We start from the raw sequence: 115,343 nt of genomic DNA, 5'->3' as shown, positions 1-115,343 counted from the left end.
GACGGACGCGTACACCGCTCTGCGCCCCGGTGGGGCGTGCTCGGCCGCGAGGAGCACTGCGCCGCCCCACTCGCCGCCCATGCTCACGCCCTGGAGGAGCCGGAGCGCGATCAGGAGCACCGGGGCGAGGACGCCTGCCGTGTCGTAGGTCGGCAGCAGCCCGACCCCGACGGTGGCCACGCCCATCAGGACCAGGGAGAGCACCAGGGCCTGTTTGCGGCCACGCCGGTCGCCGATCGTCCCGAACAGCACGACGCCGACGGGGCGGGCGAGGAACGCGACGGCGAAGGTGAGGAACGCCGCCAGGGTCGAGACGGTGGAACTGCCGGACGGGAAGAAGGCCGGGCCCAGGACGAGCGCGGCGGCCGTGCCGTACACGGCGAAGTCGTAGTACTCGATGGTCGTGCCGATGAGACTCGCGGCGGCGACCCGTGAGGCGCCCTTCCTGGCCTCGGGCGGTGGTTCGGGGGCGGTGACGGTGACGACGGCTGCTGCGTCGCGGCTGGTCTGGGACATGGAGCGGCTCACCTCCGATTGGCCCGGATCATGAAGTGATCCGGGCCACAGTGGGGTCTGTGCGCAGGACTGTAGGTGGCCTGAAACCGGTCGGCGCATTCTTGTGCCGCCCCGTGGCACGTGGCCCGGAGCCCGCGATGTGCGGAGACGAGCACCTGCAATATGCATGTTTTTCCGCGTGCTCCGTCCGTCGTCACAGCGAGTGGGACGAAGCACGCGGACGGCCCGTCAGCCCTTCTCCCCCGCCACCAGGTCGAGCGCGATGTCGACGATCATGTCCTCCTGGCCGCCGACGAGCCCGCGCCGGCCGACCTCCAGGAGAAGCGTGCGGGCGTCCACCCCGTACCGCGCGGCGGCGGTCTCGGCGTGGCGCAGGAACGAGGAGTACGCGCCCGCGTAGCCGAGGGTGAGCGTCTCCCGGTCGACCTGGACGGGCCGGTCCCGCAGTGGCCGTACGAGGTCGTCGGCGGCGTCCTGGAGGGCGAACAGGTCGCAGCCGTGTTTCCAGCCCTGAAGGTTGGCGACCGCGACGAACGCCTCGATGGGGCAGTTGCCCGCGCCGGCGCCCTGGCCCGCGAGGGAGGCGTCGACCCGGGTGACGCCCTCCTGTACGGCGATCACGCTGTTGGCGACCGAGAGGGAGAGGTTCTCGTGCGCGTGGATGCCGACCTCGGTGTAGGGGTCCAGGACGTCGCGGTAGGCGCGGACCCGCTCGCGTACGCCGTCGAGGGTGAGTCGGCCGCCGGAGTCGGTGACGTACACGCAGTGTGCGCCGTAGGACTCCATCAGCCGGGCCTGGGCGGCGAGTTCGGCGGCGGGGGCCATGTGGCTCATCATCAGGAAGCCGGAGACGTCCATGCCGAGGTCGCGGGCCTTGGCGATGTGCTGCGCGGAGATGTCGGCCTCGGTGCAGTGGGTGGCGATGCGCACCGAGCGGACGCCGAGGGCGTGGGCTCGCTCCAGTTCGGCGATGGTGCCGATGCCGGGCAGGAGGAGGGTGGTGAGGGTGGCCCGGGTGAGGTGTGCGGCGGCGGCCTCGATCCACTCCCAGTCGGTGTGGCTGCCCGGCCCGTAGTTGACGGAGCCGCCGGCCAGGCCGTCGCCGTGGGCGACCTCGATCGCGTCGACGCCGGCGGCGTCGAGGGCAGCGGCGATGCGGCCGACGTCGGCGGGGTCGATGCGGTGCCGGATGGCGTGCATGCCGTCACGCAGGGTGACGTCCTGGATGTACAGCTTGCGGGTCATGGGCGGGCCTCCGCGAGGGACGCGCCGCTCCGGGCGATCGACTCGGCGACCTGGAGAGCGGCGGACGTCATGATGTCCAGGTTTCCGGCGTAGGCGGGCAGGTAGTGGGCGGCTCCCTCGACTTCGAGGAACACCGAGACCCGGGTGACGGCGGGTCCGGCGTCCGGCGGCAGCAGGGTGCGCACCGGTTCGGTGGGGTCCACCGGGGTGAACTGCACCTCCTGCTTGAGCCGGTAGCCGGGGACGTAGCGGGCGACGCGCTCCGCCATGGCCGTGATCGACTCGCGGACGGCGTCGTGGTCGGCCTCCCCGATGAGGCAGAACACCGTGTCCCGCATGATCAGCGGCGGGTCCGCCGGGTTGAGGACGATGATCGCCTTGCCGCGGGCCGCGCCGCCGACGCTCTCGATGGCGTGGGAGGTGGTCTCGGTGAACTCGTCGATGTTGGCCCGGGTACCGGGGCCGGCCGACCGGGAGGCGATGGAGGCCACGATCTCCGCGTAGTGGACCGGGGTCACCGCCGAGACGGCCGCCACCATGGGGATGGTGGCCTGGCCGCCGCACGTCACCATGTTGACGTTCGGGGCGTCGAGGTGGGCGTCCCCGTTGACCGGCGGCACGACGAACGGGCCGATCGCGGCGGGGGTCAGATCGATGAGCCGCTTGCCGTACGGGGCCAGCTTGGCGGCGTTGGCCACGTGCGCCTTGGCGGAGGTGGCGTCGAAGACGACGTCGATGTCGGCGAAGCCGGGCAGCGCGATGAGGCCGTCGACGCCCTCGTGGGTGGTGGGCACCCCCAGCCGGGCGGCACGGGCAAGCCCGTCGGAGTCGGGGTCGATGCCGACCATGGCGCCCATCTCCAGGGTGTCCGACAGGCGCAGGATCTTGATCATCAGGTCGGTTCCGATGTTGCCGGACCCGATGACGGCGACCTTGGTTCTCTTCACGCGTCCCTCTTCTCGGACTTCTCGGAGAATGCGGCGGTGACCGTGCCCAGCGGTCCGATCTCGGCGTGGATACGGCTTCCGGGCGGTGCCGGGACCATCGGGCCCAGCGCCCCCGACAGGACGACCTGCCCGGCCCGCAGCGGGTCGCCGTACGCCTGGGCGGTGCGGGCCAGCCAGGCGAGCGCGTTGAGCGGGTCACCGAGGCAGGCGGAGCCCGCGCCTTCGGAGACGGGCTCGCCCTCGGCGTACATCCGCATGGTGACCTCGCGGGGCTCGAACGCGTCGAGGGTGAGGCGGCGGTCGGCCAGGACGTACAGGCCGCTGGAGGCGTTGTCCGCGATGGTGTCGGTGAGCCGGATGTCCCAGTCGGCGACCCGGCTGTCCACGATCTCGATGGCCGCGACGGCGTACTCCACCGCGGCGCGGACCCGGGCGGCGTCGAGTACGCCGTCGGCCAGGTCTTCCCCCAGCACGAACGCGATCTCGGCCTCGGCCTTCGGCTGGAGCAGCCGGTCGGAGGGGATCTCCGCCTCGGCCGAGACATCCATGTCGGCGAAGAGCACGCCGAAGTCCGGCTGGTCGACGCCGAGTTGGCGCTGCACGGCGGGCGAGGTGAGGCCGATCTTGCGGCCGGCGACGACCGCGCCTGAGGCCAGCCTGCGCCGGGTCAGCTCCTGCTGGACGGCGTAGGCGGCGTCGATGTCCTGTTCGCCGAGCAGGTCGCGGACCGGGGCCACGGGACGGCCCTCGTCCGACGCGGCTACCAGCCGGGCGGCGGCCTGTGCGACCGCGTGCCGGTCGACTGTCATGTCGGTCACCGTCCCTGCGCCGTGGTCACGGCGAATCCGGCGATCCACGCGGGGATCGGCTCGTAGAAGCGTGAGGTCATCTCGTACGGCCCGGTGGCCGCGAGCGAGGCGAACGCGGCGATCCAGGCGCGGACCTCGTGGGCGGAGCCGCCGCCCTCCTCCGCCATCGCCGCCACGGTCCAGGAGTCGAACTCCGCGAGTTCGCCCTTCTCCAGGTGGTCGAGGAGCCGGTTGTCCCAGGCGGGGTTGATCGGGATCATCGAGGCCGTGCCGGCGGCGTACTCCTGGCCCGCCCGGACCACCCGCTGTTCGCCCTTGGCGCGCTGCTCGGGGGTCGGCGGGTGGCCTTCGATGAGCGCGTCGGCGACTCTGGGGGGCGCACCGTCCAGCACGGGTACGGGAGGGTCGTGGGAGAGGCCGCCGGAGGCCAGGAACAGCGTCCTGCGGTCGAGTTCCGCGGCGGCCTCGCCGAGCGCGGTGCCGAGCGCCCGGATGCGGGCGAGAGGGCCGAGCGGCGTGGCCACACCGTTGACGAAGACGGGCACCACCGGCACCCGGTCGATCCCGCCGAAGAGCACTTCCAGGGGCTGGGCGAAGCCGTGGTCGACGGTCATACGGGCCGAGACGGTGAGGTCGATCCCCCGGTCCAGGACGCCCTGGCCCAGCGCCTTCGCGGCGGCGGTGTCGACCGACAACGGGCCTGCCGACGTGCCGAAATCCCCCACCGCGTGGGCCTCGGTGGCCAGGCAGAAGGGCGGCATCTCCTTGTAGAAGAAGCCGTTGTAGTGGTCGGGGGCGTAGAGGACGACCAGCTCCGGGTCGTAGGCGCGGATGAACTCCCGTGCGCCCTCGACCGCTTCGTCGACGCGGGCCAGGACGTCGGGAGCGGGGTCGTTCTTGCCGATGAGGGGTGAGTGGGACAGCCCTACGGCTGCTGCGGTCATGGTCGCTCCCTACTTCTGACGGGTTTCCGGGCGAGCCGGGCCGGACGGGTGGATGACGAGCTTCCCGGTGAGAGCACCGTCGATCATGAGCTGAAAGCCCTTGTGGATCTCGGTGAGCGGAAGTGTGCGGTCGATGACCGGACGGACACCCGTGGCCTCCATCAGGCGCAGCATCGCGACGTGTTCGGACCGGGTGGCGCCGGTCGAGCCGAGGATGCGCTGCTGGAGGTAGAAGATCCGGCCGAGGTCGGCGGGCGGGTTCATGCCGCTGGTCGCGCCGGCGATGACGATCGTGCCGCCGGGGCGCAGCGCCTTCAGCGAGTGCGCCCAGGTGGCCTCGCCGACGGTCTCGATCACCACGTCCACCCGCTCGGGGAGCCGCTCGCCGGGGGCCACGGCGGCGCGGGCCCCCCAGGAGACGGCCTCCGCGCGCTTGTCGGCGCTGCGGCTGGTGGCGTAGACGACGGCCCCGGCGGCCACCGCGAGCCGGATCGCGGCGGAGGCGACGCCGCCGCCCGCGCCCTGCACGAGCACCCGGTCACCGGCGGCGATGCGGGCCTGGGTGAACAGCATGCGGTAGGCGGTGGTCCAGGCGACCGGCAGACAGGCGGCCTCGTCGAAGGAGAGCCAGGCCGGCTTCGGCACCAGGTTGCGGGTGGGGACGATCAGGTACTCCGCGAACGCCCCGTCGTGGCGCTCGGACAGCAGCGCGCGGTCCGGGTCGAGCGTCTCGTCGCCGCGGCCCGCGTCGGGATCGCCGATCACCGGGTGGACGATGACCTCGTTGCCGTCGTCGTCGTAGCCGGCCGCGTCGCAGCCGAGGACGATCGGCAGCCGGTCGGGGGGGTGCCCCACTCCTTTCAGCGTCCACAGGTCGTGCATGTTCAGCGACGAGGCCACCACGCGGACACGTGACCAGCCGGGTCGCGGGGCAGGATCGGGTACGTCGCGCAGCACCAGCCCCGACAACGGGTCGGTGGCGCTCTGGGAAATAGCGGTTGCAGCAAGCACACGTCAACCGTCGCCCGCGGCCGCCCACCTGCCCTAGCAGATGTGCCGCTGGGCAGCACGCAGAGTCCTGCGCCCGCACGCGGCAGCGGGCCGGAAGCCGCGGTGGACCGCGGCTTCCGGCCCGCTGTGGCAGTGGCAGGGGACCGGCTCAGTGGGGCATGTCGTCGAGGGCGGTGGACACCCCTGCGATGCCGGGGGGTTCGGCGGCGAACAGGACGACCGGGCCGCCGGGCAGGTCCGCCTCGGCGATCCGGCGGAAGCCGCCGTCCTCCAGGACGCGCTGGGTGCGCAGGTCGTCGTCGTCCGGCGCGGCGACGACACGGCGGCAGCGCGGGTCGGCGGCGAACAGGGCGGGGGTGAGCGCGCGCAGCAGGCCGGTGGCGAGGTCGGGCGCGGGCCGGTCGAACCATACGGCGATGTCGTGTGCGCCCATGGGGTAGGCGGCTCGCAGCGGGTGCTGCCAGACACGCTGGACACGCACGAAAACTTCCTCCGGTCCGTCGCTGTGCGAGGCCGCATATCCGTGGGCGTCCCGTCCGGACGGTCCGCAGATCCGCCGCAGGGCCCAGCCACCGCCGAGGGCGGGCACGGCGGGCACCGGCGCGGTATCGGAAAGCAGGTCCACGGCGTGCCGCTCCTGGGATCGTGGTCGGTGGCCCCCGCACCGGTGTGCAGGGGCCGGGTGGGACAGGCTGGGGGTCAGACGGTGGTGGCGACCGTCGCCTGTGCGGTCACCGAGCGCCGCAGTTCGCGCTTGTCCAGCTTTCCGCTGGCGTTGCGCGGCAGTTGTTCGACCACCTGCACTCCGGTGGGGAGCTTGTAGCGGGCCAGGTGGCGGCCGGCGAACTCGCGAACCTCCTCGACCGTGAGTTCCGCGCCGGGCGCGCAGGTCAGGACCGCAAGGACCGTCTCGCCCCACTTGGGATCCGGCACACCCACGACGGCGGCCTCCAGGACGTCCGGGTGTTCCACGAGGACCCGTTCGACCTCCGCGGGGTAGATGTTCTCACCGCCGCTGATGATCATGTCCTTGAGCCGGTCGACGATGTAGTAGAAGCCGTCCTTGTCCCGGTAGGCGATGTCGCCGGTGCGGAACCAGCCCCGGTCGTCGAACGCGGCCCGGGTGGCGTCCGGGTTGTCCCAGTAGCCGGCGGCCACGTTGGGTCCGCGGACACAGATCTCGCCCTGGGTGTCCGGTCCGTCGATCTCGACGCCGGTGACCGGGTGGATCAACCGGATCTCGGTGTACGGCATGGGGAGCCCGGCCGATCCGGTCTTCTCCAGCGTCAGCCGGGCCGGCAGATAGGTCGCGAACGGGGCCGTCTCGGTCAGCCCCCACGCCTGCTGGAGCAGCAGGCCCATCGCGCCGTAGTCCCGGATCAGCTGCGGTGGCACCGGGGCACCGGCGACGATCGGGGAGCGCAGGGCGCTCAGGTCCGCCTCGGCGAACCCGGGCGTCCGGGCGAGTGCCGTGTACATGGCGGGGACGGCGAAGAAGGTGTTCACCCGGTACCGGACGAGGTCCTCCAGGCAGCGGGCGGGGTCGAAGCCCCGGCGCAGGATCACGGTGCCGCCGCGCACCAGCGTGCGCAGGGTCAGGGCGTTGAGGCCGCCGATGTGGAACAGCGGGGCGAGGGCCAGGTTGACGTCGTCGGCGCGGGTGTCCACGACGGCGTCGACGTTGACCGCGTTCCACCACAGGTTGCCGTGGGTGAGCATGACGCCCTTGGGCCGCCCGGTGGTTCCGGAGGTGTACATCAGGGCCGCGAGGTCGCTGTCGTGCAGGACCACGGGTTCGCGTACGGGGCGGTGTGCGCCGCGCAGCGTGGACAGCGGCGTCCACTCGGGGCCGGGCTCCCCGGTGGTGGGGCAATGGGGGTCGGTGTCGACCAGCAGCAGGCTGCGGGCGGATATGTCCGCCCGCACGGACGTGACGAGTTCGCGGTGGCCCTCCTCGACGACCACGGTGTGGGCGCCGCAGTCGTTCAGGATGTGCCGGATCTCGTCGGCGGCCAGCCGGAAGTTGAGGGGGACGAAGACCGCGCCCAGGTGGGCCGCGGCGAACAGGGTCTCCAGGAACGTCGCGCTGTTGAAGCCGAGGTAGGCGATGCGGTCTCCGCGCCGGAGCCCGTGCTCGGACAGCCCGGCGGCGAACTCCCGTGCCGTACGGCCGATTTCGGCCGCGGAGATCTCGTGGCCCTCGTAGATCACGGCGGCGGGTCCGGGATACAGAGCTCTTCTGTAGAGCGCGGCAGCGGGACTGATGTCGACGGCGGCCATGGCGTCGGCTCCTTACGAGGGCTTCGGGGTGGGGGTGCGCCGGTGCCGGGTCACAGACCCGAACCGCCGGCGGGTGAGCGGAAACCGCGTACGGCGATGCCGCCGTCGGCGGGGATCACGGCGCCGGTGATGGTGGCGCTGTCGGTGCGGGAGGCCAGCAGGACGTAGGGACCGGTGAAGTCCTCCGGCTCGACGCTGGAGTCATACAGCGGGATCAACGGCGGTGTCCGCTCGCCCGAGGCCGCCTCCGCGGCCTCGTTCTTCGCGAAGGACGCGGCGAGGGTACGGTTCTCCAGGCCGAGGCTCGCGGGACCGCGCAGTTGGGTACGCATCCCGCCGACGGCCACCCCGTTCACCCTGACCTTCGGTGCGAGTTCGAAGGCGAGCTGGCGCAGCAGCCCGAGGCAGGCATGCTTGCTCGCGGTGTAGAGGGAACCGCCGCCGTCGGTGTGGAAGGAGGCGTTGGACAGGGTCATCACGATACTTCCGCGGGTGGTGACCAGTTCGCGCCAGGCGGCCTCGACGGCCAGCAGGTATCCCTTGACGTTGATGGCGAAGAGTTCGTCGAACGCTTCGGCCAGTTCCTTGCCGTTCAGGCGGGTGACGCTGCGGTGGTAGTCCCAGATGCCCGCGTTGGGCACCAGGACGTCCAGCTTGCCGAAGTGTTCCACCGTGGCGTCGACCGCCCGGTGCATGTCGTCGGGACGGCGTACGTCGCCGGTGAGGGGCAGGATGCGGTCGCCGAGTTCACCGGCGGCGCTCACCACCTCCTCCACCTGCGCGGCGCCCCGGCCCAGGACCGCTACACGGGCGCCTTCGGCCAGGTAGCGCAGGGCGACGGCGCGGCCGATGCCGGAGCCTCCTCCGGTGACGAGGGCGACGTCGCCTTCCAGCCAGCCCCTGCTCACGGTCGGTTCTCCTTCAAGAAGTCGGTGACCAGCCGCTCGAACTCGGCCTGCCGCTCCAACTGCACCCAGTGGCCGCAGCCGCCGAACACGTGCAGTTGGACGTCGCGGATCTGCTTGAGCATCAGCTGCGCGCCGTCCAGAGTGATCGTCCGGTCATCGCGCCCCCAGAGCAAGAGGGTGGGCGCCTTGATCCGGTGGACCTGCTGCCAGAGCGGGTCCATGCCGTGCCGTTTCGCGAAGGCCGCGTTGTAGCGGTGGTAGAAGGCGATGTGGGATTCGTCGAGAGACGCCTCGTAGCGGGCCTGCGCGGTGTCCGCCCAGCGGCGCGGCTCGGCGGTCATCACACCGATGAAGTCCCGCATCTTCTTCAGCGTCGGGCCCTCGCCGTTGTAGTAGCGGAACATCGCCTTCTGACCCTCGGTGGGGGTGGGGCCGAAGGGGAGCCAGCCGCCGCCGGGTGCCATGAGGACGAGCTTCTCCACCCGGTCCGGGACCTTGAGTGCGGTGGCGATGGCAGCGGCGCCGCCGAGGCTGTTGCCCAGCAGGTGGAACGTGTCGATGCCGAGCGCGTCCAGGGTCCGCACCAGCGCGTCGACGGTGATCTCGGTGATGCTGCGGGCGTCCAGGTCCTCCTCGGTGGGCCGGTAACTGCCGCCGAAGCCGGGCTGGTCGGGGAGGATCACCCGGAAGTGCCGGGTCAGCGCGGGCAGGTTCTGGTGGTAGTTGGCGACCGCGCTCGCGCCGGGGCCGCCGCCGTGCAGCATGACGAGCGCCGGGCCGGCGCCGCTCTCGCTGACCGCGATCTCCCCGAGCGGGGTGTGCACCAGGTGCTCGACCAGCTTGGGTTCTTCGGTCTGGGTAGGGGACACGTGGGTTCTCCGGTTCACAGGAAGGTGCTGATGTTCTTGGCGAGCAGGACGTTCTGGTCGAGCAGGATCGTGCGGCGGGCGATCAGCAGGCGCCCGTCGTCCGGGGCGCGGCGCAACAGGTCGGTGCGGCCGCCCGCGTAGAGGTCGACCTCGCGTTCCAGGCGGTTGCGGTAGCAGAGGAAGGCCGACTCGGCGATGTACTCCCCCGGTTCGTCGGCCGCGCGGACCATGACGTTGGTGATCAGGTGCCGGGTCCGCGACGGCGGGTCCTCGGCCCAGGCCATGCCGGAGTCGAACCGGCGTATCCGCCAGGCCAGGCTCGCCTTCGTCTCGTCGAAGATCGCCACCTCGCCGGGCGCCCCGTCTGCCAGGGCCTGCTGGCGGCGCAGCCGGTTCGTGCGCACCGGCGCCCAGTAGTGGAGATCTTCGGTGAACAGCTCCAGCCAGTCCGCGTAGCGGTGCTGGTCGAGGAGTTGCGCCTCGCGACTGTAAAGGCGCTGTGCTTCGAAGTGGAGCCGGATGTCGTCGTCGTACGCGCCGGACGCGTCCGCTGTCGGCTCCGGGGTGTGGATGCTCATCGGTTGGTCCTCCTGCGGGCCGCGCCGGATGGGCTCAATTCCAGCGCGGGGGTACGTGGTGCGGGGAGCGGGTGTGCCGGTGGACGGCACGCCGGGGGTCTGTCCTGCCGGTGCCAGGTGCCTGGCACAGCACTCCGCCGGGTCCGTGCCGACGGCCGCCACGAACCCGAGGTCTGTCCTGCCGACTCAAGCCGGACCAGATGCCTGGCACAGCACTCCGCCGGGTCCGTGCCGACATGGGTGATCTTGCCGCCGTTGACGGTGATACGGACCTGGACGGGGCCGTAGTCGGTCTGGACGGCCGTACCCGTCAGGGTCTGCGCGCCGGCCGCCGCCCCCGCACCGCCCTGTGCCGAAGGAGCGGCTCCGGCCTGGACCGAACCGGCCGGATCCGAGGCGGGCTTCAGCGACAGCAGCAGCACGATGCCGGACACCGTGGCGGCGGTGGCGAGCAGGGTCCGCCGGATGGGGTGGCTCTTCTTCATCGCTCCTTCAGCTCCTGAAGTGTGAAGTCTCGGCAGGGCAACCCCGCAGGGGAGCCCCATGGCACAAGTGGGTGGGGTGAGTGGCGGAAGTCGGTCGGACCCGCGGGCGAGGGAACTTTTGTTGAGGCGACCGGTGCCGAGGCGACCGGTGCCGAGGGAACCCGTCGCTCACATCTCGAACGACTCGTGATGGATACGGCGGGTCGGCACACCCGCGCCGCGCAGCGCCTCGTACACGCCCTGGGCGAAGCCGGGCGGCCCGCACAGGAAGACGTCGTGGCGCTCGATGTCCGGGATCTTGCGGCGCAGGCTGTCCGCCGAGATGTCCGGGCGCTCGCCCTCCGGGCTGTTCACCGCGTACATCAGGCGCGCCCCCCGCTCCTCGGCGATCTGCGCGAGCTCGTCCCACAGGGCCAGGTCCTGGGTGCTGTTGGCCCGGTAGAGCAGGGTCAGGTCACCGGCCGCGCCGGGCAGTGTCTCGAACAGGGCTCTCATCGGTGTGATGCCGACGCCGCCGGCCACCAGCAGCACCTTGCCCCGGCTGCGCTTGCCGGCCGTGAGCGCCCCGTACGGGCCCTCGGCCCACACCCGGGTGCCGGGCTCCAGATCGCGCAGCGCCGAGCTGTGGTCGCCGATCGCCTTGACCGTGATGCGCAGCATGTTGGGGCGGGGGGCCGCCGACAGCGAGTACGGGTGCGAGCTGAACCGCATGCCCGGCGCCAGGAAGCGCCAGCGGAAGAACTGTCCGGCCTCCGCGCCCATCCGGTGCAGCTTGCGCCCGCTCATCAGCACCGAGACGATGCCGGGCGACTCCTCGATGACCGCCTCGACCCGCAGCCGGTGCCGCACGTTGAGCCGGATCGGGGTGATGATGCGGTACCAGACCACCAGCGCGGTCACCGACCCGTACAGCGCGTACCAGCCGGTCTTCGCGGCGGGCGTGACGGCGAACTCGTTGCCGGTGGAGATCTGGTGCCAGAACGTCAGGAACGTCGCCGCGTACGTCAGCAGATGCGTGTGGTACCAGAGGTCGTAGGGGATCCGCTTGCGCACCGGACCGATCGAGATCAGCCCGATGAACACCAGCAGACCGGTGCCGATGGCGGCCTTGCCCATGTCCGGGAGCTGGTTGATCGAGTCGATCGTCTGCTGGAGGATCGCCGTGTGGGTGAGCCCGGCCTGCAGCGCGTACCCGTACATCGTGAGGACGACGTGCGCGACGACCAGGCAGAGCGTGTAGCGGCCGGTCATCGCGTGCCAGCGGGCCACCCGGTCGGAGCCGACCCGGCGTTCCAGCGCGGGTACCCGCGCCATCTGCAGCACGACCAGCGCCATCAGGTACCCGCCGAGCAGACCCGTGATCCGGCCGGCGTTGACCATCTTGCTGCCCTGGTCCGCGATGGAGGGTGTGTTGTCCCACCACAACCACACCACCGCGGCGGCGCCGCCCCAGAAGAGAATCAGCAGGGGGACGGCGGGGGAGCGGCGAGGTCGGATGCGGCGCATCGTCTGGCGCCGCGCGGCGCGACCTCCGGCGATCGTGGACACGGTTCCTCCGTGGTGGGCTGGACCCTTGGCCCACACGTACGTGCTGGGAGTGCCGTGTGTTCAACTGGGTAGGACACAGGAACTTCTCAGGGTTTGGTGGAGGGCGGCAGCGGCAACGGCAGCCCGGGCAGTCCGTCCATGCTGGTCGCTATGTGCTCCTTGGACTGGAAGTACGCGCTGAGCGAGTCGTCGTCCTCGCGCGCGAAGCGCCGGCCGTGCAGGTCGCGGTCCTCCTCGTAGGCCATGAACGGCACCGCGTAGCCGCAGCTGTCGCGGATGACCTCGGCCCGTACCACGATGATGGCGCGCAGGCCGTGCGGGGTCGGATCGATGTCCGGGAAACGGGCGAGGAGTTCCTTGAAGCGCGGGTCGTCGCGGAAGACGGCCTCGCCCTTGCCGTGCACGCGCACGATGTTGGGCGGGCCCTGGAAGGCGCACCACATGAGGGTGATACGGCCGTTCTCGCGCAGGTGCGCGATGGTCTCGGAGTGGGACCCGGCGAAGTCGAGGTAGGCGACGGTCAGTTCGTCGAGGATCACGAAGGACCCCTTGAGGCCCTTGGGGGAGACGTTGACCGTGCCGTCGGCGGCGAGAGGGGCCGAGGCGGTGAAGAAGAGAGGCTGGGCCTCGATGAACGTCCGCAGGCGGCCGTCGATGCGCTCGTAAGTCTTTCCCATGGCTAACGATTATCGACGGAAACGCTTCGCCTGTCTAAGGAAATTGGATCTGGGGAATCGGGGCGGGCGGGTCCGAGACATGCCCGTTCTGGACATACGCATTCCGGGTGGACCCCATCGCTGGGATCCACCCGGAACCAGGTTTCCGTGGCCACCCCGGCCGGCGCGCGGGGCGGCCACGGCCCCTGTCGCTCACGCGGAGCGCAGGAGGTCACACGTCACCAGGGGTGCCGGTGGCTTGCGGTGGCTTACTGGTTGAGCTCGCAGGGGGCGAGAGCCTCCAGGCCTTCCGGCTTGGCGGCGGCGCGGCCGATGGCGGTCTCGATGCGGTTGAGCGCGGCGACGCGCTTGTCCTCCAGCGGGCCGAGGATGGCGTTCTGGACGAAGTTGGGGCCGCCCTGGCCGACGGTGTCGATCAGGCGCTGGTTGGCCTCCTGGATCTGCGTGTCGAGCTGGGCCAGGTTGCGGTCGACCTCGGCCTGCGCGGACGCCGGGATCGCCGGGAGCCGGTTCTCGACCTCCGGGCAGGAGATGGTGCCCGCGGCGCCGGCGTTGCCCGCGTCCTCGGCGGCGTCACCCGCGCCGGCCTCCGCACCGGCTCCGGCCCCGGCGCCCGCGCCCGCTTCCTCGCCGGCCGCGGGCTCGCTCGGCGCCGCGGTGGCCCCCTCGCCCGCTCCGGCGCCCGCCTCTTCACCGGCGCCCGCCGCGCCGCCCTGGACGAGCTCGCAGGGGGCGAGGGCTTCGAGGCCCTCGGGCTTGGCGGCGGCGCGGCCGATGGCGGTCTCGATGCGGTTGAGCGCGGCGACGCGCTTGTCCTCCAGCGGGCCGAGGATGGCGTTCTGGACGAAGTTGGGGCCGCCCTGGCCGACGGTGTCGATCAGGCGCTGGTTGGCTTCCTGGATCTGGGTCTGGAGCTGCGCGAGGTTGCGGGTGACCTCAGCCTGCGCCGAGGCGGGGATCTCCGGCAGGCTCCCCTCGACCGCGGGGCAGGAGATGGTGCCGGGCGAGGCGTTCGCGGCAGCGTCCTGACCGTTGTTGTTGGCGCCTTCCCCGGCGAGGGCGGAACCGGCGATGACCGCTCCGGAGAGCACGACCGCGGCGGCGCCGCCGATGATCCCTACGCGACGCTTGTTGTACTTCGGAAGAGCCCTGGACATGCGGATGCCTCACTAGGGTCGGATGGTGGTCGGTGTTTACAAACGCGGCGCCTGCGTTCGGGGAGAGTTACGAGTAAGCGGTTTCGTTTGTTCAAACTTTTCTCGGGATCTCTCAAACTTCTCTCAGATTGACGAATCATGCAGAGCATTGCATACTCATGCATGTCAGTGATCGCAGTGTGAGGAGAACCCCGTGACCGAGCGCGTAGTACTCGCCTACTCGGGCGGTCTGGACACCTCCGTCGCCATCGGCTGGATCGCGGAGGAGACGGGAGCCGAGGTCATCGCGGTCGCGGTGGACGTCGGCCAGGGAGGCGAGGACCTGGACGTCATCCGCAAGCGCGCCCTCGCCTGCGGCGCGGTCGAGGCCGAGGTCGCCGACGCGCGGGACGAGTTCGCCGACGAGTACTGCCTCCCGGCGATCAAGGCCAACGCCCTCTACATGGACCGCTATCCGCTGGTCTCCGCGCTTTCCCGGCCGACGATCGTCAAGCACCTGGTCTCCGCCGCGCGGAAGCACGGCGCCACGACCGTCGCCCACGGCTGCACCGGCAAGGGCAACGACCAGGTCCGCTTCGAGGCCGGCATCGTCGCCCTCGCCCCCGACCTCAAGTGCATCGCCCCGGTCCGCGACTACGCGATGACCCGCGACAAGGCCATCGCGTTCTGCGAGGCGAAGAAGCTCCCGATCGCGACCACCAAGAAGTCCCCGTACTCCATCGACCAGAACGTCTTCGGACGCGCCGTCGAGACGGGCTTCCTGGAGGACATCTGGAACGGCCCGATCGAGGACATCTACGAGTACACCCGGAACCCGGCCGTCCAGCGGGACCCCGACGAGGTGATCATCACCTTCGAGCAGGGCGCCCCCGTCGCCGTCGACGGCAAGCCCGTCACCGTCCTCCAGGCCGTCCAGCAGCTCAACAAGCGCGCGGGCGCCCAGGGCGTCGGCCGGATCGACATGGTCGAGGACCGCCTCGTCGGCATCAAGTCCCGCGAGGTGTACGAGGCCCCGGGCGCGATCGCCCTCATCACGGCCCACCAGGAGCTGGAGAACGTCACCGTCGAGCGCGAACTCGCCCGCTACAAGCGCCAGGTCGAGCAGCGCTGGGGCGAACTCGTCTACGACGGCCAGTGGTTCTCCCCGCTCAAGCGCGCCCTCGACGGATTCATCAACGAGGCCAACGAGCATGTCTCCGGCGACATCCGCATGACCCTGCACGGCGGCCGCGCGGTCGTCACCGGCCGCCGCTCGGCCTCGTCGCTGTACGACTTCAACCTGGCGACGTACGACACCGGTGACACGTTCGACCAGACGGCGGCCAAGGGCTTCATCGACCTTTACAGCCTGTCGTCGAAGATCGCGGCCAAGCGGGACTTGTCATAGCGTCGATACAGTCTGCGGTCACAACCACACCCTCTCTAGGAGCAACGCAAGTGAGCAGCAACAGCGGTGACGTACGGCTCTGGGGCGGTCGTTTCGCCGACGGTCCCGCCGAGGCCCTGGCGAAGCTGTCCGCGTCCGTCCACTTCGACTGGCGGCTGGCGCCGTACGACATCGCGGGCTCCCGCGCCCACGCGCGCGTGTTGCACAAGGCGGGCCTGCTCACCGAGGACGAGCTGACCCGGATGATCGCGGGCCTGGACCAGCTCGAAGCGGATGTCGCCGACGGTTCCTTCGTGGGCACCATCGCCGACGAGGACGTGCACACCGCCCTGGAGCGCGGCCTCCTGGAGCGCCTCGGCCCGGACCTGGGCGGCAAGCTGCGTGCCGGCCGGTCCCGCAACGACCAGGTCGCGACCCTCTTCCGGATGTACCTGCGCGACCACGCCCGCACGATCGGCGGCCTGATCGCCGAACTCCAGGACGCGCTGATCGGCCTCGCCGAGGCCCACCCGGATGTGGCGATGCCCGGCCGCACCCACCTCCAGCACGCCCAGCCGGTCCTCTTCGCCCACCACGTCCTGGCCCACGTCCAGTCCCTGTCCCGGGACGCCGAGCGCCTGCGCCAGTGGGACGAGCGCACGGCGGTCTCCCCGTACGGCTCGGGCGCCCTGGCGGGCTCCTCCCTGGGCCTGGACCCGGAGGCGGTGGCGAAGGACCTCGGCTTCGAGCACGGCAGCTCCGCGAACTCCATCGACGGCACGGCCTCCCGCGACTTCGTCGCCGAGTTCGCCTTCATCACCGCGATGATCGGCGTGAACCTCTCCCGGATCGCCGAGGAGATCATCATCTGGAACACGAAGGAGTTCTCCTTCGTGACCCTGCACGACGCGTTCTCGACGGGCTCGTCGATCATGCCGCAGAAGAAGAACCCGGACATCGCGGAGCTGGCGCGCGGCAAGTCCGGCCGCCTCATCGGCAACCTGACCGGCCTGATGGCCACCCTGAAAGCCCTCCCCCTCGCCTACAACCGCGACCTCCAGGAGGACAAGGAGCCGGTCTTCGACTCCATCGACCAGCTGGAGGTCCTGCTCCCGGCCTTCACCGGCATGATGGCCACCCTCACTGTCCACCGCGAGCGCATGGAGGAACTGGCCCCCGCCGGCTTCTCCCTCGCCACCGACATCGCCGAGTGGCTGGTCAAGCAGGGCGTCCCGTTCCGTGTGGCCCACGAGGTGGCGGGCGAGTGCGTGAAGGCCGCCGAGGCCGAGGGCAAGGAACTGAACGACCTGACGGACGACCAGTTCGCCAAGATCTCCACCCACCTCACCCCCGAGGTCCGCACGGTCCTGAACGTCCCAGGCGCGCTCGCGTCCCGCAACGGACGCGGGGGCACGGCGCCGAGCGCGGTGGCCGTACAGCTGGCCGAGGTGAAGGCGGATGTGGCGTACCAGCACGAGTGGGCTGAGGCGAAGAGGAAGTAACGCCTCCCATCTCGGGCGTGCCCGGGGTCTTCAGGGGCGCGGGGAACTGCGCGACAAGCCACGACGAACCCGCACCCGCCAACGAACCGTCTGGACCGAGTTCGAAGGCGGGGCGGGGTCGAAAGGGCGGCAGCCCCTGGGGATGGGAAGGGTAGGGGCGGCGGGGACGAGAAAACGGCATATGAACGTCGCCGCGCGTTACGTTGGTCATCAGCCCTACCGGAGCCGACCCCACCGGAGCCCGCGATGCCCTTCGCCCGCCTCGCCACAGCGACGACCCCCACCTGCCACATCGGCCTCGGTCTCGCCGCAGTCGGCCGCCCCGGCTACATCAACCTCGGCCGAGACCACGACCTCGGAGAAGACCGCAGCGTCGAATCGCTGCGCACCCGCACCCACGAACTCCTCGACGCCGCCTACGCCCAGGGCGTCCGCTACTTCGACGCGGCCCGCTCGTACGGCCGCTCGGAGGAATTCCTCGCCGCCTGGCTGAAGGCACGCCCGGACATCGACGACATCGTCGTCGGCAGCAAATGGGGCTACACCTACACCGCCGACTGGACCACCGACGCCGAACGGCACGAGGTCAAGGACCACAGCGTCCAGGCGTACGAACGCCAGCGCGCCGAGAGCACCGAGCTGCTCGGCGACCGTCTGGACCTCTACCAGATCCACTCGGTGACCCCGGACAGCCCGGCACTCACCGACAAGGAACTCCACGCGAAGCTGGCGGAGGCGGCCGCCGAGGGCGTCACGATCGGCTTCTCCACGAGCGGCCCGGCGCAGGCCGACGCCATCCGCGCCGCCCTCGCCGTGACGGTCGACGGCGAACCCCTCTTCCGTACCGTCCAGTCGACGTTCAACGCCCTGGAGACCTCAGCGGCCCCCGCGCTCACCGAGGCGCACGACGCCGGCCTCACCGTGATCGTCAAGGAGGCCATGGCCAACGGCCGCCTCGCGGACCCGTACGCCCCGGACCAGCTCAAGGCCGTGGCCGAGGAGACGGGCCTCGGCTGCGACGCGGTCGCCCTGGCCCTCGTCCTGCGCCAACCCTGGGCCGGCGTCGTCCTCTCCGGCGCCGCGACGATCACCCAGCTCGCCTCCAACCTGCACGCGGCCGTCGTGGACCTGAACGAGGACCAGCTGACCCGGCTTACCGCACTCGTGGAGGAACCGGGCGCTTACTGGGACCGGCGCGGACAGCTGCCCTGGCACTGACCAACACCGTGAAGGACGACGGCTGTGATAGTTGTGCGCCTCACATGAGACGTTTATGTCTCACATGAGGTAATGTTGTCTCATGGCCGTCGATCGTGATCACGTGCTGCGCAGCGCCGCAGCCCTCCTGACCCGCAATGCCACCGCCACCATGGACGAGGTCGCCAAGGCTGCCGGGATCAGCCGGGCCACTCTGCACCGCCACTTCGCCGGGCGCGACGCACTCGTCCGGGCCTTGGAGGCGCTCGGCATCGCAGAGTGTGAAGCCGCGCTGGACGCGGCCCGACTGGACGAGGGGCCCGCGAGCGAGGCCCTGCGCAGACTCGTGCGCGAGATCCAGCCCGTCGCCGGGCTGCTCGCCTTCCTCTACGGAGAGAACGAGCTCTGGGAGGCGGAGGGCGACGGCTGGTCGGGGCTCGACAAGCGGATCGGCTCGCTGTTCCTGCGCGGCCAGCAAGCCGGAGAGTTCCGCATCGATCTCAGCTCGCTCTGGCTCACAGAGGCGCTGTACGGGCTGGTTGCCGCGTGCGCCTGGGCAGAGCAGGGCGGCCGTGTCGCCCGCAAGGACTTCACGCACATGATCGCCGAGCTCTTGCTCGGCGGCGTACTCCGGAGAGAGGAATCATGAACAGCACCCTGCAGCCGGCCCGCACGGCGGAGACGGAGAAGAGGCCGGGCCGGTGGCTCGCGCTCTCCGTCCTCGTGCTCGCCGTGCTGCTGGTGGCCGTCGACGCGACCGTCCTCGGCCTCGCGACGCCCTACATCAGCGAGGACCTGAAGCCCTCGGGCACCCAGCTCCTCTGGATCGGCGACATCTACTCGTTCGTCATCGCGGGCCTGCTCGTCTCGGCCGGCAGCCTCGGCGACCGCGTCGGCCGCAAGAAGCTGCTGCTGCTCGGCGCCACCGCGTTCGGCGCGATATCCGTGCTCAACGCCTATGCCACGACGCCCGAGTTGATGATCGTGGCCCGGGCGCTGCTCGGTGTCGCCGGCGCGACCCTGATGCCCGCCACCCTCGCCCTGATCCGCAACCTCTTCCACGACCCGCGCGAACGCAGCCTCGCCATCGGCATCTGGGGCGCGACGGCCTCGGCCGGTACGGCCGTGGGCCCGGTCGTCGGCGGTTTCCTGCTCGAACACTTCTGGTGGGGCTCGGTCTTCCTCATCAACCTGCCCGTGATGGTCGTCCTCGTCCTCGTCGGCATCAAGCTGCTGCCCGAGTCCCGTCACCCGAACCCCGGCCCCTGGGACCTGCTCAGCGTCGCCCTGTCCCTGGTCGGCATGATCGGCGTCGTCTACGCCGTGAAGGAGACCGCCACCCACGGCCTCGACGGCAACGCCCTCGCCGCGGGCCTCCTCGGCATCACCGCGCTCGTCCTCTTCGTACGCCGCCAACTCGCCCTGCCGCACCCCCTGCTGGACATGCGCCTGTTCCGCAACCGCGGCTTCTCCGGAGCCGTCCTCGCCGACCTGCTGACCATCCTCGGCCTCTCCGGCCTGGTCTTCTTCCTCTCCCAGTTCCTGCAACTCGTACAGGACAGGCGCCCGTTGGAAGCGGGACTCGCCGAACTCCCGGCGGCCGTCGGAGCGGTGGTGGCCGGCCTGATCGCCGGAGCCGCCGCCCGCCGCTTCTCCGTCCGTTCCGTCGTCGCCGGCGGCCTTGCGGCCATCGGCATGGCCCTGGGCCTGCTCACCCTGGTCGACCAGTCCACCGGCTACCCCCTGATCGGCGCAGCCCTACTGGTCGTCGGCATCGGCGCCGGCTTCTCCTTCACCGTCACCGCCGACGTCATTCTCTCCAGCGTCCCGAAGGAACAGGCAGGCGCGGCCTCAGCGGTCTCGGAAACGGCGTACGAACTGGGCGCGGCTTTGGGAATCGCGGTACTGGGGTCGATCGTCACGGGCGTCTACCGCGACTTCGTGGCCCCCACAGGCACCCCGGATGGGGCACACGAGTCACTGGGCGGCGCGGTGGAGGCGGCGGCGGGCATGCCATCGGACGCGGCACAAGCCCTCTTGTCCTCGGCCAGGGAGTCCTTCGTGGACGGCCTCACGCTCGCGGCAGGCGCAGGGGCCCTGGTGCTGCTGGCGACGGCGGTGGCGGCCTGGTTCATGCTCGAGGGGCAGCGCCTGGAACATGCAGGTTGAGGGCAGCGACGTAAGGGGCGCGGGGCTGTGGCATATGCGGCTCCGGTGAGTGGGCGCGACCAGCCCCCACTCACCCGCACCCGACAAACGACCTATGCGGCCTCTTTCGCCTTCGACGCATACATGTCGACGTACTCCTGCCCGGACAACCGCATGACCTCAGCCATCACAGAATCCGTCACCGCCCGCAGCACATACCGATCCCGGTCCATCCCCTCGTACCGAGAGAACTCCATCGCCTCACCGAACCGGACAGTCACCCGCCCCGGCCGGGGCAACCCCGCACCCCCCGGCTGAAGCTTGTCCGTCCCGATCACCGCGAAGGGCACGACGGGCGCCCCGGTCATGAGGGTCAGCCGAGCGATCCCGGTACGCCCTCGGTACAGCCGCCCGTCGGGCGACCGCGTGCCCTCCGGGTAGATCCCGAACACCTTGCCCTCGTCGAGGATCCGCCGTCCGGTCATCAGGGCGGCGACACCCCCGCGCCCACCGTCGCGGTCGACGGGGATCATGCCGACGCCGGTGAAGAACCAGGCCATCAGCCGACCCTTGAGGCCCTTGCCGGTGACGTACTCGTCCTTGCCGATGAAGAAGACCCGTCGGTCGCACACCAGCGGCAGGACCATCGAGTCGATGAAGGTCAGATGGTTCCCGGCGAGGATCACCGGCCCGTCCCCCGGGATGTGCTCCACGCCCTCCACCCGGGGGCGGAACATCAGGCGCATGATCGGTCCGAGCACTGCCTTGATGAGCACGAAGCGGGACAACGGGCCCTCCCATGTCAAGCGTTCCGGTACAAGTATGTGCAGGTGAGGACGATACTCCCGGCACGGGGGGTGACGCACACCCGGTTCACGGAGTGGATACGCATTGTTGACATACCTTTACCTGCGGTGACGTCCCGGTGGCCCGCCGCCACCGGCCCGCACCATGTGACGGACATCGCGTCGCCGAGTCGAAACTCCGTCAACTTCCCCCTCCAGTACGACACGATCCGTCATCCGCGTGTTCGGTCCCAGGTCTCCCGGCGGTCACCTCGGGGCACCTACGATCGTCCCGCTTTGACAGGTGCAGGGCATCGCGGTGGGAGGAGCCGACATGGGTGGGACGCAGGAGTCGCGGCAGTCGCAGGACTCGTACGAGCAGGGGCGCGGAACGGGCCGGCGGGCGCTGCTCGGTGCCGCGGTCCTCGGGGCCGGGGGAGCGGTACTCGGACTGCCGGGCGCGGCGAGAGCCGAAGAGGCGAAGTCGGGCGGTGAGTCGGGCGGCGGCTACCGGAGCCTGCCGGTGCCGACGGTCATCGCGCACCGCGGTGCCAGCGGTTACCGCCCGGAGCACACGCTCGGCTCGTACCAGCTGGCCCTCGACATGGGCGCGCACGTCATCGAGCAGGACCTCGTGCCCACCAAGGACGGCCACCTCGTATGCCGTCACGAGAACGACATCACGGGCACGACCGACGTGGCGTCGCACCCCGAGTTCGCCGGCCGGAAGACCACCAAGGTCGTGGACGGCACGTCGATCACCGGCTGGTTCACCGAGGACTTCACGCTCGCCGAGCTGAAGACGCTGCGCGCCAAGGAGCGCGTCCCCGGCACCCGGCAGGAGAACACTCTCTACGACGGCCGCTGGGAGATCCCCACCTTCGAGGAGGTGCTGCGCTGGGCCGACCGGGAGGGCCGGAAGCGGGGCAAGCAGGTCTGGCTGCACGTCGAGACCAAGCACCCCACCTACTTCCGCAAGCTGGGCCTCGGCCTGGAGGAGCCGCTGGCCAAGCTGCTGCGCAAGTACGGCCGCCACAAGAAGAACTCGCCGGTCTTCCTGCAGTCCTTCGAGCCGACCAGCATGCAGCGCATGAGCCGGCTCGTCGGCACGCCCCGGGTGGTGCTGCTGTGGACGCCCGACGACCGGCCGTACGACCTCGTCGAGGCGGGCGACCCGCGCACCGTCGCCGATCTGATCACGCCCGAGGGCCTGGCCTGGATCGCCTCCTACGCGCAGGGCATCGGCCCGCTGCTCGACCTCATCATCCCGAAGGACGCGAACGGCAACCTCACCGAGCCGACGACCCTCGTCGCCGACGCGCACGCCAAGGGCCTGATCCTGCACCCGTACACGATGCGCAACGAGAACACCTTCCTGCCCGCCAACTTCCGCAAGGGCACGGACCCCGCCGCCTACGGAGACGTCTTCGGCGCGTTCAAGGTGTACTTCGAGACCGGCATCGACGGCATCTTCACCGACAACCCGGACACCGGCCTGCTGGCTCACGCCGACTTCGTCAACGACTGACCCGTGAACCCGCACGTCAACGACTGAGCCCCCATGCCCCGATCGGGGTGACTCCCGTCCGCCCCGGCAACCCCCTGCCGGGGCGGCGGCGTCCCGGGGCACATGACACCCGACATGCTCACCACCCTCCGTCCCCTACTGGTCGCGGAGGTGTCGGCCGAGGCCTACGCGGCCGGCGCGGAGGCGGGGGACCTGGAGCAGGCCGTCTGGCTGAGGCTGCTGGAACGCCTTGACGCCGACGGTCCACCCGCCGACCCCGAGGGCTGGCTGCGCAGCGCCGTCCGCTTCGAGGCGCGCCTCAGCCGCCGCAAGGCCCGTGCCGAACAGCCGTACGTCTCCGAGCCCGCCGACGACCGCGCACCCGGCCCCGAACAGCAGGCCCTCACCGCCGCCCGCCGCCGCGCCCTGCACGCGGCCGTACGCCGGCTCCCCGGCCGTTGCCCGCGCCTTCTCGCGGCACTGCTGTCGCCGCAGGACCTCACCTACCGTGAGATCGCGGGCGAGTTGGGTATCTCACAGGGAAGCTTGGGCCCAGAACGTTCCAGATGTCTGGGATGTCTGCGTCGATTGCTGACCGCGGAGGTTGCGGCACGCGAACCGCGGGGATAGGAGTGAAGGACAACAGGTGAGCAGGTGAGCGGGAGGCGTGCACACATGGGCATGAGCGTGACCATCTCGGTGGCGACCGAGCAGGACGCCGAGCAGATCTTCAGGCTGCAGTACCTGTGCTTCCAGAGCGAGGCGGCACTGTACGGCAACTACCGGATCGACCCGCTCCTCCAGAGCCTCGACTCCGTCCGCGAAGAGGTCGCCTCCGACTGCGTGTTCGTGGCCCGGCTGGGTGACGAGGTGGTCGGCTCCGTGCGCGGCGCCCTCCACGACGACGGCGCCGCCTCCATCGGCAAGCTCTGCGTCCACCCGCGCCTCCAGGGCCACGGCATCGGTGCGAGGCTGCTCCGTGCGGCCGAGTCCGCCCTGGCCGAGGAACGCGGCGCCACCAAGTTCCGCCTCAGCGCCGGCCACCGCAGCGAGGGCAGCCTTCGCCTGTACCGCCGAGTGGGGTACGAGGCGGTGGGTACCAGCCAGGGGCAGGACGGGGTACCGATGGTGGTCCTGGAGAAGCCGGCGGGGGCTTACGCGGCGACGGCGTAAGGGGTCCTACCGGGGCGCGGACTTGCTCTTGCGCAGCCAGTACATGGCGGTGATCGGGAGCAGTACGGGAATGAACAGGTATCCCATCCCGTACTCCGACCACACGGTCGCGTCCGGGAACGCCGACGGTTCGATCAGCGTCCAGGTTCCCACTACCAGCACGCCTGCCAACTCGGCGGCACAGCACACCAGTGCCGCCTTGCGGGCCTTCTCGCCGCCCCGCACCAGCGAGTACGTGATGAACCCGTACACGACACCCGCCAACGCCGAGAGTGAATAGGCGAGCGGCGCGTGCTCGAACTCGGTCGAGATCTGCACGATCGACCGTGACACGGCCCCGACGACCATCACGCCGTACAGCCAGACGAGCAGCATGCCGGGCCCGCTGATCAGCCCGGTCTCCGGCTTCTCCTGTGTCGCTGCCACGTCAGCCTCCCCAGATGTCGTAGAGCCGCACCTGCAGCACGGCGAGCACCACACCGCCGGCCGCGACGGTCACACTGCCCCAGCGTGTGCGCTCGGCGAGGGACATGAACCCCGTCACCGGAACGCAGGCGAAGGCCCCGAGGAGGTAGGACACGAAGATCGTGGTCCCCTGCTCCGGCTTGTCACCGCGCGCCAACTGCACGATCCCGACGACCAGTTGCACGAGGGCCAGCACGGACACCACGGCCATACCGATGAAGTGCCAGTCCTTGGTCGGCTGATCGCGGTACGCGGCCCAACCGCACCACGCGGCGAGCAGAAGGGCCGCGACGGCGGTCGCCACGGTCAGGGGAACAAGCATGTCGTGACCCTATTACGTCCCAAAAGCCCTGCCGCGGCCGACCCCGGGCGGGCGAGACCCGGCGGGTGCGCACCGTGGCCTTGCCCACACTGCCGGGTGCCCACTATGTGGATGCAACCCAGCTTGGCCTGCACATATGGAGCGCTCGGCTGTCCGCCATACGGATAGTCCGCCCAGGCCGCAGCCATCCGTCTGCTTTACTGATCTCATGACCACGACGAGCTGCCGCACCCTTGCGACCGAGGCGACCATGACGCCCGGTGCTCGTTGTATGTGTCGAATGTGCGCCTTCTAGAGGGCCTCACCATCCCCTGAGCCTCGCGCCTCAAAGCGAGCCGCCGTGGCATGTCCGTACGTCAGACGCCGTACGTGACCGTGCTGCCCCGCGCACAACCTTCTCTCTCGTACCAGGGCACATCCATGCCCGCGTACTCGACAGTGATGGAATCCCAGTGATCACCACATCGGGCCTCACCAAGGTCTACCGTTCCCGCGGCCGAGAGATCACCGCCCTCGACGGCGTCGATCTGCACGTCCGCGAAGGCGAGGTGTACGGCGTCATCGGCCAGTCCGGCGCCGGCAAGTCCTCGCTGATCCGCTGCGTCAACCTCCTCGAACGCCCCACCTCCGGAACCGTGACCGTGGCGGGCCAGGACCTCACCGCCCTGGCCGGGCGCGGACCCCGGGCCGGCCGGGAACTCCGGCAGGCGCGCAGCCGTATCGGCATGGTCTTCCAGCACTTCAACCTGCTGTCCTCCCGGCCCGTCCAGGACAACGTCGAGCTGCCGCTCGAAATCCTCGGCAAGTCGGGGAAGGAACGCTCCCGCAAGGCGCTGGAGCTACTCGACCTCGTCGGTCTCGCCGACAAGGCCAAGGCCTACCCGGCCCAGCTCTCCGGAGGCCAGAAGCAGCGCGTCGGCATCGCCCGAGCACTGGCCGGCGACCCGAAGGTGCTCCTCTCCGACGAGGCCACCAGCGCCCTTGACCCGGAGACCACCCGCTCCATCCTCCGGCTGCTGCGCGACCTGAACCGGCAGCTGGGTCTGACCGTCCTGCTCATCACCCATGAGATGGATGTCGTGAAGTCGATCTGCGACTCGGCGGCGCTGATGGAGAACGGCCGCATCGTGGAGTCCGGGACGGTGAGCGAGTTGCTCGCGACGTCTGGCTCCGAGCTGGCCTCCGCGCTCTTCCCGGTGGGCGGCGAGGCATCCGGCGAGGACCGTACGGTCCTCGACGTCACCTTCCAGGGCGAGGCGGCCACCCAGCCGGTCATCTCGCAGCTCTCCCGCACCTACAACATCGACATCTCGATCCTCGGCGCCGCCATCGACACCGTCGGCGGCCTCCAGGTCGGCCGTATGCGCATCGAACTGCCCGGCCGCTACGAGGACAACGTCGTGCCGATCGGTTTCCTGCGCGAACAGGGCCTGCAGATCGACGTACTGGGCCAGGAGCCCGCATCCGTGCTGGTGAAGGAAGGTGCCAAATGACCTGGACGGAAATGCGGCCCCTGCTGGAGCAGGCCTGTTGGGACACCCTTTACATGGTCGGCTGGTCCACCGTCATCGCGGTCGTCGGCGGTCTCCCGCTCGGCATCCTGCTCGTCCTCACCGACCGGGGCGGCCTGTTGCGGAACGTCCTCGCCAACAAGGTCATAGGGCAGATCGTGAACGTCGCCCGCTCGATGCCGTTCATCATCCTGATGGTCGCGTTGATGGGCTTCACCCGCTGGATCACCGGCTCGACCATCGGCCGCGAGGCCGCCATCGTGCCGCTCGCCATCGGCGCGATCCCGTTCTTCGCACGCCTGGTTGAGACGGCTGTCCGCGAAGTGGACGGCGGGCTCGTCGAGGCCGTGCAGTCGATGGGCGGCAACACCTGGACCGTCGTACGGAAGGTCCAGGTCCCCGAGTCCCTGCCCTCGCTGATCGCCAGTACGACCACCACGGTCGTCGCGCTCATCGGCTACTCGGCGATGGCGGGGACGGTCGGCGCGGGCGGCCTCGGCGACATCGCCATCCGCTACGGCTACCAGCGCTTCGAGACCGAGCTGATGTGGATCACCGTCGCGATCCTCGCCGTCGTCATCTCCGTCATCCAGTTCGCCGGCGACTACGCGGCCCGCTCCCTGCACCGCCGCGGTGGCACCTCCTCCCCGGTACCCCGGCTGCGCCTGCTGAAGGCCTCGACGGCGACCGGCAAGACCGTCCAGGTCGACCTCCCGAACTGGTCCAGGTCGACTTCTCCAAACCCCCCGAACACCTCTCTCGGGGGCGCTCCACCCAAAAGGAAAGGCACTTTTCGTGCGTAACACCGCCAAGTTCACCACCGCCGTACTCGCCGCCGGAGCCCTCACCCTCGGGCTCACCGCCTGCGGCGCGGACCAGGCCGACACCGCCTCCGCGTCCGGCACGAGCGGTCCACTGGTCGTCGCCGCCAGCCCGACCCCGCACGCCGAGATCCTCACCTACGTCAAGGACAACCTGGCGAAGGACGCGGGTCTCGATCTGGAGGTCAAGGAGTTCACCGACTACGTCACGCCGAACACGGCGACCGAGGACGGGTCCGTGAACGCCAACTACTTCCAGAACCAGCCGTACCTCGACGACTTCAACAAGAAGAACGGCACCCACATCGCCCCCGTCGTCACGGTCCACCTGGAGCCGCTCGGCCTCTACTCGAACAAGGTCAAGAGCGCGGACGACCTCAAGAGCGGCGCCACCATCGCCGTCCCGAACGACAGCGTCAACGAGGCGCGTGCCCTCAAACTCCTGGACGCGAACGGGATCATCACGCTCAAGGACGGCGTGGGCAACGAGGCGACCCCGGCCGACATCGCCGAGAACCCCAGGAAATTGGAGTTCAAGGAGCTGGAGGCGGCCCAGACCCCACGCTCCCTGGAGGACGTGGACGCCGCCGTCGTCAACGGCAACTACGCCATCGAGGCCGACCTCTCGCCCGCGAAGGACGCCCTGGTCCTGGAGTCCGCGAAGGACAACCCGTACGGCAACTTCCTCGCCGTCAAGGAGGGCGACGAGCACGACCCGCGCGTGGAGAAGCTCGCCGAACTCCTCACCTCCGACGAGGTCGAGAAGTTCATCGAGGACCAGTACGACGGCTCGGTGATCCCTTCCTTCTGAGCAGCCACGGCACGTATACGGCGTATCGCCACGCATGGGGTCCACTCGTTCACAGGGAGTGGACCCCTGTCGTGCGATTCAGTGCTTTCATGCTGCATGCTGGGCAGTTCAGCAGGCTCTCAAAGTTTTCGAAGGTTACGGAGCGGCGCATGATGAGCACCTTGCCCGACATCTCCATCAGCACGGAGCGGTTGGTTCTGCGCCCGTTCGACGAGGACGACATCGACGCCTTCGCCGAGATGATGAACGACGAGATGGTCACCGCCTGGACCTCCGTCCCGCACCCCTACACCCGGGACGACGCCCGGCGCTGGATCGCCGAACAGGCCCCCGCCGAGCGCATCGCGGGCCGCGGCATCGTCTTCGCCGTGGACGAGTTCCTCACCCAGCGCCTCGTCGGCATCGTGCACCTGCGGAACACCGACTGGAGGGTCCGCTCCAGCGAGATGGCGTACGTCATCGCCCCCTGGGCGCGCGGCGAGGGCTACGCCTCCGAAGCGGCCCTCGCGACCGCCCAATGGCTGTTCCGCGAGCAGAAGTTCGAACGCATCGAGCTGCGCACCGCCGCCGACAACACCGCCTCCCAGCAGGTCGCCCAGAAGATCGGCTGTATCAGCGAGGGCGTCCTGCGCAACGCCTGCATAGCGCGCACCCGCACCGCCGATGACCACTGGACGGAGATCCGCACCGACTTCATCGTCTGGAGTCTCCTCCCGGAGGACATCGAGGGCGTCGGTGAGGAACTGGCCGACAGCGGCGGCTTCGGCTCGTACGCCGACTGGAACTGAACCACCCACGGGCCGTGCCCGGCCGCCGGCCCCTCCGCGTCACCAGGTACCCTCGCGGGACCCCCGTACGGGCTTTCCCTGACGACCTGCGAAGACCTTCTGGAGACTGACGACGATGGCCGACCGGGTCACGGTGATCGGCTGGGACGGCTCCCCCCTGACCGCCGCGGCGCGCTCCGCCCTCGCCGCCGCCACACTGGTCGCCGGCGCGGCCCACCATCTCGCACTGCCCGAGGTGCCCCCGTACGCCGAACGCATCCGGCTCGGCAGTGTCGCCCTCGCCGCCCGCCGCATCGCCGCCCACCGCGGCACCGCCGTGGTCCTAGCCGACGGCGACCCGGGCTTCTTCGGCGTCGTCCGCACCCTCAGAGCCCCCGAGTTCGGTCTGGAGGTCGAAGTCGTCCCCGGAGTCTCCTCCGTGGCCGCCGCCTTCGCCCGCGCGGGCATGCCCTGGGACGACGCCCAGGTCGTCGTCGCCCACCGCCGTACGCTGCGCCGCGCGGTGAACGTCTGCCGCGCCCACACCAAGGTCGCCGTCCTCACCTCGCCCAGCGCCGGACCCGCCGAACTCGGCCTGCTCCTCGACGGAGTTCACCGCACCTTCGTGATCTGCGAGGAACTCGGCACCGAACGCGAACGCGTCACCGTCGTCACCTCCGACAAGGCCGTCGACCACACCTGGCGCGACCCCAACCTCGTCATCGTCATCGGCGGCCCCGTCACCGCGACCGAGGGCGGCGGCTGGATCGCCGGACGCGACCCCGGCGCCGGACCACGCGGCCTGTCCCTGCCGTCCGAGGTCTACGGCGGCGCCATGGGCGAGGGCGAGGCCGAACTGCTGCGCTCCTCCCAACTGGCCCGCCTGGGACCGAGGGTCGGCGACCTCGTGTGGGACATCGGCTCCGGCAGCGGCGCGTTCGCCACCGAGGCAGCCCGCTGCGGCGCCGCCGTCATCGCCGTCGACCGCGACCCCGAGGCCTGCGGCCGCACCACTCTCGCCGCCCGCCGCTTCGGCGTCCAGCTCCAAGTGGTCCACGGCGCCGCGCCGCACATCCTGGAGAACCTCCCCGAACCCGACGTCGTACGCGTGGGCGGCGGGGGAGCGGCGGTGGTCTCCGCCGTCGCCGACCGGCGCCCCCGGCGCATCGTCACTCACGCCCTGACCCGCCCCGCCGCCGAACGCATCGGACGCGACCTGACCGAGCACGGATACGACGTCCGGTGCGACTTCGTGCAGTCCGTCGAACTCGACACAAGGGTCTGGACGGAGAGGGAACGGAGCGTCGCGTTCCTGCTCAGCGGGACCCTGCCCGAACATTCCCAGTGATCCGGTTGTCGTACCGGCGCGGTAGGCTGGCCGACCGTTGTACCGCATTTGGACACCCGACACTTCGTCGGTCAATGTCCGGAAAGCGCGCCCGTTTTGAGGGCGTGTGTGGTACGGCGGAAGCGGAGGGCGCGCAACGTGGCGCAGTCCACAGCGGACCGTCGCGGATCTAAGGTTTCGCGACGGCGAAACGACCGCGACAATGGCCATTCAATGGCTTTGTCGACTTGCACGCAGGTCGTCTCGTGCCGCTGGGCACACACGCTCGTTCTCCATGGCGGAGCGGTCGGTGCGCCGTTCCAGGGCCAGCTGGCATAGAGGCACTAACCGATGGGCGAGGGGTACGCATGACCGACACCGGCCAGGTCCCGGGCGAGGGACTGCCGGAGAGCGCAGGCATGGTGGAGCAGCCGGGCGTCGCGGCGCCGGGCGCGTACACCTACCTCTCCGAGACCGCCGCCGAGGACGACGAACTGCTGCTGCCGGGTGCCCAGGGCGCATGGGGCAACGAAGTGCCGCCCCCCGCCCCCGAGCCCGTCGTCCAGGTCGTCCACGAGCCCGTCGCCCAGGAGCATGCCGTCCACGAGCCCGGCCCGCACGAGATGTCGGGCCGGGACAGCGGCTCGATCGACCTCGGCGCCGTACGTCACCCCGTCGCGACGCCCGTCCCGCAGCCGCCGGTGGCCCGCCGCCCGCTGCACATGGGCCCGCCCACCCCCGACGCCTCCGCCAGCCCGGTCCGCTCCCTCGCCGACCGCGGCCCCGCCGGCGCCCCCGTCCCGCCCGGCGCCGTACGCCACTCCGGCCCGCCCACCACCGGCCCCGAGTACCTCGACGTACCCCCGCCGGGCGTGACGCCATGGGGTACCCCCGTGTCCGCCGAGGCGATGCCCGCGCCGGCGGTGCGGGTCGAGGACGCGGCCGCAGAAACGGTCGTTCCGCAGGAGAAGCAGGTCTCCGTCGCCGTGGCCGAGGCGCCGCCCGTGGTGGAGACGCCGCAGGCAGCGGAGGAGCCGCAGGACGCCGAGGCCCTGCACCAGGCGCAGGACGCCGCCTACGCCCAGGCGCAGGAGGCCGCCGCGGCGCAGGTCACCGAGGCCCAGCTCCGGGTTCCGGACGTCACCGAGGCCCTGCCCGACGCCCAGCACCGGGCCCCGGAGGCGGTAGCCGTGCCGCCGGTCGCGGAGACCGTCGAGGTCCCGCCCGTCGCGGAGGCGCCGCAGAGCCCCGAGCCGGTGGGGGAGGCGTCCGAGGCAGAGGTTCCGGTTCCGGTTCCGCAGGAGGCCGCGCCCGCTGAGCCCGCCGCACCCGCCGCCGTACAGGCCCCGGATGCCACGCCGTTCCCGCCGGCCGCCCAGGACCCGGAGCAGATCGAAGCCCAGGTACCCGCCGAGGCCCAGGATGTTGTTCCCCAGACGCCGGAGGCGGCCGAGGTCCCGCAGGAGCCCGAGGCCGTCGCGCAGCCCGTCGACGTGGACGCTGCGCCGCCGGCCGACGCCGCAGTGGCGCCGGCCGACGCCGCAGTGGCGCAGGCCGATGCCGCGGTGTCGCCGACCGATGCCTCGGTGTCGTCGACCGTGGCGGCCGGTGGTGAGCAGGACACCGCCGTTCCCGAGCAGCCGGCAGCGACCGGCGCAGCCGATGAGCCGGCCGTGGCCGTCGCTCCGGACCAGCCGATGCCGGGCGAGGAGGCCGGGACCGCCGCTCCGGAGCAGAACGCGACGACCGACGTGTCGGCCGAAGGACAAGCCGCTCAGGCTGCTCAGCCCGCCGAGGGGCCCGCGCTCGCGCAGGACCCGCAGCAGCAGCTGGACGCGCCGGTCGTTCAGGAGTCGCAGACAGCGGAGGCCCAGGCCGTGGAGGCTCAGCCGGCGGAGGGGGTGCTTCCATCCCAGCCGGAGCCCGCCGCCGAGGAGGCCCCGACGGAGGCCCCGACGCCGGAGCCCTCGCAGCCGCTGCCCGCCGTCCAGGGCCCGCAGGCCGCCGAGCCGGTCACACCGGTCGCGGAGGTCCCCGACCAGGCCGCCCAGGTCGCCGAAGCCGCCGCCCAGCCGGAGACCGCCGAGCCGCCTGCGGTCGAGGCCGAGGCCCCGGCCCCGGAGCCACTCCCCGCCGAGCAGCCGACCGGCGAGGCTCCGGCCGAGCCCGCCGAGTCCGTTGCTGCGCAGCCCGCGGACGCCGACGTGGTCGTCACGGAGCCCGCGGGCGCCGACCCGGTCGCCGAGCAGCCCGCAGCCGCCGAGGCCCCGGCCCCCGTCGCTCCCCAGGACCCTCACGCCGATCAGCCGATGGGCGAGTTCGTGCCGGTCGATGGCTCGGTGCCCACCACCCCGCACCTGGCTCCGACCCCGCCCCAGGGGATGGTGGTCCCGCCGCTCCCCGCGGACGACCAGACGCCTCCCACCGCCGAGATCCCCACGGAGACGGCCGAAGAGGTACCGGCCCCGGAGCCGACGGCGGAGCCCGTCGCCATGGTCCCCGCCCCCCGCGACTCCGAGGCCGAGACGATCGTCGTACCGCAGCCGCTCGCGGTGGCCGACGCGGAACCCGACGTGGTCCAGAACGCGGAAGACCTGGACACCCGGGCCGCCGACCAGGAAGACCAGGACGACCAGGACGACAGTGAAGCGGCGGCGGTGGAAGCAGCCGCGGCAGCCGAAGAGAGCACGGCCCCGGTGGAAGAAGCACCCGAAGACGTACGGGAAGAAGGCGTACGGGAAGAAGGACGGCAGCCCATGGGCCCGGCCGCACCTCCCTACGACGAAGCCGAGCGCGAGGCGGTCCTCAAGGTCATGCGCGAACGCCGCGACATCCGCAACGGCTTCCGCAGCGACCCCATCCCGCACGACGTGCTGCTCCGCGTCCTGGAGGCCGCCCACACGGCACCCTCGGTGGGCCACTCCCAGCCCTGGGACTTCGTCGTCATCCGCTCGGCGGAGACCCGCCGCACGATGCACGAGCTCGCCCAGCGTCAGCGCGAGGCCTATGCCAAGTCGCTGCCCAAGGGCCGGGCGAAGCAGTTCAAGGAACTGAAGATCGAGGCCATCCTCGACACCCCGGTGAACATCGTCGTCACCGCCGACCCGACCCGGGGCGGCCGCCACACGCTCGGCCGGCACACCCAGCCGCAGATGGCCCCGTACTCCTCCGCGCTCGCGGTCGAGAACCTGTGGCTCGCGGCTCGCGCTGAGGGCCTCGGCGTCGGCTGGGTCAGCTTCTTCGACGAGCGCGAGATGGTCCGCGCCCTCGGTCTGCCCGAGCATCTGGAGGTCGTGGCGTACCTGTGCGTCGGGTACGTCGACGAGTTCCCGGAGGAGCCCGAGCTGATGCAGGCGGGCTGGGCCAAGCGCCGCCCCCTGTCGTGGGTCGTCCACGAGGAGACGTACGGCCGCCGCGCCCTGCCCGGCGCCGAGCCGCACGACCTGCTGGCCGAGACCGTCGCCGGTATCCGCCCGCTGGACGCCAAGGCGCTCGGCGAGGCGTGGGAGCGGCAGAAGCGGATGACGAAGCCGGCGGGCGCCCTCGGCATGCTGGAGATCATCTCCGCCCAACTGTCCGGACTGTCCCGGCAGTGCCCGCCGCCCATCCCGGAGCCCGCCGCCGTCGCGATCTTCGCCGGTGACCACGGCGTCCACGCCCAGGGCGTCACTCCCTGGCCGCAGGAGGTCACGGCCCAGATGGTCGCCAACTTCCTCGGCGGGGGAGCGGTCTGCAACGCCTTCGCCACGCAGGTGGGCGCCGAGGTCTGCGTCGTCGACGTGGGTGTGGCGAGCGACCTCCCGGCCACGCCGGGTCTGCTGCCGCGCAAGGTCCGCGCCGGTACGTCCGACATGACCACCGGCCCCGCGATGACCCGCGAGGAAGCCAGGAAGGCCATCGAGGTGGGCATCGAGACGGCCCGCGACCTCGTCGCCGCCGGCAACAAGGCCCTCCTCACGGGCGAGATGGGCATCGCCAACACCACGGCCTCCGCCGCCCTGATCGCCGTCTTCACCGGCGCGGACCCCTCCGAGGTCACCGGCAGGGGCACGGGCATCAATGACGAGACCCTGGCCCGCAAGACCGAGGTCGTCCGCCGCGCCATCGAGCTCCACCAGCCCGACCCGGCCGACCCCATCGGCGTTCTCTCGGCGATCGGCGGCTTCGAACACGCCGCCATCGTCGGCCTCCTCCTCGGTGGCGCCTCCCTCCGTACGCCGGTCATCCTCGACGGCGTCAGTGCCGGCGCCGCCGCCCTGGTCGCCCGCGCCATCGCTCCCGAGGTCCTCGCCGCCTGCATCGCCGGCCACCGCAGCGCCGAACCGGGCCACGTGGCCGCCCTCAAGAAACTCGGCCTCCGCCCCTTGGTCGACCTGGACCTCCGCCTGGGCGAAGGCACCGGCGCCCTCTTGGCCCTCCCCGTCGTCCAGAGCGCGGCGAGGGCGATGCACGAGGTGGCGACATTCGACTCGGCGGGGGTGACCGAGAAGTAGCTGAGGGGAGTACTGGTCGCTTCGTGACCCCGCCGTGGTGGTGGGCAGTCGTTCCGCTGGGGCGATGGGGGCACCTCCCGCTCATGGGGGCACCTCCCGCTCGAGCGGAGCCGAGAGTGGGGGAGAAGCCGAGAGTGGGGGAGGGTGGGCACAACCGCCCACAGCCCCGCGCCCGACGATGCTGCTCGGCTACACCGCGGGGGGGGGGGGGGGGGGGGGGGGGGGGCACAGCCCCCGCTTTCGGGTAGGGGCCGGCCTGGGGAAAGAAAGCCCCACCCCCGGCCCCCACCCACCCGCACCATAGAATCCGCACGTCAGGCCCGCTCCAAAGCCGCAGCGCGCCCCACCGCACCGCCGCCAGCCCGAGGGAGCCGCACCTCATGGCCGAACACCCCGCCTACCCCGTGGGCCTCCGCCTCACCGGCCGCAAGGTCGTCGTCCTCGGCGGCGGCCAGGTGGCCCAACGCCGCCTCCCCGCCCTCATCGCATCCGGCGCCGACATCCTCCTGGTCTCCCCGGAGGCCACCCCCTCCGTGGAGGCGATGGCGGACGCGGGCGAGCTGACCTGGGAAAAGCGCCCCTACGCGGAAGGCGACCTGGCGGAGGCCTGGTACGCCCTGATCGCCACCGGCGACACGGAAGCGAACACGCGCGCCTCGGCCGAGGCGGAGCGAAACCGCGTCTGGTGCGTCCGCTCCGACAACGCCGAGGAAGCCACCGCCTGGACCCCGGCGACGGGCCACAGCGAGGGCGTCACGGTCGCCGTGCTCACCACCAGCGCCCGGGGCCGCGACCCCCGCCATACCGCCGCCATCCGCGACGCGGTCGTCGAGGGCCTCCGCGACGGCACCCTGGTCGCCCCCCACCACCGCACCCGCACCCCCGGCGTCGCCCTCGTCGGCGGCGGCCCCGGCGACCCGGACCTGATCACCGTCCGCGGCCGCCGCCTCCTCGCCGAGGCCGACGTCGTCATCGCCGACCGCCTCGGCCCCCGCGATCTCCTCGCCGAACTCCCGCCGCACGTCGAGGTGATCGACGCCGCGAAGATCCCGTACGGCCGTTTCATGGCCCAGGAGGCCATCAACAACGCGCTGATCGAGCACGCGAAGCAGGGCAAGTCGGTCGTACGCCTCAAGGGTGGCGACCCGTACGTCTTCGGTCGGGGCATGGAGGAACTCCACGCACTCGCCGAGGCCGGGATCCCCTGCACGGTCGTCCCCGGCATCTCCAGCTCGATCTCCGTCCCCGGCGCGGCCGGCATCCCGGTCACCCACCGGGGCGTCGCCCACGAGTTCACCGTGGTCAGCGGTCATGTGGCCCCCGACGACGAGCGTTCCCTGGTCGACTGGGCCTCGCTCGCCAAGCTGACCGGCACACTCGTCGTCCTCATGGGCGTCGACAAGATCGGCAGGATCGCCGAGACCCTGGTGGCTCACGGCAAGTCCCCTGAAACGCCGGTCGCCCTGGTCCAGGAGGGCACCACGGCCGCCCAGCGCAGGGTCGACGCGACCCTCGCCACGGTCGCCGAGACGGTACGTACGCAGGAGGTCAAGCCCCCGGCGGTCATCGTCATCGGCGAGGTCGTGAACGTGGGCACGCTGCACCCGGAGCCCGCCGAGTAACCCCGGGTAACGTAAACCGTCCCAAGCCGTTGGCACGACACCCAGGACAAGGCAGTATCACCCTGTGGCCGATCTCATCACCGTGGAGAACCCCGACGACCCGCGTCTGCGCGACTACACGGGCCTGACCGACGTCGAACTGCGCCGTAAGCGCGAACCGGCCGAGGGCCTGTTCATCGCCGAGGGCGAGAAGGTCATCCGACGGGCCAAGGACGCCGGCTACGAGATGCGTTCGATGCTGCTGTCCGCCAAGTGGGTCGACGTCATGCGCGACGTCATCGACGAACTCCCGGCCCCCGTCTACGCGGTCAGCCCGGCCCTCGCCGAACAGGTCACCGGCTACCACGTGCACCGCGGCGCCCTTGCCTCCATGCAGCGCAAACCGCTGCCGACGGCGGCCGAACTGCTCCGGACGGCCCGCCGCGTCGTGATCATGGAATCCGTGAATGACCATACAAACATTGGCGCGATATTTCGGTCGGCCGCAGCCCTGGGTATGGACGCCGTATTGCTCTCGCCCGACTGCGCGGACCCGCTCTACCGCCGCAGCGTCAAGGTCTCCATGGGCGCGGTCTTCTCCGTCCCGTACGCCCGGCTCGACACCTGGCCCAAGGGCCTGGACGCCGTTCGCGACGCGGGTTTCACGCTCCTCGCCCTCACCCCGGACGAGAAGGCGAAGTCCCTCGACGAGGCCGCCCCGCACCGGATGGACCGTGTCGCCCTGATGCTCGGCGCGGAGGGCGACGGCCTCTCCACCAAGGCCCTGATGGCGGCCGACGAATGGGTCCGCATCCCCATGGCCCACGGCGTCGACTCGCTCAACGTGGGCGCGGCGGCGGCCGTCGCGTTCTACGCGGTGGCGACGGGCCGCCCGCAGGCCTGACCGGCCCCGGCAGATTCCGGGTCTCTGACGTCAGTCGGGATCCACGGCTTCGATGGTCGACGTGTACCGCTGTTCCATCAACTCACCCTCCGGCAGGGGCGCGAACTGCTGCTCCTGCCGTACGTCCTTCCGCTTACCCTCACCGTCGAGCCCGCGCGACGGACCCTGGCACCCCTGCGCCGTCGCGATACCGAGCGCCGCCAGCAGCGTCACCACGACGAACACCACCAACCGCTGGCGCAGCAGCCGCGGATTGGCGGGCCGCCGCCCGGTCCCATTGGTCCGGGGCCCCGGACGCCCGGCGCCGCTGCGGGGCGAAGGCCGCTTGCCGGCTCCGGTGCTGTTGCGTGAGGTCCCGGGCCGCGCTCCCGGCCGTGAACCACCGCCGGTCCGGGAGCCACCCCCGGTCCGAGGCGGCGGCGTACCAGGCGAACCCGGCTGCGACCTACGCGTGTCCGGCCGTGTGTCCGGCGGCTGCCGCAACGTGCGCTGCTCGACGTACTGCTCGGCGAGCCGCCCCGACGGCCGATCCGGGTCGGAGCGCGGCGCGGGCGGCCGGACATCCGCCAGGCCCTGTGCCTCACGGGCCGCGATCTCCTTGAGCCGCAACGACAGTTGCAGCGTGCTGGGTCGCTCGTCCGGGTCCTTCGCCAGACAGGCGCGGACCAGGGGCGCCAGCGCGTCGGGCACCCCGCGCAGCTGCGGCTCCTCGTGCACGACCCGGTAGAGCATGACCTCCGAACTGCCGTGCCCGAAGGGGGAGTCGGAGGTCGCCGCGTAGGCGAGCGTGGCCCCGAGGGAGAAGACGTCCGTGGCCGGTGTGACCGCCGCCCCACGTACCTGTTCGGGCGCGAGGAACCCCGGCGACCCCACGGCCGTACCGACATGCGTCAGCGTCGAGGCCCCCGTCGCCCAGGCGATACCGAAGTCGATGATCCGCGGCCCCTTGGGCGACAGCAGGATGTTGGACGGCTTCAGATCCCGGTGTACGACGCCCGCTTCGTGCACGGCCACAAGCCCTTCGGAGAGGGCGGCCCCGATCGAGGCCACTTCGGCGGCCGACAGCGGCCCCTCCTCGGCGACCTTGTCGTGCAGCGAGGGACCCGGCACGTACTGCGTGGCGAACCACGGCCGGTCCGCCTCCAGATCCGCGGCGACGAGCCGTGCCGTACACCCACCCCTGATCCGCCGAGCCGCCGACACCTCGCGCGCGAACCGCGACCGGAACTCCTGGTCCTCCGCCAGATCCGGCCGGATCACCTTCAGCGCGACTCGCTGCCCACGCCGGTCGGAGCCCAGGTAGACAACGCCCATCCCGCCCGCGCCGAGCCGTCTGTGGATCCTGAACGAGCCGACGACGCGCGGGTCCTCGCGCCTCAGGCGCATCATCGCCATGTTCATCCCCGCTGCCCGTTCCGTCTGACGAGCCACAGCTTACGTTTCCACGGCCGGGCGTGCGCAGAGGCCGCGCCTTCGCGACCCGATCGATTGTCAGTGCCGGGTGGGAAACTTGAAGGGTGGTCAGGGAACGTGAGTTCGAGGCCGCGTTGGGCTCCCTGGGATCCCAACCACCCACCGCAGAAGGGGGATTGAACCCGTGAAGGGTGACCGTGTGGAGATAGTCGTGGACGCCGGGGACACGACGCGTACCTACGAGGTGATCGCGAGCAGGGCCGGACGCCGGGTGGAGACGGCGGTACGGCGAGGTGTCGTGGAAGTGAGCGAAGTCACCCGCAGCGGCACGGTGGTCCGTACCGCGAGGTTCATGGCGAACCGGGTGCTGGCGCTGGTGGAACAGCCGGTTCCCCGCGAGGACGGCACGGAGCGGAACCAGTAACAGAAGGGACACTCCAGGCATCTTCCGGGCATCCCCTCCGGGAAGACCCCGAGACGTAGGACCTCGTCTCCACCCTGGGGAGTACGTCGCAGGTCATCGCTCATCCTCCGGGAGGCCCGCCAATCGGTACGAGGGCATGACGACCCGCACCCGCCGCGCGCCTAGATTTGAGGTCAAGCGGCGGGTGCAGCACTCGTCCCCCGAGGTCAGACACCCGCCGCTGCCAACGACAAGCAACGCATGACGAGATCGGACAGGAGGAGGGACCATGGCCCACACGGCACCGCGGACGGCGATCCGCACCCGGGAGCGCAGGATGTTCACCGCCGACCACCGCCCGGGCCGTCGCCACCCCTTGGTGGCGACCGCGATGGTCCTCCCCCTGGCGGCCCTGCTCGTGTACGCCTTCGGCGGCTGGGATGCAGTGGTCACACAAGCGTCGTCCGTGGGTGTGATGCTGGGGCGCTGAGCGGCGACCCCAGGCCCGGAAGAGCGGTCCGGGCGGGGACATCCACCCATGAAACCCCGTGGGGACGGGGGTGCGGCGGACGGCAATAAACGCCCGCGCAGCTGGGGAGCTGCGCGGGCGTTGCACTTTCCCCGGCAACCTCACATAGCTGCGGGCAATCGTGCCGCTGGGGCGATGGGGGCACCTCCCGCTCATGGGGGCACCTCCCGCTCGAGCGGAGCCGAGAGTGGGGGAGAAGCCGAGAGTGGGGGAGGGTGGGCGCAGCGGCACCTCGTCACCGCCGAGCTGCGGAACCAACCGTTCCTGGGGACTGAGCGGGAGTGATCCCGAATCAGCCGCGCGCCCCGAACGGTCTTGGGCGCTCCCCCAGACTTCGTCCGGGGGGACCCCAAGGTCCCCGGCGTACTCAACCCCGAGGCGGCGACACGCATCCTGTGCGTGGTCCGATCCCGGGAGGCCCCCGCGGCCGGAGGCCGCTGTGGACACTGCCCTGACGCGACCTGGCCAGTTGGGTTCGGCCAGAGGCGACGGGGAGGCCCCGGACCATCTCTCTGGTGGAGCGGGGGCCCCGCACGCCGGCGCCGTACCCGGCGTCCCAGATCGCACGGCAACGCCAACCCGACTGGCCCACGGTGCTGCAAGCCTGCGAGCCGACCATCACACGATCGAGTTAAAGCGGCCTCATGCGCATTCCTCGGCGAACAGTTGCCAACCCCCCGGTCCGCCCCAGTGGAGGGTGCCGACCTGCGTAGGCTCATCGACAGCGCCGTACGCCCAGCAAGGGGGACCAGTGACCGCCGCCGACGTACTACCCGCCCTCAGGGCCAAGGTACGCAGCACAGCCCACCCCGAATCCACCCCCTGCTCCCACACCGACACGGTCCTCGCGGAACGCGACGACGGCACGGTGGTCCGCCACGCGGACACCGTCGCCAAGGCCCACGCCCCCGACACGAACCCCACCGCCCTGACCCTCCGCCTGACCGTCGCCACCGACAACCCCGACATCCTCCTGTCCCCCCTCCGCCCCGCACCCACCCCCCTCCACGGCCGCCTCATCACGTTCTGGCCGTACGGCACCCCCGTAGATCCCGAGGCCCCCGAGAACGTCCCCTGGGAAGCGGCGGCCACCCTTCTCGCCCGCCTCCACCAGCGCCGGCCACCCACCTCCCTGCCCCCCATGCGCGGCCCCAGGAAGGCGGCCCAAGCCATCGCCCGCCTCCACACCACCGCCCCGCACCACCCCGCCGCGGCCCCCGTTCTCCGCGCCTGGCACACCCTCCCCGCCTGGGCCCGAGCCGAGTCCCCCATGCCCGACCCAACCACCCTCTGCCACGGCGACCTGCACCTCGGTCAGCTCGTACGCCACCCGGCCACCACCGACTCCTGGCGCCTGATAGACGTCGACGACCTCGGCGTGGGCGTCCCCGCCTGGGACCTCGCCCGCCCGGCCGCGTGGTACGCCTGCGGCCTCCTCCCGCCCGACGAGTGGACCCGCTTCCTCACCGCGTACCGGCAGGCGGGCGGCCCGGCGGTCCCGGCGCACGCCGACCCCTGGCCCGTACTGGACGTACCGGCCCGCGCACTCACCGTGCAGACGGCGGCCCTGGCGATCGCCAAGTCGACGGCGGCCGGTCGCCCCCTTGACGACGTGCAGCAGGCCGTTATCGATGCATGTGACCGAATGAGTACCATCCCGCCGGAGTTGGCGAACGTTTTCCCGAAGTAGGGTGCAACCGACCGCAGCCGGGCAGTGTCTGTCCTGGCGTAACGCGAAGCAGCACCGAACGGCGAGGAGTTGAGCCGAACCATGCACATGCAGTGTCCGAAGTGCCATGCGCCGATGCACACCTACAACCGCAATGGCGTCCAGATCGAGCAGTGCAGCGGCTGCCGCGGGATCTTCCTCGACTACGGCGAGCTGGAGGCACTGACCCGCCTGGAGTCGCAGTGGGGCGGCGGCCCGGCCGTTCCTCCGCCGCCGGCCGCCCCGCAGTACCCGTCGGGCGGCGGCCACGGCGCTCCCGCCTGGGGTGCCCCGCACGGCGGTCACCACGGAGGGCACCACGGCGGGCACGGTCACCACAACCGCGGCTTCGGCCACATGCTCTTCTCCAGCTGAGCCCGCGCGTGTGGCGCGTCCGCGCCGCACATACGACGAAGCCCCCGGCCGTACGAGACGGCCGGGGGCATCGGTGTGTGGACGATACTGGGATTGAACCAGTGACCTCTTCCGTGTCAGGGAAGCGCTCTCCCGCTGAGCTAATCGTCCTCGGGATCACAACCCGGGAGGCCCGGAGATTGTGGATCTTGCGTGCGCGATACTGGGATTGAACCAGTGACCTCTTCCGTGTCAGGGAAGCGCTCTCCCGCTGAGCTAATCGCGCGGGGTGAAGCCCTCAGGCTCCAGTGGACGATACTGGGATTGAACCAGTGACCTCTTCCGTGTCAGGGAAGCGCTCTCCCGCTGAGCTAATCGTCCTTGGAGGTGGAGACGGGATTTGAACCCGTGTAGACGGCTTTGCAGGCCGTTGCCTCGCCTCTCGGCCACTCCACCAGGAGTGTGGGTTCGGGAAGATCCCCCACTTTCCTGCGAGCGGACGACCAGGTTCGAACTGGCGACCTCAACCTTGGCAAGGTTGCGCTCTACCAACTGAGCTACGTCCGCTTGTCGTTTCCGGCCCGCTTCCGCGTTCCGGCGACGTGTTGAACTCTAGCGGATTCCGGGGCCAGTACAAAAACGCGTTTGTGCAGCGTGCTGCGGTGCGTCCACTTCCGGACCTGGTCAGGACCTGGTCGGGACCGCCTTCCGAAGCTCGTCCTAGACTCGACTGCGTGCTCGACCTCCCTCCTCTCGCCCGCTTCGGCGACCTCGTCGCCACCGGTCTCACCGATGTGACCAGCGATCCCGCCGCCCTGGACTCGTCGGGCTTCTGGGCCGTCCGCGCCGACTACGAGGGCGGTCTGGTGTGCGCGCGCTTCGCTGACGTACGCCGCGAGCCGGCGCCCGCTCCGGTGCCGGGGGAGTGGCGTGGGCCGGCCGCCGACGACTGGACGTCGTCCCTCGACCGCGCCGCGTACACCGCGGGCGTACGCCGAATCCGCGAGTACATCGCCACCGGCGAGGTCTACCAGGCGAACCTCTGCCGGGTGCTGTCCGCGCCCGTCGCACCGGACGCCGACGTGGACGCGCTGACCGCGCTGCTGGCGCGCGGCAACCCGGCACCGTACGCAGGAACGATTCGCCTGCCGGGGCACGGCGTGGAGATCGCGACCGCGTCGCCCGAACTCTTCCTTCGCCGCGCCGGCCGGGTCGTCGAGTCCGGCCCGATCAAGGGCACCGGACGCACCGAGGCAGACCTCCTGGAGAAGGACTACGCCGAGAACGTGATGATCGTCGACCTGGTCCGCAACGACATCGGCCAGGTCTGCGCCACCGGCTCCGTGACCGTGCCCGACCTGTGCGTCGTCGAGAAGCACCCGGGGCTGGTCCACCTCGTCTCCACCGTGCGCGGCGAACTGCGCGAGGACGCGGGCTGGCCGGAGCTGCTCACCGCCGCCTTCCCGCCCGGTTCCGTCACCGGTGCCCCCAAGTCCAGCGCCCTGCGGATCATCGACGAACTGGAGACCGCGCCGCGCGGCCCGTACTGCGGGGGCATCGGCTGGGTCGACGCCGACCGGGGCACCGGAGAGCTGGCCGTCGGCATCCGTACCTTCTGGATCGACCGGGCCGCGGGCGAGCTTCGCTTCGGTACGGGGGCGGGCATCACCTGGGGGTCGGACCCCGAGGCGGAGTGGCGGGAGACCGAGCTGAAGGCCGCCAGACTGCTCGCGGTAGCGTCGGGAACGTACGAGGCGACTGGGAGGACCCCCAAGTGAAGATATGGCTCGACGGCGGGTTGCAGGACATCGACTCCGCCCGTGTCTCCGTCCTCGACCACGGACTGACCGTGGGCGACGGAGTCTTCGAGACCGCCAAAGCGGTCGACGGGCGCGCGTTCGCCCTGACCCGCCACCTCGACCGGCTCGCCCGCTCGGCGCGCGGTCTCGGACTGCCCGAGCCCGATCTCGACGAGGTGCGCCGTGCCTGCGCCGCCGTTCTGGACGCCAACCCGATGGCGCTCGGCCGCCTGCGCATCACGTACACCGGCGGCCTCTCCCCGCTCGGCTCCGACCGGGGCGACCACGGTCCGACCCTTGTCGTCGCCCTCGGCGCGACCAAGCGGCGCGCGGACTCCACCGCCGTGATCACCGTCCCCTGGACCCGCAACGAGCGCGGCGCCCTCACCGGCCTGAAGACCACCTCGTACGCGGAGAACGTCGTCGCCCTCGCCCGCGCCCACGAACAGGGCGCGACCGAGGCCCTCTTCGCCAACACGGTGGGCCAACTGTGCGAGGGCACGGGCTCCAACGTCTTCGTCGTCCTCGACGGCGAGATACACACCCCGCCGGTCGCCTCCGGCTGTCTCGCGGGCATCACCCGCGCGCTCGTCGTCGAGTGGACGGGCGCCCGGGAGACCGACCTGCCGCTGGACGTCCTGGAACGCGCCGACGAGGTCTTCCTCACGTCGAGCCTGCGTGACGTGCAGGCCGTGCACCGGGTCGACGCCCGCGAACTCGGGGGTACGCCGGGCCCCGTCACGGCGAAGGCGATGCGGGTGTTCGACGAGCGGTCCGGGAACGACCTGGATCCGTAAAAGCCGCCGATATTGGGCTGACCCGGCGGTCCGCAGCGGGTAGAACACCCCTGATGACCACGACCCTGCGGCCCAGCGAGCCGCTTCAGCACGCCGCCGACGGGACGCGTTCGCGCCGCTATCAGGTGTGCGTGAACAGCCGTCCCGTCGGCGCGATACACCTCGGTACGCACCCCGTCTTCGGGGATTCGGTGGCCCGGCTCCTGGATCTGCGGATCGAGGAACCGGACCGGCGGCGAGGGCGGGGCACCGTGGCCGCACTCGCCGCCGAGGAGGTGGCGCGCGGCTGGGGCTGCCGGCGGATCGAGACGTCCGTCCCGGCCGACGCCCAGGCCGCCCTGCGACTGACCGAGGTGCTCGGTTACGTCCTGCGCAATCGCGGCATGAGCAAGTCCCTGACCGGCGTCCCACCCGAACTGCCCGAAGGCAGCAGGGGGCGGCCCATGACAGAGGCGGAGTTCGGGCCGTGGGAGGAGGCGAGCAGGGAGGGCTACGCACAGGACTGGATCGCGCGCGGAGTGCCCGAGGCCCAGGCGTACGCCAAGGCCGAGCGCGACCACGAGAGACTGCTGCCGCAGGGGTCCGCCACCGAGAACATGCTGTTCAGCGTGTTGGAACACGAGGGAACCCGGGTCGGCGCCCTGTGGGTGGCCCTGGCCGACGACACCGCCTTCGTGTACGACGTGGAGGTGGACGCCGCGCACCGGGGCCGCGGTCACGGTCGTTCGCTCATGCTGCTGGCCGAGGCCCAGGCCGTGGAGGCCGGCAAGTCCGCCATCGCCCTCAACGTCTTCGCGGGAAACTTCCGGGCCGAGTGCCTCTATGAGTCCCTCGGCTACCGGACGACCGCCTATCACCTGTCCAAGCAACTGATCTGAGGGCCTGCGAGAGGCGCCCCGTGGGTCAGGCGCCCTCGGCCAGCAGACGGTCGGCGATCTCCTCGACGCGCTCGCGCAGTCCGGCCTGGCTCTTGCCGCCGTCGAGGTGCTCGCCGCCGATGACGTACGTGGGGGTGCCGGTCACGCCGATCGCCTTGCCCTCCGCCTGGTCGGCGTCGACGATCAGGATGTGCCGGCCGTCGATCAGGGCGGTGTCGAACTCCTCGGCGTCCAGGCCCAGTTCACGCGCCACCTCGACCAGGAACGGCTCGCCCGCCCGGTCCAGCTCCTCCACCCGGCCGAGTACGGCCTCGATGTACGGCCACGCCATGCCCTGTTCCGTCGCCTCCTCGGCGGCCTGCGCGGCGGCGAAGGCGTGCTTGTGCTTCTCCAGCGGGAAGTGCCGCAGCCGTACGTCGAGCCGGTCGCCGTAGCGGGCCCGCAGTGCGCGGATGTCGTCGAGGGCGCTGCGGCAGTCGGGACACTGGAGTTCGCACCAGACGTCCAGGACGACGGCGGGCGGTACGGGGGAGGAGTCGCTCATGGGGATCAGTCTCCCAGCCCGGGCCGCACCCGCCGAACGGCCGGGGTCGCTGAGGCGACCGGGGTCGCTGAGGTGACCGGGTTCGCTGAAGTGACCGGGTTCGCTGAAGTGGGGGCTGACCCCGAGACGACCCGGAGATGTCCCTGAGGTCTCCCTCGGCCATGGCATAACGGACGCGCGGCGGTGCAGGATGGAAGGGACGGACCGACACCGCCCGACCGCGCACTGCCTGGAGGACCGGATGATTGCCGAGACAGTCTGTTCCGCCGTCTCCGCGGCCGGCCTGGGCATCGCCGCGATCACGGCGTATCGGAAGCGCTTCCTGAGGGCGACCCGTATCGCCGCCTACTCACTCGTGCCCCTCGGCCTGGTGATGACCGGAGTCGTCGAATGGCTGGCCGACACCGCCTTCAGCCCGGTCGCCTGGGCGGGATTCGGCGTGCTCGGCGCCGCCTGGTTCCTGTTCATGACCACACGTGCCGTGGAGCGGCGCCGCGGAATCACCGGCAAGGAGCGCAAGGCGGGCGAGGCGTCCCGCACCGAGGCGATAGCCCCCGCGGCGTCGGCGCCCTCGCTGGGCCGGACCGCACGACCGGCGGCGCGCCCCGCTGCCGCACCCCGGGCGACGGAATCCGGGAAGTCCGGCGCGGACGACTTCAGCGACATCGAGGCGATCCTGAAGAAGCACGGCATCTGACCAAGAAGCACGGCATCTGACCGTCGGGCATATGACCTACTGAAACGACACAGTAGGTCGGGCGGCGATGCCGAAGTGATCACGTTCGCTCCGGACGTTGTGGATATTGGCGAACTACCCGTCATTCGGGGTGGGTTGATCGCGCGGAGGGCGCCCGCTGCGTCATCATCGCGGCGAGATGCTGGACACAACACAGAGCGACACCGCCGCCCCGCCCGAGGAGCGGCGAGGTTGTCTCTTCGCGCTCTCCCAGCCACCGCTGATGATCTTCCTTGCGGTGATCGGCTGCCTGCTGCTCATGGCGTCACTGCACGACCTGCTGATGCTCTGAGCCGTAAACGGAGCCCCTGACGCCACCCGTCGAGGGCTCCGTCAGCCCCGAGCGCGGGTTCTCGCCCGTATCTCCGCCTCAACCCTCCCGGTCGTTCGTCTTCGTCTTCGTCTTCGACCGGCGATTCCTCAGCCGGCCGCCTCCTTGCGGCGTGCCCGGTAGGCGGCAACGTGCAGGCGGTTTCCGCAGGTGCGGCTGTCGCAGTAGCGGCGCGAGCGGTTGCGGGAGAGGTCGACGAAGGCACGTCGGCAGTCGGGCGCCTCGCAGCGGCGCAGCCGCTCCTGTTCCCCGGCGACGACGAAGAAGGCGAGCGCCATGCCGCAGTCGGCCGCGAGATGGTCGGCGACGGACGCGCCGGGCGCGAAGTAGTGCACATGCCAGTCGTAGCCGTCGTGGTTCGTGAGCCGGGGCGTGGTGCCCGCGGCGGCGATCAGGTCGTTGATGACCGCGGCGGCCGAGCCCGGGTCGGGGGCCGCGAAGACCTCGGCGAACCGCCCGCGGACCTTGCGCACGGCCGCGAGATCGAACTCCGACAGCGCACCGACATCGCTGACCTCGTGGTTTCGTACGAAGTCGTCGAGCGACGCGACATCCGTGAGCCCGTCCGGCGCCGTGTCGTTCTCCGGCGCGGTGTTCACCAGATCCACCACGGTGTCGAGGGCACACCGGGTGTCGTGGGTGATCAGCACGTTTCGCTCCCTGGCCTGCGGCCGGTCGGGCGGATGCCCGCCGATGCAGGCCGATGGTAATGGCTCCCGCGAAGGGAGCACCGGTCCCGACCGCCGTAGCCGCACGCAGCCGCGAGCAATCGTGCCGCTGCGGCGGCACCTCGTAACCGCCGAGTGGCGGGACCTCCTCCCGCCCAGCACCTACCCGGGGCACGGACAAGCGACGCCCGCCCCGCCCCACCCCATTCCGCCCGTATGGCGACGCCGCCCCCGCGGAACTCCGCGGGGGCGGCGTCGATCGGTCGGCCTGAGCCGTATCGGGTTGTCTTGGCCCGAGCCGTCTCCCCGAGTGGACGGCGCCGGGCGGCTCTGTGGGCCCTCGCCCTAGCTTTCCGCCAGGATGTGCGAGAGCTCCTGATCGAGGTCGAAGTGCCGGTGCTCCGTGCCGGGCGGCACGGCGGCGTCTGTGCGCTTCAGGAAGGACTCCAGGGCCCGCGCCGGGGCCTCGAGCAGGGCTTCGCCCTCCGGAGAGCTCAGGGCGATGCACACGACGCCCTGGCCATGGCTGCGCGACGGCCAGACACGGACGTCGCCGGTGCCGGTGGGCCGGTGCAGGCCCTCGGCCAGGAGGTCACGGGCGAACACCCACTCGACCGTTTCCTCCGCTCCGGTGTGGAAGGTGGCGTGCACGGCGTAGGGATCGGCCGTGTCATACCGCAGTCCCGCGGGTACAGGCAGTGAGGACTCGCTCGACACAACGAGGCGCAGGTGCAGCTCGCAGCTGACCGTGGTGTTCATAAGCGCCAAGGCCTTTCGCTCAGTGTGCGCTCGGGGATTCGCACGTCGGCGAAATCGACATGCCACCTACGGTGCCGTTGTAAACCCCTCTGAGGGTTTTGCGTCGCTTTTGGTAGCTCATCCGGCCGAGGCCGACTTCGGAGGGTACGACCATTCCGGTGACGGGTTTCTCTCCGGTAGGGTTTGGCCGTATGGGCACGCGGAGTGACGGAACGGGGGAGGTCGCCGTGGCGGCCGACGGAGCGAAGAGCGAGACCAACGTAACGAACAGTGAGGCCGAGGTGGCGGAGAGTGAAGCGCCGCTCGGGTCTCGTGCGCCGGAATTCGTCAAGGCGCGCCGGATGCTGCACCTGAGCTGGCAGGTGGCCGTTTTCATCATCGGGCTCGCGGTGGTCGTCGCGGGCGTGATCATGTTGCCGCTGCCCGGGCCCGGCTGGGTCGTGATCTTCGGTGGCATGGCGATCTGGGCGACCGAATTCGTCTGGGCCCAGCTGGTGCTCCGCTGGACCAAGCGGAAGGTCACCGAAGCCACCCAGCGTGCCCTCGACCCGAAGGTCCGGCGCCGCAACATCATTCTGACGTCGATCGGCTTGGTGATCGTGACCGTCCTCGTCGGCATCTATGTCTGGAAGTTCGGCTTCGAGATGCCCTGGAACATCAAGGACCAGTGATCCCGGGCGGGGTGGCGCTGGGCATGCTGAACGTGGTCGGAGGCACCCCCTGACATGGGGTAATGTTCTTCCTGCGTCCGGGCGATTAGCTCAGTGGGAGAGCGCTTCGTTCACACCGAAGAGGTCACTGGTTCGAACCCAGTATCGCCCACCGGCCGACAGCGACCCGGTCCACGGATTCCGTGGACCGGGTCGCTTTTCGTTACACGAACCGACCTTCGGGCCGCCGGTTCCCTCGAGCCGGACCCACTGAACACGGCACGGTGGCGAGCGGCCGTCGGCCGTGACCCACCCCGACGGGCCCGACCCCGTCGGCCGTCCTCTCCGGTCCCGCGCTCGGTCTCACGCTCGCCGGGATCGCCGCGCTCCGAGCGCCGTTCGCGAGGGTTCGCCGCGCCGCCGCTGACTCCTTTCGGCCGTGCTTCAACTCCGTCCGGCGGCCCACAGCGCGGTCGACCCGCCGTCTGCAACTCTCCGACCTGCGCGTTCACTTGACGACCCATCACCACACGGGCCTCGCGGCCCCGCGCGGCGCCCCCTCCGCTTTCCATCAATTCCTGTCCGAATCATTGACGTCTCCTGAGGGGCTACGTAGCTTGTGCCAGCAAGCGCTTACTTGAAACGATTCATGAGGCGGAAGCAGCGTCGCGGGGAGGCTCAACCATGCAGCGAGACAGGAACGTTGAGAGGCGGGCGATCCTCAAGGTGGCCGGAGCCTCACTGGCCGTCGCGGGGCTGGGGGCGACGGCCACGGCCTGCGGTGGCGACAGCGGTTCGGGGGACGGGACGGTGACGATCCGTTACTCCTGGTGGGGTGCCGAGGACCGGGCGGAGCGCATCAAGAAGAGCATCGCGCTTTTTGAGAAGAAGTATCCGAAGATCAAGGTGAAGACGGACTTCCAGCCCTACACCGACTTCTGGAAGAAGTTCAACACTCAGGCCTCCGGTGGAAATCCGCCGGATGTCTTCCAGAATGCCGTCGGATTCCTGCGCAAATACGATGCGAGGAATGTGCTGCTCGATCTCAGCGCACAGGTCGAGGCGGGCAATCTCTCGATGGACGGCTTCAGAGCGGGCCTCGAGAAGTTCGGCGAGATCGACGGCAAACTCCTCGGCGTTCCGGTCGGCTCCAACTCCATGGCCCTGGTGATCGACAAGCACGTCTACACCAAGGCCGGCGTCAAGCCGGAGCAGGGCTGGACCTGGGACGACTACGACGCGGCGATGAAGAAGATCCGCGACAAGGCGGGACGCGCCGGCGACACCGGCCCGTACAACGTCATGTACCTCTACGACCTCTACCTCCGCCAGAACGGCAAGGCGTTCTTCACCGAGGACGGGCTCGGCTTCGCCGAGGCGGACCTGAAGGCCTGGTGGGCGAAGGCCGAGAAGGCGGTCGAGGAGGGCCTCTACGCGGACCAGAAGAAGGTCGCCCAGATCAAGCCCAAGTCGGCGGTCTCCGGGGAAATCGCCGCAGGCGAGTTCACCTGGGACAACTTCACCATCCGCTACACCTCCGAGGGCAAGAGCGAGTACGGCCTGGCTCCCATCCCGACGACAGACGGTAAGAAGACCGGCCAGTACCTCGGCTCCCTCATGCTCAGCGCGTCCAAGCGCACCCAGCACCCCAAGGAAGTCGCCCAGTTCATCAACTTCATGGTGCACGAGCCCGAGGTCGCCGAGATCATGGGCTACGACCGCGGTGTTCCCGCGACGCAGGCCCAGTACGACGCGTTCAAGCCGACCGATCCGGTCAACAAGGCGATCGCCGAGTACGAGCAGTCCCTCGTCGACGCGGGTGTTCTGGAGCCCATCACCCCGCACCCGAACGGCGCGGACGTCTGTGAGGCCGCCTTCCTGCGTATCGGTGAGGAAGTGGGTCTGGGCAAGCGCCCGGTGGACGACGCCGTCAAGCAGTTCTTCACCGAGTCGAAGACGGCTCTCGCCACCTGATGGGAACCACCGTGACACACGCCCCCGCCGCGGAGGGCCTGTCCAAGGACAAGCGCTCCGAGTCGCGGCACGGTCCGGTGAACTCCTCGCGCCCCGCCGCTCTCAAGCGGCGGGGCCGTCGGGAGAACCTGGCCGGCTATCTCTTCATGTCCCCGTGGATCGCCGGATTCCTGCTGCTGACAGCGGGGCCGATGGTCGCCTCGCTCTACTACGCCTTCACCGACTACAACCTGTACGACGCGCCCAAGTGGATCGGCCTCGACAACTTCTCCGAGATGTTCGCCGATCCGCGCTGGCGCCACTCCGTACAGGTGACGTTGTGGTACGTCGTGATCGGTACGCCGCTCAAGCTGCTCGCCGCCCTCGGGGTGGCGCTGCTGCTGGCCCAGAAGCGGCGCGGGCAGGCCTTCTACCGGGCCGCCTTCTACGCGCCGTCGTTGATCGGAGCGAGCGTCTCCATCGCGATCGTGTGGAAGGCGATCTTCTCGGACGACGCCATCGTCGACAGGACACAGCAGCTCTTCGGGGTCGACGTCGGTGGTTGGAGCGGCGACCCCGACATGATCATCTACAGCCTGGTGGCGCTGACCGTCTGGCAGTTCGGCGCCCCCATGGTCATCTTCCTCGCCGGTCTCAAGCAGGTCCCGCGTGAGCTGTACGAGGCGGCCGAGGTCGACGGGGCGGGCAAGTGGCGGCGGTTCTGGAACATCACCCTGCCGATGATTTCCCCAGTTCTCTTCTTCAACGTTCTGCTGGAGACCATCCACTCCTTCCAGATCTTCAGCTCGGCGTACATCGTCGGCGGCGGCGCCGGAGGCAACGCCTGTGGTCCGGCGGACGGTTCGATGGTCTACACCTGCTATCTCTACGTCCAGGGCTTCGAGAACAGCCGCATGGGTCTTGCCTCCGCGATGGCCTGGCTGTTGCTGATCGCGGTTGCCCTGGTGACGGCGGTGCTGTTCTGGTCCCAGAAACGCTGGGTGCACTACGAGGAGGGTGCCTGATGAGCGCACAGGTCACCGAGATCGCCCCGCCTCCGTCCGCGAAGGCCGGTGCTCTCCGGCGAAAACTGCCAGGTTCCCTCGCCTGGCACATCGGCTCCCTGTTGATCCTCGCAGTGATCCTCTACCCGGTGATCTGGGTTGTCGGCGGCTCGTTCAAGAAGAGCGAGGACATCGTCGGCAGCCTGGACCTCTTCCCGGGCGACCCGATCATCTCGAACTACAAGGGACTCTCCGACGGCATCGCCGATATCCCGATCTCCACCTTCTTCCTCAACTCGCTCACGCTCGCCGTCGGTTCGGTGATCGGGATCCTGGTCTCCTGCTCGCTGACCGCGTACGCCTTCGCGAAGATCAGGTTCGCGGGCCGCAACCTGCTCTTCACCCTGATGATCGGCACCCTCCTGTTGCCATACCACGTGCTGCTGATCCCGCAGTACGTGCTGTTCCGCAACATGGACGCGATCGACACCTACACCCCACTCCTGCTCCCGAAATACCTGGCCACGGAGGCGTTCTTCGTCTTCCTGATGGTGCAGTTCATGCGGAACCTGCCCAAGGAACTCGACGAGGCGGCCCGGCTCGACGGCTGCGGCCACTTCCGGATCTACTGGTCGATTGTGCTGCCGTTGTGCCGGCCCGCGCTCATCACCAGCGCGATCTTCACCTTCATCAACGCCTGGAACGACTTCATGGGCCCGCTGATCTATGTGAATACGCCCGACAAGTACACGGTCTCGCTCGGCCTGAAGATGTTCGTGGACCAGGACGCCGTGGCCAACTACGGCGGAATGATCGCGATGTCGCTGGTGGCTCTGCTGCCGGTGCTGGCCTTCTTCCTGGCCTTCCAGCGGTATCTGATCGACGGTATGGCCACGTCGGGCCTGAAGGGCTGAGGTGAGCTGACCATGGCCCAGGCCCGTGCGAAGGCCGCCACCAGGGGACGCGGTGAGTCTCCGCTCGCCGAGCGGTTCGCGCTGTTCGCCGAATGCCTGCTCACCGGGGTGTGGATCGCGGTGGCCTCGCTGCCGCTGGTGACGTACCCCGCCGCGTTCGCCGCCGGCTCCCGGCATCTGAGGCGCCGTACGGCGCATGTGGGCGGCGGCTGGCGGGAGTTCGCCGCCGACTTCCGGACGGCGGTGCGTGGCGGGTGGCTCGTCGGGCTCGCCGGGTGGGCGGCGCTCGCGGCGGTATGGGTGGACGTCCAGGCCGTACGGCCGGGATCCCCGGCGGGCCGTTCGTCGGCGCCGTCGGGATCCTCGCGCTGATCGGCGCCGCCGTGGCAGGGCTGCGCGCGGCGGCCGTCTGGGAACCCGGCACCGGTTGGCGGACCCTGCTCGGCGCGGCCGGACGGCGGACGGTGCTCGACCCCGCCGGGTCCTTCCTGCTCGTCGGCGGACTGGCCGTGGTGGCCTGTTCCGCCTGGTTCGTCGCGCCGCTGGCGGTGCCGGTGCTCGGGGCCGTCGCGGCGGCGGCCGTCGCCGTGGAGGAACGGCACCGGCGCCGCTGACCGGAGGTGCCCTTCGCACGGGGCAGCGGTGCCCGCGACGCAAGGTCGGCGCCCTGGGGGTCGTACTTCTCTCTGTCATGCCCCTGACTATCACCCCCGCACGCAAGACTCCCGTACGGAAAGGAAAGGTCATGTCCCCCATCGACCGCAGGTCCCTCCTCAAGGCGGCCGCCGTCGCCGGAGTCGCCACTCAGTTCAGCTGGGCACTCGGCTCGAACGCGCAGGCCGCACCCAGAGCCGAGGCCACGGAGGCGGACCCGGTGACCCTGGACTGGCTGGAGGGCGGCGGACTCGGCGCCGCCCCCGGCTCCACCGTGGGCGTGCCGTGGCCGAAGGGCGCGTACGAGAAGGAACAGTCGTTCTCCTTGACGGACGCGGACGGCAAGTCCGTGCCGGTCCAGTCCTGGCCCATCGGCTACTGGCCCGACGGCTCGGTGAAGTGGACCGCGCACGCGGTCGGTGCGGGCGCCGGCTCCGGCAAGCTCACCCTCGCCGCCGGCACCCCCGCCGCGCCGGAGAAGAAGGTCACCGTCGACAGGAGCGGCGGCACCATCGACGTGTCGACCGGCGTCATCACCGCGAAGATCGGCAAGAGCGGCTCGACGCTCGTGAAGTCGGTGCTGCGCGGCTCCACCGAGGTCGCCCACACCGGCCGTCTCGTGCTGCTGCGCCAGCCCGAGATCGAGGACGGCGACCAGGGTACGGCCAAGTACGAGCGGTTCGAGAGCGTCATCGGCGAGGTCGAGGTCGAGCAGGAGGGCCCGGTGCGCGCCGTGGTCCGTATCGCCGGCAAGCACCGTAAGGGCAGCAGGAGTTGGCTGCCGTTCTCCATCCGGCTCTACTTCTACGCGGGCGCGGAATCGTTCCGCATGGTGCACACCATCACCTTCGACGGCACCCAGGAACCGGGCAAGGCCAGCGGCGACTTCGTCCGCGGCATCGGCGTCCGCTTCAAGGTCCCGATGCGCGACGCCGCGTACGACCGGCACATCCGTATCGGCGGTGAGGGCACCGGTCTGCTGCGCGAGGCCGTCAAGGGCGTCACCGGGCTGCGCCGCGACCCGGGGGCCGCCGTCCGCACCGCCCAGTTCGAGGGCAAGAAGCTGCCCGATCCGTCCACCTGGGACCAGCGGGTCACCACCCGTCTCCAGTACATCCCCGAATGGGGCGACTACACCCTCTCCCAGCTCTCCGCCGATGGGTTCGGCGTCCGCAAGCGCACCAAGAAGGGCCACGGCTGGATCCCGGCCGGCGGCGGCCGACGGGCCAGCGGCTTCGGGTACGTCGGCGGCGCGAGCGGCGGATTCGCCTTCGGCCTCAGGGACTTCTGGGAGAAGTTCCCCGCCCAGCTCGACATCCGTGACGCCCAGACAGCCGAGGCCGAGGTCACCCTCTGGCTCTGGTCGCCCGAGGCACAACCCATGGACCTGCGCTTCTACCACGACGGCATGGGCCAGGACACCTACCCCGAACAGCTCGAAGGCCTCAACATCACCTACGAGGACTACGAGCCCGGCTTCGGCACTCCCTACGGCATCGCCCGCACCAGCGAACTCCTCTTCTGGGCCCACGAGTCCACACCCAGCGCCGAGGACATGGCCAAGCAGGTCGAGGCCGTCCGCACCCCGGCACAGCTCGCCGCCCCGCCCAAGCAGCTCATCAAGGCCGGCGTCTTCGGCAAGCTGTTCTCCGAGCCGGACCGCTCCACCGCCGCCAAGGCGAAGATCGAGGACCACCTCGACTTCCTCTTCACCTACTACAAGGACCAGGTGGAGATGCGCCGTTGGTACGGCTTCTGGGACTACGGCGACATCATGCACAGCTACGACCCCAGCCGCCACCAGTGGTGCTACGACGTCGGCGGCTATGCCTGGGACAACTCCGAACTCTCGCCCGACCTGTGGCTCTGGTTCGCGTACATGCGCTCCGGCCGCGCCGACATCTTCCGCTTCGCCGAGGCCATGACCCGGCACACCGGCGAGGTCGACGTCTACCACCTCGGCAAGTGGGCCGGCCTCGGCACCCGCCACGGCGTCCAGCACTACGCCGACAGCGCCAAGCAGCAGCGCATCGCCAACACCACCTACCGCCGCTACTACTACTTCCTCACCGCCGACGAACGCGTCGGCGACCTCATGCACGCCAACGTCGACTCCGACGAGACGTTTCTCGTCCTCGACCCCATCCGCAAGATCCGCACCGAGCCCTACACCCCCGACCGCAACGCCCTGTCCATCGGCTTCGGCACCGACTGGTCCGGCCTCGTGTCGGCCTGGCTCACCGAGTGGGAGCGGCGCGGCCCCAAGTGGGAGAAGGCCAGGGCGCGCGTCCTGTCGACCATGGAGACGATCGCCGCCCAGCCCAACGGCTTCGTCCAGGGCAACGGGCTGTACGACCTGGACACCGGGAAGTTCGCCGTCGCGGACAAGCCCGTGGTCGGGGTCTCGCATCTGTCGGCGATGTTCGGCCTCGTCGAGATGTGCGCGGAGCTCATCGACCAGATCGACATGCCGAAGTTCAAGGAGGCGTGGCTCGACTACTGCCGTTACTTCAACGCCACGAGGGCCGAGCAGACCGCCCGCTACGGCTCCCACTTCGGCACCCTGCTGCTCTTCCAGGGGCACTCGCGCCAGGACGCGTACGCCGCCGTGCAGTTGAAGGACGACAAGTTGGCCGCGCGTGCGTGGCGGCAGTTCTACAACAGCGCCGACACCTGGGACTACAAGGAGTCGACCGACTGGTCCACGAAGAAGATCGAGGGGCCGACGGCCCTGGTGCCGGGCAGCGAGGCGGCGTGGGTGTCGACCAACGCGACGGCGCTTTATGGGCTGGCGGCTATTCAGAACCTCGCCCTGGTAGGAGACAAGATGCCGTAGCGCCCCGTAAGGGGCGCGGGGCTGTATTGATTTGCGGCTCCGCCGCGTGGGCGCGACCAGCCACGACGGACCCGCGCAGTTCCACCGGCAGAGCGCTAACTGTATTGCCCTGAGAGGTTGGGGACGCGGCTGGCGGGTGGTTGGCCTTTCAGAGCGGTGTGTCCGCGGTGGTGATTGTAGGTGGTACCTGCACCACCTGCGGACACCCCCTGCCCAGCCCTCGGAGCAGCCGCAGACAGCCCACAACCTAACGAAGCACTACTAATCCTCCGGCGAGTAGATGTCGAGGTCGCCGACGAGGCTTCCGCCGTCCGCGTCGAGGATTCCGCACAGGCGGTTGACCGGTGTGTACGAGGGCCTGGCGTCGGAGTCGATGCCGTCCTCGTCCTCGAAGTCGAAGAGCCGGTCGAACGGCAGGATGACGAACGGCGCCATGGTGGGGTCGACGGAGACGGAGTCGGGGTGGTACTGCCACTGGGTGCCGCAGGCCCGGTTGTGGACCTCTCCGACGTACCAGGCGGCCGTCTGGAGGAAATCGCTGCCGCGTTCCTCCCATGCCTGGTCACTGCCTGCGTAGCGGGAGCGAACGAGCGCCTCCAGGCGGTCGAGGGAGCCCGGGGTGAAGTCCCAGTCCCCGTCGTGCTGCCGGGCCCATGCGGGGAACTCCTGCCGCCGGCCCTGGAGCCAGGCGTCCAGGACGGGATTGTTGGAGCGGATCCGGTCCAGTTCGGCCAGTTCCCGGTACTCCTCCTCGGTGATCTCCATACCGCCCGACCCTACCCGGCGACTGTGCCGATACGGCGGAGACGGCGTGTCGTAACGCCAACCAGGTTGCATTCACAAAGAGTTGAGGTACAGACTGCCCGTCATTGGCGGTGTCATGTCACGGGGGCTCACACCGCTCTCACGCGTCCCCCAAGCCCCCACAGGTAAGGGACAAAAGAGTTGAAATCCATACGTCAACGCGTGAGGGCGTGTCTGGCATCCGCTGTCGCGGTCGCCGCCGCGGCGACCCTCGCTCTCACCGGCCTGCCGGGCCTCACCCTCAGCGCGGATGCCGCGCCGGGCAAGAAACCGCCGAACCCGGGCATGCCGTGCCGGGACTACTTCGACCTGGCGGAGGATCTCCAGGCCATCGTGGAGCTGCCCGAGGGGGACGCCTCGCGGGCCAAGTCGCAGTGGGACACGTATGAGTACGTGAACCCGGGCAAGAAGTATGACGGTCTCGGCGCGCCGTCCGAGGACGACATCAAGCGGCTGCAGAAGGAGGCCAAGGTACCGCCGAAGTCCCGGCCGGTCGACCGGATCTGGTGGAGGTGGATCAAGGCCAGGGAGAAGAACCCTAACGCCTTCGGTGACTTCACCCACTGGCGCGACAACATCCAGATCAAGAACACCGGAAACGACCCCCGCGGCAAGGCGTTCGAGAAGAAGATCATCAAGGACCACGGGCTCGTCGGCGACGACTGGATCTGTCAGAAGGAGTTCGACTTCGTCGACCCCGACACCGGCGAGACCCACCGGCGCAAGTTGGACGCCTGGAACCAGCGCACCGGAAAGGGCCTGGAGATCAAGTCCAACGGGAGCCCGGACACCAGGCAGAAGCCCGGCGACATCGCCTGGTCCAAGCAGAAGGACAGCCCGGTCAAGTCCCTGAAGTACGTCTTCGCCGAGCCGCAGGACAAGGCTGCCAGGGACCACCTGAACGAGCTGAAGAAGAACGCCCCGGGCAAGGTCACCGAGTACAACTACCGTTCCAGGAAGGTCGAGTTGGCCCCGGGCGGCGGTGTGCGGGACAAGACGACCACATTGCAGCCCCCGGGTTCCAAGGGTGTCACCGGCGGCGGTGCGCAGGATCTGATCCGCGAGTCGCGCCCGAACCCGAAGGCCATGAAGGAGTTCCTGGACCGCAAGAACGCGGCCGACCCCTACCGGCTCCAGCCCAAGGGCCCCGGCGGGGTGGACTTCTCCACGCTGGAGCTGCGGTACATCGGCAAGCCGGTCAAGGGCAAGGGCGTCGACTACAGCTTCTCCGCGAAGGAGGTTCCCGAGGACACCGCCGGCTGGGGAGGAAAGGAGAAGGCGCAGCTCATCAATGACGCGTTCTTCACCTGGCTCGCCCTGACCCCGGAGAAGTTCTGGGTCAATCTCAACCCGGACCAGCCCGACAAGATCATGGACAGCGCGTTCGGGAAGACCGACGCCGGACGGGTCCTGCTGGAAGCCGATCTGGAGCTGAAGAAGGACTTCGCCGATGCGATGAACCCGAACAAGCGCCCGGAGGCCGACCAGTACTGGAAGTCGCTGCCCCGCAACTCCGACGGCGTCCCTTGCTGGTTCCAGGTCCGCAACTGGATCGAGCCGGACACCGCGGTCGTCCGCGAGGAGAACGGCGGCATCCACATCCTGGACACACCGCTGAAGGTCCAGGCCCAGTACCTGAAGATCGACAACATGCCGGGCGACCCGTATCTGTGCGAGTTCGACGAGGCCGAGAAGAAGGCCACCGAGGACCGTATGAACCGGCTGATCATGCCCGAGGTCGAGCGGCGGGTGAACACCGACCCGCGCTACGCCGATCTGCGCCGCGTCTACACGGCCCGGGTGGCGGCGGAGTTCATCCGCCAGCAGGACGCCGCGTCCCCCACCGACTACCACAAGGTCATCAACAGCAACGACGCCTCCTCGTGGCCGCTGCGCGGTGAGAACAAGGACTGGACGCGGGAGAGCGTCTACCAGGCATATCTGAAGTCGCTGCGTGAGGGCGAGGAACAGTGGGAGCACGACGCCGGCGGCGGTCCGTACACCATGAGCGTGGGCGGGGTGGACTTCTCCAAGCAGCCCAAGCGGAACATGTCCAAGCTCCGCTTCGACACCGAGCACCGCCATCTGCCGCGCGAGACGAAGGCATCGGTGCGCACGCTGGCGGACAACACCAAGGACGGTGACGCGAACCTGCTGCTCCTGGGCGGCAACACCGTCACCTCCGATGTCTCCGGCGACGACACCCCCGACCCGGGCCCGGACCCGACTCCCGAGCCGACTCCGACACCGACCGATCCGGACGATCCGACGGACAAACCCTCCGCCCCCGCGACGCCCCCGGCCAGCGGCGGCAGCAGCGGCGGCAGCGGCGGCAAGTACGAGCAGGACCCGGACGGCGACCTTGCCGACACCGGTACCGGCACCCCGGTGGGCCTGATCGCCGGACTCGCCGCGGCCCTGGCCGCCGTCGGTGGCGGACTGGTGTGGTGGAAGCGCCGCCGCACCGCCGACCAGGAGTAGTCAGGAAGTCAGGAGCAGCCAGGAGCAGGAGCGACGACAGCGCTCTCGCAACGGCTTCGGCCCCGCACCCCACAGCTACGGCTGGACCGGGTGCGGGGCCGAAGCCGTCAGCCGCGGAGCACCCCCAAGGCCCCCGACTCGCCCTGACTCACCCCTCCCGCAACTCCTTCGCCAAGGCTCCGTCGCCTTCCACCTCGACCCGCCTCTGCCGTACGGCGTCCCGCAGGCTCAACTCCCCCCGGCCGAGCGCACCGCAGGTCGCCGCGTCGATCGACAACCGGACGTCCGGTGACTCGGGCGCGGCCCCCTCCCCGTAGACCGGCCCGTCCTCCGCACCGACCCACACATGGAACCGCCCCTCCTCCAGCCCCACTTCGACGAGCCCGGCGGCACACCCGTCGAGCCCACGCAGCAGCGGCAGGGCGAACCAGTGCGCGCGTACGGCGTCGGTGGCCCGGCGCTCGCCCAGCGCGGACGAACCCCACGCCCCGAGCGCCTGTAGCACGGGCAGCAACTCGCGCCCCCGCCCGGTGAGTTCGTAGACGTACGCGGCACCCGGTGGGGGAAGTCGGCGCCGCGTCGTCAGCCCGTCCCGTTCCATGTCCTTCAGCCGGGAGGCGAGAACGTCGGTGCTGACTCCCGGGAGGTCCGCGTGGAGGTCGGTGTACCGACGCGGTCCGGCCAGCAGTTCGCGCACGATCAGCAGGGTCCAGCGGTCGCCGACGAGGTCGAGCGCCCGGGCGGCGGAACAGTACTGGTCGTAGCTTCGGCGAGGTGACATGCGACGCAGTCTAGACATGTCGTTGGACTTTCCAAGCACCTACTTGGTAAAACCAAGCAACACAACGAACCGGAGGGCTAGGCGCATGGAGTTCCGGCAGTCGAACAAGCTCAGCGAGGTCTGTTACGAGATCCGCGGCCCCGTGATCGAGCACGCGGACGCGCTGGAGAAGGCCGGCCACAGCGTGCTGCGCCTGAACACCGGCAACCCCGCGCTGTTCGGCTTCGAGGCGCCCGAGGAGATCCTCCAGGACATGATCCGGATGCTCCCGCAGGCGCACGGCTACACGGACTCCCGGGGCGTCCTCTCGGCCCGCCGGGCCGTCGCCGGGCGCTACCAGAACCTGGGCCTGACCGTCGACGTCGACGACGTCTTCCTCGGCAACGGCATCTCCGAGCTGATCTCGATGGCCGTGACCGCGCTGGTCGAGGACGGCGACGAAGTACTCATCCCCGCCCCCGACTTCCCGCTCTGGACGGCCGTCACGACACTCGCGGGCGGCAAGGCGGTCCACTACCTCTGCGACGAACAGGCCGACTGGTACCCGGACCTGGACGACATGGCGTCGAAGATCACGGACCGTACGAAGGCCGTCGTCATCATCAACCCGAACAACCCCACCGGCGCGGTCTACCCGAAGGAGATCATCGAGGGCATCCTCGACCTCGCCCGCCGCCACGGCCTGATGGTCTTCGCCGACGAGATCTACGACCAGATCCTGTACGACGACGCCGTGCACCACTCGGCCGCGGCTCTCGCCCCCGACCTCGTCGTCCTCACCTTCTGCGGTCTGTCGAAGACGTACCGGGTGGCCGGCTTCCGCTCGGGCTGGCTGGTCGTCACCGGCCCCAAGCAGCACGCCAGGAACTACCTGGAGGGCCTGACCATGCTGGCCTCCATGCGGCTGTGCGCCAACGCGCCCGCGCAGTACGCCATCCAGGCCGCGCTGGGGGGCCGCCAGTCCATCAATGAACTGACCGCGCCGGGCGGCCGGCTGCACGAACAGCGGAACGTGGCCTGGGAGAAGCTCAATGAGATCCCCGGTGTGTCGTGCGTGAAGCCGAAGGGCTCGCTGTACGCGTTCCCTCGTCTGGACCCCAAGGTCCACAAGATCCACGACGACGAGAAGTTCGTCCTGGACCTGCTCCTGCGCGAGAAGATCCAGGTGGTCCAGGGCACCGGCTTCAACTGGCCCACCCCCGACCACTTCCGCATCCTGACCCTCCCCCACGCGGAGGACCTGGAGGCGGCGATCGGCCGGATCGGACGGTTCCTGAGCGGGTACCGGCAGTAGCGGCGAGCGCGGCCCGCAGTGACCGTGAGGTGTGCGCGCGCCGGGATGGGTAGCCCTTCCCCATGACCGACCGACCGCTGCTCCTCCTCGACGTGGACGGCCCCCTCAACCCCTTCGGCGCCCGCTTGTGGCGACCCCGTGGTTATGTGACCCGCCGGGTGCACCCGTCCAACTGGTCGGCGCGGCAGAAGCCGGGGTCCCGGCGGTTGCGCCGGGGGCTGCGGATTCGGCTGAACCCGGCGCATGGCGCACGGTTGCTCGCGCTGCCGTACGAGCTGGCGTGGGCCACGACGTGGATGCATGAGGCCAACGAGATGATCGGGCCGGTGATCGGGTTGCCGCGCGATCTGCCGGTCATCGAGTTCACGAACCTGTTCGCCAAGGACCCGGAAGGGCTGTACTGGAAGACGCGGCGGGTCGTGGAGTGGGCGGCGGGGCGGCCGTTCGTCTGGGTCGACGACATGATCACCGATCTCGACGTACGGCATGTGGCGAAGTACCACGAGGGGGCGGCGCTCCTGCTCCGGATCGACCCGCGCAAGGGGCTGCGGGAGCCGGAGTTCGCGGAGCTGGAACGCTGGGCTCGTAGCCTGTGAGGCATGGGTGATCTCTTTCTCGTGCGGCACGGTGAGACCGAGTGGTCGGTGTCCGGGCAGCACACCAGCTGGACCGACATCCCGCTGACGGACAACGGGCGGGCGCAGGCACGCGGCCTCGCCCCGCTGCTCAACTCGCACCACATCGGCGCCGTGTTCGTCAGTCCGCTGAAGCGCGCCCGGGAGACGGCCGAGTTGGCCGGTCTCGCCGGGGCGCGGGTCGACGCGGATCTCTCCGAGTGGGACTACGGCGGGTACGAGGGGGTCACGACCGTCGAGATCCATCGCACCCGGCCGGACTGGTTCCTGTTCACGGACGGGGTCGCGCCGGGACCGGCCGAGCATCCCGGGGAGAGCCCGGAGGAGGTCGGGGCGCGCGCCGACCGGATGGTCGCGAAGGCGCACGCCGCGCTGGCGAACACCGAGGGGTGTGTGGTGCTGGTGGCGCACGGGCACTTCCTGCGCGTCCTCACCGCCCGCTGGCTCGGGCTGCCGGCGTCGGGCGGGGCGCTGTTCCAGCTGGCCACGGGGACGGTCTGCCGGCTCGGCACCGAGCACGGCCGTCCGGTCATCGCCGGGTGGAACATCAGGCCCTTGTCAGACCCTCCTCGTAGTCTTCGAGTGGGTTGACGGACGTCCATGAGACCGCCCAGGGACGCCCATGAGATGACGCTCCCCGGGGAAGGAAGGTGCCGTGACACGACCGCCGACCGCTGCCCAGCGGCGGATCATCGAGGCCGCCGAGCCGGTGACCGGGCGGCTGGCGGGTACGGAGACCCAGCTCGCCGCGTTGGTGAAGCGAGGGCTGGCGTTCCGGCATCCGCGCCCGCCGCACGACCACTTCCTGACACCGGCGGGCCATCGCATACGGGAGACCGCCGCCCTGCTGCCCGAGGACGCTCCGGCTGCCGATACGCCCGCCCCGGCCCGTGCCCCCGCAGAGGCCGGGGTGTTCGCGGCGCGGGTCGGCGGTGAGGAGGCCGCCGCGGCCGGGCCCGCGCGCGTACGTGAGGTGCACAGTGCCTGGCAGGGGCTCCTGGAGCTGCGCCGGATGACCAGTCCGGGCGGTGTCACGGATCGCCCGTGCGGCTGGGAGCGGACGCATCTGGTGCAGGCGGCCGCGCTCGCCCTGGAGGCCGCGGGCCATCGTCCTGCCGGGGCGGACGCGCGGGACGGCGGCTACCGGGTGCGGGCGACTCCCCAGCCGGAGGCCGTCGCCGTGCACGAGCCGGACCCCGAGGCCCTGCGGTCCTGCGCGGCGACGCTGGAGAAGGCGGGCTGGCAGGCGGGCGAGCACACGGATCCCCGTACGCGGCAGCGGTATCTGCTGGCTTCCCCACGACGAGCGTGATGGACTGAGCAAGCGCTCAGTAACAGTGGGGATCTTCGGAGGAGGGCAAGTCGTGGCCGAGTCGTTTTCCGTACCCGTCACCGTGCGGGGATACGAGACCGACGTGCAGGGACACCTCAACCAGAGCGTGTATCTCCAGTACGGGGAACACGCGCGCTGGTCGCTGCTCCAGGCGGCCGGTGTACGTCAGGCCGATCTGATGGCGAAGGGCGTCGGCCCGGTGACCCTGGAGACGACGATCCGTTACCGGCGAGAACTGCACGCCGGTGACGAGATCGAGGTGACGTGCTCGTTCCTCTGGGGCGAGGGCAGGACGTTCCGGGTCGAGCAGACGATCCGCAAGACCGACGGCACGGTTGCCGCCGAGATCACCGCCGTCGCCGGGCTGTTGGACCTCGGTGCCCGCAAGCTGGTGGCCGACCCCCGGGCGTACTTCCGGGCGCTGGCCTCGGACCCCACGCCGTTCGGAATGTGAGCACCGGCCCACAGCCCGAACGACGGGAGTGACACCGCCGGGTGAACCAGCGGCGGGCGTGCTGCCGCCGGCTCATCCAGCGGCAGCGGTGACGCGGGCTAGCCCAGCGGGTTCAGCAGCTTCGCGTCGTTCTCGAAGGCGAACAGGAGCAGGTCCGTCATCGTGAACTTGCCCTTCTGGTGGGCCGGGAGGCTCGGGCGCCAGCCCGGGTGCTTCACGATCGACCTCCGGCTGCCCTCCATCGCGCGATGGAAGACCTCGGCGACGAGCGTGCCGCCGACGCCGGTGAGGCTGCCGGGGCGCGCCTCGTTCACCTCGGCCTCGCGCAGGACGTAGAACCACAGCGGGGTGTGCTCCACCAACTGCGCGCGCTCGGTGTCGGACAGACCCTCCAGGACGGCGCCGCCGTTGCCCCGGAGGATCTGGTCCTCCGTCAGCGGCTTGAAGCCCATCTGGGCGGCCAGCTGTGGCCCGGTGGCCAGCTCGACCATCGCGGCCCGCGTGAGGTTGCGGAACGCGAGGTTGCGCTGGATCGGCGGCGGCTCCGGGAGCCCTCGGCCGCCGAAGGTGCCGAGCGGAAGCGCGGCCAGCGGGTCGACGAGCAGGGTGTCGAGCCGTTTGGCGACGTTGAACTCGGCCGCGGGCACGACCAGGTCGTCGCGGCCCGCCTCGCCGAAGTCGAACAGCCTGCGGAAGTCGGCGATCCAGTTGCTCGGCAGCCGCAGGCCCACCCCCGAGTTCGGGTCGTCCAGTTCGCCGTCCGGGTTGAGGTTGCCCGCCGTGCCACTGAACCGGAACAGCAGGTCCAGCGAGGCGATCGGGCCGGATCCGCCCGCGCGGAAGACGGCGTTCCACTGGTAGGCCCCGCGGACCATGCTGTGCCCGAGCCGGTAGGCGGCGACGGAGAACTCGATGGGCATCGTCGGCAGGTCGCCGGGGCGTATGTAGCCCGGCACCTCGAAGTGCCGGCGCCCGCGGGTGAAGACCCGCTCGACGATGTCCGGGTCGACGATGCGCGGCAGGAAGTCGGTGCGCAGCATCCACTGGTAGTGCTTCACGACGATGTCCCGGGCCGCCTTGAGCAACCGGTGCTCGGGCACTCCGCGCTCGACGAGGTGGTCGACGACGCGGTTGTGGAAACGGATGAACGCCAGATGGAGCTGGGCGACAGCCAGGTTCTCGTCGTTGCGCGCGTCCGGGATGAGCGCGGCGCGCTGGTTGGCCCGGGTGCCGCCGGCCGTCTCGCCGGCCCTCGGGAGGTCGAAGCCCTCCTGGTCGATGTTGGCGGGTGGGAACTCGGGCGGGAAGGGCACGCCGAGCGTCGTACCCATCTTGAGGCGGGCTTCCGTCTCGTAGAAGCGGGCGCTGCTGGAGTGGTGCGGGCCGAGCCCGTAGAGCGAGTCGAGGTCGAGGGCGGGACTGCGGCCCTGCACCAGGTCCTCGACCGGGACCGGCTCCCCCAGCCCCACCTGGGTGCGGTCCAGGGTCAGATCGTGGTCGACGAACTGCCCGAGGTACGTGAACCCCGCCGGGATCGCCGTCCCGGGCTCCCCCGAGTCGGGGTCGCCGCCGCCCGTGCCCGTGGTCATGGCCTCGGCGAGTTTGCCACGCAGTGTCTCGTCGAGCTGGACTCCCTTCTCCCCGAACCTGGAGAAGCGGAAGGCCATCTGCTGCTCGGTCGCGCTCGGTACGCGTGCGACCGCGTCCCCCTTCTCGAACTCCAGGATCCGACCCTCGTTGACGACGTAGTAGGTCTCGCGATGGTGTCGATGCACCATGAACATCCCCGTTCTTTCCCCCACACCCTGCGCCCCAGCCACAACCGGATGTACCGGTTCCTACCGGGCTCCCCGGCCCCCACTGGGCGCAGAGTGACCATTCGGATGAATCACTGTTTACCGACAACGCGTCACCCAAGTCGAGGAGTTTCCCGAACCAGGACATCTACTCACCTTGATGTACGACGACTGTCCCGGGCGAACACCGCCCGATGGTCCTCGGCCCACGTCCGGTACGTTCGCGCCCGGCGCCCCAGCACCTCAGGCACATCTTCCGCGACCTGGGCCCCGCCGCCCTCCCGCACATACGCGGTCCCCGCCCCCACGCCCTCCACATACACGTCCCCCAGCCCGGCGGCCGTCAGAAACTCCCGTGTCCCGTCCGGCGAGAGGTCGACCGTGCGGACCGGCCGGCCGAGGACGGAAGCGAGCACGGCGGCCTGGTCGCCGGTACCGATCGCCTCCGGACCGGTGAGGGTGTACGTCCGCCCCGCGTGCCGGGGCTCCAGCAGCGCCCGTACGGCGACCTCCGACACATCGCGCGGGTCGACGACTCCCTGGACACCGGTCCCCGTCATGTTGGGCACGGGCCCACCTGCGTGGATAGCGTCCGCCCAGCTCAGCGTGTTGGACGCGAAGAACGAGGGCCGCAGCACCGTCCACTCCAACCCACTGGCCCGGACGGCCTGTTCACCGGGAAGATGCCAGTTCCCTCCGGGCCCGGACGCCGGGTCGCCGGTGCCGATGGCGGAGAGCTTCACGATGCGCCGTACGCCCGCCGCACGCGCCATGCCGACCAGCGCCGCGTCCGCCTCGGCGTCCCCGGGCCCGAACACCGACACCGCGAACAGGGCCGAGACCCCGGCCATCGCGGCCTCGACGGTCTCCGGGGCGAGGTAGTCCGCACACGCCACCTCCACTCCCTCGGGCACCCGCGCCCGGGCCGGGTCCCGCGTCAGCGCGCGCACCTTCTCCCCGCGCGCCGCGAGCTGTCGTACGACTTCACCGCCGATGGTGCCGGTGGCACCCGTGATCAGGATCATGCGACCAAACTGCCGGGCCCCGGCCTCCGCCCTATAGGAAATTCCGGCACGGTTGAGCGGCCCCTTCGTGACTGCGGCACGTCTACGGTGGACGGGTGGTGACACGGGTGACAAGCACGAGGACGCACGCGAGCAGGACGGAGTCGAGGGAGCCGCACGTCCAACTCCCTGACTCGGCGACCAAGTTGGTGGTACGCATCGCAGAGGGCGGTGACCGGGTGGCCATGGTGATCGGCCCGCGTACCCGGGCGTCGTACCACGCGAGCAAGCGGCCGGTGTCCTGCGTGGAGCTACGCCTTCGACCGGGACTCACCCGCCCCCTGTTGGGGACCCCGGCGCTCGACCTGGTGGGCCGAGCGATCCTGCTCGACGACTTCTCCACCCCTGTCGCGCACCGTCTCGCAGACGAACTCCGGTCGGTGGAGCCGGAGTCGATCGCGTTGCGACTGGCCGAGGTGTTGCCCGCGCACCTCACCCCCGCTGTCGACGACCGCACCGCACTGCTGCGAGCGGCGGTCCGTGCACTGTCGACCGGTACGGGGCACCTCCCTGGCGGCGTACGGGAGTTGGCACGTCGTCTGGCCGTCAGTGAGCGGCAGTTGCGCAATCTCTTCGCGGAGGGTGTCGGGGTCTCCCCGAAGCACTACGCGCGCATCGCCCGGGTGCGGCACATCCTGGCGCACCGCTCCCCCGCCGTCCCGTGGGCGGAGGTCGCCGCCGCCACCGGGTACTACGACCAGTCGCACATGACCGCCGACTTCCGCACCCTGATGGGTGTACCCCCGACGTCGTACTTCACCGGCCGGCTGCCGGCAGCCCAGCCCTGTCAGGCGTTCACCCGGCCCTGAACCCGCGCCCGAAATCCGGATGCGTGGCACGCGTCGCGCCCGTCATCCTCGGCGCATGGCAGCACGCAAGATCAAGCCCAGTATGTACATCTCCGTCGACATCGAGGCCGATGGCCCGATACCCGGCCCCTACTCGATGATCAGCCTCGGCGCCTGTGTCGCCGGACGACAGGACGCGGACGGGTTCACGGCGGCCGATCACCTGCACCGCACGTTCTACCGCGAACTACGGCCGATCAGCGAGGAGTTCGACCCGAAGGCGCTGGCCGTGAGCGGGCTCGACCGGGCGCAGCTGACGGAGAAGGGTGCCGAACCAGGGGTAGCGCTGCGGGAGTTCAGCCAATGGGTGGTGCGCGTGAGCGGGGACGCGCAGCCCGTGATGTGCGGCTATCCGGCGTCGTACGACTGGACGTTCCTGTACTGGTATCTGATCCGTTTCACCGGCGAGAGCCCCTTTGGACACTCCGGATGCCTGGACATGAAGACGCTCTACGCGACGAAGGCAGGAGTTCCCTTGCGGTCGGTCGCCAAGGGGTCCATGCCGCGCCATCTGCTCTCCCGCCGGCGGCACACCCACCATGCCCTCGACGACGCCATCGAGCAGGCAGAGCTGCTGGCGAATCTGATGACGTGGGACGGCAGCGCCGAAGGGGCGAGCCCGCGGGTGGGCTGACCCGGCAGAAGAAGCCGTTCACGTCGGGTTCTCCCCCTTGTGGCCGCGTGTCTGCGCACAAGTGAGGTATCGGCGGGTATTCCTGCCCACGGCGCACCCCCACCCGCATCCCGGAGACACCATGCCGCTCGCCCGCCGTGCCCTGCTTGTCGCTCTGGCCGCCAGTTCGGCGGTCGCCTGCACCTCGGCCCGCGCGATCCCCTCGGACGACGCGCCGAGGGCGGACCGCTCGGGCGACGCGGACCGGCCGGGGAACGCGGCCGCGAAGGCGGCCCGGCGGCTGTTGCCGGACCACTGGCGGCAGATCGCCTTCGTGAAGGGTGCGCCCCGAGACACCTTCAGGGTCTCGGGGCGCACCGGGCGCATCACCGTCACCGGCGACACCCCGGCCACCCAACTCACCGGTCTGAACCGGTACTTGAACCACGTCGCGCGGGCCGAGATCAACTGGGCCGGCGAGCAGACCGGCCTCCTCCCCCGCGACCTCCCCGGCCTCGACGGCACCATCACCCGCCGCGCGAACGTCCCCCACCGCTTCGCGCTCAACGACACGAACGACGGCTACACGGGCGCGTACCACGACTGGACGTACTGGGAACGCGAGCTGGACGTGCTGGCGCTGCACGGCTACAACGAGGTGCTTGTCTACGCGGGCGCGGACGCGCTCTACCATCGGGTGTTCCAGGAGTTCGGGTACGGGGACGAGGAGCTGCGGAAGTGGATCGCGGGGCCCGCGCATCAGCCGTGGTGGCTGTTGCAGAACCTGTCCGCGTTCCCCTCCCCGGTCTCCCGGCAGCTTCTCGACGCCCGCGCGGCCCTGGGCCGCAGGATCGTCGACCGAGTGCGTGAGCTGGGCATGACCCCGGTGTTCCCGGGCTATTTCGGTACGGTTCCGACTGATTTCACCGAGCGTAATCCGGGGGCGCGTACCGTGCCGCAGGGCGACTGGATGGGCTTCGCGCGCCCCGACTGGCTGGATCCGCGCACGGACCGGTTCGTCCAGGTGGCGGCGGCTTTCTACCGCACGCAGGACGAGATGTTCGGCGACGCGTCGACCCTGTACAAGATGGATCTCCTGCACGAGGGCGGCGACCCGGGTGACGTGCCCGTCGCCGACGCGGCGAAGGGCGTCGAGCGAGCGCTGCGGCGGGCCCACCCGGACGCCACCTGGGTGATCCTCGGCTGGCAGCACAACCCCCCGCGCGCGATCGTGGACGCCGTCGACAAGGAGCGCATGCTCGTCGTCGACGGCCTCTCCGACCGCTTCCCCACGGTCACCGAGCGCGAGGCCGACTGGAACGACACCCCGTATGCCTTCGGCTCCATCTGGAACTTCGGCGGCCACACCACCCTCGGTGCCAACACCCCCGACTGGGCGGAGCTGTACGAGAATTGGCGGACGAAGGTCGGCAGCAAGCTGCGCGGGATCGCCCTCATGCCCGAGGCCGCGGACAACAATCCGGCCGCCTTCGCCCTGTTCTCCGAACTCGCCTGGCGCGAGGGCGCGTTGGACCTCAAGGCATGGTTCGCGGAGTGGGCGCACACCCGCTACGGCGCCCCTGATCCGCATGCCGAGGCCGCCTGGGACATCCTGCGCCGCACCGCCTACGGCACCACCCGCGCCGACAGCTGGAGCGAGGGCGCCGACGGCCTCTTCGGCTCCCGGCCCGCACTGAACGCCGTACGGGCCGCCCGCTGGTCGCCGAAGCGACTCCGGTACGACGCCGCCGAGTTCGAGCCCGCGCTTGGTGAGCTGCTCGGCGTACGGGCGGAGTTGCGGGAGTCGTCCGCGTATCGCCGGGACCTGCTCGACGTGGCCCGGCAGACGCTCTCCAACCGCAGTCGGCGGCTGCTGCCCCGGATCAAGGAGGCGTACGACGCCCGTGACACCGGCCGGTTCGACGAGCTGACCGGGACCTGGCTGTCGTTGATGGATCTGCTCGACGAGTTGCTGGCCACCGACTCCGGGCATCTGTTGGGGCGTTGGGTCGCGCAGGCGCGGGCTTGGGGTGCCGACGAGACCGAGCGGGAGCAGTTGGCGTATGACAATCTGTCGCTGCTGACCGTGTGGGGGACGCGGGAGGGCGCGGACGCGGGGCTGCGGGACTACGCCAACCGGGAGTGGGCGGGACTGGTCGGCGGCCTGTACCGGCTGCGCTGGTCGACGTACTTCGAGGAGTTGCGGGCCGCGCTGCGGGAGGGCCGGGCACCGAAGAAGATCGACTGGTTCGCGCTGGAGGACCGCTGGACGCGCAACCCGGGACGGCTCGCGACCGAGCCGAGGGGGGACACGTACGCAGTCGCCACCCAGGTCAGGGACCGGCTCACAGCTCTCTCCTGAGGGATCACAGCGGGCTGCGACCGCACCCTCACGGATTTCCAAGTCGGACGCGCGGACCTCAACTACCATCGGCGACGGCCGGGGCTGCACCGGCGGCATCATCGGCTTCTGCCGGCCGCTCAACCGGCAGGTGTGCGGGGACAGTTACGCCCCCGGCCGAGGAGGGGGGCACACGCCTCTTCACCGGGTCAGGCCTCGGCGGCGATCCTCGCCAGACGCCGGGCCTCGTCCCGCGTGGAGCGGGCGATCGCGTCCTCGTCGGCGTGCAGCAGGCGGTTGTTCTCGACGATCTGACGACCATTCACGAAGGAGGCGGTGACGGGGGCCGCCGCGCCGAAGACCAGGGCGGTCACCGGGTCGGCGATGGAGGCGTGGGCGAGGGTGTCGAGCTTCCAGAGCACCAGGTCGGCGAGCTTGCCCGGTTCCAGGGAGCCGATCTCGCCTGCCCGGCCCAGGACCTGGGCGCCGCCGTAGGTGCCGAGGCGCAGCGCCTGGCGGGCGCCCAGGGCCGCTTCGCGGTGGGCGCCGAGGCGGTTGATGAGCAGCGCGTTGCGCAGCTCGGTGTGGAGTTCGCCCGACTCGTTCGACGCGGTGCCGTCGACGCCGAGGCCGACCGGGACGCCGGCCGCCAGCATGTCCGGGACGCGGGCGATACCGGCCGCCAGACGGGCGTTGGAGGACGGGCAGTGGGCGACCCCCGTTCTCGTACGGGCGAAGGCGTCGATGTCGGAGTCGTTCATGTGGACGCAGTGCGCCATCCACACGTCCTCGCCGAGCCAACCGGTCGACTCGAAGTAGTCGGTCGGGCCCATGCCGAACAGCTCGTGGCAGAACTTCTCCTCCTCGACCGTCTCCGAGCCGTGGGTGTGCAGCCGTACGCCGAGGCGGCGGGCCAACTCGGCACCCTCACGCAGGAGTTCGGTGGAGACGGAGAACGGGGAACAGGGGGCCACGGCCACCTGGGTCATCGCGCCGAAGGAGGCGTCGTGGTGTTCGCGGACGGTCGCCTCGGTGGCGGCGAGCGCGCCGTCGAGGGTCTCGACGGCGAAGTCCGGCGGCAGACCGCCGTCCTTCTCGCTGCGGTCCATGGAGCCGCGGGCGAGGGTGAAGCGGACGCCCATCTCGCGCGCCGCCCGGATGATCGAGCCCGACAGGTCGCCGGAGCCCTCCGGGAAGACGTAGTGGTGGTCCATCGCGGTCGTCACGCCGCCGCGGGCCATCATGCCGAGCGAGCCCTGGGCCGCCGCGTACGTCATGCGCTCGTCGATGCGCGCCCAGGTCGGGTAGAGGGCGACGAGCCAGTTGAAGAGGTTGTGGTCCGTGGCGAGGCCGCGGGTGATCCACTGGTAGAAGTGGTGGTGGGTGTTGACCAGGCCGGGGGTCACCAGATGTCCGGTCGCGTCGATGCGGCGTACGACGTCCGTCAGGCCCTCGGGGGCCTTGCCCTCTCCGACCGACTCGATCACATGGTCAGCGACGACCACGTGGCCCGAGGCGTACTCGGTGTCCTTCGCGTCCACGGTCGCGATCGCCGCGTTCTCGATGACGATGCGCTGGGTTGCTGCCATGGTTCGTCCTTCAGAGGTTGGTGAGGTCACCCGGGATCTTCGCTTCGCACCCGTCCCGCAGGACGGTGGCCTCGATCAGGCCGTAGGGGCGGTCGGCGGCGAAGTACACCTCGTTGTCGTTCTTGAGGCCGAACGAGGCGAGGTCCACCAGGAAGTGGTGCTTGTTCGGGAGCGAGAAGCGGACCTCGTCGATCTCGCCGCTGTTGTCGATGATCCGTGCGCCCATGGCGTAGAGGGTCTGCTGGAGCGACAGCGAGTACGTCTCCGTGAAGGCGGCGAGCATGTGCTTCCTCACCTGTGCGTAGGACGCCTCCCAGTCGGGCATCGCCTGCTCGTCGTCGGTCCAGTTGAAGCGCCAGCGGCCGGAGACCTCGGTGGCGAGGATGCGGTCGTACGCCTCGGGGAGGGTCGTGTACTTGTCCTTGACGTAGCCCCAGAACTCGGAGTTGGTCGAGTTCATGACGGTGAGGTCCTTGAGGCCGGAGACGACCTCCCACGACGAGCCGTCGTACGTGATCTGGGCGAGCCGGGTCTCCTGGCCCTTGCGGACGAAGGAGTGCTCGCCCTCGCCTGCGTGCTCGATGCGCTCCCAGGCGTACTCCTCGATCCGGATGCGGGCCCGGTGGATGGGCTCCTGCGAGGTCACGAAGTGGCGGGCGAGGTGGATGCCGAACTGCTCGGCGGACTCGATGCCCTTCTCCTTGGCGAAGGCGTACACCGTGTTCTTGGTGGTGTCCGTCGGCAGGACGTTCGCGTTCGAGCCGGAGTAGTGGACCTCGTCCATGTCGCCGGAGAGCGACACGGACACATTCAGGTCCTTGATGTGGTGGGTGGCGCCGTCGCGCGTGATCCGGACGACGCGGTTCTCGGCCTTGCCGTACTGGTTCGGTCCAAGGACGGGCATTGCTAGCTCCCTCGGTATACGGAGTAGCCGAACGGGTTGAGCAGCAGCGGTACGTGATAGTGCTCGCCCGGTACGACGGCGAAGGTGACCGTCACCTCCGGGAAGAACGCTCCGCTGTCGCGGTGCGCGGAGAGGTACGCCTCGGTGTCGAAGCCGAGCCGTACGTGGGTGGTCCCCTCCGGCAGCGCCGGGAGGTCCTTGCAGCGTCCGTCGGTGTCCGTGGCGGAGGTGCCGAGTTCCGTCCACCCGGCGCCTCCGCGTGCCGACAGCGAGACGGGCACGCCCGGGGCCGGGCGGCCGATGCTGGTGTCCAGGATGTGTGTGGACACGGAGGCGGTGCTGCTGGTGCTCATACGGGTGTGTCCTGTCCGAGGAGTCGGGTGAGCCGGATGCGGTTGATCTTTCCCAGCTCGGTCCGCACGATCTCGCGTTCCCGCTCGGGCGGGTTGCCGATCCGTTCCTCGATCGCGTCGCGCATCTGCTCGCCGGAGCGGCCGGTGGCGCAGATCAGGAAGACGTGGCCGAACTTCTCCTGGTAGGCCAGGTTGAGTTCGAGCATCTCGGCCCTGAGCTCCTCGGAGGCGTCCGCCATGCCCCGCTGCTCCCGGGCCGACGTCGGATCGCCGGACTTCGGGCGGCCGATCGGCGGGTGCGCCGCCATGGCCTCCTCCAGGTCGCCCGCGGTCAGCCCGGCCATGGCGGCGTCACTGGCGGCGAGGAGGTCGTCGACCGTGGCGTACGGCCGTCCCGCGAGCAGCCTGCGCCCCCACTCCACGGAGGCGCACACCTCGTGGAGCGCCGCGACGCCCGCACGTTCCTCCAGGGCGTTGAACCGGGCGAGGCCCGGCGTCGGGAAACTCGAAGTCACGGGACCAGCTAACGCCCTACGACAACATCACGTCAACAGTTTGTTGAAAAATCGCGGTTACGGCGACCCGCCCGGCCCGGCGACACCGGCCGTTCAATTACCCTTGGCCGCGTTTTCCCTGTTCAGGTAGTTGTAGACGGTGAAGCGGCTGACGCCGAGCGCGCTCGCGACGGTCTCCACACCATGCCGTACCGAGAAGGCGCCGCGCGCCTCCAGCATCCGTACGACCTCCTGCTTGGCCTTGCGGTCGAGGTCGGCGAGGGGCTTGCCGTGCTTGCGTTCCAGCGCGACGAGGATGTGGTCCAGCGACTCGGCGAGCTGCGGCAGACGTACGGCGACGACGTCGGTGCCCTCCCAGGAGAGCACGACGTCGTCGGGGCCGGCCTCGTCCGGCGGCAGCATGACCCCGCCCATGGCGTCGACCAGCGGCTTGACGGCCGCGACGAAGGGGTCGTCGCCGGTGCCGGTCACTCGCCACCCTCCCCGATCACATTGACCTGGAGCGAGATACGGGTGGCGCCGGACTCCAGGGTCTCGCGCAGCAGGGCGTCCACGGCGGTGAGCACGGCGTCGGCACCACCCTCCACCGTGTTGCCGAACGGGCCGACGTCCACCGCGTCCAGCTCGGCCGCCTCCATGACCCCGCGAGCCACGAGCGCGTGCGCCGGGGGCTCGTCGAGGTCGAAGGGCTCGGTCGTGAACTCCACTCTCAATCGCACTGTGCCCCCAAGGCAATCACTCTGACCTGCACGTTCCCTCAACCCTCCGATTGAGAGGGCACATCGGGGGCACATTCTCCCGCAGTCGAACGGAGAGCCCGGTCCACCGCCACCCTCGTCCGCTCCTCCGACTCGGGGAAGAGATGACTGTAGACGTTCAAGGTCATCGCGGCGTTACTGTAGTGTGCCCCAGTCGCTCCGACACGACCTTAACCAGCGCCACGGGTTCCCGGCAGGATCGGCACTGGCCCCACTCCGAGCTGTCCGAGCGCCTCACGGGCACAGGCCCGTACCGTACGGAACTCCGCCTGCCGTGCCAGCACCGAACGGGCCACGTTGCCGCCTCCTCGGCGAACAGCACGGGCGGGACTGCGGGGTCGCCGAAAGCCTCGGCGACGGCCACCAACGCGGGCAGCGATTCCTCTATCATTCGGCGCCAGACAGGGCCGGGCGACTTCTTCCGGCAAGCTTCCGCATTCCTCTGACGATAAACAGGTGGTTCACGCGGGTGTACCCCTACCAACCCCTCATGCGCGTACCCAGCCATAAGGGGAATTGAGGGGTTTCCGAAAGAGCTGCACCGAAGAAGGATCTTGGCGAGACGAGAGGAGGCCCATGCGTAGAGTCACCCCAGATTCCTCTGCCATGGCGATGAGCTCGGTGCAACTTCAAGGCGGACCCGGCGGGTTGTCCATATCGGTCGAGTTGACCGATATAGAGGAAGTGATTTTCTCCGAGAAGAAGATCAAGATCCGTTACGGCAACGGATACGAGCACCTGCCGAGCCAAAGGAGATGCCCTCTTGGCTTGTCCACGCGGCGGCAGCGCCCCAGGGTGCGCCGCACGGCAGCGCGACGACGAGCGCTCACACCCCGCCCAATGACCGCGGACACCAGCAGTCACAAAATCACCCGGACTACCAACCGCATCGATCAGACGCCCTCTTACGCCGGGTCGAGAGTGAACTTGGTTTCCGCGTTCTTATCGATCGCCGACTCGCTGTAGAGCAGTGGGAAGTACTCACCCGCGCCCCACTTCTCCGCGAGGTCGTCGTAGTGCGGGCTGTGCTCGTCCCCGGACTGGCCTGGCGCGTTGATGGCGCGCGAGTTGTCCCAGGAGCCGACATCGAGCGCCATCTTGAAGGTCGGCCCCACGACCTGGATCCGGGGGAAGACGCTCGGAAAGTACACCGACAGGCGGACCGTGTGGTAGGTGCCGTCCATCGGGATGGGACCGACGTTCGGGCCGCCGAGCGGGTGCTGGAAAAAGTGGATCTGCGCCGCGCCCCAGCTCCACCTGCCCGGGTCGGTGCCGAGGAACCCGCTCACCTCGTCATACGCCTTGGGCAGGGTATCGAGGATCAGCTTGTCCCTCGCTTGGGCACCGCCCTTGCCGAACCACTCCTCGGGCTCGGCGAAGGAGTCGGTCACGACGCGGAAGTCCTCGATGAGCCTGCCCTGGGTCAGATACTCTGCGGCCTCCTTCGGCAGCATCACCTCAGCCCACGCCGGGTAGAGCACGTTAATGATCCAGGTCTCGAAAAGGACAGCCTCCGCGGAGTCCTTGCTCGCGACACCGTCGTAGCCGCGCAGCAGGTCCAGCGCCTTCCTCGTCGTCGGGTCCGAGGATTCCAGGCCCTTCAGATACGGCAGGATCTCTGTGACCGCCAGCGACTTCACATCGTTCTGCAGATCCGTGGTGTCCTTGATGGACGTACCCGACTGCTTGGACAGCACGTCGTCGATCCGGTCCTTGCGGTAGCGCTCCGCCCACTCGAACCCGGGAGCCTTGTAACCGGCCGGGAAGTTGTACTCGTTGGCGGTGGCGACGAAACCGGCCTTCGGATTGAGCACGCTGGGGAAGTCACCGCTGTTGCTGAAGCCGCTCCACTCATAGCGTCCGTCGCCGGGCACGGGGAGCAGTCCGTCGTAGCCCTTGCCCTCGCGCTTCGGCGAGAGTGCGCCGGGCACCCAGCCGATATCCCCCTTCTTGTCCGCGTAGAGGAGGTTGGATCCCGGAGCCTTCCACTTGCGCATGGCCGCGGAGAACTCGTCAAAGCTTTCGGCCTGCTGGAAGTTGAGGCTGCCCAGATAGGCTGAGGTGCCCGGCTGCGTCCAGACCGTGCGCACCGCGTACGCCTTGTTCTTCGCCTTGTCCACCTTGATGACCGGACCGTGGTTGGTGAAGGAGAGCAACGACGTCCGCGCGCCTTCGCCAGCCACCGGAATGTCTTCCTCGATGGTCTTCATCGAGACCCAGCCGCCGCGGTAGCGGTACTTGGTGGGGTCACCCGGCTTCAGGTCGTATACGTAGAGGTCCGACTGGTCGGCGGCCAGGTTGGTCAGAGCGAACGAGACGTTCCCGTTGTGCCCCATGCTGACGCCGGGGTTCCACGGCTCACCCGCGCCGATGATGTTCAGACCGGGGGCGGCGAGGTGGGTGATGTACCGGTTCCCTGGCAACGAGTAGTTCACCCGGTGCGGGTCACCCGCGAGGATGGGCCTGCCGGTTGAGGTGCGCTCCGGCGAAACGACCCAGGCGTTGCTGCCGCCTGTGGCCTCTCGCAGCGCCTGGACCCCCTCCGGCTCCTTCTCCATCTTGCCGTTGCTGAAGGTGACTGTCGCCGTAGCAAGGTTATAGGTGTCCAGGACGTCGTCCGGGAGCGAGCACAGGTCAAGGCCGTCCGGCACCTCGGGCTCGTGCTTCGGCTCCAGCTTCGACAGGTACTTGCTCGCGTCCGGTCCCCCGAGGCACATGAGCTTCGCCCGGCTGACCTCCTTGGTGAGATTGCTGACGAGGCCATGGGCGCGGATCCGCACCAGGTCCTGCGGCTTCCAGCGCGCGGGCTTGTAGCCGAGCTTGCGGAACTCCTCCGGCATGGAGTCCGGGTGCTTCTCCAGCCAGTCGACGTAGGCGTTGATACCGGCTGCGAAGCGGGTCGCCGCCTCCTTGGCCTGCGGGCCGTAGCTCGCCCACTCCTTGCTCATATCGCCGCGGTAGAGGAACAGCCGCGAGGCACGGTCCTGTTCCACGTAGCTCTTGCCGAGCACCTCGCTGAGCTCACCGAGCCCGCTCCGGCGCCAGGTGTCCATCTGGAAGAGCCGGTCCCGCGCGGCGCTGAAGCCCTGCGCCTGGAAGAGGTCACCGGTACTGGACGCGGAGATGTGGGGCACACCCCATTTGTCGATCGTCATGGAGACCGGCCTCTCGAGACCCGGTACCGCGTAGGAATTCTCCGGGTTCTCCGCCGTGGCCGGCATCGGCACCACTATGGGTACCGAGACGGCGGTCGCGGTCAGCAGTACTTTTATGCGCGCTCTCATCTCGACCTTCACCTTCGTGGGGCACAGAGCGGATACAGAACGCGCCCAGATGCCGGCACAGTCCTGTCGCCCGAAGCTACCCCGCATCACGAGGCAGGCAACTCCCCTAACTCACCCCTATAGCACAGCACTTGGCAGCCTTCACCCGCTCTCCCACCCGCGGGAGCAGTCAGCCCTGCCCCTCCCGCCTCGCGTGCGCGGACAGCCCTCACCACGGGGAATACCCGCGCCTGGGGGACCAGTAGGCCATAGGGGTCTGCCACGAAGTGACAAGTAGCCGAGGGTGACGCCCCGGGCGGCGAACATGCGGGCTCTGGAACATATCGAGCGGCACGTACCGCTCGGCAACTCACGGCCCAGCGGAAGCGCCGCGCCGACAAAGAGGACACCACCCGCAGACACCCATGCCGCATCGACCGCAAAGCACCCCTCACCCGCCTCCTCGCAGGGCACGTCCAGGGCACACACACCCGGAAAACACCGCGAAGCGATGAGAACAGGTGAGGGTCATTTCTGCAGGTCAGCGCGGATTGGCGCGCGTTCCCCAGGCCAGGGCCGCGCCACAGAACTCCACCCTCAATCGCACGACGCGACCCTAACCGAGTTTCAGGGGCGCTTGCGGTGCCGTTGTCGCAGTACCTCCAGCCTTGCGCGAGCCGCCTCCTCTCGCTCCGTCGGCGAGGTCGCATGTGCCGCACGAGGTACTCGGGGTGGCGTGGGCAGGTTCAGAGACGTGGATACGAGGGTGAGGACTGCTTCCAGATCAGTGGCAGCAAGATGGGCGAGACCGCCCTTGTTCAACCTTCGAAAGCGCGAGCCGTTCCTGCGGAACGAGACCCAGGCCCGTCCCTGTCGGGCAGTGACGCGACTGCGCTCCGCCCGCAAGGTGTATGCGATCTCGATGACCAGGTCGTGCTGCTCGGCGTGCGACCACCAGACGCGCCACATCGAGTCGTCATGGGCCGTCTCCACCACAGCGCAGGCCGCGTCGAAATACGCCGCAGGAATGTCGTTGTCGCCGTACAGCGCGAGGCTGAGCCAGAGAGCATCGCCCGTAGCCATGGCCGTCGACTCCACGCCGCGTCACTCCTCGTCGCGCAGCTGGGCCGCCAGGGAGGTCAGTGGCTTGGTCTCCTCGGTGTGGCCCAAGGCGGTCAGGCGGGTGATCGCCGTGTCGAGGCGGGTGAGGGCGGGGGCGGGGCGTTCCAGGTAGATGCCCTCGACGGCGCCCGCGAGGCGGACGCTCTCGGCCCACTCGCCGGCGTGGTCCGCGTCCGGCCCCGGCTCGCCGAGCAGGGCGAGGGCCTTGTCCAGCGCGGCCAGGGCGTCCTCGTACTCGCCCGCGTAGGCGTTGACCCGGCCGTGTTCGTAGGCCAGGGCGGAGTCCAGGGGCCGGCCTTGGGCCTCGTATGCGGCGGCGCGGGCCTCGTCGGCGATCCGGGCGGCGTCGGCGAGGAAGGCGCGGGCGTCGGCCAGGCCGTCGCGGCCCTGCTGCTGGGCCTGGAGCCGGGCGAGTTCGCGCAGGCAGCTGCTGAGCAGCTCGTAGCGCGGGGCCCGGGCGTGGGCGGCGAGTGCCTGGTCCGCCACCTCGCGGGCCCGGCCGAACTCGCCGGACTCACCGAGGAGTACGGCCGTCTCCGCGGCGATCATGGCGTGGCTGCCCGGGTCGTCGTCCCAGCCAGCCGACTCGGCGGCGAGGGCGACGAACTCCGCCGTGGCGGCCTTGAGGTCCTCCCCCGCGTGCAGCGCGCGGGCGCGGGTCAGGCGCAGCTGGGCGGCGAGCCGGTCGTCCAGCTCTCCGGCGGCGACGTCCGGTTCAGCCAGCAGGGAGTCGAGCAGGGCGATGCAGTCCTCCACGCGGCCGAGGTCGAGGCTGAGCTGGGCCGCGTTGCTGTACGTGCAGAACGCGTCGATCCGGCTGCCGCGGCGAAGCTCCAGCTCCGCCGAGCGCGTGAGGTGCCGCAGTGCTTCGTCGGGGCGGCCCAGGTGCATGCAGGCCTGGGCCAGATCACCGTGGAGGCGGCTGGTGTCGACCGCGTCGGCCGGCCAGTCGGCGGCCAGGCGCAGGCCCTCGGTGAGGTCCGCGTGGGCGGCCTGCGCGTCCTGGAGGCCGAGCCGGAGCCGGCCACGCAGTCCGAGCGTGCGGGGCAGGTGCCAGGCGGGGCCGTGCGCCGTCAGCCGGTCGAGGAGGGCGTCGATCTCGGCGACCGCGGCGGGCAGGTCGCCGGAGATGGCGTAGGTGCTGGCCCGCAGCTGCAGGGCGCCGGAGATCTGCCCGACGACGTCGTGCCGGGTGGCGAACGCGTGCAGCAGGTCCACCTCCGCGAAGACGGGCGCGACGTGCTCCTCGCTCCCCGTCGTCTGCAGGCGCAGGCCGAGCGCGGTCGCCCGCAGCCGCAGCAGGCGGGCCTCCTGGTACGGAGCGAGGCCGGGCGTCTGCTCCTGCAGGCGGACCATGGACGCGTGGGTGGCGGTCAGCACGGCGGCCTTCGCCTCGGCTCCGTCCGCGCCGTCCGCGGGGATCTCGGCGGCGGCGAGCAGCGCGCAGGCGCGGGCGAGCGCCGCGTCACCCGGCATGCCGGCGTCCTCGTACAGGCCCGCCGCCTCCTCGTGGAGGGCCGCGGCGTCGGCGAACTCGTCCCTCTGGCCCGCCCGGCCCGCCTCGTCGGCCAGCAGGTCCGCGCGCAGCTGGACGAGCGGGCCCACTGCCGAGTCGTCGGGGTGGGTGTAGTCGCGGGCGGCGGCGAGTGTGCGCAGCCGCGCCCAGCAGGCCGGTGCGTCCGGGTGCCCCTGCTCCTCCAACTCCCGTGCCTGGAGTATGAGTTCGGGCAGGGCGTCGGGGACGGTGGCGGCCGTACGGGATGCGGGTGCGGCAACCGGAGCGGCCGGGGCCACGTCGTCGAGGCTGCGGGGGCGCAGGGTCAGTTCCAGCGCGTCCAGGAGCGGCTCCCGGTCGAGGCGGGCCCTGCGGCGGTCGGTGTGGGCCGTGGTGCCGTTGCGGGCGTCGAAGCGGGCGGCGAGGTCGTCGGCGCGGCCCCCCACCTCGGCGCGCAGGCCGACCGCCGTCCAGGTGCGGCCCGCGTATCCGGCGGCGGGCAGTTCGCCGTGGCCGAGGGACTCGACACGCTGGAGGAGGACCTCCACGCCGGTGAGGAAGTCGAGCAGGCCCAGCGGCGAGTCCACCTCGTCGAACAGGCTCCGGTTCTCGGCGAGCAGTTCCAGGCCGCGTGCCTCGTTGCCGGTCAGCGCGCAGAACTCCAGGTGGCGGCCGACCTCCCCGGGCATCGAGGGGTTGCGGCGGCAGCCGCGGTAGCCGGCGAGGTGCACGTCGCGTGCCCGGTCGGGGCGGCCGGTGCGCAGCAGGGGCAGCAGCGCGTACGAGAGGGAGCGGGCCGGCTCCTCCTGGCAGGACTCCTTCCCGGCCAGGACGGGCTCCCAGGTGCGCAGCGCCCGCTCGTCGTCGCCCGCGGTGAGGTGGTAGAGGGCGCGCTCGCAGATCTCGCAGGCCTCGCAGTCGCTGAGCCTGGTGCGGGCGCGGCCCGCCCACAGCTCGTAGGCGGGGGTGATGTCCTCGCCCACATGGGCGGCGAGCTGGTACGCCTGCCCGTAGTAGGGCTGGAGGCCGAGGCCGGCCTTCTCGTACCGGTCGCGCATCTCCGTCAGCCACTGGCGCATGCTGGCCAGCGGTATCTCGGGCAGCTGGCGCAGGGCGTTGGACACCCATTTGAACCGCCAGAACAGCATGTGGCGCAGACGCTCGTCGAAGATGTCGGGCTGCTCGTCGAAGAGGGTGAGCAGGCGGGCGAAGACGACGGGCGACTTCCGGGGTTCGGAGCCGTAGGTGTACGCCTCCTGGAGTTCGAGGAGGGCGCGGACGAGCGGAACGGGCTCCGCGAACTGCTCGGCGGCGTCGACGAGTTCCTCGGCGGTGACGGTGCGGGCGCGGCCGTAGGGACGCTGGTCGTTCTCCTGGAGCGCCTGGTACAGCTCGTCCGTGTTCTGGGGATGGGGTGCGGTGGGCATCGTCAGCTGTCCTTGCGGAGGGCGTGGGCGAGGAGGTCGAGGAAGGAGCGGTTGATGAGACTCGATTCGGCGGGCCTGAGCGGGCGCCGGGACAGCATCGCGGCCTGCCCGTAGAGGGCTTCGGCGCTGGTGCGGGCCAGCTCGGGCTCGTCGATGGTGACGGCGGTGCGGACCAGCGGGTTGAGCTGGTTGAGGATCAGCTGGGCCCTCGGGGCCTCCTGGCGCAGGGCGCCGAGGATGTCGCCCCACAGGCCGCCCTCCTGCTCGCGGGCGAGCTGGGAGCGGGTGCGCTCGTGCCGGGCCTCGCGGCTGTCGACGAGGAGGGCGGGGGCGGAGGCCGGCTGGAAGGCGCGCAGCGCGACATCGCAGTCGAAGACGGCGAGGGCGTCGCGGGCCTGGGCGAGGTAGGCCGCGGCGGCGAGTTCCGTCTCCCGGTCGACGGGGTCGAGGTGGGCGGTGAGGGTCTCCGGGTCGAGGTCGGCGACGGTGGCCTCGGGCCTGATCTCGGGCAGCCGGTGGACCAGTTCACGGTCGTAGGTGTAGCCGCCGTTGACGACGCCGAGCCCGGCGGCCGACGCGATCGCCGCGACCTGCCGGAACTCCTCCACGCTCGACGTCACGAGCACCGTGCGGTGGGTGCGCGCGAACTCGTCGAGGGTGGTGTGTCCGTCGGTGGTCTCGAACGGCAGCCAGGGCAGCAGCATCCGCAGGATCTCGTCGTCGTGCACGGCGAGCGACTTCACGGCCAGGTGGTGGGCCTGGAGGAAGCGGGCAAGGAGGTCCGGGTCACTGGCCGCCGCCCGGGCGATCCAGGCGCGCAGCCGCTCGGCGAGGGCGTCGCGGACGGCGGCGAGGGTGTCGTCCTCGTACAGGGACTCGCGGGACGCCGTGGGGCGCAGGCTCTCGGCGTCGACGACGCAGCGGACGAAGAACGCCCACTCGGGCAGGATCTCCTCGGCCTGCTCGGACAGCAGCATGCCCTTGACGTGCACGCGGTGGCCGTGGCGGCGCCCGGCCGGCACCGTCTCGGGCAGCACGCAGGCGATGCCCTTCAGGCCTACGGCCGGCAGGTCCAGTTCGATGGTGTCCAGCGGCTTGAACCCGAAGACCTCCTCGCCGTACGCGGCCAGGGCGCGGGACCGGGCTCCCGGTGTGGGGTACGTACGCGCCCAGGGGGCGGGCTCGGGGTTGACGGATACGCCCGTACCTCCGGTGCTGCCTGTGCCGTCTGTGCCGTTCGTGCTGCCTGTGCCGTCGTCGAAGGTCAGCGGGTGGCGCAGCAGGGAGCCGAAGTGGCGGGCCAGGGCGTGCACCTGCGCCGGGCGCGTCCATTCGCCCGCGTCGGCGCGCGGTGTCAGCGTGACGGTGGTGCCGGGCCGGGGGCGGGCGGAGGCGGGCAGGGTGCGGACGGTGTAGCTGCCGTCGCCGCGTCCCCGCCACTCGACGGCGGGTGCGTCGGGGGTGCGGGCGGAGCGGCTCAGGACGTGGATCTCGTCCGCGACCAGGAAGCAGGAGAGCAGGCCGATGCCGAACTGGCCGATGAAGTCGCCGCGTTGCTCGGCGATCCTGTCGGCGCGCTTGCTGCTGCGGCCGATGGTCGCGAGGAAGCTGTGTACGTCGGCCTCGGTGAGACCGACGCCGTCGTCCTCGACGCGTACGACAAAACCGTCGGCGTACAGGCGGACGCCGAAGGCGGGGGCAGCGGCGGGCGCGGCCTGTTCGAGGGCGTGCCGGGCGGTCAGGGCGTCCACCGCGTTCTGCATGAGTTCGCGCAGATAGACGCGGGGGCTGGAGTAGAGGTGGTGGGAGAGGAGATCGACGAGGCCGCGCAGATCGACCTGGAAGGTGCGGTCGGCGGCGGCCGGGTTCGCGGCGGTGTCGGGCAGAGTCATCGGGCAGTCCGGGATGGGAGGGGTGACAGGTGGCAGGTCACGGGTGGCGGGTGGCGGGTGGCGATCGGGACCGGAGGGCGGCGTGCGCTCAGGGGGCGGGCTCAGGCGCGGCGGTGCCCGCGCGCGAACTGCTTCTCGGGTTCCGCGAAGTAGGTCCAGGGCCACTTGGTGTAGGCGCCGTCCAGCGCCTGGAAGACGCGCCGGACCGTGTGGCGCTCGTCGGCCAGCGACAAAGCCATGGCGAACGTGTTGAAGTCCTGCTGCCAGCCCGGCCGCCGCACGTAGGCGGGGTGGAGGATGCTGTGGTCCGCCGCCTCCCGCAACTGGGCCTGGATCTCGTGGGTTTCGAGGTAGTCCCCGCGCTCCGACTCGACCCACTCCTCGATGTACGCCATCGCGATCACACAGCCGAGGCGCTGTCCCTCCGGGGCGCGGGCGGCCGCGTCCTGGGCGAATGCCAGGGCCTGCCCCGGCTCGCCGCCCCAACGCGGCTGCAACTGCGACACCCACTCCAGATGGGTCTCCAGGTCCAGCGGGTCGCGGCGCAGGGCGGCGTCGCGTCGGGTCTCGTTGACGGCGGGCCCCAGCGACATGCCGCGACCGGAGGTGAGGAGGCGGCGCCACGGCGTGACCCACTCCGGCCGCAACTCGGCGGCCTCGAACAACTGCTCCTCGGCGATGCGGAGCCGCTCGTGGAAGAGCCGCCACTGGTTCTGCGTGACGTTCACGGCACGCTCAGCGGTGCGTGCCTCCCAGCCCCAGCTGATCTGACGCGTCCCGGATATGAGCAGGGCCGTCGCCCGGTGCTCCTTGTCCTCCTCGACAGCCCGGCCGATCCAGTCCTGCACACCGTCCAGATCGGCGATTTCGTCCAGGACCCGATGGTCACGGCCGAGGTCGAAGGGGGCCAGCGCCGCCTTGACCGCCTCCCAGTCACCCGCGTCGGCCGCCTCCACCAGCGCGAGCACCCGCGTGTCCCCGAGCGCGCGCAGCGTGTACATCCCGTTCTTGTGTCTGTGCTGGGCGGGAAGGGCGTGCGGATCTGCCACCGGTCTCTCCGCACCCCTGCCGAACAGCTTGCCGAACATGCCGCGCCCTCCCCTGGTCCCGCGTGATCGTCCGGTGCAGCATAAGCGGCCCCACCGACAGATTTCCGATGGGTTTTCCCAGCGCGGTTTCGTCGCCTCACCCACTTCCACCGAGCCCTCTTGACAGCCCCGAGAGACAGCGGCAGTTGTAGGGAGCGGGGCGGGGAGCGTCAAGGGCGCCGGCAGCGGAATCCACCCTGGCCCCATCGGGTCGTTTCCCTGCCGGAGCGGCCCTGGTTGGAGCACGATGAGAGGCATGAGCGAGAGCATGGCGGTGCGGTGCCCGGCCTGCGGGCGGGAACACCAGTACGCCGCCCCCGCCTACCCCTGCGCGTGCGGCACCCCGGTCGCCCCGCCCCTGGACCGTCGCGCCGCCGCCGTATCCGTCACCCACCGCACCTGGGACGAGGACTGGGTCACCGTCCGCTGCGGGAGCTGTGGCCGTGCCGACCAGTGGCCGCACCCGGAGCTGGACTGTTCGTGCGGGACCGTGCTGCGCGTCCCCGTGGCCGGTGCGCCGGGGCCGCTGGGCGAGGACGGCGCGGAGACGGCCGAGCCGCCCGCGAACCCCCGCGCCACCTTCCGGCCCGTCACCATCCGCACCGCCCACGACGCGGTCACCGCCGTCGCCCTCTATCTGCGCTGGCTGGGCTACCGGGACATACGCCGGGCCGACCAGCGCCAGCCCAACGGGATCGGGCTGGCCGCACGGGGCGTCCTGGCCCAGGTGGACCCGTCGGTCAGCCCGGCCTCACTGCGCGATGTCGAGTGCCTGTGGCTGACCGCCATGACGGAGTCCACCGGCTGTGTCTACTTCTCCCTCGCCGGATACACGGACAACGCCCGCGACCGCGCCGACGGCCTGGGCGTCTCCCTGTTCGTCCTGGACCTCACGGGCACCCCGCAGCCGGTGAACGGCGCCGCGACCGAGCTGGCCGCGGCCGGTTCGGGGGCCTGAGACCACCACCGGCCGGCCAGGGGCTGTCGTGAAAGTCCCGCACAGCACCCCCTACTGTCCGGCGTACCGCTCCCGCAGCTCGATCTTGCGCACCTTCCCCGACACCGTCATCGGGAAGGCGTCCAGGATCCGCAGCGCGCTCGGGATCTTGTAGTGCGCCAACCGCCCGTCGCAGAAGGCCCGTAGCTCCTCCAGCGTGAGCGGATCGGCCGGGTCGCGCGGGATGACGCAGGCGAGGACCTCCTCGCCGTACCGCTCGTGCGGTACGCCCACCACCTGGACGTCGGCGATCTTCGCGTGCCCGTACAGGAACTCCTCGATCTCGCGCGGGTAGATGTTCTCGCCCCCGCGGATGATCATGTCCTTGATCCGGCCGACGATCTCGACGTACCCGTCCTCGCGCATCGTCGCCAGATCACCGGTGTGCATCCACCGCCCGGCGTCGACGGCCTCGGCGGTCTTCTCGGGCTCGTTCCAGTAGCCGAGCATCACGCTGTAGCCGCGGGTGCACAACTCGCCTGCTGTGCCGCGGGGTTGGGTCACCCCGGTGGCCGGGTCGACGACCTTGACCTCGATGTGCGGCAGGACGCGGCCGACGGTGCCGGTGCGGTGCTCCAGGTCGTCGTCGCGGCGGGTCTGCGTCGAGACGGGTGAGGTCTCCGTCATGCCGTAGCAGATCGAGACCTCCGCCATGTGCATCTCGCCGACCACCCGTTTCATCACCTCCACCGGGCAGGGCGAGCCCGCCATGATGCCGGTCCGCAGGGAGGAGAGGTCGTACGAGGCGAAGTCGGGGAGGTTCAACTCCGCGATGAACATGGTGGGGACGCCGTAGAGGGAGGTGCAGCGCTCCTGCTGGACCGCCCGCAGGGTGGCCGCCGGGTCGAAGGAGGGGGCCGGGATCACCATGCAGGCGCCGTGGGAGGTGGCGGCGAGGTTGCCCATGACCATGCCGAAGCAGTGGTAGAAGGGCACGGGGACGCACACCCGGTCCTGCTCGCTGTAGGCGATCAACTCCCCTACGAAATAACCGTTGTTGAGAATGTTGTGGTGGGAGAGGGTGGCCCCCTTGGGGAAGCCCGTCGTACCCGACGTGTACTGGATGTTGATCGGGTCGTCGCAGGACAGCTCCTCGTACGGCACCGGCGTTCCCCGTGCGATCAGCGCCTCCCAGCTGGGGTCCCCGATGAACACGGTCTCCCTCAACTGCGGGCACTTGCCCCGCACTTGATCGACCATCGCCCGGTAGTCACTCGTCTTGTGACTGAGGGAGGCGAACAACAACGAGATCCCGGCCTGGTTGAGGACGTACTCGACCTCGTGGGTGCGGTAGGCCGGATTGATGTTCACCATGATCGCGCCGATGCGGGCCGTGGCGTACTGGACCAGGACCCACTCGGGACAGTTGATCGCCCAGATGCCCACCCGGTCACCCTTGGCGACGCCGCTCGCGAGCAGCGCGTACGCCAACTCGTCGACGTCGGCGGCGAACTGGGCGTACGTCCAGCGCCGCCCCGAATCCACGTCGACCAGCGCCTCCCGGTCCGGCCAGGCGGCGACCGCCCGGTCCAGGTTGGCCCCGATCGTGTCGCCGAGCAGAACCGTGTCGCTCGTCCCATGGGTGTACGACAGTGCTGAGGTCGCCGTCACCGGAAGTCCTCCTCGCGGTACTCGGCGTCCGAGCCCTCAGCCGTGGCCTCCCGGAGCTCGATGCGGCGGATCTTGCCCGACACGGTCTTCGGCAGGTCGGCGAACTCCAGGCGGCGGACGCGCTTGTAGGGGGCGAGCACGGTCCGGGAGTGTTCGAAGAGCACCTTCGCGGTGTCCGGCCCCGGCTCCCAGCCCGCCGCCAGCACGATGTACGCCTTCGGCACGGCGAGCCGGACCTCGTCCGGCGCGGGCACGACGGCCGCCTCGGCCACCGCCTCGTGCTCCAAGAGGGAACTCTCCAGCTCGAACGGGCTGATCTTGTAGTCGCTCGCCTTGAAGACGTCGTCCGCGCGCCCCACGTACGTGATGTAGCCGTCCTCGTCCCGCGAGCCGATGTCGCCGGTGCGGTAGTAGCCGCCGGCCATGGCCTCCGCCGTGCGGTCGGGGTCACCGTGGTAGCCGGTCATCAGGCCGACGGGGCGGTTGGACAGGTCGAGCGCGATCTCGCCCTCGTCGGCGTCGGGCGCGCCGGTCACGGGGTCGAGCAGGACGACCTTGAAGCCGGGGCCGGGCCTGCCCATCGAGCCGGTCTTCAGCTCCTGGCCGGGGCTGTTGGAGACCTGGACGGCCGTCTCGGTCTGCCCGAATCCGTCGCGGATGGTGACGCCCCAGGCGCGCCGCACCTGTTCGATGACCTCGGGGTTCAGCGGCTCGCCGGCGGCGACGACCTCGCGTGGCGGGGTGCTCAGCCGGCCGAGGTCGGACTGGATCAGCATGCGCCACACGGTGGGCGGGGCGCAGAAGCTGGTGACGCCCGCGCGTTCCATCTCCGCGAGCAGGCGGTCCGCGTCGAAGCGGGAGTAGTTGTGGATGAAGACGGTCGCCTCCGCGTTCCACGGGGCGAAGAGATTGGACCACGCGTGCTTGGCCCAGCCGGGCGAGGAGATGTTGAGGTGGACGTCGCCGGGCTTCAGACCGATCCAGTACATCGTCGCCAGGTGGCCGACGGGGTACGACACATGGGTGTGCTCGACGAGTTTGGGCCGGGCGGTCGTACCCGAGGTGAAGTACAGCATCAGCGGATCGGTGGCGTTGGTCCTGCCGTTCGGCTGGAAGCCGGCCGGAGCCGCGTAGGCCTCCCCGTACGACTTCCAGCCGTCCACCGCGTCGCCGACCGCGATCCGGGTGTAGCGGCCGGGCACCTCGTCGAACTTGGAGGCGTCCTCGGCCCGTGCGATCACATGCCGCACGCGGCCCCGTTCGACGCGGTCGCGCAGATCGGCGGGGCCGAGCAGCGGGGTGGCGGGGATGACGACGGCGCGCAGCTTCATCGCGGCGAGGGCCGTCTCCCACAGCTCCGCCTGGTTGCCGAGCATGACGAGGATGCGGTCGTCGGCGCGGACGCCCCGGTCCCGCAGCCAGTTCGCCGCCCGGGCCGAGCGTTCGGACATCTCGGCGAAGGAGAGCCTGGCCTCGGTGCCGTCCTCCTCGACGATGTGCAGGGCCGTGCGGTCGTTCCCACGTGCGATGACGTCGAACCAGTCGAGCGCCCAGTTGAAGTACTCGGGGCGCGGCCAGGTGAAGCCCCTGTACGCCGTGTCGTAGTCCTCACGGTGTTCCAACAGGAAGTCCCGGGCCGCCCGGAACTCGTCCGTGCCGCTCGTCCTCGCCGACATGTGTCCTCCTCATTGCCGGACCGTTGCCTGACATCGTGTAATGCGTGATACACGTCTCACCACCCCCGAACGGGGGTGCGCCGCGCGGAAGGGACGAGTTCGTGGCATTGGACCCCTTGAGTTCCGTCGACACGGTTTTAGGCGGTACGGCGGACATGCGCGGTGCGCTGATACGACTGCGCCAGTCGACCGGGCTGCCGCTCGCCTTCGCCGGACTGGTCGAGTCGGATCCCGGGCAACTGCGCATCAGCGAACTCCAGGGCAACAGGACCACCTCGCTCAGCGGTCTGGCCGTGCACTCCGGGAACGGCCTCGGCGGCAAGACGGTGGCCCTCGCCCGGCCGTGCTGGGTCACCGACTACTCGTCCTCGCGCCAGATCAGCCACGAGTACGACGCCGCGGTCGCCGCCGAGGGCATCCGCTCCGTGCTCGCCGTCCCCGTCGTCGTACGGCGGCGGGTGCGCGGTGTGCTCTACGGCGCTCTGCGTACGGCGCGGCCGCTGGGCGACCGCACGGTGGGCGCCGCTCTGGAGGCCGCGCGCGACGTGGAGCAGGCGCTGGTCGTACGCGACGAGGCGCGCAGTCTGCTGGCCGCGACCCGCGCGCCGGAGGACGGGGCGCCGGGGGCATGGGAGGAGGTCCGGGAGGCACACGGGGCGCTGCGCGCGCTGGCGCCGCGGATCGAGGACCCGGGGTTGCGGGAGGAGCTGTTGCGGGTGTGCGGGCGCCTTGCCGGTGCGACGGCCTCCGGCGGTGGTGGGGGGTCGGCCGTGTTGACCCCGCGCGAGGTGGATGTGCTGGCCTGTGTCGCTACGGGGGCGACCAATGCGGTGGCCGCGGAACGGCTGGGGCTGCGTCCGGAGACCGTGAAGGCGTATCTGCGGTCGGCCATGCGGAAGCTTGGGGCTCACACGCGGCTGGAAGCGGTGGTGGCTGCGCGTCGGGCGGGATTGTTGCCGTAGCGCTCCGCTGGTTGAGCCGGGTCGCGCCGTTGGGATACCAGGTTCGTTCCGGAGTGCCGGTTCGTCATGGCTGGTCGCGCCCACCCGGCGGAGCCGCATATGTCAGAGCCCCGCGCTCCTTACGGGGCGCGGTGCAGGCCTCCCAGGTCATTCATGTAACGCGCATGTGAAATTTCCTATGCCGTACTCTTCCTGTTATTTGGTTCACCAGGGTTCCGTTCCGGAATTCAAAGGCTGGATGCCTAATATTGGCCAGGACACGACACAGAGGGGAGCGGTGGCCCGTGCGACGGGACTTCATGGAGCCTGGGAGACCCCGCCCCGACCTGGTCATAGGCAGGGAGGAGCTGTTCACGGCAGCGCGTGAGCAGCTTGCGCGTGGTGGGAGCGTGCTGGTGCACGGTTCCGCCGGGATCGGTAAATCGACCGTGCTGCGCGCTCTGGCCGCGGAGTACGGGGAAACGGCCCGCACCGTGCTGCGCTGTTCGGCCACCGAGTCCGAGTCCCACTTGCCGTTCCTCGCGCTGACCGACCTGCTCGGGCTGGTCGTGGACGAGGTGTCCGATCAGTTGCCCGCCCCGCAGCGCACGGCTCTGGAGTCCGCGCTCACCGGTCGCGGTGAGTCGACCCTTCAGCGGGACGGACTCGCCCTGCGGCTCGCGGTGCTGTCGACCCTGCGGACCCTTGCCGCCAAGGGTCCGGTGCTGATCGTCGCGGACGACCTCCAGTGGCTGGATCCGGCCAGTGTCGAGCTGCTCGGGTTCGCCGCGCGGCGGCTCGGGGAGATGCCGGTGCGCATGCTGTGCGCCGTACGTACGTCCACCGATCCGCACGGCCATGAGCAGGACCGATATCTACGCGCGTCCCCTCCCGGCACTCTTGCCCTCAGAGTCGCTCCGCTGTCCCGGACGCATGTCGCCGAGCTGCTCGAGAACCGTGGTTACACCGGTCTGCCCCGCTCGACCGTGCGGGACATCCACCGCACCAGCGGCGGCAACCCGCTGTTCGCGCTGGAGCTGGGCCGTGCCCTGGCCGACAGCCCGACCCCGCCGCGGCCGGGGGAGCCGCTGCCGGTGCCGACCTCGCTGCGGACCCTGGTCCTGAACCGGCTGGACATGCTCTCGGCGGAGGCCCGCCGCACCCTGCTCGTCGCCAGCGCCGGTGCCCGGCCCACGCTGGCCCTGCTGCACGCCGCCGGACGGGAGAACGCCGAGGCGGAGACGGCGCAGGCCGCCGCGCTCGGGCTGCTGGCGCCGGAGCGGGAGGGCCCGGGCGTGCGGTTCGCGCACCCCCTGGTGTCGGCCGCGCTGTACGCCGAGGCCACCGCCCAGGAGCGGCGGGCGGCCCACGCCGCGCTGTCCACCGCCGCCGGCGACCCCATCGAGCGGGCCCGGCATCTGGCTTTGTCCACCACCGGCGCCGACCCGGAGGTCGCCGCCCGGCTCGGTGAGGCCGCCGCTGTGGCCCGGGACCGGGGCGCGCCCTCGGTCGCCGCCGAGCTGGGGCTGCTCTCGGCCCGGCACACCCCGGCGGGCGTGTCGCCCGGCCCGGACGAGCGGCGGCTGCAGGCCGCCGAGGACGCGCTGACCGCCGGGGAGAACGACCTCGGGCGGGACATCGCCCGCGAGGTGCTGAGCCGGGCCACCGAGCCCGCCGAACGCGTGCGGGCCTGGATGGTGGTGATCGACGCGGCCGGGCAGTCCCTCACCGAGGTCGACGCCGTCTATCCGCAGGTCCTCGCCGACGCGGGCGACGACCCGCGGCTGCTCGCCCTGGTCCGCTACCAGCTCGCCTGGCGCGCGCTGGTCCTCGACGGTGACTTCGCCGAGGGCCGCGAGGAGGCCGCACGCGCCGCGGAACTGGCCGCGCGGGCCGCCGACCGGCGCACCGAACTGCTCGCGCTCGCCTTCCAGGCACAGGCCGAGACCCTGATGGGGCACCCGGACGCGCCGGCGACCATCAAACGCGCGCTCAAGGAGCCGCAGGACCCGCAGCTCGCGTGCCACCACAACGGGGCGGGCGCGACCCGGTTCCGCTGGCTGATGATGAGCGACCAACTCGGCGAGGCCCGGGCGACGATCACCTCGCTGCTGCGTGAGGTGCGTCAGCGCGGCATGGTCGAGAGCGAGGTGCACTACGTACGCTTCCTCGCCGAGACCGAGTTGCGCGCCGGGCACTGCGGCCGCGCCCTCGACCTCGCCCGCGAGGGTCGGCGGCTGGCTCAGGACTCCGGTATCGGCGAAGGTGCCTCCGCCATGTTCACCTCGCTCGCGGAGGCCGCCGGCGGCGATGTGGAGCGGGCCCAGGCCCTCGCCCGCGAGGCTGCCGAGCACGCGGAGCAGGACGGCGACCTGATGTACCTCTCCCGCGCCCTGGGCGCCCTCGGGCACGCCCAGCTGGTGGCGGGGGACGCGCCCGGCACCGTGCAGTCGCTGCGCCGGGTACGGGAGTTGGAGGAGGGGCTCGGGGTCACCGACCCCGCGCGCGGGCGCTGGCACGGCGATCTCGCCGAAGCCCTGGTCCGGGTCGGGGAGTCGGCCGAGGCGCAGGACGTCATCGACGTCACCCGGCAGCAGGCGCTGCGGCTCGGCCGCGAGAGCGTGCTCGCCGTCCTCGACCGGGCGGAGGCGTTGGTGCGCGCGGCGCGCGGTGAGCAGGACGCGGCGGTACGTCAGTTGACCTCGGCGCAGGACCGGCTGGCCAAGCTGGGCTATGGCCTGGAGGAGGCCCGGGCCGCGTACGCCCTCGCTTCCCTGCGCACCCTTCCGCAGGCCTTCGGCGCCCGGCCAGGGGGGACGTCCGCGCCCACGCCGACGTCGTACGAGGAGGCGGCCCGGCTGTTCCGCCGCTGCCGCGCCCTGCCGTGGCTGCGGCAGGCGGAGCAGGCCACGGTCGCCCCGGCGCCCCCGCAGCAGGTGGTCCTCGCCCCGTCGGCCCTCGACGCCCTCGCCGTGCTCGCGACGACGGAGCGTCAGGTCGCCGAGCTGGTCATGGAGGGGGCGACCAACCGGGAGATCGCCGGTCGGCTCTACATCAGCGTGAAGACGGTCGAGGCGACGCTCACACGGGTCTACCGGAAGCTGGGAATCCGGTCGCGTGTGGACATCGTGCGTCTGGCGGCGGGACACCGTACGAACTGACCTTTCCGGGACCGGCACGAACTGACCTCCCCGGGACCGGCGTTTCGAACCCCTCCCGGGGACCGGCGCGCCCCCTCCCATGAGGGCCGGCGCACGCGAAGCGACCTTGCAGCTCCAGCCTAGGCTCAAACCGCCGACCGGGTCATCGAGGGTTTTCCCTCCCCAACTCCCCTAGGGGGATCCCCCATTGGGACGGGATCACTCCCGCTCTTAGTTTTTGTGCCGTGCCGCACGCCAGGGCACACGGACCGGCCCACCGCCCCGCTCGGCTCCCCCGAGCGGGGCGGTACCGCAGGGTCTGTGCACCACCCCCCACCCGCGCGTCCCCCACCGGCATCCCCCATGAGGAGAACCATGTTCGGGTTCAACCGTGCGAAGAAGACGCTGGTCGCCGCCGCGGCGACCGCCGCCGCCTCCGCGGCCGCGCTTCTTGCCGCCCCCGGCGCCGTCGCCGCTCCCCAGCCCATCGTCGGCGGTACGACCACGACCGCGAGCGCGTACCCGTACGTCATGCAGATCACGAACGCCTCGCAGAGCCAGTTCTGCGGCGGCACGCTGGTCTCCGCGACCAAGGTGATCACGGCGGCGCACTGTGTCGTCGGCAGAACGACCTCCAACACTCGTGTGGTGGGCGGCCGTACGTACCGCAACGGCACCAACGGCACCGTCAGCCAGGTCAGCCGCATCTGGATCCACCCCGACTACACGTCCGCCCAGCAGGGCAGCGACGTGGCCGTGCTGACGCTGTCGACGTCGATGCCGTACACCCCGGTCTCGTACGTGACCTCGTCGCAGACCAGCGTCTACGCGGCCGGCACCACCGCCCGCATCCTCGGCTGGGGCACCACCTCCTCCGGCGGCTCCTCCTCCAACCAACTGCGCACCGCGACCGTGCCGATCGTCGCCAACTCGGTCTGCGGCGGCTCCAGCTCCTACGGCTCCGAGTTCATCGCGAGCGACATGGTGTGCGCCGGTTACACCTCCGGCGGCGTGGACACCTGCCAGGGCGACAGCGGCGGTCCCCTGATGATCGGGGGCGTCCTGGCAGGTATTACTTCCTGGGGTTACGGCTGCGCCGACGCGAAGTACCCCGGCATCTATGCCCGGCTGACCACCTTCTCCAGCGCGGTGGCCGCGCAGGTCAACTCGTAACCGACAACCGGTTCCGGGAGATGCCGGGATAGGCCGGGCCACGGGCTCCTGAGGCACATCCTCAGGTGATACCAGGGGGCGTTGCGAACCTGCCACGAGCGGTTCGCAGCGCCCCCTTCCAATGCGCCCGCACGGGCCATGGTGTGTTACTGGGCGACGGTGCCGAAGCGGATGTCGTACGTGCCGTCGCCGTGCAGGACGGTGAGGGTGCGTCCGGCCTCCTCGACGAGCTCCTCCCGCTGTCCCCTGGTGAGCCGTCCGAACGGCTCGAGGGTGAGGACGTCGTCGTCAAGCTTCCAGAGGCCCGCCAGGAAGCCGTCGACGAGGAAGGAACGGTAGGCCTGATTGCCCCGCCAGGTACGGCCCTTGGTCTCCGGCGACACCACCCGTGTGCGGTCGGCGTGGGAGAGAAGCAGGTTGTCGAACTCGGGCAGCAGGCGGGGCGGGGCCGGGGTGTCCGGGTCGGGGCGGGGAGCGTCGGGGAGGTCGAAGAGTTCGACGCCGCTGTCGTCGCGGAAGGTGAGCAGCTCCGGGCGCAGCCGCTCGAAGGTCTCGCGCAGCCGGGTCAGTCCGGCCCAGGTCTGCATGTCCTTGACGGAGGCGGGCCCGAAGGCGGCGAGATAGCGCCGGACCACGGTCTCCGGCGCGGGGGCCGGTTCGGCGGGGCGGCCGAGCCAGTGCTCGGCGGTGGTCAGCGCGACCTGTCCGCTCCGCCCCCACAGACCGCGCGGGGTGACCTGGACGAGCGGCAGCCGGCAGCGGGCGGCGAGACCGAGGGCGAACGGGTCGGCGTCCGGCCACTCGACGAGGAGGGCCTCGCGCAACTGCTTCAGGGTGCGCGGCTCGGCCTCGACCAGCTCCCGCGCGAGCGCCGCGAGCCGGTCGAGGTCGACGCCGACGAGCCCCCTGCGGAACTGGTTCAGCTCCCTCTCCCGGGCCGGCTGCACCAGGGGCCGCAGGGTCAGGCAGTCCTCCGCGGTGTGCGTGTGGATCGTGGAGCGCAGGGTGACGATGCGTACGACGGCACGGTCGGCCATGAGCGTCGACAGCTGCTCGGGCGCGAAGCCCTCCAGGCGGGCGGCGAGGGCGTAGTACGGCGGTTTGACGTTCTGCGCCTGCAGCCCGAGGAGGTACTGGACGGCGTCGTACGCGGAGGTGGCGGGCGTGGCGGGCGCTGCTGATGTGGCGGGCGCTCGGTGCAGGAGGAACTGGCGGGCCAGGGTGGCGCGGTTGAGGGCTCGAGGGCCGAGCCGGGGTGCCGGTGCCGTGCGGGTGGCCTTGTTCGTCATACCTCGCACGCTAGCGGGCAAAGAGGACAGATACTGTCCGCTTCGGTCCGCAACAGGCGCCTTCCCACGCCCCCTCCCCACCCTCGCGGCGTTTGCCCCGTATATCCTGCTCGCGTCCTGTTCACGTCCTGTTTCGGTGATCACACAGTCGTACGCGCACCTCGGGAGGCATCCGCGATGGCCGATCGACGCGGTCGCCCGGACTCGAAGAACGCCAGGAAATCCGTCTGGCGCCGCGCCCTGACCCCGCCGACGGCATCGCCCGTCGAACCGGCGGCACCGGACCCGGAAACGCCGGAGCCGACGGCGCCCGAGCGGGCGAGCGTGGTGCAGGCGGCCCTGTACCAGGACGGTGTACGTGTCTCCTCCCCCGACACGCTCGCGGACACGTACCGCGAGCTGCGCGAGGCGCCGTCCGGCATGGCGTGGATCGGTCTGGCCCGTCCGACCGAGGGTGAACTCCTGTCCCTGGCCGCCGAGTTCGACCTCCACCCGCTCGCCGTCGAGGACGCGATGGAGGCCCATCAGCGCCCCAAGCTGGAGCGCTACGGTGACACCCTCTTCGTCGTCCTGCGCGCCGCCCGCTACCTCGACGCCCCCGAGGAGGTCGACTTCGGCGAGCTGCACGTCTTCGTGGGCCCGGACTTCGTGATCACGGTCCGGCACGGCGCGGCCCCGGACCTCTCGGCAGTCCGCCACCGTATGGAGGAGACGCCGGAACTGCTGAAGCTCGGCCCTGAGGCGGTCCTCTACGCCATCCTCGACGCCGTGGTCGACGGCTACCTGCCGGTCGTCGCCGGTGTCCAGAACGACATCGACGAGATCGAGACGGAAGTGTTCCGCGGCGACCCCGAGGTCTCCCGCCGCATCTACGAACTCTCCCGCGAGATGGTCGAGTTCCAGCGCGCCACCCGCCCCCTCGTCGGCATGCTCCACGGCCTCATGGCCGGTTTCACCAAGTACGGGACGGACGAGGAACTCCAGCGCTACCTCCGCGACGTCGCCGACCACGTCACCCACACCAGCGAACGGGTCGACGGCTTCCGTCAGGCCCTCACCGACATCCTCACGGTCAACGCCACCCTCGTCACCCAGCAGCAGAACGCCGAGATGCGGGCACTGGCGGAGGCGGGCTTCGAGCAGAACGAGGAGATCAAGAAGATTTCCTCTTGGGCGGCCATCCTCTTCGCGCCGACGCTGGTCGGGACGGTCTACGGGATGAACTTCGAGCACATGCCGGAGTTGCACTGGGTATTCGGATACCCCCTTTCGATCGCCCTGATGGCTGCCGTGTGTACCAGTTTGTACGTCATCTTCAAGCGGCGGGATTGGCTCTGAGTAATCACCGGCTGAGCCGCCACTCGGCAGCTCGGAGACCTCCGATCATGGGCGCGTCGAACGCCCCTGAGGGCGCTGGGGAGAATCCGGGGAGAATGAAACGCGCTCCGCTTCGTCGCTCCCTCCCCCGGTGGGCGCGCCGACCTGACGTGCTGGCCGGAAGGGCTGGCGTGACGGTCCTTGACCGTGCTCGTGTTGGTGGTGGGCTGGAGTCTGCCGTCTCGATCGTCTGACGGGCGGTTTCCCCGGTTCCTCCGCTCCGCTGTGCGCGTGCGACCTACCATCCGGTTCATGGTGGAGTCCGAGATCGCTGAACGGATCGCGGCGCGGTGCCGGTCGCGCCACCGCCACTCTCGGGCGCCGCACCCTCGTCGGGATGTCCATAGCATTGCTGTGTGAGCCGAGAGGTCGAGGATCTGAACCGGCGCCTGCTTCGCGCCCGTGATGCGATGGACCGCGCCTACGCCGAGCCGCTCGACGTTCGTGCAGTTGCGGCGGTGGCCCACATCTCGCCAGCCGCCCTGGCACCGGGCCGGATCATCTGCGGCGTCGGCACCGGAAACACCGCCCGGCGCACCCTGGGCATGCGGCCGACCACGGCGGCCAGGCTGGAGAACTTCATCGCCGCACTGCAGGACCTGTGCGCCGGACGCTCGACCGAGTACCGCGAAGGTGACCGGGTCCGCGACATCCGGTTCCTGCACACCGGGGCACACGTGAACACCGCCGACCCGATCGAGTTCGTCGTGGCCGCGCTCGGGCCGCAGGCCGCCGCCGTCGCCGGCCGCCGCGGCACCGGCCTCATCTCCTTCGGCCTGCTGGACCCCACCGCCTGGCACGCGCTGCACGACGCCCGCCGCCACGCCGCCCAGGACACACCCCGCGCCCCCCGACTCCCACAGGGACTCCTACCTGGTCACCTCGCTCCACATACTCGACGAGGACGACGACCCCCACGGCGACGCGACCCTGGACGCGACCGGCCACCTCGTTCTGTCGCTGCTGGCCTTCGCCGCCGACACGGCCGCCGAAAGACCCACATTCGCCGAGCAACTCAGCCCTGAGGAACGCGAGGCGGTGCGGCGGCTCCTCGACCGGTGAGGCACCACCGCCACCGCACCGGACCGGCACACCAAGCTCTATCCCAACTACCTCGGACGCATCGCACCACAGGACCGGGACCTGGTTCTGCCCTCGCTGATGAACACCCTGGCCCTGGTCGGCACCCGCGACGACCTCCTCGCCCGCATCGCCACCCTGGAACAGGCCGGCATCGACGAACTCCTCATCCAGCCGGTGATCGACCCGCCCACCGAGATGGCCCAGCTCGCGAAACTCCTCACCTGAGCGGACCCGCCCGCCACACCGTACGCCTGGCGGTTGGCGGATTGATTACGTCAATTGGCGGGCAGAGGCGGGCGCGGGAAGGTGCACGGGTTCGTCACCGGTTCTTGTTGCGGTCACCGCGCGGCGCTGGCTCACCGTTGCCGCGTGCGGTGCTCCCTGCGGCGTACGAACTTCAGCCCCGACCAGTCCTCCCCCAGCGCGGCAACCTTCACGTCGACGAGCCCGAGCGGGAGGAACTGATCACGGAGGTCGTTCTCGGTGATTTCGCTGACGTGCCCGGCGGCCATGCGGGGCCAGGCGATCCAGGGCATGGCGTCGTCGGCGAGCTCACGGGCCGGCACCGGCGCCTCTGCGGTCAGATCCGTCCGCATCCGATAGAAGGCGACGGCGACGTCTGCCCCGCGCGGGCCACCGGCGGCGAGGTCGCAGCCGGCGGGGAGCGCCGGGATGCCCCAGCCCTCGGGCGCGTGCCGCAGCCGCACCCGGTGGCCGGCCTTGACACCGATCTTCCTCGCGAGCGGCGTGCCGGAATACCCACCGTTGTCGCTGCTGTGGGAAACGCCCATGCCCGCCCTCCCGGCCCGACGCCAAGTCCACAACCCTCGGCCCTCCGGTGCACCACTCCGGCAGGTCGTCCCGGTCCGGGCCGGCGTAGACGGCCATCGGGCTCATGATGGGCACACGCCCGCGATTCCCGCATCCCGGCACGCCCGGGCCACGAGGGCAGCGATTTCGCCACGGTTGGCAATCAACACCTTGCGCACGTTCCTCCGTACGGAATGAACGGCTCCGACGGCACCGGCTATCGCACCCGCACCTTTCGCAAGGGCACGTCGTCAGGGCGCGATCGCCGAACCGCCACGGACAGAGGCCAACCACACCCGCGACCGATCGCATTCTGCGGATTTCCGCTCCGAGACTCGCCAGTTACCGGCCTCGATGCCTGCGAGCGACCAATTACCGCACGATGCCCAGGTCGTTCTGCGCGCCCCGTAGGTTCCACATCCATGGGATACCCGAGGGGAGTGACATGAACTCTCTGTCCACCGACGAACCCACCGCGCACCGGGCCACGGACGGGGTGCCCGCTTCGCTGCGGGAGGTGATGGCGCGATTCGCCACCGGTGTGACGGTTCTGTCCACCGGCGGAGAACACATCCACGGAATGACCGCGAACGCGTTCACCTCTGTCTCGCTCGACCCGCCGTCCGTGCTGTGCTGTGTCGACCGGAGCGCTGTGATGCACAAGGCCATCAAGACCGCGGGGCATTTCGGGGTGTCCATCATGGAGGCCGGCCAGGAAGGCCTGGTCCGTTTCTTCGCGGACAAGAAACGCCCGCTGGGGCCCGGGCAGTTCGCCGACGTCGACTGGTCCCCGGGGCCGCGTACCGGCGCGCCGCTGCTGTCGGGCTCGCTGGCCTGGCTGGAGTGCGAACTGTCCACCGCCTACGACTTCGGGACCCACTCGATCTTCATCGGCGAGGTGGTCGGAGCGAGCCACGGCGGCGCCCGGGACGGGCTGCTGTTCTTCCGCGGCGGCTTCCGGCGCGCCGTCCCGCACTCCGCCTGACACCGCGACGAAGCGAACCGGAGAGCGGCTCCCGGTCCATGTCCCGGATTCAGCCGCACAGACCGTTAATTGCACCCGTAGGGAAATCGGCGTGGAAAGGACAGCCGAGCGTGACGACGAATACCTTCGATTCCGCTGAGACCAACCCGCGGCTCCCGGACGAGGAGTCCATCGCGGTGATCGGTATGTCCTGCAGGCTGCCGATGGCCCCCGATCCCGAGGCTTTCTGGGAGTTGCTGCGGGACGGCCGGAGTTCCATCACCGACGTTCCGGAGGACCGCTGGCAAACCGTGGAGCCAGCCGCGGACGCAGGTGTGCGCAGGGGCGGTTTCCTCGACGATATCGGCGAATTCGACGCGGGATTCTTCGGGATCTCGCCGCGTGAGGCCGCCGCGATGGACCCGCAGCAGCGGCTGGTACTCGAACTGTCCTGGGAGGCCCTGGAGGACGGCGGCATCGTGCCGTCCCGTCTGCGTGAGTCCCGTACCTCCGTGTTCGTGGGCACGCTCCGCGACGACTACGAGAGCCTGGTCCACCGGCACGGCACCGCGGCGATCACTCAGCACACCATGACGGGCGTCAACCGCGGCATCATCGCCAACCGCGTCTCCTACTACTTGGGCCTGCGCGGTCCGAGCCTCACCGTCGACGCCGCGCAGTCGTCGTCGCTGGTCGCCGTGCACCTCGCCTGCGAGTCACTGCGTTCGGGCGAGTCGTCGCTGGCGATCGCCGCCGGGGTAAACCTGAACATCCTCGGGGAGGGCGCGGTCACCGGCGAGCGGTTCGGCGGTCTGTCCCCGGACGGTGTCGCCTACACCTTCGATGCCCGCGCCAACGGGTTCGTGCGGGGCGAGGGCGGCGCGGTCGTCGTCCTCAAGCCCCTCGCCCGGGCGGTGGCCGACGGCGATCGCGTGTACGGCGTCATCCGCGGCAGCGCCGTCAACAACGACGGCGCCACGCCGGGCCTGACCGTGCCCAGCCGCGAGGCACAGCGCATAGTGCTGCGCGAGGCGTACGCCAAGGCCGGCGTCGGCCCCGACGACGTCCAGTACGTCGAGCTGCACGGCACCGGTACCCCCGTAGGTGACCCCATCGAGGCCGCGGCGCTGGGCGAAGCGCTGGGCACGGGGCGGGGCACCGCGAACCCGCTGCTCGTCGGATCGGCCAAGACGAACGTCGGGCATCTGGAGGGCGCAGCGGGCATCGTCGGTCTACTGAAGGCGCTGCTGAGCATCCGGCACCGGCGCATCCCCGCCAGCCTCAACTTCGAGACGCCCAATCCGGCGATTCCCCTCGACGACCTCGGACTGTCCGTCGTGCGCGAGCTGCGCGACTGGCCCCACCCGGAGCGCCGGCTGCTGGCCGGTGTCAGCTCGTTCGGCATGGGCGGCACGAACTGCCATGTGGTCCTCGCCGAGGCTCCCGCGGTGGTCGCGGGGCACGGCACGGGGTCCGGGGAACCGGCCTCGGTGTACTCCGCCGTCGTGCCGTGGGTGGTGTCCGGCCGGGGGGAGGACGCGCTGCGCGCCCAGGCCGCCAAGCTGCGTTCCGCCGCGGTCGTGCGCGACGCCGATCCGATGGACGTGAGCTGGTCGCTGCTGACCACTCGCACCCGGTTCCAGACCAGCGCCGTCGTCCTGGGCGAGGACCGGGGCTCTCTGCTGGCGGGGCTCGACGCGTTGGCCGCCGGTCTGCCCTCGCCCCAGGTGGTCTCCGGCACGGCCCAGGAAGGCCGTCTCGCCTACCTGTTCACCGGACAAGGCGCACAACGCAACGGCATGGGACGCCAACTCTACGAAGCCTCACCCGTCTTCGCCGCCGCCCTCGACGAGGTCTGCGCCGCCCTCGACCCCCACCTCGACCACCCCCTACGCCCCATCATGTTCGCCCCCCACGACAGCCCCCACGCACCCCTCCTACACCAAACCCGCTACACCCAACCCGCCCTCTTCGCCCTCGAAACAGCCCTCTACCGCCTCCTCGAACACCACGGCCTACACCCCGACTACCTCACCGGCCACTCCATCGGCGAACTCACCGCCGCCCACCTCGCCGGCATCCTCACCCTCCACGACGCCGCCACCCTCGTCACCACCCGCGCCCGCCTCATGCACACCGCCCCACCCGGCGGCACCATGATCGCCATCCAAGCCCCACACGACCAAGTCACCCACCTTCGACATCGTGCCCGGTGAGGCACTGGCGGAGGATACGAGATTCGAACTCGTGAGGGGTTGCCCCCAACACGCTTTCCAAGCGTGCGCCCTAGGCCTCTAGGCGAATCCTCCGCCGGAAACATTACATGACGGCGGAGGGTGCTTGCGAACTCGTTCGAGGGCGGGGGATCAGGGTGGGAGAGGAGGTCGGGGAGGCGGGCGGAGGTCCCCGGGGGATCGGGTAGGCTGGGGGCAGCCCCTCACGCGGCGCTATCTGACTGAACTCCCCCAGGGCCGGAAGGCAGCAAGGGTAGGTCGGCTCTGGCGGGTGCGTGGGGGGTCTTGTGCGTTCCCGGGGGCTTTCAGAGGCACGGCGGGGGCGGTCGCTCGGCGGTCCCTGTTGTCAGTGGGCGGCTATAACCTCGTATGCGTGTCGTCTCTCGCGCTGTACCGCCGCTATCGCCCGGAGTCGTTCGCCGAGGTCATCGGGCAGGAGCATGTCACCGACCCGCTGCAGCAGGCGCTGCGGAACAACCGGGTCAATCACGCGTACCTGTTCAGCGGCCCGCGTGGATGTGGCAAGACGACCAGCGCGCGGATTCTCGCCAGGTGTCTGAACTGCGAGCAGGGTCCTACGCCGACGCCGTGCGGGGAGTGCCAGTCCTGTCAGGACCTCGCGCGGAACGGGCCGGGGTCCATCGACGTCATCGAGATCGACGCCGCTTCGCACGGTGGTGTGGACGACGCCCGTGAGCTGCGGGAGAAGGCCTTCTTCGGGCCTGCGGGCAGTCGGTACAAGATCTACATCATCGACGAGGCCCACATGGTCACGTCGGCCGGGTTCAACGCCCTGCTGAAGGTCGTCGAGGAGCCGCCGGAGCACCTCAAGTTCATCTTCGCGACGACGGAGCCCGAGAAAGTCATCGGGACCATTCGGTCGCGTACACATCATTATCCGTTCCGGCTCGTGCCGCCCGGCACGCTTCGCGACTATCTGGGCGAGGTCTGCGGCAAGGAGAACATCCCCGTCGAGGAGGGAGTTCTGCCGCTGGTCGTGCGCGCCGGGGCCGGCTCCGTGCGTGACTCGATGTCCGTCATGGACCAGCTGCTGGCCGGCGCGACCTCGGACGGTGTGACGTATGCCATGGCCACGTCCCTGCTCGGTTATACGGACGGGTCGTTGCTCGACTCCGTCGTCGAGGCCTTCGCCGCCGGCGACGGGGCCGCGGCCTTCGAGGTCGTGGACCGGGTCATCGAGGGCGGCAACGACCCGCGGCGGTTCGTCGCCGATCTGCTGGAGCGGCTACGGGACCTCGTGATCCTCGCCGCGGTGCCCGACGCCGTCGAGAAGGGGCTGTTCGACGCGCCCGCCGACGTCGTCGAGCGTATGCAGGCACAGGCCGGCGTCTTCGGTGCCGCCGAGCTCAGCCGGGCCGCCGACCTCGTCAACGAGGGGCTGACGGAGATGCGGGGGGCCAATTCGCCCCGCCTCCAGCTCGAACTGATCTGCGCGCGCGTCCTCCTGCCCGCGACCTACGGCGACGAGCGGTCCGTCATGGCCCGCCTGGACCGCCTGGAGCGGGGGGTGAACTTCTCCGGGGGCGGGGCCGCGCCCGCGATGGGGTACATGCCCGCGCCTGACGCCCACGGGGCACATGGGGGAGCGGCTGCTCCCACGGGAATGGCTGTTCCGCCGGGGGGCGGGCCCGCGGCGGCTCGGGCCGCGGTCCGTGGAGCCGGAGGTCCGGGAGCGCCTGGGGCTCCGGCCGCGGGGACGCCGGGTGCCGGTGGCGGATACGCGCCGGGTCCGGATGCGTACGGTGCCGGGGGCGCCGGTGGCGAAGAGGCCGGCCCCGCCGGGGCGGCTCCACCCGGGGCCGGTTCGCACGACGCGCCTCCGGTGGCCCCTGCCGCCGCGCCCGCGCCCACACCCGCGCAGACCAGCCCCAACGCCGACACTTCGGCCTCTGCTCCTCCCGCCGCCCCTGGCTCCTGGCCCACCACGGCTGCCGCCGGCAGTGGTCGGCGCCCCGGCGGATGGCCGACGGCCGCGCCCGCCGGTGGTGGATCCGCGCCCGGCGGCCCGGGCACCTCCGCGCCGGCGGCCCCGGCCGCGCACGCCGCCCAGCCCGGTCCTCCGGCGTCGTCGTCCGCCCCCGCCGCCCACACCCCCGCCCCCGGTGGACTCGACCCGCGTGTGTTGTGGCCGAACGTCCTGGAGGCGGTGAAGAACCGTCGCCGGTTCACCTGGATCCTGCTCAGCCAGAACGCCCATGTGGCCGGTTTCGACGGCACGACCCTGCAGATCGGCTTCGTCAACGCGGGCGCGCGCGACAACTTCGCGAGCAGCGGCAGTGAGGACGTACTGCGGGCGGCGCTGGCCGAGCAGTTCAACGTGCACTGGAAGATCGACGCGATCGTCGACACGTCGGGCGGCGGCTCGGCTCCCCCCTCGGGCACCCCCGGCGGGTACGGGGCTCCGGCCCCGGCCATCGGTGGCCACGGCGGCGGAGGCGGATACGGCGGCGGTGGGGGCGCCGGCTACGGAGGCGCAGGCGGCGGCGGTTACGGCGGTTCCCCGGCCCCGGCCTCGCCTCCCGCCCAGCCCCAGCCATCGGCTCCGGCACCCCGCCCGGCGTCTATGGCACCGGCTGCGCCCCAGTCCGCTGCGGCACCCCCGCCCATGGCCGCGCCGGCCCCGCCCCGGGCCCCCGAGCCCCCACCCGTCTCCCCCGAGGACGACACCCCCGAGGACGACGACCCCGACCTCGACGAGTCGGCCCTCTCCGGCCACGAACTGATCGTGCGTGAACTGGGTGCGACCGTGGTGGAGGAGATCGCGAACGAGTAGCGGGGCGGACGAGTAGGCGGGGGGCGGACGAGTAGGCGAGGCGGACGAGTACCGGGCGCGATCGAGTAGCGGACGACGGCGCCCACCCCTCTTACTCCCGGAGGCCCTCTCTTACTCCCGGAGGCCCTCCCTCTCGCACGTCTCCGTCTCCCCCTCACACCCTCCCCCTCACGCCGTCTTTCGTGCGATCCCACAAATCCCCGCCGTCCCACTCCTCGGAAGCCCGCACAAAGCCACCCCGTCCCGCCGGTTAGGCTGGCCCCGTGAAGGTCCTCGTCATTGGTAGCGGTGCTCGTGAGCACGCGCTGTGCCGTTCCCTGTCCCTCGACTCCGACGTCTCCGCGCTCCACTGCGCGCCCGGCAACGCGGGCATCGCGGAGGTGGCCGAGCTGCACTCGGTCGACGCGCTGGACGGCGCCGCCGTGGCCGCGCTGGCCACCCGGCTGGAAGCCGACCTGGTGGTCGTGGGCCCGGAGGCCCCGCTGGTCGCAGGCGTCGCCGACGCCGTGCGTGAGGCGGGCATCCCGGTGTTCGGGCCGTCCGGGGAGGCCGCGCAGCTGGAGGGGTCCAAGGCCTTCGCCAAGGAGGTCATGGCCGGAGCGGGCGTGCCCACCGCGCGCTCGTACGTGTGTACGACCCCTGAGGAGATCGACGAGGCCCTGGACGCGTTCGGCGCCCCGTACGTCGTGAAGGACGACGGGCTGGCGGCCGGCAAGGGCGTCGTCGTGACGCCGGACCTCGCCAAGGCCCGTGAGCACGCGCTCGCCTGCGGCCGGGTCGTCATCGAGGAGTTCCTGGACGGCCCCGAGGTCTCCCTCTTCGCGATCACCGACGGCGAGACCGTCCTCCCGCTCCAGCCCGCCCAGGACTTCAAGCGCGCCCTCGACGGCGACGAGGGCCCCAACACCGGCGGCATGGGCGCCTACTCGCCGCTGCCGTGGGCCGACCCGAAGCTGGTCGACGAGGTGTTGCGGACCGTGCTGCAGCCCACCGTCGACGAGATGCGGCGCCGGGGCACCCCCTTCTCCGGCCTGCTCTACGCGGGCCTCGCGATCACCAGCCGTGGTGTGCGGGTCATCGAGTTCAACGCCCGGTTCGGCGACCCGGAGACCCAGGTCGTCCTCGCCCGCCTGAAGACCCCGCTGGCCGGTGTCCTGCTCGCCGCGGCCAACGGCACCCTCGCCGACCTCGAACCCCTCCGCTGGAGCGACGACGCGGCCGTCACCGTGGTCGTGGCCTCGCACAACTACCCCGGCACGCCGCGCACCGGCGACCCCATCACCGGGCTCGACGAGGTGGCCGCCGTGGACGCCCCGCACGCGTACGTCCTGCACGCCGGCACCAAGCGCGACGGCGACGACATCGTCAGCGCCGGTGGCCGCGTCCTGTCCGTCACGGCCACCGGCAAGGACCTCACCCAGGCCCGCGACCGCGCGTACACCGCCGTCGCCCGCATCAACCTCGACGGCTCCCAGCACCGTACGGACATCGCGGCGAAGGCGGCAGCCGGGGCGTGACCATCTGCGTGACCATCTGAACGGATACGACCCTCAGGCCTCGGAATCCCTCGGAGACCCAGGAATCCCCTGGAAATCCCGACGGAATCCGGGGCCCGATCCTTTCCCAGTGTCATGCACCTTTCCCCAAAGCCATTCCATCGAGTGAGCGATGGTCCATCCGGCTGACGAGGGTCGAAGCCCCAACTATGGTGCGGCGCAGGGGTTCCGGCACTTGGCCCATCGGCATTGCGATGTCAGTGGTGGGTGCCACAGTGGGGGAGTGAGCAACACCAGGGCATTCGGCGGCGACCACCGTGACGGACAAGGTCGCGGAGCGCGCCGCACGGGACAGCAGGGGGTGACGTCGGGTCGTGACCGGTATGGCTGGTGGTGAGGAGGCGGGCGCGCAGGCCGCGCGTTCCCGGGCTCTCGCCGTGCTGCGCGTGCGCGGCAGGGCGCTGGCCCTGGCCCTGCTGCCCGCGGCCCTCGCCGTGGTCCTGCAGGCCGGCGATTCCACCGGTCATCTCACCGGCCCGGGCTGGTCCACGGCGCGCTGGGCCGTCTCCGCCATCGCCGTCCTCGTCCTGCTCGCCGCCGCCGGCATCGCCCTCGTCGTCGCCCGCGCCCGGCCCGCCGTCAGCCCCACCGTGTCGATCACCGAGGAGGCCGCGCCCGACCTCTACCGCCTGGTCCGGGACCTCGCCGACCGCCTCGACGTCCCGGCGCCCTCCGCGATAGCCCTCACCCCCGACTGCGACAGCTGGCTGGAGGACCGCACCCACCCGTCCCACTCCCCGCCGACCACGAGCCCACCGGCGTCCTCGACCTCCCCCTCCGCGTCCGCCTCCGGAGACGAGATGGCGGGCGCCCGCGGGCTGTCGGCCGGGCTGCCGTCCGGCCTGTCGTCGGGCCCACGCCACCGCGCGCACGCCGCACCCGTGCTGGTCATCGGCTCGCCGTTCCTGTGGTGGATGCGGGTGGGCGAGCTGCGGGCGGTGCTGGCACCGGTCGTCGCGGGTACGGGACCGTCGGCGCACCCGGACATAGCAGCGGCCCGCCGTTTCGTACGAGGGCTGGACGCGGCCGTGGCCGTCACCTCTGCACCGACCCACGGCCCCCTGGTCGGTACGGTGCTGGCCGGGGCCGGCTGGGTGACCCGGCTGTTGCTGCGCGGCTGCCGGGGCCACGCGGCCGAGATGGAGCGGGGTGTGGCCGCCGCCGCGGCCGAGCGTGCACAGGCTGTGGATTACGGTCTGCGGATCGTCGCCCAGGAGCAGGTGGGCCTGGCCTACGCGGGGTGGGACCGCCTCCTCACCCGGGTCGCACTGCCCGCGTGGCGGATGGGCCGCTGGCCGTCCCGTCTCGACGCGGGCGTCGTCGCCGCGCTCACGGAGCTGTCCCGCCGCGACCGCCTCGCCGAGGGCTTCGCCTCCCGGCTCGGCGAGCGCCCCGCCTGCGATCTGCTGGAAGAGCCCGGCGCGGTCGACGAGGCCGCCTCCCTCCTCGCCGCCCGACTCTTCCACGGCGGCCCCGCCGAGCCCGGCCCGGACTGGGCCCCGGTGGACTGGCACGAGTATCCGGACGAGGTCGTCGACCGCAAGTGGCGCACCGACGCGGCCCGCCTCCACCGTGTTCTGGACGCGCTCGGCGTCCGCCACGCGACAGCCACGGGCCCGCACGCCACCGGCCCGGCGGCCCCCAACGGCACCGGCCCGGCGGCCCCCACGGGCCCGACCCTGGCACGGGTACTGGACCACCTGACGGCCTCGGCGGCAGCCGAGTCAACCAATGGCCCACACGCCGCTACCGGCCCCGACTCGGTCCCCGGCCCGGACGACCTCGCCCTGGAGGCCGACCCCACGCGCCAAGGCATATCCGCCCCCGGCGGCGACCACCGCGGCCGCAGCCCTGACGAAGACGACGACGAACCCGCCCTCGCCCACGCCCAGTCCGCCGCGCTCGCTGCGGGGCTGACCGCCGAGTTGGCGCGGGAGGAGGCCTCGGCCCCGGCCGCCGTATCGACCGGACCCGGCGGAGCCGAACCGCAGGGTCCGGACCGGGGCTTGTGGGACGACGGCCTGCTGCCGCTGTTCCCGATGCAACCGCCCCGCACCGGCCGCGAACTCCTGACCGAGCACGTCACCGCGATGGTCTGCTGCGCCGCGATGGACACGGCCGGCGCGACCCCCGGCCTCGACTGGCTGGACGGCCCCTCTCTCCTCGTCAACGGCGAACGGGCCGCCGACCTCACCCCCCGAGTCCTCACCCTCGTGGAGGAGGGCGACCCCACCCCCCTCCGCGACTGGCTCCGCCACCTCGGCGTCCGCCCGGAAAAACCGGTCCGTCTCGTCTGATCCCAACTCCCCGCCCCGAGCCAGCTGTTCCATTCTCATCAATTCGCGACGAACGGTGACGGAGCGCGTGCGTAATGTGATGTGCTGGGACCGATCGCGCACATAGCAAGGGCTTGCAAGGGCTCACGGGGGACGAGGGAGGGGAGAACTCATGGGCTCGGACCGCTCGAAACAGCCGGACCACACGGACCAGACGGACCACACGGACCACACGGACCATGGGGCCCACGAGGACCAAGCAGACTCTTCCTGCCCTTACGACCCTTCCAACGGCCCTTGCGACCCTTCCGACCACTCGACCCCCCGCATCCCCCGCTGGGAATCAGGTGCCCTCGCCCACGCCGTCACCGACCCCTTCGGCCAGGGCCCTGTCCCGTGGCTACGAGGCGCCGTGACGTATTTCGACGACACGGGCCAGGTCGTCCCCTGGTACGTGGACCTGGACCAAGCCCCATCCGAGCCCCGGGTCAAGGCCAGCGGCCCGCGCGTCCCGGCTCCGCGCACCCCGGCGGGCCCGCGCTCCGCGGACGACGTGCGCCGCCAGATCAAAGGGTTCACGGCGACCGGCGCCGCCGCGCCCGGCGAGTCCATCGACTTCCACATCACGGTGGACCCACCCCAGGAATTCGGCGTCGACATCTACCGCATCGGCCACTACGGCGGCGACGGCGCCGCGAAGATCACCACCAGCCCCCGCCTCTCCGGCATCGTCCAGCCGCCGCCGCTCACCGCCGACCGCACGGTCTCCTGCCACCACTGGTGGCTGTCCTGGCGCCTGCAGATCCCGAGCTACTGGAACGTCGGCGCATACGTGGCGGTCCTCACCACCGCCGACGGCCACCGCTCCCACGTGCCGTTCACCATCCGCGACGACCGCCCCGCCGACCTGCTGCTCCTGCTCCCGGACATCACCTGGCAGGCGTACAACCTGTACCCGGAGGACGGCCGCACGGGCGCCAGCCTCTACCACGCCTGGGACGACGAGGGCCGTCTCCTCGGCGAGTCCGACGCCGCGACGACCGTCTCCTTCGACCGCCCGTACGCCGGCGCAGGCCTCCCCCTCCACGTCGGCCACGCCTACGACTTCATTCGCTGGGCCGAGCGCTACGGCTACGACCTCGCCTACGCCGACGCCCGTGACCTGCACTCCGGCCGCGTCGACCCCACCCGCTACCGAGGGCTGGTCTTCCCGGGCCACGACGAGTACTGGTCGGCGCCGATGCGCCGCACCGCCGAGCTCGCCCGCGACACCGGCACCTCACTCGTCTTCCTCTCCTCCAACACCATGTACTGGCAGGTGGAGCTGAGCCCGTCCCCGTCCGGTGCCCCCGACCGGCTGCTCACCTGCCGAAAACGCCGGGGCCCCGGAAAACCCGTACTGTGGCGCGAAATCGACCGCCCCGAGCAGCAGTTGATGGGCATCCAGTACGAGGGCCGGGTCCCCGACCCCCACCCCCTGGTCGTGCGCAACGCCGACCACTGGCTCTGGGACGCGACCGGCGCCCATGAGAACGACGAGCTGGAGGGCATGGTCGCCGGCGAGGCCGACCGTTACTTCCCCCGCACCCCGCTCCCCGAGCACCAGGGCCGCATCCTCCTCGCCCACTCCCCCTACCGGGACACCCACGGTGTCGTCCGCCACCAGGAGACCTCCCTCTACCGGGCCCCCTCCGGCGCCTTGGTCTTCGCATCCGGAACATTCGCCTGGTCCCCGGCCCTGGACCGCCCCGGCCACGTGGACACGCGTGTCCAACGAGCCACGGCGAACCTCCTGGACCGCATCTGCAAACGAGACTGACCGACACCCGCCCTGCCCCCTGACCAAGACCGGCCCTCCCCATGCGGGACAATCGAGCCACTTGGACATCACCACGGGGAGGAACCGTGTCCGGATTCGTAGAAAAGCCCGAGCCGATTCAGGTTCCGGGCCTGGTGCATCTGCACACCGGCAAGGTGCGCGACCTGTACCAGAACGAGGCGGGCGACCTCGTGATGGTCGCCAGCGATCGAACGTCCGCGTTCGACTGGGTGCTGCCGACGGAGATCCCCGACAAGGGGCGCGTCCTCACGCAGCTTTCCCTCTGGTGGTTCGACCAGCTCGCCGACCTGGTCCCGAACCACGTCCTGAGCACAGACCTCCCGCCGGGCGCCCCCGCCGACTGGGCGGGCCGCACCCTCGTCTGCAAGTCCTTGCGGATGGTCCCCGTGGAGGCGGTCGCCCGCGGCTATCTCACCGGCTCGGGCCTGCTGGAGTACAACGAGTCGCGTACGGTCTGCGGCCTCGCCCTCCCCGAGGGCCTGGTCGACGGCTCGGAACTCCCCGCGCCGATCTTCACGCCGGCCACGAAGGCCGCCGTAGGCGAGCACGACGAGAACGTGTCGTACGAGGAGGTCGCCCGCCAGGTCGGCGCGGAGACCGCCGCCCAGCTGCGCCAGACGACCCTCGCGGTGTACAGCAGGGCGCGTGACATCGCCCGAGACCGGGGCATCATCCTCGCCGACACCAAGTTCGAGTTCGGCTACGAGGACGACACCCTCGTCCTCGCCGACGAGGTCCTCACCCCCGACTCCTCCCGCTTCTGGCCGGCCGACCAGTGGGAGCCGGGCCATGCCCAGCCGTCCTTCGACAAGCAGTTCGTACGCGACTGGCTGACCTCCACCGCCTCCGGCTGGGACCGCAAGAGTGAGCAGCCCCCGCCGCCGCTCCCCGAGGAGATCATCGCCGCGACCCGCGCGAAGTACGTGGAGGCGTACGAGCGACTGACCGGCACGACCTGGTCGTAACGCGAAAAGCCCCGGTGAGAAAGGCCCCGGTGAGAAAGGCCCCCGGTGAGAACCGGGGGCAAGCGGGCCCACGACAAAGCCCCCGGCCGGAACCGGGGGCTTCGATCTGGAGCGGACGACGAGGCTCGAACTCGCGACCTCAACCTTGGCAAGGTTGCGCTCTACCAACTGAGCTACGTCCGCAGTGCGCCGTGGCGCGAGAGCAACTATACCCAACCTCGCTCCCGTGCGAGCCGCACTGCCGCATGACGGTTCTCCACGCCGAGCTTGGACACGGCCGAGGAGAGATAGTTCCGTACGGTCCCCTGAGACAGCGCGGCCCGCTCGGCGATCTCCGCGACGGGGGCCCCGTCGGCGGCGAACTCCAGCACCTCGGCCTCCCGCGAGGTGAGCGGCGAGTCCCCGGAGGAGATCGCGTCGGCGGCCAACTCCGGGTCGACGTAACGGTTTCCCGCGTGCACGGTCCGGATGATCTCCGCGAGCCGCTGCGCGCTGACGGTCTTGGGCACGAACCCGCGCACACCCGCCTCAAGCGCCCGCTTCAGATGCCCCGGCCGCCCGTGACCGGTGACGATCAGCACCCGGCAGGCCGGCAGTTCGGCGCGCAGCGATGTGGCCACCCTCACACCGTCCGCCCCCGGCATCTGCAGATCCAGCACCGCCACATCCGGCTCATGCGCCCGAGCCATGGCCAGCGCCTCCGGCCCACTGGCCGCCTCCGCGACGACCACCAGGTCATCCTCCAACGCCAGCAACGCGGCCAGCGCCCCCCGGATCAGATGCTCATCATCGGCAAGCAACAACCGCACGGGCCGCACGGCCTCGGGTACGGCGGTCATGAGGCGACCCCTCGTACGACGTCCGCGCCCCGCGCGACCTTGGTGCCCTCCGCGCCCGCCGGCCCCGCGCCCGCCGAGGTCAACGGCACCGTGGCCACCACCCGGAACGCGTCCCCGTCCACCGGCCCCGCCTGCAGGGTCCCGTCCACGATCGCCAGCCGCTCCCGCAGCCCGGCGAGCCCGGATCCGGCGCCCCGCACCTCACCGTTCTCCATGTCGTTCTCCAAGGTCAGCACCACCTGCCCCGCCGTCACCCGCAAGCTCACCGCACACTGCCCGGCGTTCCCGTGCCGCAGCACGTTCGTCGTCCCCTCCCGCACCACCCAGGCGAGCGCGGACTGCACCTCCCCCGGCAGTTCCGCCGTGTCGTCGCCGTCGACCGAGCAGTCGATGCCGGCCGCCTCCAACACCCCTTGCGCACCGGCGAGTTCGACCCCAAGATCGGCCTCGCGGTACCCCCGTACGACATCCCGCACCTCGCGCTGCGACTCCTGCGCGATCCGCTGGACCTCGACCATCTGCTCGACGGCCTCGGGCCGCTCCCGGCGGGCCAGCTGGACGGCCAGCTCGCTCTTGAGCGCGATCACCGCGAGGTTGCGGCCGATCACATCGTGCAGGTCGCGCCCGAAGCGGAGCCGCTCCTCGGCGACGGCGAGCCGGGCCCGGGTCTCGCGGGCGGCGTCGAGTTCGTAGACGGCCTTGAGGAGCCATACGGAGAAGACCGAGGTGAAGGCGAAGAACGAGGTGCCGAGCAGCACGGCGATCGCCGCGGCCAGCGCGTTGGTCGCTTCGGCGCCCAGGAGGAGGCCCAGGACGCCGGAGCCCGCCGCGAAGCCCGTGATCAGGTACAGCGCGGTCCGACGCCGACGGATGCCGAGCGTGATCATCCCGACGCCGAAGACCAGCACACCCCCGAACACCGCGCCCAGCGCGGTGGCCGCCTCGTCGTCGACCCCGCGTGTGACCAGTACAAATGCGGCGACCCCGATCAACATGCTGACCACTCCGACCGCCCACATCAGCCGGAGGGGCTGTTCGCGGGTGCCGCGCACCCAGTCGAGCGCCCGCGCTCCGGTCAGTGAGCCGAGTACGCCGTGTCCGCACATCAGCGCGAACATCCAGCTCGCCTGCGGCAGCGGTACCTGCCCGAAGAGCGGCACCCCGAACGAGCCGACCTCGATCAACGGGAAGGAGTGGAACGACCACCGCGTGTACGTCTCCACCTTCGCCGGTGTGCTCTTCCCCCGCCACCAGGCCCCCGGCCCCCGCATGGCCCAACTCCCCTCATCGGCGCGGCTCCCAACGGAACCACCGTCGTACAGCAAACACCGCGAGCACGGTCCAGGCCAGCGCGGTGGCGACGGCGCCGAGGGCCTCGTACGCCGACAGGTCACCGGTCCAGCCGCCGCGCACCAGCGTGATCACAGGGCTGAGCGGCAGCAGTTCGCAGACGGAGGCCACGCGGTCGGGCAGTACTTCGAGCGGCACGGTCACGCCCGAGCCGAGCACCGACACGAACATCAACGGCAGCGAGGTCACCTGGGCGCTCTCGGCCGTACGACTGAACCCGGCCGTGACCGCCGCCAGGGCGACACACATCACGATCCCCAACAGCACGCCCAGCACGGCGAGATGGGGCGCGGGCGGGGCCCCGACGTCGAGCAGGACCGCGCAGCCGATCGAGACGACCACGCACTGCGCGAACCCGATGCCGACGGCGGGCAGCGCGGCGCCGACCAGGATCTCCGGGTCGCGCAGCTCTCCGGTCCGCAGCCGTTTCAGGACGAGTTCCTCACGGCGTACGACGTAGATGTTGGTCAGCGCGGCGTAGATGGCGAACAGCAGCGCGAAGCCGACGGCGGCGGGAAGGATGACCGTCCCGACGCTCAGTCCCACCTTCTCCAGGTCCATCTGATCCGTCGCCGACCGGACACTGAGCGGCAGCAGCAGCGGCACGAGCAGCGCCGTGACCAGCGTGGCCCGGCTGCGCCCCAGCAGCGTCAGCTCGGCTCGGGCGAGGGCGGTCATACGGCTCTTGACGGTGGTCGTACCGGCCGGGGCGACCGAAGCCGTGCCCGTGCCCGTGCCCGTGGTCGTAGTCGTCGTACTCATGCGGCCACCTCGTCCTTACGGCCCGTTTCCCTACGCCCGGCCCCGGCGGCCGCCGTCTCCCGTGCGATCCGCAGAAACGCCTCCTCCAGCGAGGCCGACCGCACCTCGAGGCGTCCCAGTTCGACCCGGGCCCGCTCGGCCCACACCAGCAGTCCGGTGGCGGCCCGCTGGAGCTCGTTCGTGCGCAGCACCACTGTGCGGCCGTCGACCTCGTGCCCCGTGACGCCCATTTCGCCCAGCGGGGGCAGGTCGCCGAGGAAGTACCCGTCGGGCAGGTCGAAGGAGATCCGGGACGGCTGGGAGGCGGTCACCTCGGCCGGGGTACCGGTCGCGGCGACGCCGCCCTCGTGGAGGATGGCGAGCCGGTCGGCGAGGTCCTCCGCCTCTTCCAGGTAGTGCGTGGTCAGCAGCACGGTCGTACCCCCGTCGCGCAACTCCCGTACCAGCTCCCATGTGTCCCGGCGGCCCTCCGCGTCGAGCCCGGTCGTCGGCTCGTCCAGGAAGAGGACCTCCGGCCGTCCGAGCAGCGCGAGCGCCAGGTCCAGGCGCCGCTTCTCACCCCCGGACAGCTGCTTGACCCGTACGCCGGCCCGCCGCCCGAGCCCGACGAACTCCAGCGCCTCCCCCACTGGCCGGGCCCCACTGGTGCAGCCGGCCCACATCCGTACCGTCTCCGCGACGGTCAGCTCGGAGGGGAAGCCACCCTCTTGGAGCATCACGCCGATCCGGGGGCGTACGGCCGCGCGCTCCCGGTAGGGGTCGTGCCCGAGGACCCGCACGTGTCCGCCGGACGGCGGTGCGAGACCCTCCAACAGCTCGACCGTCGATGTCTTGCCCGCGCCATTGGTGCCCAGGAGCGCGAAGAGTTCTCCCCGTCCGACGGAGAACGTGATTCCCCGTACGGCCTCGAAACCGCCCCCGTACACGCGCCGCAGGTCGGTGACCTCGATCACGTTCTCGTGATCGTGAGTGTTCACGCCTTCGTGCCCGTTCGTTTTCATGCCTTCAGCGTCTCGGCGGTACGGGCCGGGGAGCAGTGCGCGGTGTCATCACTCGGCATGACAAATGTCAGGGCGGGAGCCGCAGGAACCCCTTGCGTAGCAATGGCAACACGAAGAAGGCCCCGGTCCAGTGGACCGGGGCCTTCTTTCCAGAGCGGACGACGAGGCTCGAACTCGCGACCTCAACCTTGGCAAGGTTGCGCTCTACCAA

At 70.6% G+C, this 115,343-nt stretch carries 97 protein-coding genes, 9 tRNA genes, 1 other RNA gene and 4 pseudogenes (2 of these 111 running past the window's edge); 56 read left to right on the top strand and 55 right to left on the bottom strand.

Annotated features, from left to right (window positions below):
• The 15 genes from CES90_RS41135 to CES90_RS41065 all read right to left on the bottom strand — a co-directional run.
• A protein-coding gene (locus CES90_RS41135) for an MFS transporter (RefSeq protein WP_189788156.1) crosses the window boundary here: on the bottom strand, positions 1-516 show its 5' portion. The gene continues 825 nt to the left of window position 1, outside the view; the window shows 516 of its 1,341 coding nt (coding positions 1-516); its start codon is at positions 514-516; the stop codon falls past the left edge of the window.
• Between the two features lie 228 nt (positions 517-744).
• Positions 745-1,761, bottom strand: coding sequence for a 4-hydroxy-2-oxovalerate aldolase (gene dmpG / locus CES90_RS41130; RefSeq protein WP_189788157.1), 1,017 nt, complete (start codon positions 1,759-1,761; stop codon positions 745-747).
• Positions 1,758-2,708 (bottom strand): acetaldehyde dehydrogenase (acetylating), encoded by a 951-nt coding sequence (locus tag CES90_RS41125; RefSeq protein ID WP_189788158.1) that lies wholly within the window; start codon positions 2,706-2,708, stop codon positions 1,758-1,760. The genes dmpG and CES90_RS41125 overlap by 4 nt, the downstream gene beginning before the upstream one ends.
• The gene (locus tag CES90_RS41120) at positions 2,705-3,517 is read right to left on the bottom strand and encodes a 2-keto-4-pentenoate hydratase (protein ID WP_269801976.1); all 813 of its coding nucleotides are present in this window, start codon (positions 3,515-3,517) and stop codon (positions 2,705-2,707) included. The genes CES90_RS41125 and CES90_RS41120 overlap by 4 nt, the downstream gene beginning before the upstream one ends.
• Positions 3,518-3,522: 5 nt before the next feature.
• Positions 3,523-4,461, bottom strand: coding sequence for a 3-carboxyethylcatechol 2,3-dioxygenase (locus CES90_RS41115; RefSeq protein ID WP_189788160.1), 939 nt, complete (start codon positions 4,459-4,461; stop codon positions 3,523-3,525).
• A 9-nt stretch (positions 4,462-4,470) separates the two neighbouring features.
• Positions 4,471-5,472 (bottom strand): zinc-binding dehydrogenase, encoded by a 1,002-nt coding sequence (locus CES90_RS41110; RefSeq protein ID WP_189788161.1) that lies wholly within the window; start codon positions 5,470-5,472, stop codon positions 4,471-4,473.
• 148 nt (positions 5,473-5,620) lie between these two features.
• Positions 5,621-6,097 carry a GNAT family N-acetyltransferase gene (locus CES90_RS41105; RefSeq protein WP_189788162.1) on the bottom strand — a complete coding sequence of 159 codons (477 nt, stop codon included), beginning with the start codon at positions 6,095-6,097 and terminating at the stop codon, positions 5,621-5,623.
• A gap of 74 nt (positions 6,098-6,171) precedes the next feature.
• Positions 6,172-7,752, bottom strand: a complete 1,581-nt coding sequence (locus tag CES90_RS41100) for an acyl-CoA synthetase (RefSeq protein WP_189788163.1) — start codon at positions 7,750-7,752, stop codon at positions 6,172-6,174.
• 50 nt (positions 7,753-7,802) lie between these two features.
• The gene (locus CES90_RS41095; RefSeq protein ID WP_189788164.1) at positions 7,803-8,660 is read right to left on the bottom strand and encodes an SDR family NAD(P)-dependent oxidoreductase; all 858 of its coding nucleotides are present in this window, start codon (positions 8,658-8,660) and stop codon (positions 7,803-7,805) included.
• The gene (locus CES90_RS41090) at positions 8,657-9,529 is read right to left on the bottom strand and encodes an alpha/beta fold hydrolase (RefSeq protein WP_189788165.1); all 873 of its coding nucleotides are present in this window, start codon (positions 9,527-9,529) and stop codon (positions 8,657-8,659) included. The genes CES90_RS41095 and CES90_RS41090 overlap by 4 nt, the downstream gene beginning before the upstream one ends.
• 14 nt (positions 9,530-9,543) lie before the next feature.
• Positions 9,544-10,107, bottom strand: a complete 564-nt coding sequence (locus CES90_RS41085; protein ID WP_208921576.1) for a 3-phenylpropionate/cinnamic acid dioxygenase subunit beta — start codon at positions 10,105-10,107, stop codon at positions 9,544-9,546.
• Complete coding sequence (locus CES90_RS50555; protein ID WP_232791362.1) at positions 10,104-10,592, bottom strand: hypothetical protein; 489 nt, start codon at positions 10,590-10,592, stop codon at positions 10,104-10,106. The genes CES90_RS41085 and CES90_RS50555 overlap by 4 nt, the downstream gene beginning before the upstream one ends.
• A 168-nt stretch (positions 10,593-10,760) precedes the next feature.
• Positions 10,761-12,098, bottom strand: coding sequence for a ferredoxin reductase family protein (locus tag CES90_RS41075; protein WP_189785979.1), 1,338 nt, complete (start codon positions 12,096-12,098; stop codon positions 10,761-10,763).
• A gap of 128 nt (positions 12,099-12,226) precedes the next feature.
• Positions 12,227-12,817 carry a pyridoxamine 5'-phosphate oxidase family protein gene (locus CES90_RS41070; protein WP_189785940.1) on the bottom strand — a complete coding sequence of 197 codons (591 nt, stop codon included), beginning with the start codon at positions 12,815-12,817 and terminating at the stop codon, positions 12,227-12,229.
• 248 nt (positions 12,818-13,065) lie between these two features.
• Positions 13,066-13,974, bottom strand: a complete 909-nt coding sequence (locus tag CES90_RS41065) for a hypothetical protein (protein ID WP_189785941.1) — start codon at positions 13,972-13,974, stop codon at positions 13,066-13,068.
• A gap of 193 nt (positions 13,975-14,167) precedes the next feature.
• On the opposite strand from CES90_RS41065, the gene CES90_RS41060 reads away from it, so the two are divergent.
• The 5 genes from CES90_RS41060 (at position 14,168) to CES90_RS41040 (ending at position 20,208) form a co-directional block, all read left to right on the top strand.
• The gene (locus CES90_RS41060) at positions 14,168-15,361 is read left to right on the top strand and encodes an argininosuccinate synthase (RefSeq protein WP_189785942.1); all 1,194 of its coding nucleotides are present in this window, start codon (positions 14,168-14,170) and stop codon (positions 15,359-15,361) included.
• Positions 15,362-15,411: 50 nt separating this feature from the next.
• On the top strand, positions 15,412-16,842 hold the full coding sequence (gene argH, locus CES90_RS41055; protein ID WP_189785943.1) for an argininosuccinate lyase: 1,431 nt from the start codon (positions 15,412-15,414) through the stop codon (positions 16,840-16,842).
• Between the two features lie 246 nt (positions 16,843-17,088).
• A complete protein-coding gene (locus CES90_RS41050; protein WP_189785944.1) occupies positions 17,089-18,060 on the top strand; it encodes an aldo/keto reductase in 972 nt (323 codons plus the stop codon).
• A gap of 82 nt (positions 18,061-18,142) precedes the next feature.
• Positions 18,143-18,688 (top strand): TetR/AcrR family transcriptional regulator, encoded by a 546-nt coding sequence (locus tag CES90_RS41045; RefSeq protein WP_189785945.1) that lies wholly within the window; start codon positions 18,143-18,145, stop codon positions 18,686-18,688.
• Complete coding sequence (locus CES90_RS41040; RefSeq protein WP_189785946.1) at positions 18,685-20,208, top strand: MFS transporter; 1,524 nt, start codon at positions 18,685-18,687, stop codon at positions 20,206-20,208. The genes CES90_RS41045 and CES90_RS41040 overlap by 4 nt, the downstream gene beginning before the upstream one ends.
• Before the next feature lie 92 nt (positions 20,209-20,300).
• Here CES90_RS41040 and CES90_RS41035 read toward each other — a convergent pair whose 3' ends face one another.
• Positions 20,301-20,975: a lysophospholipid acyltransferase family protein gene (locus tag CES90_RS41035; RefSeq protein WP_189785947.1), complete on the bottom strand. Its 675-nt coding sequence runs from the start codon at positions 20,973-20,975 to the stop codon at positions 20,301-20,303.
• A gap of 331 nt (positions 20,976-21,306) precedes the next feature.
• On the opposite strand from CES90_RS41035, the gene CES90_RS41030 reads away from it, so the two are divergent.
• The 3 genes from CES90_RS41030 to CES90_RS41020 all read left to right on the top strand — a co-directional run bounded on the left by CES90_RS41030 (position 21,307) and on the right by CES90_RS41020 (position 23,652).
• Complete coding sequence (locus CES90_RS41030) at positions 21,307-22,500, top strand: glycerophosphodiester phosphodiesterase (RefSeq protein WP_189785948.1); 1,194 nt, start codon at positions 21,307-21,309, stop codon at positions 22,498-22,500.
• A 102-nt stretch (positions 22,501-22,602) separates the two neighbouring features.
• Positions 22,603-23,109: an RNA polymerase sigma factor gene (locus tag CES90_RS41025; protein WP_189785949.1), complete on the top strand. Its 507-nt coding sequence runs from the start codon at positions 22,603-22,605 to the stop codon at positions 23,107-23,109.
• Between the two features lie 45 nt (positions 23,110-23,154).
• Complete coding sequence (locus tag CES90_RS41020; protein ID WP_189785950.1) at positions 23,155-23,652, top strand: GNAT family N-acetyltransferase; 498 nt, start codon at positions 23,155-23,157, stop codon at positions 23,650-23,652.
• A gap of 6 nt (positions 23,653-23,658) precedes the next feature.
• On the opposite strand, the gene CES90_RS41015 is transcribed toward CES90_RS41020, so the two are convergent.
• Together CES90_RS41015 and CES90_RS41010 are read right to left on the bottom strand one after the other, a co-directional pair.
• Positions 23,659-24,078: a hypothetical protein gene (locus tag CES90_RS41015; protein WP_189785951.1), complete on the bottom strand. Its 420-nt coding sequence runs from the start codon at positions 24,076-24,078 to the stop codon at positions 23,659-23,661.
• A 1-nt stretch (position 24,079) separates the two neighbouring features.
• The gene (locus CES90_RS41010; protein ID WP_149827219.1) at positions 24,080-24,439 is read right to left on the bottom strand and encodes a hypothetical protein; all 360 of its coding nucleotides are present in this window, start codon (positions 24,437-24,439) and stop codon (positions 24,080-24,082) included.
• 452 nt (positions 24,440-24,891) lie between these two features.
• On the opposite strand from CES90_RS41010, the gene CES90_RS41005 reads away from it, so the two are divergent.
• The 8 genes from CES90_RS41005 (at position 24,892) to CES90_RS40970 (ending at position 36,674) form a co-directional block, all read left to right on the top strand.
• Positions 24,892-25,932 carry a methionine ABC transporter ATP-binding protein gene (locus CES90_RS41005; protein WP_189785952.1) on the top strand — a complete coding sequence of 347 codons (1,041 nt, stop codon included), beginning with the start codon at positions 24,892-24,894 and terminating at the stop codon, positions 25,930-25,932.
• The gene (locus tag CES90_RS41000) at positions 25,929-26,753 is read left to right on the top strand and encodes a methionine ABC transporter permease (protein ID WP_229914163.1); all 825 of its coding nucleotides are present in this window, start codon (positions 25,929-25,931) and stop codon (positions 26,751-26,753) included. The genes CES90_RS41005 and CES90_RS41000 overlap by 4 nt, the downstream gene beginning before the upstream one ends.
• Entirely contained in the window at positions 26,746-27,582 is an 837-nt protein-coding gene (locus CES90_RS40995) for a MetQ/NlpA family ABC transporter substrate-binding protein (RefSeq protein WP_189785953.1), read from the top strand. The genes CES90_RS41000 and CES90_RS40995 overlap by 8 nt, the downstream gene beginning before the upstream one ends.
• A 149-nt stretch (positions 27,583-27,731) precedes the next feature.
• Positions 27,732-28,370, top strand: a complete 639-nt coding sequence (locus tag CES90_RS40990; protein ID WP_189785954.1) for a GNAT family N-acetyltransferase — start codon at positions 27,732-27,734, stop codon at positions 28,368-28,370.
• 115 nt (positions 28,371-28,485) lie between these two features.
• Positions 28,486-29,697 (top strand): precorrin-6y C5,15-methyltransferase (decarboxylating) subunit CbiE, encoded by a 1,212-nt coding sequence (cbiE, locus tag CES90_RS40985; protein ID WP_189785955.1) that lies wholly within the window; start codon positions 28,486-28,488, stop codon positions 29,695-29,697.
• A 347-nt stretch (positions 29,698-30,044) separates the two neighbouring features.
• Positions 30,045-34,169 (top strand): nicotinate-nucleotide--dimethylbenzimidazole phosphoribosyltransferase, encoded by a 4,125-nt coding sequence (gene cobT / locus CES90_RS40980; protein WP_189785956.1) that lies wholly within the window; start codon positions 30,045-30,047, stop codon positions 34,167-34,169.
• A 380-nt stretch (positions 34,170-34,549) separates the two neighbouring features.
• Positions 34,550-35,791 carry a uroporphyrinogen-III C-methyltransferase gene (gene cobA, locus CES90_RS40975; protein ID WP_189785957.1) on the top strand — a complete coding sequence of 414 codons (1,242 nt, stop codon included), beginning with the start codon at positions 34,550-34,552 and terminating at the stop codon, positions 35,789-35,791.
• Positions 35,792-35,855: 64 nt separating this feature from the next.
• A complete protein-coding gene (locus tag CES90_RS40970) occupies positions 35,856-36,674 on the top strand; it encodes a TrmH family RNA methyltransferase (RefSeq protein ID WP_189785958.1) in 819 nt (272 codons plus the stop codon).
• Between the two features lie 30 nt (positions 36,675-36,704).
• Here CES90_RS40970 and CES90_RS40965 read toward each other — a convergent pair whose 3' ends face one another.
• Positions 36,705-38,075 (bottom strand): serine/threonine-protein kinase, encoded by a 1,371-nt coding sequence (locus tag CES90_RS40965; protein WP_189785980.1) that lies wholly within the window; start codon positions 38,073-38,075, stop codon positions 36,705-36,707.
• 196 nt (positions 38,076-38,271) lie between these two features.
• Between CES90_RS40965 and CES90_RS40960 the strand changes: the two genes are divergently transcribed.
• From CES90_RS40960 to CES90_RS40945, 4 genes are all read left to right on the top strand, one after another.
• The gene (locus CES90_RS40960; RefSeq protein ID WP_189785959.1) at positions 38,272-38,511 is read left to right on the top strand and encodes a hypothetical protein; all 240 of its coding nucleotides are present in this window, start codon (positions 38,272-38,274) and stop codon (positions 38,509-38,511) included.
• A gap of 268 nt (positions 38,512-38,779) precedes the next feature.
• Complete coding sequence (locus tag CES90_RS40955) at positions 38,780-38,980, top strand: hypothetical protein (protein ID WP_189785960.1); 201 nt, start codon at positions 38,780-38,782, stop codon at positions 38,978-38,980.
• Between the two features lie 790 nt (positions 38,981-39,770).
• Entirely contained in the window at positions 39,771-40,709 is a 939-nt protein-coding gene (locus CES90_RS40950) for a phosphotransferase family protein (RefSeq protein ID WP_189785961.1), read from the top strand.
• Positions 40,710-40,796: 87 nt separating this feature from the next.
• Positions 40,797-41,102 carry a TFIIB-type zinc ribbon-containing protein gene (locus CES90_RS40945; protein ID WP_189785981.1) on the top strand — a complete coding sequence of 102 codons (306 nt, stop codon included), beginning with the start codon at positions 40,797-40,799 and terminating at the stop codon, positions 41,100-41,102.
• Between the two features lie 78 nt (positions 41,103-41,180).
• On the opposite strand, the gene CES90_RS40940 is transcribed toward CES90_RS40945, so the two are convergent.
• From CES90_RS40940 to CES90_RS40920, 5 genes are all read right to left on the bottom strand, one after another.
• Positions 41,181-41,252, bottom strand: a tRNA-Val gene (locus tag CES90_RS40940).
• A gap of 43 nt (positions 41,253-41,295) precedes the next feature.
• Positions 41,296-41,367 (bottom strand) — tRNA-Val (locus CES90_RS40935).
• Positions 41,368-41,390: 23 nt separating this feature from the next.
• Positions 41,391-41,462 (bottom strand) — tRNA-Val (locus CES90_RS40930).
• Position 41,463: 1 nt separating this feature from the next.
• Positions 41,464-41,537: transfer RNA gene (locus CES90_RS40925), tRNA-Cys, on the bottom strand.
• 38 nt (positions 41,538-41,575) lie between these two features.
• Positions 41,576-41,648: transfer RNA gene (locus CES90_RS40920), tRNA-Gly, on the bottom strand.
• 167 nt (positions 41,649-41,815) lie between these two features.
• On the opposite strand from CES90_RS40920, the gene CES90_RS40915 reads away from it, so the two are divergent.
• Genes CES90_RS40915 through CES90_RS40905 form a run of 3 tightly spaced genes read left to right on the top strand, consistent with a single transcriptional unit; the run spans position 41,816 to position 44,555 of the window.
• Positions 41,816-42,859, top strand: coding sequence for a chorismate-binding protein (locus CES90_RS40915; RefSeq protein WP_189785962.1), 1,044 nt, complete (start codon positions 41,816-41,818; stop codon positions 42,857-42,859).
• Positions 42,856-43,677: an aminotransferase class IV gene (locus CES90_RS40910; protein WP_189785963.1), complete on the top strand. Its 822-nt coding sequence runs from the start codon at positions 42,856-42,858 to the stop codon at positions 43,675-43,677. The genes CES90_RS40915 and CES90_RS40910 overlap by 4 nt, the downstream gene beginning before the upstream one ends.
• Positions 43,678-43,730: 53 nt before the next feature.
• Entirely contained in the window at positions 43,731-44,555 is an 825-nt protein-coding gene (locus CES90_RS40905; RefSeq protein WP_189785964.1) for a GNAT family N-acetyltransferase, read from the top strand.
• A 25-nt stretch (positions 44,556-44,580) separates the two neighbouring features.
• On the opposite strand, the gene CES90_RS40900 is transcribed toward CES90_RS40905, so the two are convergent.
• Complete coding sequence (locus CES90_RS40900) at positions 44,581-45,099, bottom strand: DsbA family protein (RefSeq protein ID WP_189785965.1); 519 nt, start codon at positions 45,097-45,099, stop codon at positions 44,581-44,583.
• A 241-nt stretch (positions 45,100-45,340) separates the two neighbouring features.
• On the opposite strand from CES90_RS40900, the gene CES90_RS40895 reads away from it, so the two are divergent.
• Entirely contained in the window at positions 45,341-45,796 is a 456-nt protein-coding gene (locus tag CES90_RS40895; protein WP_229914164.1) for a hypothetical protein, read from the top strand.
• A 178-nt stretch (positions 45,797-45,974) separates the two neighbouring features.
• On the top strand, positions 45,975-46,127 hold the full coding sequence (locus CES90_RS40890; protein ID WP_189785967.1) for a hypothetical protein: 153 nt from the start codon (positions 45,975-45,977) through the stop codon (positions 46,125-46,127).
• A 128-nt stretch (positions 46,128-46,255) separates the two neighbouring features.
• On the opposite strand, the gene CES90_RS40885 is transcribed toward CES90_RS40890, so the two are convergent.
• Entirely contained in the window at positions 46,256-46,816 is a 561-nt protein-coding gene (locus tag CES90_RS40885) for a CGNR zinc finger domain-containing protein (protein WP_189785968.1), read from the bottom strand.
• A gap of 363 nt (positions 46,817-47,179) precedes the next feature.
• Positions 47,180-47,593, bottom strand: a complete 414-nt coding sequence (locus CES90_RS40880; RefSeq protein ID WP_004002642.1) for an SsgA family sporulation/cell division regulator — start codon at positions 47,591-47,593, stop codon at positions 47,180-47,182.
• A gap of 191 nt (positions 47,594-47,784) precedes the next feature.
• Here CES90_RS40880 and CES90_RS40875 point away from each other — a divergent pair, with 191 nt between their 5' ends.
• From CES90_RS40875 to CES90_RS40845, 7 genes and pseudogenes are all read left to right on the top strand, one after another.
• Entirely contained in the window at positions 47,785-48,264 is a 480-nt protein-coding gene (locus CES90_RS40875) for a TIGR02611 family protein (protein WP_189785982.1), read from the top strand.
• 79 nt (positions 48,265-48,343) lie between these two features.
• Positions 48,344-48,415 (top strand) — tRNA-Val (locus tag CES90_RS40870).
• Positions 48,416-48,927: 512 nt separating this feature from the next.
• Positions 48,928-50,217: an ABC transporter substrate-binding protein gene (locus tag CES90_RS40865; RefSeq protein WP_189785969.1), complete on the top strand. Its 1,290-nt coding sequence runs from the start codon at positions 48,928-48,930 to the stop codon at positions 50,215-50,217.
• On the top strand, positions 50,217-51,221 hold the full coding sequence (locus CES90_RS40860) for a carbohydrate ABC transporter permease (RefSeq protein ID WP_189785970.1): 1,005 nt from the start codon (positions 50,217-50,219) through the stop codon (positions 51,219-51,221). Before CES90_RS40865 ends, CES90_RS40860 begins: the two co-directional genes overlap by 1 nt.
• A complete protein-coding gene (locus tag CES90_RS40855) occupies positions 51,221-52,114 on the top strand; it encodes a carbohydrate ABC transporter permease (protein ID WP_189785971.1) in 894 nt (297 codons plus the stop codon). Before CES90_RS40860 ends, CES90_RS40855 begins: the two co-directional genes overlap by 1 nt.
• A 12-nt stretch (positions 52,115-52,126) precedes the next feature.
• Positions 52,127-52,728: pseudogene (locus CES90_RS40850) on the top strand (hypothetical protein).
• 131 nt (positions 52,729-52,859) lie between these two features.
• Positions 52,860-55,604 carry an exo-rhamnogalacturonan lyase family protein gene (locus CES90_RS40845; protein WP_189785972.1) on the top strand — a complete coding sequence of 915 codons (2,745 nt, stop codon included), beginning with the start codon at positions 52,860-52,862 and terminating at the stop codon, positions 55,602-55,604.
• A gap of 261 nt (positions 55,605-55,865) precedes the next feature.
• On the opposite strand, the gene CES90_RS40840 is transcribed toward CES90_RS40845, so the two are convergent.
• Complete coding sequence (locus CES90_RS40840) at positions 55,866-56,369, bottom strand: hypothetical protein (protein WP_189787988.1); 504 nt, start codon at positions 56,367-56,369, stop codon at positions 55,866-55,868.
• 201 nt (positions 56,370-56,570) lie between these two features.
• Here CES90_RS40840 and CES90_RS40835 point away from each other — a divergent pair, with 201 nt between their 5' ends.
• A complete protein-coding gene (locus CES90_RS40835; RefSeq protein WP_229914436.1) occupies positions 56,571-58,889 on the top strand; it encodes an LPXTG cell wall anchor domain-containing protein in 2,319 nt (772 codons plus the stop codon).
• Positions 58,890-59,037: 148 nt separating this feature from the next.
• Here the strand turns inward: CES90_RS40835 and CES90_RS40830 are convergent, their stop codons facing one another.
• Positions 59,038-59,670, bottom strand: a complete 633-nt coding sequence (locus CES90_RS40830; RefSeq protein WP_229914435.1) for a winged helix-turn-helix transcriptional regulator — start codon at positions 59,668-59,670, stop codon at positions 59,038-59,040.
• A gap of 85 nt (positions 59,671-59,755) precedes the next feature.
• Here CES90_RS40830 and CES90_RS40825 point away from each other — a divergent pair, with 85 nt between their 5' ends.
• The 5 genes from CES90_RS40825 to CES90_RS40805 all read left to right on the top strand — a co-directional run bounded on the left by CES90_RS40825 (position 59,756) and on the right by CES90_RS40805 (position 63,386).
• The gene (locus CES90_RS40825) at positions 59,756-60,964 is read left to right on the top strand and encodes a pyridoxal phosphate-dependent aminotransferase (RefSeq protein WP_189787986.1); all 1,209 of its coding nucleotides are present in this window, start codon (positions 59,756-59,758) and stop codon (positions 60,962-60,964) included.
• Between the two features lie 62 nt (positions 60,965-61,026).
• The gene (locus CES90_RS40820) at positions 61,027-61,560 is read left to right on the top strand and encodes an HAD domain-containing protein (protein ID WP_189787985.1); all 534 of its coding nucleotides are present in this window, start codon (positions 61,027-61,029) and stop codon (positions 61,558-61,560) included.
• Between the two features lie 3 nt (positions 61,561-61,563).
• A complete protein-coding gene (locus CES90_RS40815; protein WP_189787984.1) occupies positions 61,564-62,190 on the top strand; it encodes a histidine phosphatase family protein in 627 nt (208 codons plus the stop codon).
• A 64-nt stretch (positions 62,191-62,254) separates the two neighbouring features.
• Positions 62,255-62,911 carry a hypothetical protein gene (locus CES90_RS40810; RefSeq protein ID WP_189787983.1) on the top strand — a complete coding sequence of 219 codons (657 nt, stop codon included), beginning with the start codon at positions 62,255-62,257 and terminating at the stop codon, positions 62,909-62,911.
• 52 nt (positions 62,912-62,963) lie between these two features.
• A complete protein-coding gene (locus tag CES90_RS40805; protein WP_189787982.1) occupies positions 62,964-63,386 on the top strand; it encodes an acyl-CoA thioesterase in 423 nt (140 codons plus the stop codon).
• A 98-nt stretch (positions 63,387-63,484) separates the two neighbouring features.
• On the opposite strand, the gene CES90_RS40800 is transcribed toward CES90_RS40805, so the two are convergent.
• Together CES90_RS40800 and CES90_RS40795 are read right to left on the bottom strand one after the other, a co-directional pair.
• Positions 63,485-65,164 carry a peroxidase family protein gene (locus CES90_RS40800; protein WP_189787981.1) on the bottom strand — a complete coding sequence of 560 codons (1,680 nt, stop codon included), beginning with the start codon at positions 65,162-65,164 and terminating at the stop codon, positions 63,485-63,487.
• Between the two features lie 170 nt (positions 65,165-65,334).
• Positions 65,335-66,207, bottom strand: coding sequence for an SDR family oxidoreductase (locus CES90_RS40795; RefSeq protein ID WP_189787980.1), 873 nt, complete (start codon positions 66,205-66,207; stop codon positions 65,335-65,337).
• 107 nt (positions 66,208-66,314) lie between these two features.
• Here CES90_RS40795 and CES90_RS40790 point away from each other — a divergent pair, with 107 nt between their 5' ends.
• From CES90_RS40790 to CES90_RS40780, 3 genes are all read left to right on the top strand, one after another.
• Entirely contained in the window at positions 66,315-67,055 is a 741-nt protein-coding gene (locus CES90_RS40790; protein WP_229914434.1) for an AraC family transcriptional regulator, read from the top strand.
• Between the two features lie 55 nt (positions 67,056-67,110).
• Complete coding sequence (locus CES90_RS40785) at positions 67,111-67,728, top strand: 3'-5' exonuclease (protein ID WP_189787979.1); 618 nt, start codon at positions 67,111-67,113, stop codon at positions 67,726-67,728.
• 121 nt (positions 67,729-67,849) lie between these two features.
• Positions 67,850-70,069 (top strand): alpha-N-acetylglucosaminidase, encoded by a 2,220-nt coding sequence (locus CES90_RS40780; RefSeq protein WP_189787978.1) that lies wholly within the window; start codon positions 67,850-67,852, stop codon positions 70,067-70,069.
• A gap of 188 nt (positions 70,070-70,257) precedes the next feature.
• On the opposite strand, the gene CES90_RS40775 is transcribed toward CES90_RS40780, so the two are convergent.
• The 12 genes from CES90_RS40775 to CES90_RS40720 form a co-directional block, all read right to left on the bottom strand.
• Positions 70,258-71,637 carry an 8-oxoguanine deaminase gene (locus CES90_RS40775; RefSeq protein WP_189787977.1) on the bottom strand — a complete coding sequence of 460 codons (1,380 nt, stop codon included), beginning with the start codon at positions 71,635-71,637 and terminating at the stop codon, positions 70,258-70,260.
• A gap of 10 nt (positions 71,638-71,647) precedes the next feature.
• On the bottom strand, positions 71,648-72,541 hold the full coding sequence (pucL, locus tag CES90_RS40770) for a factor-independent urate hydroxylase (protein WP_189787976.1): 894 nt from the start codon (positions 72,539-72,541) through the stop codon (positions 71,648-71,650).
• A gap of 2 nt (positions 72,542-72,543) precedes the next feature.
• Positions 72,544-72,894 carry a hydroxyisourate hydrolase gene (gene uraH / locus CES90_RS40765; protein WP_189787975.1) on the bottom strand — a complete coding sequence of 117 codons (351 nt, stop codon included), beginning with the start codon at positions 72,892-72,894 and terminating at the stop codon, positions 72,544-72,546.
• Complete coding sequence (gene uraD / locus CES90_RS40760; RefSeq protein WP_189787974.1) at positions 72,891-73,409, bottom strand: 2-oxo-4-hydroxy-4-carboxy-5-ureidoimidazoline decarboxylase; 519 nt, start codon at positions 73,407-73,409, stop codon at positions 72,891-72,893. The genes uraH and uraD overlap by 4 nt, the downstream gene beginning before the upstream one ends.
• Before the next feature lie 93 nt (positions 73,410-73,502).
• On the bottom strand, positions 73,503-73,880 hold the full coding sequence (locus CES90_RS40755; RefSeq protein ID WP_189787973.1) for a helix-turn-helix domain-containing protein: 378 nt from the start codon (positions 73,878-73,880) through the stop codon (positions 73,503-73,505).
• The gene (locus CES90_RS40750) at positions 73,877-74,128 is read right to left on the bottom strand and encodes a hypothetical protein (protein WP_189787972.1); all 252 of its coding nucleotides are present in this window, start codon (positions 74,126-74,128) and stop codon (positions 73,877-73,879) included. The genes CES90_RS40755 and CES90_RS40750 overlap by 4 nt, the downstream gene beginning before the upstream one ends.
• A 209-nt stretch (positions 74,129-74,337) precedes the next feature.
• Positions 74,338-74,451, bottom strand: a complete 114-nt coding sequence (locus tag CES90_RS50550) for a hypothetical protein (protein ID WP_229914440.1) — start codon at positions 74,449-74,451, stop codon at positions 74,338-74,340.
• 621 nt (positions 74,452-75,072) lie between these two features.
• Positions 75,073-77,451: a penicillin acylase family protein gene (locus CES90_RS40740; RefSeq protein ID WP_229914433.1), complete on the bottom strand. Its 2,379-nt coding sequence runs from the start codon at positions 77,449-77,451 to the stop codon at positions 75,073-75,075.
• 606 nt (positions 77,452-78,057) lie between these two features.
• Positions 78,058-78,513, bottom strand: a complete 456-nt coding sequence (locus CES90_RS40735; RefSeq protein WP_189787970.1) for a hypothetical protein — start codon at positions 78,511-78,513, stop codon at positions 78,058-78,060.
• Between the two features lie 21 nt (positions 78,514-78,534).
• The gene (locus CES90_RS40730; RefSeq protein ID WP_189787969.1) at positions 78,535-81,474 is read right to left on the bottom strand and encodes a hypothetical protein; all 2,940 of its coding nucleotides are present in this window, start codon (positions 81,472-81,474) and stop codon (positions 78,535-78,537) included.
• 2 nt (positions 81,475-81,476) lie between these two features.
• Positions 81,477-83,366 carry an HSP90 family protein gene (locus CES90_RS40725; RefSeq protein WP_189787968.1) on the bottom strand — a complete coding sequence of 630 codons (1,890 nt, stop codon included), beginning with the start codon at positions 83,364-83,366 and terminating at the stop codon, positions 81,477-81,479.
• 101 nt (positions 83,367-83,467) lie between these two features.
• Entirely contained in the window at positions 83,468-84,454 is a 987-nt protein-coding gene (locus CES90_RS40720) for a hypothetical protein (protein ID WP_189787967.1), read from the bottom strand.
• 256 nt (positions 84,455-84,710) lie between these two features.
• Between CES90_RS40720 and CES90_RS40715 the strand changes: the two genes are divergently transcribed.
• Positions 84,711-85,412 carry a hypothetical protein gene (locus CES90_RS40715; protein WP_373313609.1) on the top strand — a complete coding sequence of 234 codons (702 nt, stop codon included), beginning with the start codon at positions 84,711-84,713 and terminating at the stop codon, positions 85,410-85,412.
• A gap of 51 nt (positions 85,413-85,463) precedes the next feature.
• On the opposite strand, the gene CES90_RS40710 is transcribed toward CES90_RS40715, so the two are convergent.
• Both CES90_RS40710 and CES90_RS40705 read right to left on the bottom strand, forming a co-directional pair.
• The gene (locus CES90_RS40710) at positions 85,464-87,062 is read right to left on the bottom strand and encodes an AMP-binding protein (RefSeq protein WP_189787965.1); all 1,599 of its coding nucleotides are present in this window, start codon (positions 87,060-87,062) and stop codon (positions 85,464-85,466) included.
• Positions 87,059-88,738 carry an AMP-binding protein gene (locus CES90_RS40705; RefSeq protein ID WP_189787964.1) on the bottom strand — a complete coding sequence of 560 codons (1,680 nt, stop codon included), beginning with the start codon at positions 88,736-88,738 and terminating at the stop codon, positions 87,059-87,061. The genes CES90_RS40710 and CES90_RS40705 overlap by 4 nt, the downstream gene beginning before the upstream one ends.
• A 155-nt stretch (positions 88,739-88,893) precedes the next feature.
• Between CES90_RS40705 and CES90_RS40700 the strand changes: the two genes are divergently transcribed.
• The 3 genes from CES90_RS40700 (at position 88,894) to CES90_RS40690 (ending at position 93,992) form a co-directional block, all read left to right on the top strand.
• Complete coding sequence (locus CES90_RS40700; RefSeq protein WP_189787963.1) at positions 88,894-89,700, top strand: helix-turn-helix transcriptional regulator; 807 nt, start codon at positions 88,894-88,896, stop codon at positions 89,698-89,700.
• Positions 89,701-89,984: 284 nt separating this feature from the next.
• Positions 89,985-92,840 carry a helix-turn-helix transcriptional regulator gene (locus tag CES90_RS40695; protein ID WP_189787962.1) on the top strand — a complete coding sequence of 952 codons (2,856 nt, stop codon included), beginning with the start codon at positions 89,985-89,987 and terminating at the stop codon, positions 92,838-92,840.
• A 354-nt stretch (positions 92,841-93,194) separates the two neighbouring features.
• Complete coding sequence (locus CES90_RS40690; RefSeq protein WP_189787961.1) at positions 93,195-93,992, top strand: S1 family peptidase; 798 nt, start codon at positions 93,195-93,197, stop codon at positions 93,990-93,992.
• Positions 93,993-94,138: 146 nt separating this feature from the next.
• Here CES90_RS40690 and CES90_RS40685 read toward each other — a convergent pair whose 3' ends face one another.
• The gene (locus tag CES90_RS40685; RefSeq protein WP_189787960.1) at positions 94,139-95,281 is read right to left on the bottom strand and encodes a winged helix DNA-binding domain-containing protein; all 1,143 of its coding nucleotides are present in this window, start codon (positions 95,279-95,281) and stop codon (positions 94,139-94,141) included.
• A gap of 177 nt (positions 95,282-95,458) precedes the next feature.
• Between CES90_RS40685 and CES90_RS40680 the strand changes: the two genes are divergently transcribed.
• From CES90_RS40680 to CES90_RS50540, 3 genes and pseudogenes are all read left to right on the top strand, one after another.
• Positions 95,459-96,619, top strand: coding sequence for a magnesium and cobalt transport protein CorA (locus CES90_RS40680; RefSeq protein ID WP_189787959.1), 1,161 nt, complete (start codon positions 95,459-95,461; stop codon positions 96,617-96,619).
• Positions 96,620-97,014: 395 nt separating this feature from the next.
• Positions 97,015-97,146 (top strand): annotated as a pseudogene (locus CES90_RS50545) (helix-turn-helix domain-containing protein); the annotation flags it as partial.
• Positions 97,129-97,966 (top strand): annotated as a pseudogene (locus tag CES90_RS50540) (LLM class flavin-dependent oxidoreductase); the annotation flags it as partial. The pseudogenes CES90_RS50545 and CES90_RS50540, both read left to right, overlap by 18 nt.
• Before the next feature lie 131 nt (positions 97,967-98,097).
• Here CES90_RS50540 and CES90_RS40670 read toward each other — a convergent pair.
• Both CES90_RS40670 and CES90_RS52180 read right to left on the bottom strand, forming a co-directional pair.
• Entirely contained in the window at positions 98,098-98,532 is a 435-nt protein-coding gene (locus tag CES90_RS40670; RefSeq protein WP_189787958.1) for a DUF3052 domain-containing protein, read from the bottom strand.
• 61 nt (positions 98,533-98,593) lie between these two features.
• Positions 98,594-98,730: pseudogene (locus CES90_RS52180) on the bottom strand (biotin carboxylase N-terminal domain-containing protein); the annotation flags it as partial.
• 266 nt (positions 98,731-98,996) lie between these two features.
• Between CES90_RS52180 and CES90_RS40660 the strand changes: the two are divergent.
• The gene (locus tag CES90_RS40660) at positions 98,997-99,536 is read left to right on the top strand and encodes a flavin reductase family protein (RefSeq protein WP_189787956.1); all 540 of its coding nucleotides are present in this window, start codon (positions 98,997-98,999) and stop codon (positions 99,534-99,536) included.
• 110 nt (positions 99,537-99,646) lie between these two features.
• Positions 99,647-101,731 (top strand): type I polyketide synthase, encoded by a 2,085-nt coding sequence (locus CES90_RS40655; protein WP_408646627.1) that lies wholly within the window; start codon positions 99,647-99,649, stop codon positions 101,729-101,731.
• Positions 101,732-101,736: 5 nt separating this feature from the next.
• On the opposite strand, the gene CES90_RS40650 is transcribed toward CES90_RS40655, so the two are convergent.
• Positions 101,737-101,824 (bottom strand) — tRNA-Ser (locus CES90_RS40650).
• A gap of 119 nt (positions 101,825-101,943) precedes the next feature.
• On the opposite strand from CES90_RS40650, the gene ffs reads away from it, so the two are divergent.
• The 6 genes from ffs to CES90_RS40620 all read left to right on the top strand — a co-directional run bounded on the left by ffs (position 101,944) and on the right by CES90_RS40620 (position 111,180).
• Positions 101,944-102,040: signal recognition particle sRNA small type (ffs, locus tag CES90_RS40645), an RNA gene on the top strand.
• An 82-nt stretch (positions 102,041-102,122) separates the two neighbouring features.
• Positions 102,123-104,543: a DNA polymerase III subunit gamma and tau gene (locus tag CES90_RS40640; RefSeq protein ID WP_189781033.1), complete on the top strand. Its 2,421-nt coding sequence runs from the start codon at positions 102,123-102,125 to the stop codon at positions 104,541-104,543.
• Between the two features lie 263 nt (positions 104,544-104,806).
• Positions 104,807-106,060: a phosphoribosylamine--glycine ligase gene (gene purD, locus CES90_RS40635; RefSeq protein ID WP_189781034.1), complete on the top strand. Its 1,254-nt coding sequence runs from the start codon at positions 104,807-104,809 to the stop codon at positions 106,058-106,060.
• Between the two features lie 362 nt (positions 106,061-106,422).
• The gene (locus tag CES90_RS40630) at positions 106,423-108,396 is read left to right on the top strand and encodes a hypothetical protein (protein WP_189781118.1); all 1,974 of its coding nucleotides are present in this window, start codon (positions 106,423-106,425) and stop codon (positions 108,394-108,396) included.
• Positions 108,397-108,703: 307 nt separating this feature from the next.
• Complete coding sequence (locus CES90_RS40625; RefSeq protein ID WP_189781119.1) at positions 108,704-110,194, top strand: N,N-dimethylformamidase beta subunit family domain-containing protein; 1,491 nt, start codon at positions 108,704-108,706, stop codon at positions 110,192-110,194.
• A gap of 86 nt (positions 110,195-110,280) precedes the next feature.
• Positions 110,281-111,180: a phosphoribosylaminoimidazolesuccinocarboxamide synthase gene (locus tag CES90_RS40620; RefSeq protein ID WP_189781035.1), complete on the top strand. Its 900-nt coding sequence runs from the start codon at positions 110,281-110,283 to the stop codon at positions 111,178-111,180.
• A gap of 107 nt (positions 111,181-111,287) precedes the next feature.
• Here CES90_RS40620 and CES90_RS40615 read toward each other — a convergent pair.
• The 6 genes from CES90_RS40615 to CES90_RS40590 form a co-directional block, all read right to left on the bottom strand.
• A tRNA-Gly gene (locus CES90_RS40615) sits at positions 111,288-111,363 on the bottom strand.
• Between the two features lie 23 nt (positions 111,364-111,386).
• Positions 111,387-112,019: a response regulator transcription factor gene (locus CES90_RS40610; protein ID WP_189781036.1), complete on the bottom strand. Its 633-nt coding sequence runs from the start codon at positions 112,017-112,019 to the stop codon at positions 111,387-111,389.
• Positions 112,016-113,290: a sensor histidine kinase gene (locus tag CES90_RS40605; protein WP_189781037.1), complete on the bottom strand. Its 1,275-nt coding sequence runs from the start codon at positions 113,288-113,290 to the stop codon at positions 112,016-112,018. The genes CES90_RS40610 and CES90_RS40605 overlap by 4 nt, the downstream gene beginning before the upstream one ends.
• Positions 113,291-113,303: 13 nt before the next feature.
• The gene (locus tag CES90_RS40600) at positions 113,304-114,131 is read right to left on the bottom strand and encodes an ABC transporter permease (RefSeq protein ID WP_189781038.1); all 828 of its coding nucleotides are present in this window, start codon (positions 114,129-114,131) and stop codon (positions 113,304-113,306) included.
• A complete protein-coding gene (locus CES90_RS40595) occupies positions 114,128-115,132 on the bottom strand; it encodes an ABC transporter ATP-binding protein (RefSeq protein ID WP_189781039.1) in 1,005 nt (334 codons plus the stop codon). The genes CES90_RS40600 and CES90_RS40595 overlap by 4 nt, the downstream gene beginning before the upstream one ends.
• Before the next feature lie 153 nt (positions 115,133-115,285).
• Positions 115,286-115,343: transfer RNA gene (locus CES90_RS40590), tRNA-Gly, on the bottom strand (it continues 15 nt past the right edge of the window).

This window comes from Streptomyces capitiformicae (assembly GCF_002214185.1).
Taxonomy (GTDB): Bacteria; Actinomycetota; Actinomycetes; order Streptomycetales; family Streptomycetaceae; genus Streptomyces; species Streptomyces capitiformicae.
Note: the sequence above shows the minus strand (reverse complement) of the source record. Positions and strands in the feature narration are given on the sequence as shown.

Coding starts and splice junctions, on each gene's coding strand:
- dmpG (WP_189788157.1), bottom strand. CDS start 1,761: ATGACCCGCAAGCTGTACATCCAGGACGTCACCCTGCGTGACGGCATG.
- CES90_RS41120 (WP_269801976.1), bottom strand. CDS start 3,517: ATGACAGTCGACCGGCACGCGGTCGCACAGGCCGCCGCCCGGCTGGTA.
- CES90_RS41115 (WP_189788160.1), bottom strand. CDS start 4,461: ATGACCGCAGCAGCCGTAGGGCTGTCCCACTCACCCCTCATCGGCAAG.
- CES90_RS41100 (WP_189788163.1), bottom strand. CDS start 7,752: ATGGCCGCCGTCGACATCAGTCCCGCTGCCGCGCTCTACAGAAGAGCT.
- CES90_RS41085 (WP_208921576.1), bottom strand. CDS start 10,107: ATGAGCATCCACACCCCGGAGCCGACAGCGGACGCGTCCGGCGCGTAC.
- CES90_RS50555 (WP_232791362.1), bottom strand. CDS start 10,592: ATGAAGAAGAGCCACCCCATCCGGCGGACCCTGCTCGCCACCGCCGCC.
- CES90_RS41075 (WP_189785979.1), bottom strand. CDS start 12,098: ATGCGCCGCATCCGACCTCGCCGCTCCCCCGCCGTCCCCCTGCTGATT.
- CES90_RS41070 (WP_189785940.1), bottom strand. CDS start 12,817: ATGGGAAAGACTTACGAGCGCATCGACGGCCGCCTGCGGACGTTCATC.
- CES90_RS41065 (WP_189785941.1), bottom strand. CDS start 13,974: ATGTCCAGGGCTCTTCCGAAGTACAACAAGCGTCGCGTAGGGATCATC.
- CES90_RS41050 (WP_189785944.1), top strand. CDS start 17,089: ATGCCCTTCGCCCGCCTCGCCACAGCGACGACCCCCACCTGCCACATC.
- CES90_RS41045 (WP_189785945.1), top strand. CDS start 18,143: ATGGCCGTCGATCGTGATCACGTGCTGCGCAGCGCCGCAGCCCTCCTG.
- CES90_RS41040 (WP_189785946.1), top strand. CDS start 18,685: ATGAACAGCACCCTGCAGCCGGCCCGCACGGCGGAGACGGAGAAGAGG.
- CES90_RS41030 (WP_189785948.1), top strand. CDS start 21,307: ATGGGTGGGACGCAGGAGTCGCGGCAGTCGCAGGACTCGTACGAGCAG.
- CES90_RS41025 (WP_189785949.1), top strand. CDS start 22,603: ATGACACCCGACATGCTCACCACCCTCCGTCCCCTACTGGTCGCGGAG.
- CES90_RS41020 (WP_189785950.1), top strand. CDS start 23,155: ATGGGCATGAGCGTGACCATCTCGGTGGCGACCGAGCAGGACGCCGAG.
- CES90_RS41010 (WP_149827219.1), bottom strand. CDS start 24,439: ATGCTTGTTCCCCTGACCGTGGCGACCGCCGTCGCGGCCCTTCTGCTC.
- CES90_RS41000 (WP_229914163.1), top strand. CDS start 25,929: ATGACCTGGACGGAAATGCGGCCCCTGCTGGAGCAGGCCTGTTGGGAC.
- CES90_RS40990 (WP_189785954.1), top strand. CDS start 27,732: ATGATGAGCACCTTGCCCGACATCTCCATCAGCACGGAGCGGTTGGTT.
- cbiE (WP_189785955.1), top strand. CDS start 28,486: ATGGCCGACCGGGTCACGGTGATCGGCTGGGACGGCTCCCCCCTGACC.
- cobT (WP_189785956.1), top strand. CDS start 30,045: ATGACCGACACCGGCCAGGTCCCGGGCGAGGGACTGCCGGAGAGCGCA.
- cobA (WP_189785957.1), top strand. CDS start 34,550: ATGGCCGAACACCCCGCCTACCCCGTGGGCCTCCGCCTCACCGGCCGC.
- CES90_RS40965 (WP_189785980.1), bottom strand. CDS start 38,075: ATGAACATGGCGATGATGCGCCTGAGGCGCGAGGACCCGCGCGTCGTC.
- CES90_RS40955 (WP_189785960.1), top strand. CDS start 38,780: ATGGCCCACACGGCACCGCGGACGGCGATCCGCACCCGGGAGCGCAGG.
- CES90_RS40945 (WP_189785981.1), top strand. CDS start 40,797: ATGCAGTGTCCGAAGTGCCATGCGCCGATGCACACCTACAACCGCAAT.
- CES90_RS40905 (WP_189785964.1), top strand. CDS start 43,731: ATGACCACGACCCTGCGGCCCAGCGAGCCGCTTCAGCACGCCGCCGAC.
- CES90_RS40900 (WP_189785965.1), bottom strand. CDS start 45,099: ATGAGCGACTCCTCCCCCGTACCGCCCGCCGTCGTCCTGGACGTCTGG.
- CES90_RS40895 (WP_229914164.1), top strand. CDS start 45,341: ATGATTGCCGAGACAGTCTGTTCCGCCGTCTCCGCGGCCGGCCTGGGC.
- CES90_RS40890 (WP_189785967.1), top strand. CDS start 45,975: ATGCTGGACACAACACAGAGCGACACCGCCGCCCCGCCCGAGGAGCGG.
- CES90_RS40880 (WP_004002642.1), bottom strand. CDS start 47,593: ATGAACACCACGGTCAGCTGCGAGCTGCACCTGCGCCTCGTTGTGTCG.
- CES90_RS40875 (WP_189785982.1), top strand. CDS start 47,785: ATGGGCACGCGGAGTGACGGAACGGGGGAGGTCGCCGTGGCGGCCGAC.
- CES90_RS40865 (WP_189785969.1), top strand. CDS start 48,928: ATGCAGCGAGACAGGAACGTTGAGAGGCGGGCGATCCTCAAGGTGGCC.
- CES90_RS40860 (WP_189785970.1), top strand. CDS start 50,217: ATGGGAACCACCGTGACACACGCCCCCGCCGCGGAGGGCCTGTCCAAG.
- CES90_RS40855 (WP_189785971.1), top strand. CDS start 51,221: ATGAGCGCACAGGTCACCGAGATCGCCCCGCCTCCGTCCGCGAAGGCC.
- CES90_RS40845 (WP_189785972.1), top strand. CDS start 52,860: ATGTCCCCCATCGACCGCAGGTCCCTCCTCAAGGCGGCCGCCGTCGCC.
- CES90_RS40840 (WP_189787988.1), bottom strand. CDS start 56,369: ATGGAGATCACCGAGGAGGAGTACCGGGAACTGGCCGAACTGGACCGG.
- CES90_RS40830 (WP_229914435.1), bottom strand. CDS start 59,670: ATGTCACCTCGCCGAAGCTACGACCAGTACTGTTCCGCCGCCCGGGCG.
- CES90_RS40825 (WP_189787986.1), top strand. CDS start 59,756: ATGGAGTTCCGGCAGTCGAACAAGCTCAGCGAGGTCTGTTACGAGATC.
- CES90_RS40820 (WP_189787985.1), top strand. CDS start 61,027: ATGACCGACCGACCGCTGCTCCTCCTCGACGTGGACGGCCCCCTCAAC.
- CES90_RS40815 (WP_189787984.1), top strand. CDS start 61,564: ATGGGTGATCTCTTTCTCGTGCGGCACGGTGAGACCGAGTGGTCGGTG.
- CES90_RS40800 (WP_189787981.1), bottom strand. CDS start 65,164: ATGGTGCATCGACACCATCGCGAGACCTACTACGTCGTCAACGAGGGT.
- CES90_RS40795 (WP_189787980.1), bottom strand. CDS start 66,207: ATGATCCTGATCACGGGTGCCACCGGCACCATCGGCGGTGAAGTCGTA.
- CES90_RS40785 (WP_189787979.1), top strand. CDS start 67,111: ATGGCAGCACGCAAGATCAAGCCCAGTATGTACATCTCCGTCGACATC.
- CES90_RS40780 (WP_189787978.1), top strand. CDS start 67,850: ATGCCGCTCGCCCGCCGTGCCCTGCTTGTCGCTCTGGCCGCCAGTTCG.
- CES90_RS40775 (WP_189787977.1), bottom strand. CDS start 71,637: ATGGCAGCAACCCAGCGCATCGTCATCGAGAACGCGGCGATCGCGACC.
- pucL (WP_189787976.1), bottom strand. CDS start 72,541: ATGCCCGTCCTTGGACCGAACCAGTACGGCAAGGCCGAGAACCGCGTC.
- uraH (WP_189787975.1), bottom strand. CDS start 72,894: ATGAGCACCAGCAGCACCGCCTCCGTGTCCACACACATCCTGGACACC.
- CES90_RS40740 (WP_229914433.1), bottom strand. CDS start 77,451: ATGAGAGCGCGCATAAAAGTACTGCTGACCGCGACCGCCGTCTCGGTA.
- CES90_RS40735 (WP_189787970.1), bottom strand. CDS start 78,513: ATGGCTACGGGCGATGCTCTCTGGCTCAGCCTCGCGCTGTACGGCGAC.
- CES90_RS40730 (WP_189787969.1), bottom strand. CDS start 81,474: ATGCCCACCGCACCCCATCCCCAGAACACGGACGAGCTGTACCAGGCG.
- CES90_RS40725 (WP_189787968.1), bottom strand. CDS start 83,366: ATGACTCTGCCCGACACCGCCGCGAACCCGGCCGCCGCCGACCGCACC.
- CES90_RS40720 (WP_189787967.1), bottom strand. CDS start 84,454: ATGTTCGGCAAGCTGTTCGGCAGGGGTGCGGAGAGACCGGTGGCAGAT.
- CES90_RS40715 (WP_373313609.1), top strand. CDS start 84,711: ATGAGCGAGAGCATGGCGGTGCGGTGCCCGGCCTGCGGGCGGGAACAC.
- CES90_RS40705 (WP_189787964.1), bottom strand. CDS start 88,738: ATGTCGGCGAGGACGAGCGGCACGGACGAGTTCCGGGCGGCCCGGGAC.
- CES90_RS40700 (WP_189787963.1), top strand. CDS start 88,894: ATGCGCGGTGCGCTGATACGACTGCGCCAGTCGACCGGGCTGCCGCTC.
- CES90_RS40690 (WP_189787961.1), top strand. CDS start 93,195: ATGTTCGGGTTCAACCGTGCGAAGAAGACGCTGGTCGCCGCCGCGGCG.
- CES90_RS40685 (WP_189787960.1), bottom strand. CDS start 95,281: ATGACGAACAAGGCCACCCGCACGGCACCGGCACCCCGGCTCGGCCCT.
- CES90_RS40680 (WP_189787959.1), top strand. CDS start 95,459: ATGGCCGATCGACGCGGTCGCCCGGACTCGAAGAACGCCAGGAAATCC.
- CES90_RS40670 (WP_189787958.1), bottom strand. CDS start 98,532: ATGGGCGTTTCCCACAGCAGCGACAACGGTGGGTATTCCGGCACGCCG.
- CES90_RS40660 (WP_189787956.1), top strand. CDS start 98,997: ATGAACTCTCTGTCCACCGACGAACCCACCGCGCACCGGGCCACGGAC.
- CES90_RS40630 (WP_189781118.1), top strand. CDS start 106,423: ATGGCTGGTGGTGAGGAGGCGGGCGCGCAGGCCGCGCGTTCCCGGGCT.
- CES90_RS40610 (WP_189781036.1), bottom strand. CDS start 112,019: ATGACCGCCGTACCCGAGGCCGTGCGGCCCGTGCGGTTGTTGCTTGCC.
- CES90_RS40605 (WP_189781037.1), bottom strand. CDS start 113,290: ATGCGGGGGCCGGGGGCCTGGTGGCGGGGGAAGAGCACACCGGCGAAG.
- CES90_RS40600 (WP_189781038.1), bottom strand. CDS start 114,131: ATGAGTACGACGACTACGACCACGGGCACGGGCACGGGCACGGCTTCG.
- CES90_RS40595 (WP_189781039.1), bottom strand. CDS start 115,132: ATGAAAACGAACGGGCACGAAGGCGTGAACACTCACGATCACGAGAAC.